We start from the raw sequence: 115343 nt of genomic DNA on the forward strand, positions 1-115343 counted from the left end.
TGATAACTCCAGTAGGGGAGGTTTGTTGAACGAGAAATGGCAAACACAATTTCCGCCAACTTCATGATGGGTGGGTTGTTTTCATTTCTTGTGGAAATCTCAACTTATTGTAGCGGTCAAACAATCATATATTCAGATAAATGTCAATATGTTTGCCCTCAGAATTTATGCAGCATCAGGGTAGGGTAATTAGGGCAAACAGGCAAAAGGTTTATGGCTAATTTGACTGACTTGTTGCTGTTTTGAGAGTAGTTAGTTAACTTTGTCCTAATGGACATTTAATCCCTTCAGAAATCGCCAGCAGAAGCCACTGCGCTCAGGCGGTTTACCGGAGGCTAACTTCACAAACAGTAGCTTTCCCAAGATAGTGCGTCTCCTCAGGGTGGAACACAGCTTTAGCTAGCAAACTCAATTTTAATTTATGGATAAATATTCCATTGCTTTACATCTGCGACTTTTGCCGCAATTTTTTCATAGACTGTCATTAGTCTGTTGCAATGTTTATAATTCTGATTCAGAACACCAACAAAGCGGGATTTAGTTGGATGAAATAAATGTACATCTAGTAAATTTACGTACTTATGGTAAAACTACCTCTAGCTTTCATCAAAAAGCAAAAATTTAGTGATAACACGTAAGTAAAAACACTAAATTTTCAGTAAAATCACAAACTGTTGTTGACGTTCACATAAAGTTGATGTAAAAACCTTTAAAAAGCTCGAACAACTTCTTACAGAAACTTTATTGTATAGAATCTTAAAAACTGAATAATAGTTATGGCTTAACTTGTGCCACCTCTGGTACAGGAAAACAGTAGCCTAAGCAGAGTGAGGTCTGAATGAAAAAAACTCAAGGAGATGGCAATGGAAGACAAATGTGATGAATAAAGAATTATTCTTAATTCAAACAATTTGGATTCAAAAGAAAATATAAAGAATTAAAGAATTTTTGCTGGAGATTAACTCCTAAACCCGATGACCACCAAATAAAGGAATCCTGAAATCTATGAACTCCAAAGCCTTACCACGCCAGATAAATAATATTGAAGTAGGTGTTTATGAGTGCGAAATCCATCTCAAATTCCGGTTGATTGAGGAAAAAAGTCTCCTGAGCGATCGCGAACAGCTATTACAGGTATTGTTAGATGCTTTGACCGAAGGCTCTGATGACTTTTTAGAAACCTTGCAAGCATCAGTCAAAGCTCAGGAAATCTCTGAGTTTAAAGCTTCACCACAAATGCGTCGCCAGTTAATGCGGTTACGTAATTTTGCTGATAATAATCAATAATTATTGCTGTTAATTATCAGTAGTGGCAATTGGTTAATTGAGCCGCAAATGGTAAATTTGTGATAAATTTGTCATCCGCTCTCAACAATAACTGAGTTGGCTTGTGTAATTTTAAACTAAGGCTAAAAGCCGATTGGATTTACCAAACAGCTGTCAAAGCCTCGCAGTAGCCCTCACCCTTTGCACTACGGAAATACTTGGGTGCCTACTAATGTATGTAATACTTCCTCATGAGGGCGGGTTAGAGTTTTTCAAAAAATATATTCTGAGGAATTTAGGTTTAATCAGGGTGTTACTTCAAGTTGGCGAAATACTAGGAAGCGATCGCCTATCTGACATACTCAAAAAATTTTGCAGATTGCTGAATTTATAGCTCTATTTTTGAGCGATCGCTTGTATTCGCAATTTTTTCTCTGGTATTTTGCGAATTTGAAGTTGCATTCCGCCCAGATTGTTCAGTAGGGGCGGGTTTGTTCATATCATCTCTAATCAGCACCTAGAGACGCGATGAACCCTTGTCTGTACAATTGTGATTAATTGCTTCTACAATTGTCCGCAAAGCAATAGTTATTGATGATTCTTCCTTGTGTTCCTTATTTCTGGTTCGGTTGTCAGATATTTATTTAGCCAAACCATGTTCTAAGGCAAAACGGACTAACTCTGTACGGCTATTTGTACCAGTTTTACTAAACAAACGACTCACGTATTTTTCCACGTTCCTGACGCTGGTCTCTAAGCGTCTAGCAATTTCTTTATTCATTAATCCTTCAGCTACCAAATTTAAAACGCTTTGCTCTCTGGGTGTTAAGTCAATTTTAAAAGGTGCTGGTGATTGAGAAATAGCGTTTCTTTGGGTTAATAACGCCTTAATTTGGGCAATTTGATTTGCTAATTCAGCAATATCAGGTGTTTCATTTTCTTCACCTGTACTCTGAGGTTTAGCCATACGTCGATTTAATAAATTTTCTACGATGGCAATTAATTCATCCGGGTCAAAGGGTTTTGGTAAATAAGCATCAACACCAGCTTGATAACCTTGGATGCGATCGCCAGTCATCCCCTTAGCAGTCAAAAATACAACAGGTAAGGCTTGAAAACGCGGATCTTCACGTAGCTGTTTCAAGAACTGATAGCCATCCACCTGAGGCATCATGATATCCGAAATCACCAAATCAGGTGTATTTTGCTGCATCAAATCCCAACCTTCACGGGCGTTACTGGCGACTTGAACGCTGAAACCGCTTTCTTGCAAATAATCTTTCACGGCTTCCCGCAATCCCGGTTCATCATCTACCAATAACAATTGTGCTGACATTGAAAATTTCCTTGAATATACCTTGTTCCAATTTAGCGAAAGTTGGCAGGCATTGGAAGGAGAGTATGGCATGAGGGACAAGGAGGACAATTGTAGAGACGCGATTCATCGCGTCTATGCCCAATGCCCAATGCCCAATGCCCAATGCCCAATTCCTATAACCAATCGATAATTTTGGCGTTTTCTGGGAGTTTGGCTTCAGTTTGACCGCAGTAACGTGCTTTGGCTGTAAATAAACCAATGGGAGTTATCAGAAAGTCTATCAGGCTAGCTTTGCCTGCGATCGCTTTTAAGGTGTTTTTGGGAATTTCTTTGACTAACCAACGTCCTAAGCAATAGCCGTAGTCTTTGGATGTAAATTCTGACATTAGCTCCACACCATAAAGTTCATGTAGGTAGCGATTTGAACGCCCGTAACGTCGCCATTGACTTTCCAATTCCTTAAGCGTAGTGCGGTGGCGATGTTGAACTATGGCATCTGGGACAAATTTTAAATTCCCTATCTTTTCCTTGAGAATGCGCCAACAGATGTCTGCGTCGCCTCCAGTGGTGAGATAAGGACGGAATAATCCTACTTTTTCTAAAATAATCCGGCGAATGGCTAAATTAGCAGTTTGACCGTAAGGGCAGAAGGGATGAGAAAGGGTATGCTTTTGGGAGAGAGTTTGTTGACAATCTGCGTATTTTTCTAAAATATTTTTACCTGGTAGTGCAGTAATTTCACCTGCAACAATTACTATATTTTGTTGATTAAAAGGTTGAATTAATGATTCTAGCCATTGTGGTTGCGGACGACAATCAGCATCAGTAAAAACAATTATTTCACCTTGAGCAGCACGAATACCAGCGTTACGGGCTGCATAGGAGCTTTGAATTTGATTTTCGCTTAAGGGATGAATATTGAGGGGACTAAGTTCTGCGGTGGTTTTGAGTAAATTTAAAGTGCGATCGCTACTGTTATTATCTACTAGCAAATACTCTACCTGCTCTTGCGGGTAAGTTTGAGCTAAAAAACAAGAAATTAAATCTGGTAAATCAGCCTCACCATTATAAATAGGCACAACCACCGACACATAAGGCAAAAAGCTGTGGTCGGTGGTTGCATCAACTGGGGAATTATTCATAAAAAAGTTAATGGTTGATTGGGATTACTTGCTATTATTCCCAATCAACGCACTTAGTTTGCTGGAATACCCAGATTTTTATCCTGATTACGCAAGCTAAACTCTAAAATTTCAAGTCTCTAGCACTGCTACTCATAGCGCCAGTAGGTTGAGTTGCTGGTGGTTGAGCAAAGTTAGTGTTAGATAGCGCACTAATTGCTCGTGCATATTGTGGGTCGTTTTGAGTACCAATTAAATTTGGATTAGATGCTAACTGACGCTCTTGTGCTTCCGTCAAATCTAATTTGATATCTGGTGTAATACCTGTATGGTTAATATCTGTACCTTTAGGAGTGTAATAGTGAGCGATGGTGACTGCTAAACCAGAACCATCAGACAGTTCATGAACCGACTGCACTAAAGCTTTACCAAAGGTTTGACTACCAACAACTACAGCCCGTTTATTATCTTTGAGTGCGCCTGTGAGGATTTCGCTAGCACTAGCTGAATTACCATCTACCAATACTGCTAAGGGAAGATTGGTTAAAGCTGTGCGATTCGCTTTGGTATCTTCAGTTCCGCCTACACGGTCTACTGTGCGGACAATACCACCTTGATCGAGCCACATGCGGGCAATTTCAATGCTGGCTTGCAACAAACCGCCAGGATTTCCGCGTAAATCCAAAACATAAGCATTAACTTGCTGAGAGTTCAAATCGCGGATAGCGCGGCGCATTTGGTCTGCAGCATGGGAACTAAACTCGCGTAGGCGAATATAGCCAACTCGGCGGTTACCTTCTTGCTTGACGGTATAACGGACAGTTGGTACTTCAATTGTCGCGCGGGTGAGCTTCAAATCGAAAGCACTTTGTCCTGAGCGTCCCAAGCGCAAAGTTAGCATGGTACCAGCTTTACCACGGATCAGTTTGGAAGCATCATCCACTTTCATTTCTTGGGTGGATTTGCCATTAATCGCTAAAATTTCATCGCCTGCTTTAATTCCAGCTCTCAGTGCTGGAGAATTTTCTATAGCTTCGACAACTGTGAGCCGCTTAGTTTTTTCGTTTAATTCCATGCGAATACCAATCCCAGAGACTTCCCCTGAGGTTTGGCTGGTTAAAGCTTCATACTGTTTAGGGTCCATAAATCTGGTGTATGGATCGCCCAAAATTTTTAAAGCTTCACGAATAGCAACATAAGCCTCTTCCCGAGAAGCATAGTTTTTACTTAAAAGGCTTTGTCTAGTAGCTTGCCAATCTTGTTGATTAAATTTTCCATCAACGTATTCACGATTCACCAATTGCCATACTTGGTCTACTATTGCTTTCGGACTATCTTGTAGAGCAGCACGAACGCAGCGAGTCCAAGCAGGGCCAAATACGGATGCGGTGGCTGTCGTGGCGATCGCTCCACCAATCAAGGCTACTTGGAGCGGTGAGTAACGTTTCGCAGATTGGTTCATGTATATCAGCTGGAATAATTGTGTTGTTGACAGTTTAGCAATCAGGATTTCCAGAATTTTTTAAGTTTTCATACTCAAACTAAGCTTTTCTTTGTGATTATTTCATGGAGAAACGATCCTAAAAATACAGCTTAAGTTTTAACCATCATTTCTCTGTTTGCTAGCTTTCTCTGGGACGAGCATCGAGAGAGATGATGGCACTTTTATATATGTCATCTTTGTCTCTTCGATTATTTTTATAAGATAGCACTTCGCTAACTTAGTTGCTGGCATTTTAAACACCGACTGACTAAGCTTTTCTTAATTGTGTAATGAAACGTAATGGTTCCATTAATTCAACAAATTCCCGTAGAACAAAATCGAGGGAATTGTGGCTTTGGATACAAAAATCTTTTCTGTGGTATGTGGCTTATATTTGGCTTCTGGCTGATCTGTACTACTATAACCTGAGTTTCCGTATCTTCCCAGCCAGTAGATGCTCTGCTAGTGCTGGGCGGCAGTATTTGCCGTGAAATTTACGTAGCAAAGGAAGCTAAAAAATACCCTGATATTTCTATATTAATCTTTCATGGCTCTTTAGAAACTTGAATGTGGTTAATTTTCGATGAAGAAAATACTGAGTTACAAAAAGTTTGGTTATCAAACTGCACCAATTCGATTTGGGAAAATCCCTACTATAGTATTCCCATTTTGCGACGCTGAGTAACACATAAGGTCAAACTAATTACTTCTACACTTATGTACCCCGTGCTAAGGGACTTAGAACTAAATAAAGGGAAGGAAGACAATTGTACAGACGCGATTCATCGCGTCTCTAACAACTGACTAATGACTATTTCCCAATAAACTGGGAACCGAGAATCATTGTGCCAATACCAACATCGGTGAAAATTTCTAAAAGTAAGGCGTGGGGAATGCGACCATCAATAATATGTGCGGCTTTGACTCCTTGAGCAAGCGATCGCACGCAACAATTGACTTTAGGAATCATTCCACCGCTAACTACGCCAGAATTAATCAATTCGCGAGCTTCGGGAATATCGACTTTGGGGATTAAGGTTGAGGGATCTTTGTAATCTTTTAAAATCCCTCTGGTATCAGTCAATAAAATTAATTTTTCGGCACCCAAGGCGGCGGCTATTTCTCCGGCTACAGTATCTGCATTAATGTTGTAAGCTTGTCCTGTTTCGTCGGCGGCGACACTGGAAACTACGGGAATATAGCCGTTACTGGCTAATGTATCCAAAATCTTGATATTTACGTTGCTGACTTCCCCAACAAAACCAATGCCTTCTTGACCTTGGGGACGGGCTGTAATTAAGTTACCATCTTTACCACAGAGTCCAACTGCCAAACCGCCGGCTTGGTTAATTAGTTCGACAATTTCTTTATTGACTCGACCGACTAACACCATTTCTACCACATCCATTGTGGGAGCATCGGTGACGCGCAGACCATTTTTAAATTGAGCTTCAATTCCCAGTTTATCTAGCCAACTGTTAATTTCTGGCCCGCCACCGTGGACGAGAATGGGACGCAAGCCGACGCAGGATAAAAAGACAATATCGCGGATAACTTGATCTTTGAGGGTACTATCTTTCATGGCTGCGCCGCCATATTTTACCACCACAGTGCGCCCAGTAAATTGTTGAATGTAAGGCAGCGCTTCACTTAGCACTTGTACACGAGTGGCTTCGGTTTGCCTGATGTACTCAGTATCGTTGACCATTATGAGGAGCTTTTAAGACTTAAATACCTATCAAGTCAGTTTACAAGACTTTGTCAATAGTCAATAGTCAATGGTCAATAGTCAATAGTCATTGGTCATTGGTCATTGGTCATTGGTCATTGGTCAGAGACGCGATGAATCGCGTCTGTACAATTGCGATGAACCCTTGTCTGTACAATTGTCTTTCTTGTCTGCTCTGCTCCTCGATCGCGCTAATCTGTTATTAAGTTAGTGCGATTTTTGCGAACAGCAAGGTATGTATTAATTCTGGTTTAAAATGTATTAATTTATATATGAATTCTCAAAAAGAAACCAAGCTACTAGTTTTATCTCTGCTGTTAACTACTGTTTTACTTGGTTTGGGCTTTTGGCTGTTGAGTAGAGTTTCTGGTAATAATTTTAATTCTTTACTATCAGATAATAATTCACCTGCACCTTCTGGTTCTACGTCAACTAAGGTCAGTATGGGTGAGAAAATTTTAGTAACTGCTGATACTAGTCCTGATAAAGAAGCGGGAGTACAAGCTTTTGCTAAGGGCGATTTTGTTACGGCTACTGCTAAGTTAAAAGCATCTTTGGCAAAAAATCGTAACGATCCAGAATCCTTAATTTATTTGAATAACTTGCAAGCGCAAAATAGTAAATTTTGGAAAATTGCTGTTAGTGTTCCTATTGGCGGTAACTTAGATGTCGCTAAGGAGATTTTACGGGGTGTCGCCCAAGCTCAAGATGAAGTAAATCGTGGGGGTGGGATAAATGGTAAACTGTTGCAGATTGCGATCGCGAGTGATGATAACGATCCAAATCAAGGGCAACAGGTAGCTACACAGTTTGTCAAAGACAGCAGTATTTTGGCTGTAGTCGGACATAATTCGAGTAATACTTCCATCGCAGCTGCACCAATTTACCAACAGGGAGGATTAGTCATGATTTCTCCTAGCAGTACAGCGCAAAATCTTTCGGGAATTGGTAGCTATATCTTTCGTACTGTTCCTAGTAATGGCGCTTTTGCGGAACGTCTAGCTAATTACACTGTGAAAACGGCGCGGAAAACTAATATTGCTATTTGTACTGATTCTAAATCGATTGATACTCAATCTTTTAGGGATGAGTTTATCAAAGGGTTAGTAGCTGGCGGTGGAAAGGTTAACTCTACAACTTGCGATATTGCTAGCGCAAATTTCGATCCAAATACCTTAATTTCCCAGTTTATTAGCAGTGGTGCCGATGCTTTAGTTTTAGCGCCCAATGTGGATAGAATTAACAAGGCTTTAGAATTAGCAGCTGCTAATAACGGCAAATTAACAATTTTTGCGAATCCGACACTTTACACATTTAAAACCTTACAGGTAGGAAAAGCCGATGTTAACTCAATGGTGTTACCTGTACCTTGGCATCCTACAGCAATTCCCGGCAATCCTTTTCCACAGAATGCGGTAAAACTTTGGGGTGGAACTGTGAATTGGCGAACAGCTACAGCTTATGATGCAACTATAGCGATCGCTAAAGGTTTACAACAAGCTAGTACTCGCGATGGTTTACAGCAAGTGCTGCATAGTTCGAGTTTTACCGCCAAGGGTGCTACAGGTACGATTCAATTTTTGCCTTCAGGCGATCGCAGTGGCACGGCTATATTAGTTAAAGTGCAGCCTAGTAGTAAATCTGCCACTGGCTATGATTTTGTACCTTTATTGGTAGGCATTTAATCTTAAAATTGTAGATAAAAATCATGACAGAAAAAATATCAACACTGCAACAAGCAATTGATGTTGTAGAAGCACTCGATCCAGAGGAACAAGCGATACTGGTAGATATCATTAGCAAGCGTTTAAGCCAACAACGTAGAAATGAACTGTTAACAGAAGTTGCACAAGCTAGACGCGACTACCAACAGGGGAATATCAAACAAGGCTCTGTTGCTGATTTGATGGCGGAGTTAGATGAGTGAGAAATTTAGTTTGGAGTGCGGGATTTGTACGTAAATTCAAGCGTCTAATCAAGAAAAATCCACAGATGCGATCGCAGGTTGAAAAGGTACTACACTTATGATTCAGCGATAATTGCGAATATTATGGCATTATTGTCATAATTACGCCGCAATTACACTTAATAATTTGTTAGCAGATTTTCTACTCAATGAGAAACAGTCTTTTTCAAAACGCTGGGTATAGCTGCTATGACTCTGTTTGCAATGTCTTCTGGTGTTTCTTCGGCGCTGATGGTGATTTGCAAATCTGCTTGGGAATATAGGGGTTGTCGTTGTTCGAGAAGCGATCGCAATTTGCCTAAAGGATCGACATCTTTTAATAATGGTCTTGTGGTATCCTCTTGCAAGCGGCTATAAAGTAACTCTACTGGCACATCTAACCAGACAATTAAACCATGATGTAGATAACTCCAGTTTTCTTGGCGCGTGACAATACCGCCACCTGTAGCTATGGTTAATTTGGTGAAAGCACAAACCTGTGCTAGCACATCGCTTTCTAATTGACGAAACGCTGCTTCTCCAGACTCAGCAAACAGCTGATTGATAGATTTTCCTGCTGCTTGGACAATGACATCATCGGTATCGACAAATCCATAACCGAGATGCTTGGCTAGTAAGCGTCCTACTGTAGTCTTACCGCTACCCATCATCCCAATTAAATACAGATTCACCCCTTGCAATAAGCTATTCACTGAACTACCGTTCTCTCTCTGACTTCAACATTTATCAGCTATTATACCAACTGAAAAAACATTAGAATATGTCAAAGTAGTTAAAAATTACATCTGTGTCTTAGGGTGCTGATTTTGCAGATATTGTTTGAAGTATTCTGTAAAAATTGTATTACTTAGGAGTAAGTTATAATCTTTATCTGCTTGCCATTGGGCGTTTTCTTCTATTAATCGTTCAAGAATATACTTTCGTAAAACTGGATTTAGAGACAAGCCAGATGCTTGTTTATCAAGGAGAGAGCGTCGTTGTAATAATTCCATAGCTTCCAAGATTAATCTTTGAGACATTGGCAGTGATAATCCTGGTAAGCGTAGATTTTGCTGTAACTCTCTGATTGACTGCAAATTATCTTGCAGTGATAAAAAGTATAATAGCTGTTTTTCTAACTGAGATAAGCGATTAAACTGTTGCTCAATAATTATTCTAATATTACCAAAAATTCTGGTTTCTTGGGCGATAAACTCAGCTATATTTCCCGCAAATAATTCTTGAATTGTTGTCGCAATTAATTTAATAAATAAAGGATTACCAGCATACTGCTCAATCAGTATTTGACAATCTGATTGTGAAGATTGATTAACTAAACCTTTATCTTTAAGCAGAAAAATGCTTTCTTGTTGATTTAAACCATTTAATTTTAAAGAATGGACTGGTAATTCTATACCTTCTAAAGCCGCAATTTCCTGAGTTTTTTCTCGACTAGTCAATATGACACAGCTTTGATGCTCAATATCTCCGATGCGGTTGATTAACTCAGCGTAACCCTCATATCCTTGACGATAGGAGATTTGGTTAATCGTTGGTGTATTGGTTGTAGAATTGCGATCGCTATATTCTAAAATCCCATCTAGGCGATCTAACACCAGTAAACACCGATGAGAACGCAGAAAATCAATCAGTTGGGCGATTTTTTGGTCTATTATTCCAGGAAGAGTGGCGGGGGAAGCTGGCGATAGCTGTTGAATGAGTTGATCTAAGAATAACTCTAGGGGTGGTGCAAATTGAAGCGATCGCCAAATCACATGCTCAAACTGTGGTTTTATGTCTTCTATCAGCTTGAGTGAAAAAGCTGTTTTACCAATCCCAGCCATACCCAAGATTACCACTAACCGACAGCGTTGTTGAAGAATCCATTCTTTAACTTGAGTCAGTTCTAATTGGCGTCCGTGAAAGACATTACCATGAATTAATTGATCGCTACTATCTTTGAGTATTGATTTATCAGCAAGTAAATCTAACTCCATATCTTTATTGTCGATGATGGGATTAATTGGTTGTAAATTAAACCAACCTTTTTTGTAGCCAGCCTTTTCTAGCAACTGAGTTACTCGGCTCCAAGTTTTGACTTTGACTGAGTCTCCCACTTGATTACTCAGCATTTCCTCTATATATTTATATAATCCATTTGATAGATATACTCTCACAGTACTGCTACTGCCACTTTGATATACTACCTTGGCAATCTCAGCAGGACTACAACCACAAAGCAAACCCCGCAGAAATTTTTTCTCTACTGGTGTCAAAGCTTTTCCCTTGGCTGATGCCAAATCCACGTATAATTTTTCTAACTCCCAATTATTTTTAGCTTCTATAAAGTCTGCTTCTAAGCGATAAGAATCATCGGCTGCCATTAGCTTCATTAATGTAATTAAAGTAACTTAGGCAATATACTAACGATTCTTATATCAAAGAAGAGTAAATTAACGATGAAATTCTAACGAATTTAATAACTGGCGTTAGGTGACTAAGGGCTTGTCACTTGGTTATCTTGGGCTTAATTGAAATTTAATAAAAATTGTTTGAAACTTTAAGTGGAAAAATTCGGTCAATCTCAATAGCTAAGACTTTCTTTGCTGGAACGATTTTAGGTTTACACAATACTGTGTTTCTACTAATACAATGCTAGCGATGTAAGATTCAGTTCTCGTAAGCTTTTGTTCCCTAATCTGGTAGATACAAGGTGTAAAAAATAACTATTTTTTAACTAAAATTGTACAAAAAATATTTGTCAATTTAACAATTTAGTTAAAGAAACTACGGAAAATTTCACCTGAGTCAGTCCAGATCAATAAATGTGGTATGTATGAGGTGCCGGCCATGACTCGAATTCGTGATGTTGTGAAAAAAGCTTTAGCATGTGGCTATTTAACCGTAGAGGCAGAAAACCAATTAAGACATTTATTAACCACTAGATATGATTTAGAAGATTTCAACGCTTTTATGAGTTTGCAAGAAGCAGCAATGAATGGTAACGTCAGGCAAGAATCACGGGAGCGTTGTGGAATTAAGTATTAGTCAGTTGTCAGTTGTCAGTTGTCAGTTGTCATTGGTCATTTGTCATTGGTCATTTATTTTTTTCTAGTCTCTAGTACAGCACGGCGTAAATAAACAGACCATTTGCAATCGTTAAAAAGCTGGCTCCATATTACTTTTGACTTTTGACTTTTGACTTTTGACTTCCGCCCTGCGGTACTAGCCCCTAGCCCCTAGCTTTAGCGACGAGGTTTGTCATCCTCAAAGTCTTCGTCGTCATCAAAAAAGCTCCAATCATCCTCATCATCATTAGCTTGATTGGTAGTCGGGGGTTGATAGGGGGGAACGATTACTCGGTAATCAGCATCGTAAACAGATTCGGTTTTACCAACGGCTGTATTTTTTGGCTCGCGGTAGTTGTAGGAGTACACAGAACCAGATTGAGAAGAACTTTTAGGTTCTTGTTGACGCTCATAGGTTTGAGGCTCGGAAAACTCTGAAGTTTGCTGTCTAGATGCTGATTTCTCCTGGGGATTATCATCAAAGTTCCAGTCATCATCTTGATTATTTGTATTCCAATCATCAAATGTATCGCTGGCACGTTTTTCTGTTTGATTAGTTGGTGCTGGTTCAGGTGTTGGTTGTTTATAGGCTGTTTGATTACGCGGTCTGGTTGCTGATTTATAGCGAGTTTGGCGTTGTTCTGGGACAAAGTAAGTTGATACTTTGATCAAACTCATGATAAATAAAGTTGTCAAACCACCTGCGGTAGTAGCAAGTAACATCCACATTGCTAATGGTAATGGTTGAGTCCGCATACCGAGAAATACTAACGGTATTTCAGGCGACCAATTTTGGGTTAACAAAAGCGTTAGCCCTCCCAATATCACTACCAACAGAATTAAGCGAATTACACTCATAAAATTGTTAAAAAATAAAAGATAAAGAATGAAGAATAAAGACCAAAGATGAAGGTTAAAGGAGGTTTCTCCAGGGTAGGTTTAAATTTTATCCTTCAAACTTCAGACTTCAAACTTCATACTTCATGCTTCATACTTCCTACTTTAACGGTGACCTTGCCATCGCTGAATGGGGATGCAGTCAATATCCAGTTGATCTAAAGCACGAGCAACTACAAAATCAACTAAATCCTCAATGCTTTGAGGATTGTGATACCAAGCAGGAATTGCTGGTACAATTCGGACGCCAGCTTCGGCTAAAACGGTTAAGTTACGCAGGTGAATCAGGCTAAAAGGAGTTTCCCTGGGAACAATGACTAATTTGCGACCTTCTTTCATCTGCACATCAGCAGCGCGTTCGAGTAAATCGGAACTTAAGCCCACTGCTAATTTAGCTACGGTACTCATGCTGCATGGCATGACAATCATGCCCAAAGTGCGAAAGGAGCCGCTAGCAATCCCCGCACCCACATCGCTCCAAGGATGACAACGTAGTTTACCAGAATTGCTAACTCCTGCTTGTTCGCGCCAAAATTGCTCTTGCGCGGCGGCTTCCGATGGCATTTTGATATCTTGCTCGGCTTGCCAAACCATGTAGGTTGATTTGGAAGCTACTAGTTCAACTTGATAATCTGCTGCTAGCAGGTATTTTAGAGCACGAACGGCGTAAATCAAGCCAGATGCACCTGATACGCCGAGAATTAAAGGATATGTGTGATTAGACACTCGATTACTAGTAGATTTACTCATCCTCCTCGTAAGGTTCTAAGTCAGCCGGATCGAGATGGGCTGAGAGATAAATTTCTGATAAATCGTCATTCTGGCTGTTGAGATCTAAGCCTTTAGCGACGCCATCACTACCTACTGTCACGAGGTCGATTTGCTGACGGTAGTAATCAACACTCTTAACTTGGACAGAAACGCGATCGCCTAATCGATAAGAAGCACGATTTTTCCGCCCAAATAAGGCTTGTTGTCTGGCGCGGTATTCATACCAGTCATCTTTGAGAGAACTAACATGTACCAACCCTTCAACCCGCAAAGGTACACCAAGATGTCTACTAACTTCCACTTCGCCGGCGGGAACTTCAATTTCTACAAAGAAACCGTAGGATTGCACGCCTGTAATTACGCCTTGAAATACTTGGCCGATGCGCTGTTTCATTAGTTGGGCTTTTTGCAGTCCGGCTAAATCGGCTTCGGCTTCTTGAACTTCTTTTTCCCGGTCGTTAATTTGGATAATTACCCGCGTTAAATCGCTTTGCAGTTCTTGTTGCAATTCGGGGGGTAGGACGTTCCAGTTAATTTCGATGTGGGAAGAAGAATGGCGCAGATTGACACGTTCTTTCACGCGGGTATTGCGGCGATCGCGTCCGTGTTCGAGTAATGTGTAATATACGCGCTGCAAGAGTAAATCAGGATACCGTCGTAAGGGAGCTGTAAAGTGGACATATTCCGCTAAAGCCAGCCCAAAGTGCGGTGCTTTGGTGGTGCTGTAACTTGATGGCTTGAGTGTATCTTGTAACAAATATGTCAATACTTGCTCAGAAGCAGATTCCACAAACGCCCTAGTTAAATGTTGATAATCTAGGGGTTGAATATCTACTTCTGGTTCTAGAGACAGTTCCACACCTAAGTTAATTGCCAATTTCAGCATTTCTTGGACATCTTCGGCGTCGGGTGTACCTTGAACGCGCCAAATGGCGGGGACTCCCAAAGCGCTGAAATGGCTGGATATGAGTTGATTGACTAACAGGACTAACTCTGTAATTAGAGAATGAACTGGTAAATCATTGACGACTACCGCACCGAGAATTCCCTCATCGTAGTAAGGATTTTGACTAGGCGGTAAATTTAACTGTAAGCTACCGCGATCTAAACGCACCTGTTTCAGGATGTTCCGTAATCCTTCCAGGTTTTGCAAAGTTTGCACCACCTGTTCTGATTGTTTGTGCGGTTCGCCTGCGAGGATAGCTTCGGCTTGTGGCTTGGTGAGACTGTTATCGACGTTAACAATGCTGGGTTGAATTTCCCATTCTTCAATTTCTCCCGATTTGGGATCGATAGTTATTAAAAATGATAAAGCGAGGCGATCGCTCCCAGCAACTAAAGAACAGCGATCGGCTACGGTTTCCGGGAGCATCGGTAATACTAATTCTCCCAGATACACCGACCGCCCGCGCTTGAGTGCTTCCCGATCTAAGATTTCATCTGGCTGGATAAAGTGGGAAACATCGGTGACATGAAATCCTAAACGCCAATAGCCATTGGCAGTTTTTTCCAAACTAAAGGCATTTTCTATTACTTTCGGGTCACCGTTGACCCCGGTAATGGTGAAGGTAAATAAATTGCGTAAATCCAGGCGATTTTTCAGATCGGCTTTCAGTAGTCTTTTGGGTAACTTAGTAGCTGCTTCTAGCACTGCTTCCGTAAAATTACGATTTAAATCATGCTTACAGGTGACCAAATCTATATCAGCAGCAGCTTCCGCATCGCTTCCCAAAATTTGCACTACTCGACCCAATGGGGGATATTGTGCTAAGGGATACCTTAATACTTCCACATGGGCCAGGTGGTCGAGTGCTTCATCTAACTTCATCCCGTTGGTTTGTAATTTGAGTTCAAACAACAGGCGATCGTCTAGAGGAACCGCACGGAAGCCGCTTTCTACTTGCTTAATCCGCGCCAGTAAAGTGTGATTAGAGCGTTCGAGAATCAGCTTGACTTCGCCTTCTGGAGAACGCCGACGACTACCTTCTTTGAGGACTCTGACTAAAACGCGATCGCCATTCCAAGCATTACTCAGATGGCTTTCGCGAATGTAAATATCCTCAGCGCCTTCCACATCTTGAATCGCGAAGCAAAATCCTTTGCTAGAACAGCGGAGTTTAGCTTCAATTAAGCCTTCTTCCACCACCCGGCGATATTTACCGCGTTCTTTGACAAGAATGCCAATTTTCTCTAAAATCTCCAGGGCAATGTGAAGTTTTTCTAAACTAAGTTCATCCTCGCAGCCAAGTTTTTTTTCCAAAACCTTACGAGCTACCAATTTATCATCGGTGAAATTGGCAAGGAGTGTAGCGATTGAAAATTCCATGCAGTGAACCGACCTTTGGTCAAAACATCATTTTTCTTTTAATCTGGTTGTTTCCTGTATACCCTTAAAGACTACAGACTCTAGCTAGAAACTAAATACCCTCAAGCAGGGATTCTGAAGTTCCAAGGGATATTGCTGACTCAACTGGCGAAAATTCGCAGTAGCGTCTACAAGCTTCTCACTGCACGATAATCTCAGAGTTCGCTTGGGTTTGAGTTCCTTCATCCAGTCCAACCGACAAAGCACGCCTGATAAGATTTTGCCCCACAAGGTAGTTACGCGACTAGTTTTTAGATGCTGGGCTGGTAGAAATACCCATGCGACCCAAAAACGTTATACAGGGAAACAGGTGTTTAATTGTCTAGACTCAAGGTACTTTTACGCCATTAGAATCTGATTTTTACTAGGAGAAACTGCCGATCGACCTAACTTTCCCATCTGTAGAATCGGTAACAATTAGGTAAGCAGCTTAACGGGCAGTGAGGGCGAACCTTACCTTCATTATTGTAGATTTAGAGCGCATTTCCAACAAAGAGTTCTGCATATCGAATTGGGTAATTAGTATAGCATTGCCTGCACTCCTACTCAGATTTGATGATTAGTAGCCAAAAATGTTCTCGCAAAAGAGCTACTGCTACAATCGGGACACAGGAGTGAGGAGCGAAAATTACTTCGATCCATGAGAGCATGGCAAAGTTTGTGACATCTGGTTACAGTTTCCTCTCCAGCCAAGCTGCTATGAAAGTGAGGAGGGGAGAAAATTTGATTTCGTAGTACGTCATGCCGGAAATCAACATATCATTTGACAAAGTATCCAGCGCAAAAGAATACAATTCTTTTGATATTGCCGATGAGGGATTTTTTGGCTTGATCCCGCGCCACTGCTGGGGAGAACAAATCCAAAATCCAGGGAAAATCCTCTAACCTTCTTTCTGGGGTGCTTAGGTTCAATCCCACATTTCAAATCCCACAGCCAAAATTAACTTTTGGTTTATTCGGCAGAGGTACTAGCTTGTATACATAGTTAGTATCACCCCCTTTATTCAACAGAATTAAAATTGGTGGCAGTATTATGTTGGCTCAATTCCAGAGCTTGTATCCCAAAGGTAGTCTTATTTCTGAGTTAGTGCAAATTTTTCAAGGAAAATATATAGTTCGCGCTAGCATACAAATTGATGGCGTTACCCGCGCCACAGGTTTAGCCGCAGCAGATACCGTAGAAGCAGCAGAAGATCAAGCGAGAATGAGAGCGCTAATGGTTTTGGGAATGGAAAAAGCACCCCAAGCAACGGTGACAGATGCTCCCCAGACTCCAGCACAGGTACAGCCTAAACCAGCTAGCTTGACGAGTGGATTTAATGAACCTGCTTATTCACCAATCAAGGAACGGGATTTTGTGAGTAGTCAAGAACCTGCTGTACCATCCTTTGCGGGACAAAGTATAACTGGGGATAATGTAAAGAGCGATCGCGAATTGTTCGCTACTGATACAGCTACCACTAGTAAAATCCCTAATTACAGTCAGGAATTAAATCATAACTTCTCTACAACTAATGAAATTTCCAGCGAAATTTCCAGCCAATTCGATGCGCCTAGCGATAACTTAGGCAGTATCTTTGGGAAAAATTCTGAAAATCAACCCTTATCTGGGATGACTCCTAGTAATGTCACACCCTTTACACCCCGTAACCATAGTTCATCAGAAGACGTTGCGACACCAACAACAGCCAGTAAGAGAAAAAAGAAAAGCGAACCTGTAGATTTATCTGATGTCATAGCCAAAACAGATGTCGAACTACAGCGTTTAGGCTGGACACCAGAACAAGGAAGGGAGTATTTAATTAAAACCTACGGTAAGCGCGGACGGACTTTACTTACCGAAGACGAGTTATATACCTTTCTGCAATATCTACAATCTCAGCCAGATCCCATTGCAGGATTTTAAGGAGTTAGTCAATAGTCAATGGTCAATGGTCAATGGTCAATAGTCAATAGCCTCTTGCAAAAGTCCTAAATTTTCGCATTCTCCTCTGCGGCTCTGCGGCTCTGCGTGAGCTTTTCAAACTCTAGTCAACACAGCGACAATATTTATGCAAGAAGTCTATTAGTCAGTTGTCATTAGCAAAAAACCCCGTTCAACTTTCCTCATGAGTCAGGATTGTTGAATGGGGTTTAATTAAATGGTGTAAATGACCATTGACTATTGTACAGACGCGATTAATCGCGTCTCTAACAATTGACTAAACAACAGCCATTGGACGGCTACCAGCAGAATGACGGTCAATTACTTGGTCAATTAAGCCATATTCTCTGGCTTCTTCTGGCGACATGAAAAAGTCGCGTTCAGTATCGTCTGCGATGCGTTCCAGGGGTTGACCTGTATGTTCGGCTAGATAGTCATTTAGCCGCCGCTTGTGATACAAAATTTCTCGCGCTTGAATTTCAATATCAGTTGCTTGTCCTTGCGCGCCACCTAGAGGTTGGTGAATCATAATCCGAGAATGGGGTAGACTCATCCGCTTACCTTTAGTACCAGCACTGAGGAGGAAAGCACCCATACTCGCCGCTAATCCGGTACAAATGGTACAGACATCTGGGCGGATATGCTTCATAGTGTCAAATATGCCCATACCGGCTGTCACCGAACCACCGGGAGAATTGATGTATAAATAAATATCTTTCTCCGGGTCTTCAGCATCTAAAAATAGTAGTTGGGCAACAATCAAGTTCGCTATGGAGTTATCAACCTGTTGTCCTAAAAAGATGATCCGCTCACGCAACAGCCGTGAGTAGATATCAAAGGCGCGTTCGCCGCGACCCGATTGTTCAATGACTATAGGAATCATGCAGCCTGCTTGTAGCTATTTCAATCCATTTTATCGTTTGTTTTTGGGTATTGGGTATTGGGCATTGGGCATTGGGCATTGGGCATTGGGTATGGGGCATTGGGCATGGGGCGAAGGCAAAGACGCGATGAATCGCGTCTCTACAATTGTCATTTGTCTGCCTTTCGGCTTCGGGAACTTTTTATCCGTAGTCTGTGTCTTAATCGATATCCGCAAGTCGTGGTCACTAATCTAGATGTTTGTGGGTTGGCTGCAAAATTTTTGTAGCGTGATGACTAAATTTACTAACATCTGCACCAACCAGGTGCTTTTTTGTCAGGTGTTGGTAACTTTTTCAACAATTCTTCAAGATTGTTATGGGCAATTATCCGGAATATTAAACAATTTTCGGTAATGCAATAGTACAGGGTGTAGTTAGAGTAGCTCGTCAATGTAAAAACGCTGTCCACTGAGAAGGAGACCTGCCATGCCAGAAAAACTGGTGCAAGCCGCCATTATCACTTTCTTACTTCATTTAATAGTCGGTCTTAGCCCAAATACTAGAGTTCAGACAAAGTCTTCAGTGTCTTTGCCAGAAACACCAGCCACAATTGTTAACTCGCTGTTTGCTTCTATGCGGTAACATACATGGGTTGTTGGTTCGCTACTTTTGTGGTTTATTGACCTAAATTCAATATTATGGCTGCATTAAATAGCCCCTTTAACTAATCTTGCTCATGCTTGATGTTGTTAAAGGGGCAACTCGTTTTTATTGACTATTGATGAAACGGGAAAAATCCCCATCTGCAAGCCAAATCACAAATAATGTTTCTTTGCTTAGGTGTGTATCTCACCAGACTCCATTTTGTAAATATTTTGTTATAGTATTTAATATAACTACACAAAACTGTCGCTCTCATGTGGTGAACCACTAAACAAGCGAATGCCGAATACCTAAATGAGTGCATGAGTTACCGACATCAGCGAGTTAATTAGCCAGACGAATATTAGTCAGCATTCAACCTCTAGTTGTCGCCCAATTTGGGCATAGGAGCCAGAAATGAATCAGCCCATTAAATTATCTTTAGAACAAGAATTTAGCCTGAGAAGCTTTGCTAACCAAGTGCAATATATGTCTCTTGAACAAGCCCAGGAATTTTTGCTCAAACTGTATGAGCAGATGTTGATTCAGGAAACAACTTACAAAGAATTGTTGAAGCAGGAGTGGGAAATAGATTCAGGTGCATTCTCTGGCTAAAGCTAGAAAGCAAATATAGGAATCTGGTTTGACTTTTGAAAAATTGCCTAGACTTGAAGTTTAATTGTAGGCAATTCCCACTAAAACCCTGATAAGCTGGGGAGTTGCCCACCTAAGTGTATTCTGTACAAGAAGATAAAATGAGGTAGGAGCTTGCTAGCGTGACTCCTAGAGTATGTCTTCAACTAGCTCAGAGGCATTGAGTAGTAGTTCACCACATTAATTTTATGGCTACGTAGTCAGTACAGATTGTGCTGAAGATAAGGAATCAAGTCCTTACTACGTAATAATTTTTCCATCATTATTAATGTGCCAAAGTACTAGTAAAACATGGTGTAAAAGCCCAAAATACAATTCTTTTGACTTTTAACTTCCACATAGGGGTGCTAATCCAAGAAAAACTTTCTAGAGGTGGGATTTTCTTTGAGGGATTGAATAAAATCCTTCAAACTCAATAATTTACCTGTGAAGGTGAACTTAGGGGTTCCATTTTTAGAAATGATTTTCAGATCACCATCTTGGATTTGAATTTGATTTTTAATAGTTTCCCATAGAGTATCGAAGCTATCGTCATCCTGACAACCATTTGCTTCGAGGAACTTTTGTCGTACTTCGGTTTTGAGCGCTCTTACTTCTGCTGCTTGGGTGCGCGTCTCAAAGTGTTTAATTACATCTTCATAGGTGCTTTCTCTAAGAATTTTATTTTCAGCTTGAACTTGCTCTAACTGATTTTTGATAGCTTCCAATTGTGATGCTAAAGCGGCTGACTTCTGGTATTGAACTTTTAAGGCCTGCTTTGCATTAGTTAACAAGACTTTGTAATCTAGCTGGTCTTCGTTTTGAATTGGATTCGATTCTTGGCTATTCATAAGAAAATACAATCTATTATTTTTGTAACATTAACTAAATTTTATCTTTTATTTAGAAAGTTGATTAATAATAAATACAAATTTTATCAATAAAATAAATTGCTTTTAAATAAGGTATATCTAGTCATTATTTGATATCTTTTTGATTAAAAAAATGGATATAGCATCGTGTTTATCATGCCAATTTAACCAAAATTTATAAGCTCTACTTCTTCAATAATCAATCATTTTTTTGTATCCAAAACTCTGGATTAAACATCCTAGATAGAAATCGGCTAAAATACTCTCGATTGTTTAATATGTTTATCGCATAATTTGGAATACCATCATATATAGGATGTTTAAATCCTGGTGTTTTTGCTGTAGCTTCATAATCTATACTTGTTACATCGCAATATATTTCTCTGACTAATCCTGTTGTTATAATATCAAAATTCTTACAATAACTATCTTCCATCAAACTTTTCTGATAACTTTCCCATGTCATACAAGCATGATTAATTGAAATTTTTGAACCTTTGTAATCTTGATTAACTCGTTTAACTACATTTAGACCAATTCTAAATAGATGTGAGTTCCAGAGGTCATACAAATTAGAAAGATAGTTATATTCTTTATGAATATTTTTTGCACTTTTATTCAGACCAGGTAAAATATTGGTAATTTGAAAATTTTTTCTATTTAGCATTTGTGAAATGTTATTTTCTAAATAATTATTTTCCTTTATGTACCAGTAAGTATTGCCTATAATGTAGGGATTTAAAGCTGCTATTATCATTGAGTTAGGGAAAGGGAAAGCTTTATAAAGTTCTGGCCATACTTGAGAGCAATAGACAAAACCATGAAGTCCTTGAGCTTCCATTATTTGTGCTGTCAAAACAGAAACTCGATTAAAATTTGCAATTACCCAATCTGAAGGATCTTTATTAGGTTCATTCCAAAATTCTGGAATATATTCCCAAGCTATTTTTACCAAGCTAAAGTTTTTATGATCAAAAGCAACTCCTGTAATTTTTGATAAATCTTCTGAGGAAGGAATCCAAGGTTTTAGGCGTAAAGTTTCAATATTATCTTCGTCCGTAAAGTAAGGAATTAATGCATAAATAGGTCTTCTATCAAAAACAAGAGTATGTATTACAGACTCTCTAGTTATTCTTGCTTCCATTGGAGCAATGAGAACAGAATAAATATCTTCTTTGCACGTAGTAGGAAAAGCTGTAGTTATATGGTTGGAATATGCCAAAAGTTCGCTAAATGCTTGCCTTTCTGTTTGAACATTTTTCTTTAGCTCAATAATGGCGAATATTGGTTCATCTATGGATGCCCCTAAAAAATCTGCTCTTAATGTAGAATCTAGTTCCTTATCTAAAGGTACTTCACAACCAATTAACTCTATTGTACGAACATTTTTATCAATTCTTGAAAGACGATTATATATATGATTCTGAATCACAGAATTTGGAGTAATATCAGATAGATCATCAGCAAATAAATATGGCTCAGAAATTTCTGCTATATCAATCAATTCTGTCCATGTATCTCGCTGTTTCCATATATGTTCTTGAATTTGTTTTTCAGAAAGCATTAGTTAAAAATTTCCTCCAAATTTTATATGTTTAGTTATATCAGCTTGGCGGTTCGATAAATTAAGCTTTTTGGTAATTTTTGCGTAAGTTCTATATCATTAGGAGTCTAAAAAGTGGGGCAAATGCAAATTGATAAGAGAAACTAAATCTCGTCTATCCTTAAGAACTTGAGTTTTTTACCAAAGTTTGGCGATTGCTTATTTCGTTGTAAAGGGATTTTACATGACGGTTATGAATCAACGTTCTGCTTTGCTTAATTTTACGATGATTACAGGAACAATTCAGTTCGTCAGGTTTTGCTGGTAAATATTGACTGCTGCACTCAGGCTGTGGAGCGATAGACTGGGCAAAGAAGGTAACTAACTCCCATCAGATCATGACTAACCGTCTTGTTGAAGCAAAAAGTCTCTATCTGCGCAAACACGCTGAAAATCCTATTGATTGGTGGCCTTGGTGTGATGAAGCACTGGGGACTGCAAAGGAAAAAAATCTGCCGATATTTCTTTCTATTGGCTACTCTAGTTGTCACTGGTGTACTGTCATGGAAGGTGAGGCTTTTTCTGACTTGACTATTGCTGAGTACATGAATGCTAATTTCTTACCCATCAAAGTAGATAGGGAAGAAAGACCGGATATTGATAGCATTTACATGCAAGCTTTGCAAATGATGAGCGGTCAAGGGGGATGGCCGTTAAATGTGTTTCTTTCTCCAGACGATTTAGTACCATTTTACGCTGGTACTTATTTCCCATTGGAGCCGCGTTATGGTCGTCCAGGGTTTTTACAAGTGCTGCAAGCGCTACGGCGTTATTACGATACAGAAAAAGATGATTTGCAGCAACGCAAAGCTGCAATGGTGGAAGCATTACTGACATCGGCTGTATTAAAAGATGGTACGGCGGCTAATGTTGCAGAACAGGAATTACTCCGCAAAGCTTGGGAAACTTGCACAGCGATACTGACACCTAATCAATCTGGTAATAGTTTCCCAATGATTCCCTATGGGGAATTGGTATCGCGTTTAAATCGGTTTAATTTTTCTTCTCGCTATGATGGTACACAAGTTGTTACTCAGCGAGGACTAGATTTAGCGTTGGGTGGAATTTACGATCATGTGGGTGGTGGTTTTCACCGTTATACTGTTGACCCGACTTGGACAGTACCCCATTTTGAGAAAATGCTTTACGATAACGGGCAAATTGTCGAGTATTTGGCGAATTTATGGAGTGTGGGACTACAGGAACCAGCTTTTGAAAGAGCGATCGCCAAAACTGTACAATGGCTCAAAAGAGAAATGACTGCACCTGAAGGTTATTTCTATGCAGCTCAAGATGCTGATAGTTTCATTGACCCCTCAGCCGCAGAACCAGAAGAAGGTGCTTTTTACGTTTGGAGTTACAGCGAACTCTCACAAATACTTGCACATACAGAACTCACTGAATTACAAAAGCAATTTACTATCACTCTTAGCGGTAATTTTGAAAGTCAGAATGTGTTGCAACGGCTACAAGCTGGACAACTCAGTGAAAGTGTAGAAGTTGCTCTAGATAAGCTATTTGCAGAACGCTACGGAAATACGCCTGAATCTTTAGAGACTTTCCCACCAGCGCGTGATAATCAAGAAGCGAAAACTTATAACTGGCCGGGACGCATTCCTTCAGTCACAGATACAAAGATGATTGTAGCTTGGAATAGCTTGATGATTTCTGGTTTAGCTAGGGCGGCGGTTGTCTTTCAACAATTATCATATTTAGAACTTGCAGCCAAAGCGGCAAACTTTATTTTGGCGCATCAATTTGTCGATGGGCGTTTTCACCGACTCAATTATGATAAACAACCCCATATTTTAGCCCAGTCTGAAGATTACGCCTTTTTTATTAAGGCGCTGCTAGATTTACACCAAGCTTCCCTGGGGATGGGAGATGTAGCTTCTGCTTCATTGTGGCAAGAAAAAGCGATCGCGCTGCAAGATGAATTTAACGAATTTCTGTGGAGTGTAGAATTAGGTGGCTACTACAACGCCGCAATTGACGCTAGCCAAGATTTAATCGTCCGCGAACGCAGCTATGTAGATAATGCTACACCCTCAGCTAACGGAATTGCGATCGCTAATCTTGTCCGTCTTACCTTACTCACCGACAATCTGCATTACCTAAATTTAGCCGAGCAAGGTTTAAAAGCCTTTAAGACTGTCATGGCTCGTTCGCCCCAAGCTTGTCCCAGTTTATTTACGGCTTTAGATTGGTATCGAAACTCAACGATTATTCGTAGTAATACTGAACAAATTAAGTCCCTAATGCCCAAATACTTGCCGACTGTAGTATTTGCAGCAGTATCAAATTTACCAGAAAACACCATAGGCTTAGTTTGCCAAGGTTTAAAATGCCTTGCACCAGCACAAAGCATTGAACAATTATGGCAACAAGTACAGCAAAGCCAGAGTAGGGGATGAGGGGGATATAGGGGACGGAGGACAAATGAAAATTGTACAGACGCGATTCATCGCGTCTCTAAATAACCAACTAACAGCCATCGTTTTAGCAGGTGGACAAAGTTCGCGGATGGGTGAAGATAAAGCCCTGATTCCCATACAAGGAATACCAATGCTACAGCGCGTTTGTAGCATTGCTCAAGCTTGTGCTGATACCGTTTATGTAGTCACTCCCTGGCCGGAACGCTATCAACACCTACTTTTACCAGGTTGTCAATTTATCCCAGAAACCCCCATATCCCCCTTCCCCTTGTCTCCCTTGTCCCCCTTGTCCCCCTCATCCCCCTCTCACGGGCCACTAGTGGGATTCTCTCAAGGACTGGCGCAGGTACAAACCGACTGGGTGCTGTTGCTGGCTTGCGATTTGCCTAAGTTAAAGGCTGAGGTGTTGCAAGAATGGATGGCTAGACTTGATACTGTGGGAGATGATGCGATCGCAGCTTTGGCTCATCATGCTAAAGGCTGGGAACCTTTGTGTGGTTTTTATCGCAGTCGCTGTTTACCCCAACTTTTAGAGTTTATCAATCAAGGGGGGCGATCGTTTCAACAATGGCTGAAACAACATTCTGTACAAGTTTTACCTGTCCTTGAACCAGAAATGTTATTTAACTGTAATACACCAGAAGATTTAGCTGATAATGAATAAACTTTATCCCAACCTTATACAAAGGTTAAAGAAATCAATGCACTTACTTTGGTAACTTTAAGGTTACTTAATAAATCCCCGATATGCTTTTGTACAAAGACTTATACCAATTTGAAGAATAATCGCTACAAATGTAGGTTGGGTTGAGGAACGAAACCCAACACCCCAAAGCCTTGTATATGTTGGGTTTCACTTCGTTCAACCCAACCTACGTATCTGTCTTAATAAATCCCCAAGATGCCTTTGTACAAAGACTCTTATTTCTGTCTAAGAAATAACACTTTTCAACACAATGTCAATAGAAAATTAAAAATTCAGTGAATTATTGATAAAGGAGAAAATATCGCAAAAAATCTTATAAGTTTTCAAAAAAATATTTTTTGGCTGTAATATTTTAGGAATTATTACTATATATTAAATATAGGATTTCTCAATAAGCCTTGTATAGTTCCGAGCGAGTAACGCAGTCATCATCTGATTCATAGGTTTTGACTAGTGATTCTACTCGCTTTTTTCTTGTAAAGAATTGTATAATATATAAATTTGCCAAAAATCCTCTCAGTTTGTGCAGATTTGATCCCCTATACAATTCATCAAGGATTTTGATATGCTGCGTCGTTGGCTATTACCTATTTTCGGAGTTTTATTAACTATATTAATTGCTGCTTGTAACAACGCAACTATTCAGCAGCCATTAACAAATTCACCGATAAATCCCAATTCTCAGGAAGTAGCAAAAGCACCTGCGAAAAGAGTTGTGGCTTTATCTTCTCTAGCAGCTGATATTATTTACCAACTCGATGCAACAAAGCTAGTAGGGATTACTGGAAGTAGATTATTTAAAGATGATGCAAGATTCGCTAATATTCCGCGTGTGAGTGAAGGACAAACTCCACCTAATTTGGAAAAAATTATTGCTTTAAAGCCAGATTTAGTGATTGGTGCAGAAGGTTTTTCTAATCAACCTATTCAAAAACTCAAGGATTTAAAAATTGCTACTCTTCTTACCCAAGTTAAAAATTGGGAATCTCTAGAAAAATTAACTCAACAATTAGCCGAGTTAATTAATGCCGATCCTCAACCTTTATTAAACCGCTACAAAGGTTTTTTAGCAACTAAATCAAATCAAAGTCCTTCGACTTTAGTATTGGTAAGTCGTCAACCAATATTAGCACCGAATAAAAATAGTTGGGCTGGGGATTTATTAGCAAAGTTTCAAGCGAAAAACTTGGTAGCTGAACTCCAAGGAACAAGCCCCATAGGTGGTTATGTAACCCTATCAGCCGAGAAGGTTTTAGAAGCGAATCCAGAAGTTTTAATAATTGTTAATAATGCAGATCCGCAACTTTTAGATTCTTTAAAAAAGGAAGCGTTTTGGCAAAAACTTCAAGCTACTCAAAATAACCGAGTTTATACTTTTGATTATTATGGGCTAGTGAATCCAGGTAGTATTAATGCAATAGAAAAAACTTGTCAGCAATTAACGCAAGTTTTATCGACAAAAGCATAAATTGAGAGCTTTTTCAGTCCTTGTATAATCCAAAATCCAAAATCTAAAATATTAATGGTGCGTTAGCCTGCGGCGTAACACACCCTACTGGCGTGGCAAGGCTAAAATAGTGCATTAATAAACCGCAGAGGCGCAGAGGAAGCAGAGAAAAAAGAAGAGATTTATTGCAACATTTTAGGCTTGTCAGTCCACTACTCATGCTACTTATGCTTATTTTAAAATTTAAGCAATGGGTTTGATATTTTTTGTTTGTGCAGAAGAGCCAGCAGTAATACTGCGGAAATAAGCACCGCCAACTGTTAGTAAAAATGTTAAGTAACCTACTGCTTGTACCACATAAAGATGTTCTCTGTAGCCAAACAAAGTTTTGAAAATCACACCAGGGAATTGTTCATCGGGTAAGATTTTATCTGTATTCCAAACCATTGGGCCTAAAATACAAGAATGAATTTTAGTAAAGCGCTCGTAATAAAAACACAGACTTTCAGTAGCGCGACTACTTAAAGCTAAGTTGGCGACAGCTTCGTCAAAATGTTTTAACGCCGAAACTACTAAACCAGCTACGATCAAAACTAATAAAATACCCATTACTTGAAAGAATTGGCGAATATTAATTTTGATACCCCATTTAAATAACATAACGCCAATGGCGATCGCAGTTACTAAACCACCAATAGCACCTAAAGCTGGCATAAATCCTTGTTGAAAATTAGCCGCAATAAATAAAACCGTTTCAAATCCTTCGCGAACTACTGCAATTAAAATTAAGCTAAAAACACCCCAACCTGCATTTGATTTTTGTGTCAGTGCTTCTGTAACTGCTCCCTCAACAGTGGCTTTCATCGATTTCGCTTGTTGAGTCATCCAGATTAACATCCAGCTGAGCATGATAATCGCTAATACGCTAAATACACCTTCGAGCATCGGCTCAACTACAGAGGTGTATTGAGGATTAATTTTACCTAAGGCTTGAATTATCCAGCCGAAAAGTACGCCAATGAGCGCGCTAATAGCAATCCCAACACCAACACCAGCATATACCCAAGAATTGAGTCGAGATTGTTTGCCTTTTTTGAGTAAAGCCAGCACAATCCCAACCACAAGGGCTGCTTCTACTCCTTCTCGGAGTGTAATTACAAATGTAGGTAAAGCAGTACTAAAATCCATTGTTAATTATCCAAAGTCAACAGTCTCAAGTCAACAGTCTCAAGTCAACAGTCCAAAGTCAACAGTCCAAAGTCAAAATTTTGACAATTGACTATTGACCATTGACAATTGACCGTTGACTAATGACTATTAACTAAAATCACGTAACATTTTTTTCAATTCAAGATTATGCATCTCTTCTTGACCAATCATGCCACGGGCGAACTCTTCTAAATAGATACTGGCATTGGTGACAGTTTCTAGCAGAGCTTTATACAAATCCAACGCCTTTTTTTCATGAGATAAACTTTCAGCCAAAATATCTTTGACTGAATGTTGGTAACTTTCCTCCATTGGCGCAATTCTCAGGGAAGGATGACCCTCTAAACCAGTTAAAATCTCTCCTACTTGTTGAGCGTGGAGTAAAGATTCACTAGCTTGGGCTTTAAAAAAAGCCACGATGGGAATGCGGTTAGGGCCAGTCACCATCAAGGAATAATGGGTATAGCGGACTACACCTGCTAGTTCAAATTCCATGATGGCGTTTAATAAATCGACAGTCTTTTTGTGGTCAAGCTCTTGCATCAGTTGTTAAGTTTAGCAAAGGTTAGGAATGTAGAGTAATGAGAAATAAGTTAAGGATGATACTTGTTTGAAGTGTTAAAAGTTACGAAGATTTTAACTTTTAGCTCCTAACTGTTTTCTCATTATTAACTTATTTTAAACTCCTGTTTCCATCTCTAGTCCAGTCCAATTATTATTGTTGTGCTTGGGTGCTAGTTTTATCGATAATTTTTTGAGAGTTTTGCTCAATAGTTTTTACCAGTTTGGTGACTTCTTCTGGGGTTTTGACTGGTGTAGCAGGTGGAATAGCTGCAGGCCAAACTTTCAGTAAGTCAGCAAAACTGGCTTCAATGGCTTTATTCGCTTCGGGACTGGTTTGTGCTATTTGGCTAGCAATTCCTTTGTACAAGTCGTTAGCGTAGACAACAAAGCCACGGGAGTCTTGATATTCAATTGCAGCAGCTATTTTACCATTAGCGATCGCAGCTCCATATTCTGAGTTAGCTGCATCTAATAAGCCGTTAATCACTTGCAGCACAAATCCGGGTTTTTTACGTTGCGCTTCTGGTAAAGCCGCGATCGCGCCGTCAACTGATTGCACTGAAGCGGTAAAATCAGTTTTAACTTTGGCATTCTTGGGATTAGATTTGACCAAATCTTGCAAACTCACTAAAGTAGTCTTAAATTCTTTGACTTTGCGCTCGTTGAGTTGCTCTTCCACATCTACATAAATCTCTTCTACCGGATGTCCAATATGGGGTTCGGCTTGTTTAGGCTGATTTTGATCCAAAAGTTCTTGTGCAACTAAAAGATGTCCTTTCATTAAGCCCAACTTTGTCATGTAATCAACATCTTTAGCTTCACCGGTAAGCACAACCTCTTGCACAGTTACTGCATCTTTGATTTTGTCAAACTCTTCTTGAGTAATAACTTTCTTGCTAACTAAATCTTCTGGGCTAGCGTATGGTCGATTAGCCTGAATTTTATTGGATAATGCGGGAACGCCTAACTGTGCCTCAAATTTATCCAACTCCGACAAAATCGCACTATTGATGTTAATTTTCGCTTTCCCACCGTGATTACTGTGAGTTGTTGTTTCAGCCACCTGAGCGCTAGAGTTAGCAGATGGTGTAGCTGGATTTTCTGCTGTGGGTGTACTGTTACAGGAACTTAAACTAACGATGGCAGCAGCAGCAACAGTGAGACAGATATAGCGATATTTTATCATTTGTGCGTTGGTGATGATTTTGGTGGATAGCAATTGCCACATCTCAAACTACAAGCAGTAGTTTCCTTCGACAATTTGTCATAGATTGTACTTTCACATATAATGCGACTATTTATCAACTAGGTACAAAATATTAACTAGAATTTAATAATTTTTCTAATTTATTGACTTGACTTAATTGAACTTTATCAGCCAATAACTTTGATTTAAAAGGACTAATTAGCCATTGCTAGGGATAAAATCTTTATTAAAGCAGTTTAAAATATTGAGATTTAATGGCAAAAGCTGTATGGGCAGTCTTGTCAGTAGTCAAGAGTCCATAGTCAATAGATTCTAGACATTGACTATGGACTTTTGACCATTAACGATTGATAATCCTGGAGTCAGCGAGAAAAGAAGACTTTACTTCACAGATTGAGAATTTTGATTTTTGGCTGGCACCAATGAGGTATAGGAAGTTACAGGTCGTTGCGGTTCATCCCAGGATAGGGATTTTAAAGCTGCATTACCATACTTATGGCTTTGACTGACTCGCAAGCAAGCAATGGGAAAAGTCAAAGCAAATAACACCAAAACACTCACCATCGCCAAAACATAATGGTGTAATTGGCGAATTTGTTGGTTGTATTTTTGTGTTTGCATATTTTCATTCCTCCGAGAGTTTGATGAATTAACTAATCAAAAAATCTTGCGAAAATTCACAAAATTTTGCTTATGTTGGCATTAAAGGTAAATAGGGAAATAAAGGATGCCAATTCATGACGGTTGCAGCTACCAAAAAGCAAAATAAGCAGAAAAATATAGTTCTCGCTTTAATCTGTTTATCTTGCCAAAGTTTACTGAGGATTAACCAGCTAACTAACCAGCCAATTAACATCACAGTTTCTTTACCAGAGTAGCTGCCAATTTCACCATATAACGGATTAGGATTGTGGCTACCTGGTATCCAATCCCCCAAGCTCCAAATAATTTTTTCCCAAGGTTTGAAAGCCGATGTCAGGTGTTGGTTCACCATTAAGATAAAGCAACCAAATGCCGCGCTAATTAATGCAGCAGCAGCCGGGCCGGAAACAGTGGGAGATGTTTGAGAACCTTCTGCTAATCCTTTAGGAAAGGTTTTTAAGCGGTTCCAAAACTTGACATATAAGGGCAATGTTTGAGAATCTCGCGATAATTTCTGAACCATTAGTTATAACCTCCTAATGGATAATTTTTATTTACCAATTGTCTAAACAAGTACTTACAGAGTATGGATTCTGGCGACGTTTAATCCACTCACAAAACCGCCAATTGCAAAGAACATCATTGCCATTAAAGCAACGCAAGTGGCATTGAGGACTACACGATTCTTTTTATCTAAAATTGAGTCGCCATACTTCCACAAAATCCAGGTACAAGCTACTCCCAAAGGAAATGTAAATAACACTGTAAATTCATGGTATTCCATGAACAGGTAATGCACTAAAGGTGTATTTTTGGTTAACCAAGCACGGGCACCACCCATAGGTGCGCGGTAACGCATATACACCCAATTACCTGAAGCAATTGCCATAAAAGATAGGCAGGTAGCCCAAAAAGTTAGAGTGCGCATTTGGGGTAAGATTTTGCCTACTCCTCGCAGTAAAGGAAATGCCATATGTCCGGCATAAGCAATGACAACTACTGCTAATAAGGCTGCTGTTCCATGTATCGCGCCCATATAACGTTGCCAAGGGCTAGGGCTAAGTAAATTGACTAACGGTAAAAACAGGAATAAACCCGCAGATAAGATACTCAACCCGTAAATACAAATTGTGGCGATATCTAATTGTTTAGGTAAATCGCCAGTAACGGAATCAGCGTTTGTGTTGAATGTCATCAGGAAACCTCAACGTAGAAATATTCGCAGGAATTTTTAGCGATCGCATCGATATCGCCAAAAAAGCTAAACTTATAACACTAAATATTTAGTGCCTAAATTTTTATGTCCTAAATACTTGGGAATATGTATTATCAGACACTTTCATTGCATGAAAAATTGTGGAAATAGATAGTTAAATAAATAACTACCTTTCCTCAACAGAGTGACTATGCCTAAATAAGTTGATTGCTGGCAGATATCCTAGCAATCGCGGCAAATTCTCAACAGAATGATTCTGCGATCGCATATTTGCTAAGGGCGTGCAAATTAGCTGAGAATTTTGAGATACCCTGTTTCAAGCTTCTATATTCTTTGCTTGATTGGGAATTTAGGCTGCACCAAAAACTTGTGGTAGGTTAGCTGTCTAGCTTTACCTAAACCTTATATTTATTGACTAATGTGAAGTCTTTATAAAGGATACCATACAAGATTCAGATTTTAATGTCAAATTTTATTCCTGAATTTGCGGAAAGCCTTGTGGCTACAACATTAAAGCCTGCAAAATTTATCTCATAAAGTATCATTTAGAGAAAATTTTTAAACATTAATCAAATTAAGTTGAGTTTTTTTACGACCTGTAAATTAAGTAACGCAAAATTGCGATTTCAGGTAGAAATTGCGCATTTTTTGCCATTTTCAAAGCTATCAACCAAGGTAACATCTCTGCAATGTGTTATGAATTAATGACTTCAAAGGCACCCATGCAACCGTTTTCTGCGATCGCATCTTGATGGGGATGGAACATATACTTACCTGGATAGCGAAAGCTAAATTCCAGAATATGTCTTTCTGCCACACCCATCGTAATGACATCTGTTTTCTCGCTCGGAGTCATAGTCATACCTGAACGATAAACATTAAAGAAGTTGGCATGAAGGTGAAAAGTAACTGCTGGATCGTATTCAATAATATTCAGCACATACAGCCGAATTAACTGATCCTTGTAAATGCGGATGGGATTGTCCATATAGTGATGGGGCAATCCATTGAATGCATAATACTCATTGTGGCTATCATCATTTACGTCATACCCAGCCATAACTAGGACAATTTCATCAGCTGGCGGGCGTGGCTTGGGTGGATCGATGATGAACATCCCATATAGCCCTTTAGCAATGTGACGAGTAACAGGCTCAATATGACAATGATACAAATGAACCCCGTAAGGTTCAGCATCAAATTCATAAATTGTGGCACTACCGTTACTGACTGGGCGAATTCCATCCATATCGGCTGAATGCACCCCATGAAAATGTAAAGAGTGAGAATGTCCAGCTTTATTGAGAAAAAGTATCCTTACCCGTTCACCTTGTTTAACCCTGAGTGTGGGCCCTGGGATATGCCCGTTTAAATCCCAGATATTGTAGGAAACAGCACTATTTAGTTGAATGACGGAAGTGCCCGCAGTCAGCCTAAATTCGCGGATGGTACGTCCATTTTCATGCTTGAGCGTCCCATAATCGAAATTTCTCAGCATCTTCATCGGTTGAGTTACGCCTTCAGATGCTGCAATTTCTGTGGGTGGAACTTTGACAATAGACTGGCTGTGATTTGCCATTTGCCAAAGCGCTGCTGCTCCGACTACGCCAGTGCCACCTAAACCCAGCTTCAGTAATTGACGACGGCTTAAAAGTTGTTCTTTTCCCAAAGCTAAGTTATTGGGCATGACATTAAACTGCTGTTAGCGCTAGAATGTAATGTTGCAAACAATTTGCAATTACTTCTGTGTATATTAGTTGAATTAAGAATCATTGTCAATTATTCTGGCAGAGATTCGAGTTATAGGATGTTGCTGGGCATTGGGCATTGGGCATCGGGCATTGGGTGGCTTTGGGGACATCCAAATACCCAATCAATTTGTAGTGCGTTCGCGTAGCGTGTCCGAAGGACAAACGTCTCGCTCGCTGGTGTTCAAAAGCGAGCAAGACTTCGGCGTGAGCGCTCAGTCGAACGCTGCTCGCACTACGGAATATGGGTAATTTATTTTTTGACAACTGTACGGGCGGGTTCACAAATATCCTCACCGATTAACGATAATTCTCAATAAACCCGCCCCTACTGACTGTTGACTATTGACTAATAAGAATTTTTATAAAGCTTAGTTGTGATCCAAATTACATTTGCACTATTTGGTAATTAGCAGGTAAGTCTTGCCTAAAAATGTGGAACAGGGGAAAAATTATGTTTCCCCATAGATGATGATTTGTCTGGCGAATAGCTATTTTGTTAAGCAGGTTTTATATTGTCTAATTGATCGGTAAATATTTGGTTAACTTGCTGGCAAAATAGATAAATATCAAATGGATATGCTGCTAAAGATAGATAAATATAAATATTTACAACTAGTTCTCAACTATTTATCTACTATATTGTGTATTAAATCATCTACATAACATCAATCAATAGAGTGTTTTTGGCAGATTTGATTACTGAATTTAACAACAAATTAATAAAACTATACATATTAAAAAATAACTATATTATTTATGCAATATTTTATTGTCAATCTACCGGAAGTATCACTATAAAATCCCCCAATAGGGCATTGTATAAAAGGTGGTTTTTCTGCTTTTTATTAATTTAATGCCGCAGATAAATTGAGAAATTTGTGTGAAGCAAAACATGACACACGGGGCACATCATGCATATTCCTGATGGATTTGTTTCTTTACCAGTTGCAGGAGCTACTGGTTTAGCGAGTACGGCAGCACTCTTTGTGGCTTTAGGGCGATCGCAAGATGCTTTTGGCATTCGTCGCGCTCCTATACTGGGTTTAACCACAGCCTTTATTTTTGCTGCCCAGATGGTGAATTTCCCTGTAGCAGGGGGTACAAGTGGTCACTTGTTAGGGGGAACCTTAGCCGCAGTAGTTTTAGGCAGCCCTTGGGCAGGGGCATTGTGTATTGCTACAGTCTTAATTATCCAAGCTGTGCTATTTGCCGATGGTGGAATTACAGCCTTAGGCGCAAATATTTTAAACATGGCCTTTATTGGCGTTTGGGTTGGTTGGGGGTTAACTAACACTCTGCAACGGCTATTTGGCGGTTCTAAAGGGCGTTTACCTTTAGCTGCGGGGATTGCTGCTGGTGTAAGTGTGGTAGTTGCAGCTTTAGCCTGCGCTCTTGAGCTAGCCCTTTCAGGAACAGCACCAGCCGCCATAGTTTTAGGAGCCATGACAGGAACTCATATTCTCATTGGTATTGGTGAAGGATTAATTACTGGAGGTGTATTAATTTACCTTGCCAAGCAAAGGCCAGATTTGTTACCGGGGGAACAACAGCAATTTCGCGGCTGGGTAGTGCCAGTTGTAAGCATTGTTCTCGTGGCGGGTGTATTATCACTATTTGCCTCAGCTTGGCCTGATGGTTTGGAAAGGGTAGCCGAAAATTTAGGCTTTATCGACTTAAGCGAAAAAGTACGAGTAATTGTACCCACACCTTTAGCTGACTATGGCATTCAGGGGTTGGGAACAATTGGTACGAGTATTGCGGGTTTGGTAGGTGCGGCTGTTTGCTTTGCTGTCGCCTTTGGGATTGCTAAGGTAGTGAAACCGAATAATGCTTAGAATTTCCTTAACCTTACGCTTACAACTAGCGCTGATTATTGTGATTGGGGCAGCTTTATTAAAGCATCATGCTTGGTATAACTTGGGTGCTTATGGAGCGATCGCTCTTTTATGGGCTTGGGTGTTACAGGTAAAGCTTCCCCAGCTAGGAAAATTACTCGGTACAGAGTTAATCTTCCTCTCATTTTTAGCTTTGCCCTTGGGATGGGAACGAGCTAGTTTTCTGCTAGTACGTTCTTTTATCTGTTTAATTGTGATGAATAGTTTTTTGTTAACCTTACCGCCCCATAGTTTTGGTATAGCTCTCAAAAGCTTACCCGTACCGCTAGCGTTAAAGGAAAATTTGCTCTTAGCAGGTCAATATCTAGAAATTTTGCTATCAGAAGTCACGAGAATGCAGCGTAGTGCCCAATTACGGGGTTTAAATGGCACAACTGGCTGGTTGCGCTACACCAGTGCAGCCACCATTGGCGCTTTATATCTCCGTAGTTTAGATAGAGCCGAGCGCGTTTATACCGCAATGGTAGTTCGGGGTTACAACGGACAATTACCAATAGACTCAACATTAAAACCAAAAGAGCGTATGGCTGTATTAATAGCAGGTGCGATCGCGGCTTGTTTAACCATCAGTTCTTACCATTTCACTCAGTAAGAACGCAGTTGTGCATTTTGAGTTGTAAATTTTGAAATCATTAACATCTAATCCCCAATCTTCAATTCATCATCCCCACGCTGCTGTGGTGGAGGTGCAAAACTTGGTGTACGCCTATGGCAATCAAGAGCCTGTATTGCGAGAAATTTCGTTTACATTACAACCAGGCGATCGCGTGGCGTTAATGGGTGCAACTGGTTCTGGTAAAAGCACCTTACTAGAAAATCTCATCGGCTTAAAACAACCACAAAGCGGTAAAATTTCCATTAATGGCATTCTCGTAGAATCTCAAACCCTGTCTCAAGTCAGGCGTCATATTGGTTTTACCTTCCAAGATGCCAACGATCAATTATTTATGCCGACTATCTTAGAAGATATTACCTTCGGCCCGCGCAATTATGGTGTACCGCCAGCTTTAGCCATAGATAGAGCCAGAGAATTATTAGCTGATTTTGGACTAGAAGCCTACGCCAACCGTTCAGCCCATGAACTTTCCGGAGGACAAAGACGCCTAGCAGCTTTAGCGTCAATTTTAGCTTTAGAGCCTAGCATTTTGATTTTAGATGAGCCAACTAACGGTTTAGATCCTTATTGGCGGCGGCATTTGGCGCAGGTATTATTAAATTTGCCCGTGCAAGTAATGTTAATTGCTTCCCATGACCTCAATTGGTTAGGTAAAGTAACTCAACGTGCATTGGTACTTTCCGGAGGACGAATTCCCATAGATCGAGACATCCAGCCACTTTTACAAGAAGAAGAAACTTTAGAAAAGCTAGGCTTACCAGTAGGCTGGTAGGGAGACAAACGACAATTGTAGAGACGCGATTCATCGCGTCTTTGCCTTTACCCAATGCCCCATGCCCCATGCCCAATGCCCAATGCCCAATGCCCAATACCCAAACTCACTACAAAATTCCAGAATTGTTAGATACTATGGTTGGAATTTTCATACTGGTGAGTTTTCATGTCTGTTGCGCGGAAAAATAATATTATTGCTGTGATTAGCCTGAGTATTGCTTTATTACTTGGTGGTTGCAACGAAAATAAAGCCTCTCAATGTCAGCGATTGGTTCAGGCTGTGAATGAAGGTAATTCTCTGATTGACAAAAATAAAGGGCAGCAGGTGACTACAAGCATACAACTATCTAAAGATTTAGAAGTTGTTACCAAGTCCATAGAAGAAATGAACCTCAAAGATCCGAAGTTACAAGAATACCAAAGTCGGTTTGCCAAGAATTTTAAGAGTGTGAGTCAAGCGATCGCCAAAGCTGCTAGAGCTTTAAACACAGCTAAAACGGCTGAAGCTACACAATCAGGTAGACAAAAACTGGAAAAGGCTAGAGCCGAGATTGATACAGCACTCACAGCAGTAAGCAAAACCGCCGGTAAGGATGCTGATAAGTTAGTTGGCGAGCTAAATAAGTACTGTAGCGAACCAGAGTAAGTATTTGGTCAGTAATATTTATTACTCAATTCTGCCTTGAAATTTCACAGATTTGCCCGCCAAGATTTTCTCGCTATACTAGTAGATTAGGCTGTTGAAGTAACAAATGAGAGAGTAGCAATTATCTCTTTCGGGTAGGAACGTCAAAATCTTGTATCAAGTCTAGGAAAATACATTTTATTGAAAAGTAGCAAACATAGCAGTTCATGAAAACTTGATTGTTAGCTATTCAATAAAATTACTTAGAAGCATAGAGCAAACCTAAATAAATCACACCATTGTGAGTCAGCTTATGAAAGCGGAATTGATTGAATTAATTAACAGATTGTTCCAAGTCTTACACATCAATATGAGATGGATGACTTGGAACCTTTTTCTAGCTTTTATACCTTTAGCTTTAAGTGTTTGGCTGTTTCGTAAAAATCGCCGCAGGTCTTGGGTTTGGTGGCTAGGATTAATAGTTTTTTATGCCTTTTTACCGAATGCACCCTATCTACTTACCGATGTAATTCATCTGATAGATGATATTCGCACAATTCAATCAATATGGGTTATTACTTTAATATTAATTCCCCTTTATCTATTAGTAATTCTAGCGGGTTTTCAGGCTTACGTTATATCTTTAATTAATTTAGGTCATTATTTACACTTAATTGGTAAAAGCCAATGGATTTTTAGAATTGAGTTAATTACTCATATCCTCTCAGCTATAGGTATTTACTGGGGGCGATTTTTACGTTTCAATAGCTGGGATTTCATCACCCAGCCAGATGCGGTATTAACTAAGGGAGTAGAAGAACTTCTAGGAAAACAGCCTTTAGTAATTATTGCTATTACCTTTATTATCCTGACAGCGTTACACGCGATTATGAAACGTGTAACTTTAGGATGGGTTCGCAAACCCCAACCAGAAGCACCCATCAATTCTCAACAAGCAAAAAATGGATCGTAGATAGTTGACTGTTGACTGTTGACTGTTGACTGTTGACCATTGACTAATGACTATTGACTATTAACTAGTAAGTCCAAAGAAAGATGAAACTTTACCCTCCTTGACGTGAAATAAATCCAGATTCATCGTTTTTGGTGTTCAATTCCACATCAAAAAACATCTCATCAGAACTTTAAATATTTTGTGTTGATTCTGATGTTTCTGGTCGCGTTGCTAGGAGGGATATTTTATGCAAATAATTTCTAGAGAAGAAATCAAGCCACTTTTACAACAGCCAAAGGGTAATTGTGTGTCAATTTATATGCCAATTCACCCTGCTGGCCCAGAAGTGCGACAAGACCCGATTCGCTTTAAGAATTTAATTAAGCAAGCAGAAGCACAGTTAATTGACGCAGGTTTGGAACCACAAGAAGCAACCGCATTATTGCAGCCAGCAATTAATCTTGATAACCAAGAATTTTGGGAACAAATGGGAGAATTAGGTCTAGCAATCTTTATTTCTCAAGAATTTTTTCGTTACTATTCTTTGCCATTTAATTTTCAAGAGTTGGTTGTCGTCACAGATAGATTTCACATCAAACCATTGCTACCGATTTTAAATGGTAATGGACGTTTCTACATTTTGGCTTTAAGTCAACAAGATGTGAGGTTTTTTGAGGGAACTCACTATACGATTAATGAGGTAGACGTAGAAAATTTACCAAAAAGTTTAGCAGATGCTCTCAATCAAGATGAAACTGCTAAAGAGGGTCAGTTTCGCATTGCTACATCTAAAGGTGGAACTGCGAATTCTTTTGTCCAACCAGGTGCATTTCACGGACAGGGAAGTCCAGATAGAGACCAGCATCAAGAAGAAATTCGCCAATTCTTTTACATAATTGATCGAGCATTGCAGGAAAAGCTGCGAGAAGAAACAGCGCCTTTGGTATTGGCTGGAGTAGAGTATCTTTTACCTTTATACAAACAGGCGAATACTTATCAGCATTTAATGGCAGAAGGTATCACTGGAAATCCAGAAATTCTCAGCGCTCAAGATTTACACGATCGCGCTTGGCCAATTGTTGAGGCTGATTTTTACAAATCACAGCAAGAATTTCTGGAGCGATTCCATCAACTCTTTAGTGGCGATACAGGTAAAGCTACCAATGACCTCAAACAAATCATCCCGGCTGCTTATTTTCAACGAATAGATTCGTTGCTAGTGGCTGTCGGACAACAGCAATGGGGTTTGTTTGACCCCGGTTCGGAAGCAGTGTATTTGCATGAAGATAAAGAAACTGGCGATGAGGATTTGTTAGATTTAGCCGCAACTCATACCTTATTAAATGGCGGTACTGTTTACGCTGTTCCACCTGAGCAAATACCTTTTAGCACACCAGTTGCCGCAATTTTCCGATATTGATGACTATGATGGTGTTGTAAAAATCAGTCTGAATATATACAACACCCATAATGAATTTTATTCGTCAGTTTCGGAATCCATCTTTAATCGGTTTAGCTTTTATGAGTGCTGTAGCGCTATTTACTCAAGCTGCTACAGCCGAAACACTTACTGGTAAGTCAGGAAATGTACAGGCACAAATTTCCTATGACAAACCGGAAGAACATCAGTATAAAAATGTGCGGTTACAAATTACTCGTGCAGGTCAAAGGATTTTAGAGCAAAATTTAGCTCAAGATAGTGAATACGATCGCCCTATTGGGGAGTTAGACGGACAAAAAAATCAAATACCAGTGCAAGATTTAGATGGTAATAAAGAACCGGAAGTAATTGCCGATTTCTTTACAGGGGGAGCGCATTGCTGTCTTTATTCCTTAATTTACCGTTATGACAGTAAATCTCAGCAATACAAACAAATTCGTCATGAATGGGGTAATGCTGGCTACCAACTTAAAGATGTAGACAAAGACGGAATCCCAGAATTTAACAGCCGCGACGATCGCTTTGCTTACGCTTTCAGTTCCTACGCTGCTTCTGGCTACCCACTGCAAATTTGGCAATATCGCCAAGGCAAGATGGTTGATGTTACCCGCCGCTATCCCAAGTTAATCGCCAGCAATACTAAAGAACTATGGCAAACTTACCAAGAAATTCGCCAACAAGGCGACGACGGTAAAGGATTTTTGGCGGCTTATTTAGCCAGTAAATATATGCTAGGTCAAGGACAAGACGGTTGGCGACAAGTACAACAGGCTTATAAAAAAAGCGATCGCGCTCAATTTTTCACCGACCTCCGCAAGTTTTTACGAGAAACGGGGTATATAAAGTAGTGGGCATGGGGCATCCTTTCGACTTCGCTCAAGGCGAGTGGGCATTGGGCTAAAATCCAAAATCCAAAATCCAAAATCTAAAATTCCTTACCCTCCTCTCAACTGTCGTCTTGCGGCTTCTAAAATCAGGCGATGTTCTGCACGAGCGATCGCGTGATATGTTCGCTCTACTGCTTCAGGTTCTACGGAAATGGCTGTAATTCCCCATTGCACTAAGCGATCGATGATTTCAGGATACAATACTGGCGCTTGACCGCAAATTGTACAGGGAATACCGGCATCTTTGGACATTTCGATTAGTTGCGCGATCGCACTCATTACTGCTGGCTGAAGTTCATTAAATCTTCTGGCTAGTTGTTCTTGCTCTCGATCTACTCCTAAAAGCAGTTGGGTGAGATCGTTACTACCAATAGAAATACCAGCCACGCCTGCTTTCACATATTCTGGTAGCAAGAAAAGCACGCTGGGAACTTCTGCCATAATCCAGAGTTGAAACTGGGGTAATTGAGTTAATCCAGCTTGCACAACTTTTTGCTGACATAAAGAAAATTCTTCGACGCTGCGGACAAAGGGTAACATCAGGTTGACGTTGCTGTACCCGGCTTTTTGCACATTAGCTAAGGCGGCTAATTCTAACTCGAAAATTGCCGGATTCAGTAAATAGCTAAATATTCCGCGATCGCCTAAGACTGCTTGTGATGTAGATTGAGGTTCTTGGGTAGCAGATGGTAATTCGTGCGATCGCCAATCTAAGGAGCGATACAATACTGTTCGCGGTGCAAAGCCACAAGCAAATTGCATAATCTCCTCAGTCCAGCGTTCTAATAATTCTGCTTTTCTGCCATCGGCTAGCCAGCTATTAGGGTGTTGTCCTTCTAGGACGGTTAACATCATCAGTTCGGAACGCAGTAACCCGACTCCATCCACAGGTAAACTTTTGACTTGCTCTATTAAGCTGCTTTGACTGAGGTTTAATAGTAACTGAGTACCAATTAGCGGTTGAGAAGGTATCCCAGAACTACGTAATGGTGGGGATTGCCAAGGATTAGAGATGGCATGATTATCATCGAAATCGATATTTTCTGCTGAACCGCTTTTTGCTACGATCCTTTCTAAAGTTATGTCTTCTCGCACTCGCGAAACTTCGCCGCGATCGCCATCTACTAATAATCTTTCACCTGGTTGAATTAAGGCTGTAACATCTGTAGCGCTGACTACTGCGGGAATACCCAATTCTCTCGCGAGGATTGCTGCATGGCTAGTTAAGCCGCCATTCTCTGTAATAATACCGATAACTTTCTGTAATATTGGTAACCAATCTGGCGTGATAGCTTTGGCAACTAAAATCACGCCTTGGGGTAGCTGTTCTGGTTTTAATTGGGAATTGGCAATTACATAGGCATTAGCTGTAACTCTTCCTCTAGCGGCTCCTATCCCCTTAATAATCTGGACGTTGGGAATGGCTGATTGGGGAGCGCTAACTTGGGTGAGGTAGAGTTTGGGTACTGGGCTAACCTGAGAAATTGTCCATTCAATGTCAAATTCGCTACCTAGTTCGCTAACTAGCTGATTGCCCAACATAATGACTTGTTGTAGATATTCAGCTTGTAAAGCGTACTGTTTTTGTTTGCTTTCTTCGAGTAAATAGGCGACGAGACAATGATTATCTAATGTCAGTACTGATGGCGTAACTGATTGCAAACTATCTTTATTTGCGGGATTTTCAATTCGATAAGCGAGGATTTTACTACCTAGCTGCTGCTCAATTAACTGTCCGGTTTCTGGGTGAATATAGTAAACATCGGGTAAAACTTCACCATTAGCGATCGCTACTCCTAATCCCCAAGTAGCGCTAATTTCCCAGCCAGAGGTATTTGCATGAAATAAACCGCTAGCGATCGCATTGCGCACCGGCTGGATTAAAACTGCAAAATTGACTCTTTTTAGCTCAATTCCGGCTCGTTGCCAATATAGTAAACTTTTAGCGCGAAATAATTGACTCCAAGTGCGCTTTAACCCAGATGCGATCGCGTCTGGATTACAAGGACAAAAAACCGACTCTAGTAATCCTGAGATATTTCCCGCCTTAGTAGTGCTTGGTACCATTACCGTAGGGCGAAAAATTAAATAATCGCTGTCCCATTCTCTCGCTGCTGAGAGAATTTTTCCCACCCAAGATAGTGGTACAGTAGCAGTAACAATTTCTTGACGCAAACGACCGGCTACTTGTTGCAGCTGACGCCAATTATTCACATCCAAATACAACGAAGAATGGGGTAAGTCAGCAACTAATGATTCCGAGCTATTAAGATTTTCTAAAAATTGTTGCAAGACTTCTGCACCTACAACAAAACCAGGTACTACAGGATAGCCACGCTGCATGATTCGGCTCAAGTAAAACGCTTTATCACCTACCTTGGCGCGGTCTTGGAGTTTAATTTGGTCAAGCCAGTAGAGTTTGTCCACTCAATTTTGTTGTTCTCTGTTGTAATTCATTGGTTATGGTCACAGTAGTAACCATTTGTGCAAGAGTGAAAAAAGTTAATAATTTAGTAGCCAAACAGCCAATAGTACTACAAGCAGAAATTTATATTTACTTTGTACCAGAGTTTCAGATATTGCCAATAAACGCTTTATTGACGCATCATTCTGTGCTTATTAAGCTAATGCCTATCTAAATTGCATAACTACTAATAAGGGCAGTCAACAGTCAACAGTCAACAATCAACAGTCAACAGCCTTCACAATGGATTGTGCAACTTAAAAGCAGATTAGCTTACCTACCCTTATGTTTCCCTGACTGTGCGCCTGTGAAACTTGTAAACCACTAGTTGTGCTGTACTTGTCTATTTTTAACCTATTTCGGTCACAACTGAATATTTATAGCTCTAGACAGCGAGCCGAAAAACCATACCAGGATTAGCTTAATGCTGAAATTGCTACCTCAGGTTAGTTCCTGAGTCTAATTAGCTGGCAAATGCATATTTTTATTTGATTCACGCCAGATATACTCCCTAAATAGCGATCGTTGCTGCAAATCTTGACTGTATGCTTAAATATAGCAATTTACAGTAGAATATAATGTTTAAATTATTTATCGCCATTAAATAATCACAGCTACAGCTTTAAATTACTACATTTAACCAATATCATAAATAGTAGTACTAGCAGAATTAAAATTATTTATCTGCCATATCCTCAAAGGTAATTCATAATTGGTAATTACCTGGTTAAGGATTGCTTATTAAGAGTTGCTGAGTTCTACTTTATCAGTTTAATAATCAAATTCAATAGCTATAGGACTTACGCACACTCTAAGAATACTTGGCGTACTTGGCGTCTTGGCGGTTCATAAAATTAAGGTTTTTGATAATTTTTGCGTAATTCCTGAGCTATATATAATTTAATTATTAATTATGCAAATATTTTTCATCACTAACTATTTTGATGCTGCATGAACCTTAATTTGCAAAATATTCTCTTTAGATTGTGCATAGCGCTACTCTGTGGCGCAATTATCGGTTTAGAACGACAACTAAGACACAAACCTGCTGGGTTGAGAACTCACATGTTAGTCAGTCTGGGTTCAGCTATTTTTACTCTTATCCCTTTATCTACACCCGGAATTAATCTCAGTGCTGACGCTTTAAGTCGAGTCATCCAAGGTATAGCTGCTGGTGTTGGTTTTCTGGGTGCGGGAGAGATTTTACGTCAATCATCTAATGAATCACAAAGAACTGAAATTCATGGATTAACCTCAGCTGCGGCGGTTTGGGTTTCAGCCGCCTTGGGAATAGCCGCAGGTTGTGGTTTATGGCAATTAGGATTAATCGGTGCTTTGCTAACTGTGATAGTACTTAATTTTTTCAAAACATTAGAAAGAATGAATTAGTTATTGTTTATTTGAGCAATTAAATAACTCTAAAGCTTTGGCAAAAATAGTTTCATCGGCTCTGGTTTGCAGAATCAATTTGGCTAAATTAACAAATTCCCAATCTGTCTGCATATCATTTTCAATTGTCTTACTCGCTGCATAAAAGCTGACATCGTTGTCATGCAGTTCATTAGTAGTACCAGTTTGGAATTTTGATTTTTTACTATCCCAAGAGATAGCTTTACCGCGTAGTGTTAATTGAAACCATAATATTTCATCGTTTTTTAATTCAAAGAACACATCAAAATATGGTTCTTCTCCTTGAAACCACATTCTCGTGATTCCTGTATTTTGGGATTGCTTGAGTAACTTCTGTTCAATTTCTCGCAATGATGCCCCTAAAACTGCAATTTCATCTTTGTGGGCAATTTCGTTTTGTGAATACATATCTAAAATTTCCAGAGATTTACTCATGTTTATTAGTTTTGGGCAATAGAATTTACTCAATAAGACTCAATAAGTAAAGAAAATTACTGCTTTAAAATAAGCAGTAATATCAGGAGAAAGCAAGGGTGAAAATATTAAATCTAATAAATAAAACAGTGAAAGTTATTAAAAATTGGTAGTAAAGACTAAATTCCTCAGTAAAAAATCAATTCCTAAATTTTTACATTGCTTAATATAGTTAGTTTTTTTACACCGCTTTACTTAATAGATAAGTAGGTTTATTAATTAGTAACGATTATCTTGAGAGAATAAAATTTTTATTTAACTTTCTCAATTAATATTCACAAAAATTACCCGCAATCCGGAAAAATATCCTGACTGCTAGTTGTGCGAGCCATAAAGTTTAGATAATCCGATTTTTTTATAGCAAACTGCAATCTAAAACATACAGCAGATTGCCAGTTGCTGAGGTACCAATGATCGTTGATTGTAGGGGCACTGGCACTGCCATGCCCCGAAGCGCTCTCACTAGGGCGGGGAAACCCTCGCAAGGGCGGGGAAACCCTCGCAAGGGGGGGGAAACTCTCGCAAGGGCGGGGAAACCCTCGCAAGGGCGGGGAAACCCTCGCAAGGGCGGGGAAACCCTCGCAAGGGCGGGGAAACCCTCGCAAGGGCGGGGAAACTCTCGCAAGGGCGGGGAAACCCTCGCAAGGGCGGGGTTTCCCCGCCCCTACGAGTACACCTGATTGTTTCATCGCTTTAATAAATAGCGTTGGTTAATGATATTTCTCCTGCTTTTACATGGAGAATTTGCGATGAATCTAACCATTGTGAGTCAAATGAACCGAGATGAGTTGTGGTAATTAAAGTTTGAAATCTATCTTGAATGGCATCAAGTAATTGATTTTGGCGATATGGATCTAATTCTGCCAAAACATCATCTAATAAGAGCAGGGGTGGTTCGCCAACAACTTCTTCAATTAATTGTAATTCGGCTAATTTAAGAGCTAATACTAAAGTGCGCTGTTGACCTTGAGAACCATATTGACGGGCTGGTGTTTGGTTAATAATTAATTCTATTTCGTCGCGATGAGGCCCTACTAAGGTAGTACCTTGGCGGAGTTCGGCTACAGCGCGTTGCTGGATTTTATCTAAAAAGGCTTGTTGTACTTGTTGTGGATAGTTTTCCCCTAAAGGGACACTCGGCGCATATTTGATTTGGAGATTTTCTGTACTTCCACTAATACTTGAGTGCCAATTAATTGCAATGGGCGCTAATCTTTGTAAAGCTCGTTCGCGCCTTCTAATTACTCTTGTACCTGTGGTAGCTAATTGGGCATCCCAAACAGCTAATTGTTCTGATTGTTGGCTGGTAAATGCTATGTCTTGGGTATGTTTTAAAAAGGCATTACGCTGGCGTAAAACTTGATTATATTGCTGTAAAATATGGGCATATACAGGTTCAAGTTGGATTAATAAAGTATCTAACCAACTACGCCGACCTTCTGGCCCGCCACGTACTAAGTCTAAATCTAAGCTGGAAAATTCTACCGCATTGAGAACTCCCAAAAAATCCATTTGACGCCGCACAGCTTCGCCATTCAGTGCAACAGTGCGCCTTGCTTGACGGCGAAGAGTTAAGGTGAGATCGCTAATACCTGTTTTTCTTTCTAGAGAGGCGCTAATTTGGGCGATCGCTTCTCCATCTTGGACTAAATCGCGATCGCGCGCTAACCGATGCGATCGCAATGTCGCTAATAACTCCACAGCTTCCAACAAATTAGATTTTCCCTGAGCATTATTACCTACCAAAATTGTTTTGGCGGCTTTAAACTCCACTTTTTGATCTGTGTAGTTACGAAATTGTCTCAGGTGAATTGATTTGAGGTACATAAGTGGAGAAATGAGGAAGATGAGGGTGAGGGGGGAGATGAGGGAGAGATTGTGGGGGGTGTGGGAGGTTGGGGAGAATATAACTATTGCTTCCCATGCCCAATGCCCCATGCCCAATGCCCCATGCCCCATGCCCCATGCCCATCACACAGCTTTTTTACCCATAACGCGGAAGAATATCTTCTCCAATTCCACCCAGACAAACATTAAGGCACTAAAACCAATACAGATAGCTAATTCTGTACCATTTATGAAGTGAGTACCAAAGAAAGCTCGTAGGGGTGGAACATAAACTAGCATGAGTTGCAAAATTGTGGTGACAACCACAGCACCCAAAACGAACTTATTCGATAAGGGATTCATTTCTATGGTTAGCTGGTTATTTGAGCGAATAGCTATAGCATGACCCATTTGGGCAATACACAGGGTAGTGAATACCATTGTTTTCCAAGAGTCTGGATCGCCTTGATAACCTGGTGTATGGGTATGGTTGTAAGCCCAAGCCATTAAAGCAATGGAAATGATCGCAAAGACAATCCCAATCCGCACCATGTAAGCACCCAATCCCCTAGCAAAGATACTTTCGCGGGGGCTGAAGGGGGGACGTTTCATCACATCTGGTTCTGGGGGTTCTACAGCTAAAGCTAAGGCTGGTAAACCGTCTGTAACCAAGTTCATCCAGAGAATTTGTAAGGGGCTGAGGGGAACGCCGCCCAAACCGATTAATGGTGCAGCCGCAATGGTTAAGACTTCGCCAATATTACTACCGAGAATATACTTAATAAAACGGCGGATATTGGTATAAACTACTCTACCTTCTTTAGTAGCTGAGACAATGGTGGCAAAGTTGTCATCTAGCAGTACCATGTCGCTAGCTTCTTTACTCACATCTGTACCAGTAATCCCCATTGCAATGCCGATATCGGCTTGTTTTAAGGCGGGAGCATCGTTAACACCATCCCCGGTCATGGCAACAAATCTACCACGGCGTTGCAGGGCTTTGACAATTCGCAGTTTGTGTTCTGGGGAAACTCGCGCATAAATGCTGACTAAGTCTACATGTTGCTCTAATTCCTCGTCGCTCATGCGCTGTAATTCTTGTCCGGTAAGGACACGCGCACCTTCTTCGGCTATCCCTAAATCAGATGCGATCGCTTTTGCTGTTAACTGGTGATCGCCTGTAATCATCACTGGGCGAATCCCCGCTTCTCGACATTCTTGCACAGCCGCCCTGACTTCTGGGCGTGGCGCATCGAGCATTCCCACTAATCCCAGCCAGACTAACTCTTGTTCTGAGGTTTCATCTGAGCCTTCTGGGGGAACTTCTGCAAAGGGTTTATAAGCGAAACCTAGTACCCGTAACCCTTTACTCGCCATTTGGTCATTTTCTGCCAAAATTTGCTGGCGTAGTGCTTCGGTTAAGGGGGCAGCATGTCTACCTAAGTAAAGTTGGCTACAACGCGCCAAAATTAACTCTGGGGAACCCTTGGTAAACATTAAATACTGTTCCGATTGTAGAAAACCAGCGATCGCGGGGTCAATATCTGTGCCGGAAGCATCACCAGTAGCCACCGCCTTAACCTGAGAAATGACGCTCATGCGCTTACGTTCTGAGGAAAAGGGAAATTCCGCTACTCTGGGTAATTTACTCTCCCATTGGTCTTTTTCAATACCAGCTTTCCCTGCCAGGGTCATTAATGCGCCTTCGGTGGGGTCGCCTAAAATCGCCCATTCCCCTGCTTCTTTTTGCAGTACGGAATCATTACAAACAGCACAAGCAACTAGTAAAGCGGAGATTTCCGGATATTCTTCTACAGCTATTTTTTGTTCATTTAATTGAAAATCACCTGTAGGCGCGTAACCTTGTCCTGTGACTCGGAATGTAGAATTATTTGTATAAACTGATTGCACGACCATTTTGTTCTGAGTCAGAGTACCAGTTTTATCAGAACAGATGGTAGTGACAGAACCTAAGGTTTCTACGGCGGGAAGTTTGCGAATCAAGGCGTTTTGCTTGACCATGCGCTGAGTTCCCAAAGCCAAGGTAACGGTGATGACGGCGGGTAAACCTTCGGGAACCACAGCCACCGCCATACTTAAGGAAACTTCTAGCAGTTCTTGTAAGTTGCTAAATCCCCTGGCTTGGATGACACCGCCGATGACGACAATGGCGACAAGTACCAAAGAACCGCTAACCAGGACGTTACCAAGTTGGGTCATCCGTTGCTGTAAAGGCGTTGGTTCGCTCTCTACTGATTGCAACAAGGTAGCAATTTTGCCTAACTCTGTTTTCATTCCAGTGTTAGTAACTAAAACCTTGCCGCGTCCTTGAACAACTTCTGTTCCTTGGTAAACGACATTAATGCGATCGCCTAATGATGTATCTTCTGGTAGTTGTAAAGTAGCTTGCTTATTGACAGCTTCCGCTTCGCCAGTCAGCGCCGATTCTCGGACTTGTAAATTCGATTGTTCAATCAAGCGTCCATCGGCGGCTATTTGTACCCCCGCTTCTAGCAGCATCACATCCCCAGGAACTATTTCCTTGGCGGCGACATCCAAGAGTTTGCGATCGCGAATAACGCGCACTAGGGGCGAAGATAATTTTTTCAAAGCTGCCAGGGCTTGTTCCGCACGGCTTTCTTGCACATAGCCCAGGATACCATTGAGAATGACAATCGCCATAATCGCGATCGTATCTTTAAATGGCACTTCCCCAGGTTTCAGGCTACCGCCTTGCCATGCCACCAAATCTAAACCCCCAGAAATGATAGCTACCGCGATCAGCATCAACAACATAATGTTCTTGAACTGATCTAACAAAATCTCCCAAGCGCTGCGGCCACCCTGTTCTTCAAGTTCGTTGGGGCCGTACTTTTGCAGCCGTTGTTCAACTTCTTGGGGTGTTAAACCATTGTCTGCATTGCTATCAAGCAGGTCTAGCGCTTTATCAACTTCTAAACTATGCCAAACAGTGGCACCTTCAGGCAGAGAATTAGCAGACATCGTGTAAGTCACAGGAAAAGGTTACAGAATTCGATCATAATTTAGTGATGGCTGGAAAAACCATCCACTAAAGTTACATACAGGCTCTCGCCAAATTGTAATAGTGTAGATGTGATTCCTGGTATTTGTCACTTTCTCATCCGGGGATTAGTATGTGTTATTTCCTGGGTCAGAGTTGTTTTAGAACACATTGCACTCATAATAGTAAGCAAGACAAATCTGCAACTTGGTCACATGGGACGTACTACCACCAATTATTTTAGGCGTGCTAACCGATTAAATGAATATGCTTAATACGAGTTTCCCACTTCCCAGTATGACCGTTAGCCAGATGTTTGGGCAAAGAACAATTCGACCGCTAACTGCTGCCGCCTTGGGTGGTATTGCTTTCATTAAAGATAGACTTATTGCTATTGATACTATTAAAGGACATCTGCTAGAAATTGACCCCATTACAGACAACAGTAAAATTCTCAATCCCCACCAAGTTAAGGAATTTACTGAAGTCACTGGTATAGCAGTATGGGAAGATACCCTTTGGGTCACCCGTGGTAACAGTGTCTATCGCTGTCAAATCAATTCTTTAGGTCTAGAGCATTTTGTTACCTTGCCTTATCCGGCTGATGGCGTGGCTGTTTGGGAGTCAACAGTTTATGTTAGCTGCCACAAGTTAAGCTCTATCTTGATTTATGAGTCTGAAACTCGCAAAGAAATTACCAGATTTTACGCGCCTGGGGTCGGTGTTGAGAATTTGGTGGTAACTCAAGATACTCTGTGGGTGAGCGATCGCACAGAACAAACGGTCTTTTCTTTAGATCGGGGTACGGGAGAAATTCAATTTACTGTCCTCACGCCTTTTGACTCGCCTACAGGAATTGCTGTCCATAAAGATGGGGAAACAGGCAAAGAAACCCTATATGTCGCTTATGCTTCCGAAGAGCCTTATATTCGCGATAATCCTAATGCTGACCCCAATCACGAGCTAACATACCGCGATCGCACTTTCATTCATCCCCTGTATTATCATTACGAGCCAGAAAAGCGCTACGCCCTTTCTAATGGCTATCTGATTGAAATGTCCTACGCTGAGGAGATAGCGCCGTTAGAAGAGGTGTATTTAACCAATTTAGAATGGCGCATCGCTTTACCATCGGAAACAGAACGTCAAAAAATTAAACATGTTGAACCCATCGGTTTACCTTTTACAGAAGAAGTAATTGATGGACAACGGGTAGCAGTATTTAAATTTGATACCCTCACCCCCGGCGAACGCCATATTTTTGGCTGGAAAGCGACTTTAGAAGTCCGGGGAATTAAATATCGCATTACCCCCAAAGACGTAGAAGATATTCCCGCACTCTCATCAGAATTTGAAAGCCGCTACCTCGTGGATGATGACGATTTAGCAATGGACTCTACCATTGTCCGCCGCGCCGCTAGAGATGCCGCAGGTTCGGAAAGCAATTTATTGCGGAAAATGTATAGCATCCGTAATTATGTTTACGATGAATTATCGTATGGTATTAAACCATACATTGATACTCCCGATGTAGTTTTAGAACGGGGAGTAGGTTCTTGTGGTGAATACGTCGGCGTTTTACTCGCCCTGTGTCGTTTGAATGGTATTCCCTGCCGCACAGTAGGCAGGTATAAATGTCCACCAAACGGGGAACTAAAAGGTATACCCTTACAGCCAGACTTTAACCATGTTTGGTTAGAATTTTACATTCCCAATATTGGCTGGCTGCCTATGGAATCTAACCCCGATGACATAGGCGATTCCGGGCCATATCCCACCAGATTTTTTATGGGTTTATGCTGGTATCACATCGAAATTGGCAAAGGAGTCTCCTTTGAAACCATATCCAGCCAAGGCGAACGCTTAACCAAAGAAGACATTGCCATTGGCGACCTAGCAATCAATCATATTCGCTTTACAATTCTTAAAGAATTGCCACCATTTTAAATTGGGCATTGGGCATTAAAAATAATTTTAGATTTTGGATTTGCGATTTTGGATTGTATTTGAATCTAAAATCCAAAATCTAAAATCTAAAATTCCTAGCCCCTAGCCCCTAGCCCCTTTAAAATCGGCATAGAATGACCTTGAGGCTGTTTCAAATCCGCAAAATCACAGATGGTACGGAATGGGCAGAAGCGACAGTGAGAACCGGGATTTGGGGGGAAGATTTTACTAAAATCCCCGGTTCCTTGATGATATTTTTGTAAATCTCGCTGATGTTGCTGGGCTATGTGAGCTAATTCAAATTCTAAGGATGCTAACTCGTGATGATTAATGCGGATTAATTCGGACTTTTTACAAAGTTCCAAATTATAGAACGATGCCACAGCTTCCCGTCCTGGGTAGAGATAACGCGCCGCGAGGAGATAAACTAAGGCCTGACGCTGATCGAAGGCAGCTTTACCCGTTTTAAAATCAAGGATATGTAAAGTGCGATCGCTATCAATAAAGACACAATCCATAGCCGCATATAAACGGAAGCAATAATCATCCTGGTCAATTAAAATTGGTTTCGGGAAGCCTTCATCCCCTGGTGTTAATTGGAGGATGTTTTTATTCAACAGCAAAGGCGCGTTATGGTATTTTTGCAAAATTTGCCGCACTCGCTGTTGCACTTCACGATCGGTATGGCTTAATTGCAGTAGTTTGGCGACTTGATCTACACCATCCGATTGCTTTAATAAATGGCGGTGATGGTGAAATTCATAAACCCCCTTTTGGGCGAGGATACCAATGCGTTGCGGTGGAGTTGCTTTACCTAGCAGTGCCTTCACTTGTGGTTCATGCTGACGCGCTTTGACAAACCCCCGTCTCATCTGGCAATGCCAGCGTTCTTGCCCTGTCGCTGGGGCAACTAAAGACCAAAGGTGGTAACTGGCAAAAGGTCGATCGGGGATTGACATCGCTAACAAGCAGTGTGAAAAAAAAATAACGATGAAGATACTTGCGGCTACGCACGCTTTGCGCGAAGCTTCCTATAGTAACGAAGTTGGAAGGGAGTCTGTGGCATCCATGAGCGCTAGTAGCAAATCCAGCAAGATTCAATTTGGTACTGATGGTTGGCGAGGAATCATCGCCGACGATTTTACTTTCCCCAATGTGCGGAAAGTAACAAGAGCGATCGCTAGCTACCTCGAAACGGCCTATAGCAAAGACAGACCGGTTTTGGTTGCCTACGATACTCGGTTTTTAGCTGATAAGTTTGCCCAAACAGCCGCCGAAGTCCTAGCAGACTTAGGCTGGACGGTAAAAGTTACCGATCGGGATTGCCCCACACCAGTAATTGCTTACAACGCCCGTCACCTAAACTCAGCAGGGGCGCTAATGTTTACGGCAAGCCATAATCCTGCACCCTATTGTGGGATTAAATATATCCCTGACTATGCTGGCCCTGCCACACCAGAGATAACTGATACTATTGTGGCAAATATCGAAAGTGCATCAGATGTGCCACCTAGTGATAGCCCATCGGGTTCTATCTCTATTTTCGATCCGAAACCAGATTATCTGCAATTTATCTACACCTTAATTGATGTTGAAACTATCAAAAAAGCCCAATTAAAGGTAAAATACGACGCTTTGTATTCTACTTCTCGCGGCTATTTAGATGAAGTTTTGCAACAAAGTGGCGTACAGCTAGAAAGTTTCCACACTTGGCGAGATGTTTTGTTTGGTGGCGGAATGCCAGAACCTAAAGGCGAACAACTCGTTGAGTTAGTCGAAGCTGTACGCGCCGATAAAGCAGATTTAGGTTTAGCCACCGATGGCGATAGCGATCGCTTTGGGATTGTCGATGAACAAGGTAACGTCCTTACCCCTAATACTGTGCTGCTGTTGTTAGCACGCCATTTAATCAAAAATAAAGGCAAAACAGGCGCAATTGTCCGCACTGTCGCCACAACCCACCTTTTAGATAATTTTGCAGCGAAATACGGGCTACCAATTTATGAAACAGCAGTAGGCTTTAAATACATTGGTGAAAAAATGCGGGAAACCACCGTATTAATTGGTGGTGAAGAATCCGGCGGTTTAAGCGTAATCGGGCATATTCCCGAAAAAGATGGCGTTTTAGCCGATATGCTAGTCGCCGAAGCGATCGCCTATGAAGGTAAGCCTTTAAGTCAACTAGTCAAAGAAGCGATCGCCGAAGCCGACGGACCGCTTTACAATAATCGTCTGGACTTACACCTCACCGAAGCCCATAAAACCGCAGTTATCGACTCCTTCACCAAAAACCCACCTACAGAAGTAGCGGGAATTAAAGTTAAAGAAGTCGGTCGCAAAGACGGCATTAAACTTTACTTAGAAGAAGGAAGCTGGGTATTACTGCGTCCCTCCGGTACAGAACCCCTGGTACGGGTTTATTTAGAAACCAACTCACCGGAAAAACTCAAAACCATCGCTCAAGAAATGGAAAGTGCGATCGCTAAACTGAAATAGAACCTCATCTTTAACCCCCTCTTCTACAATGGAGAGGGGTGTAAATAATTATGAAAAGTATTAGTAAATTTTTGATATCTGTAGTAATAGCTGTATGGGTAATAGCGATCGCGCTCATCTCAGTACAAAATGCTACACCAGTAAGATTAAAATTTTTATCTTTCCAATCAATTCAAATACCAGTAGGTTTAGTACTAGCTTTTTGTGTAGGTGTAGGATTAGTTGGCGTTACAGTCCTACAACCTTTATGGGGTATTGCTGATTCAAGAAAAGGTAATTCTCGGTTTGATGAAGATGCCGAGTTTTTTGTCGATGATGAAGATTTTTGAGGCGTAAAATTAATTTGTACGGGTGAGTTTTGCAAAAGTGGCTTCTACTTCCTCATCAGTTGCAAAATCTACTATTTCAGCTTCAGCAATTCCCTTTTGAATCTCTTTGAGTTGCCACTGATGCATCTCTAAATAAGCGTCTATTGCCTGATTCAATACGTAACTGCGATCGCGGTTTATGCCTGCGGCAATGGCATCTAGTGTAGCCTTCTTCTCGCTATCTATCCGAAAGGTTATGTTTTCTTTGCTCATTGTCCTATCAGATCAATTTGTATTTAATAATATAGTAGGTGTAGGGTGGGCGCTGCCTACCAAAACCACTCACGGTGTTTCAATAAAAATTACGAATTAGGAATTAGGGAACTCCAACAATTAAATTATCCGACAAGTAGGGGCACGGCATCCACAGACTTTCGGTAATAGCGATATTTTATCGATGCCGTGCCCCTACAATTGGGATATCTTTAGTTAGAAATCCTTAAAAAGCCCCCTGGAAGCCTGGGGCTATAAGAACGAAGCCTGCAACTCAAAAATTTTAAGTATTTTTACTGGGTAAATAGTATCTTTTTAGATTTAGACTGGATAATTGTATTAGGACTTACGCAAAACCGGATTATTAAATATTAAAGAGAATTTTAACAAATGCAAGCCTCAGAAACTAAATTGGAACAGATTATTGAAGGAATAAAGCAGTATGTTGTACCTTTATTTCAGCGCCCTTACAGTTGGACAAAAACTCAATGGCAAGCTTTGTGGAGTGACCTTTTGGAACTCTGTACAACAGATAATCCTCGCCCTCATTTCATGGGTTCTATTGTAACGATGCCAACTGTATCTGTTCCTGAAGGAGTCACTAAATATCTTCTGATTGATGGTCAACAACGGTTAACGACGGTTTTTATTCTTCTTGCTGTTTTACGTGATATAGCCAAGCCATCGGAACCAGAACTAGCAGCAGAACTAGACAACACTTTTCTAGTAAACCCCTATAAGAAAGGTTTAGACTACTATAAGTTGCAGCCAACACAAATAGACCGTGAATCCTTTCATAGGATCATCCATTCGCAATCGCAGATTAATGGAAATGGAATTTCCGAGTGTTATTTATTTTTTGAAAAAAAAATTAGGCAGAGTAGATTAGATTTTCAAAAAATCAAACAAGTTATCTGTAGACATCTATCACTTGTAAGCGTAGTACTTAGTACTGATGACGATCCATACTTAGTCTTTGAAAGTCTAAATGCTAAGGGAAGACCGTTGAACCAGGCAGATCTTATTCGCAACTATTTCTTCATGAAAATTCATGCAGATAGCCAGGAATCTGTTTATGCTCAATACTGGCAACCTATGCAGGATCTTTTAAAAGATAAGTTGACAGAATTTATTCGTCACTATCTGACAAAAAGCGGTGTAGAAGTCAAGCAGAATGAGATTTATTTTGAAATAAAAGAGCGAATTAATAAGGATGATGCGCTATCTTATTTAAAGAGTTTATCTGTATTCGCTGAATACTATGCAAGGCTTTTGAATCCAGAACGAGAAGTTAATGCTAAAGCACGTAAGTATCTTCAACGCCTCAATCGCTTGGAAGTTGCCACTGTGTATCCATTTCTTCTTAACTGCTATGATGATTGGATGCAAAATAGAATCACAGAAGAAGAATATATTTCGGTTTTAAAAATTATTGAAAACTTTATTCTTAGGCGCTTTGTTTGTAATATTCAAACAAGAGGATTAAATAGAATATTTGCACTACTATACTCACAAGTGATTAAAGATATTAGTCTAGGTGATGATAACTTTATTGGGCGATTGAAGTTAGCCCTTCAGAATCGAGACTATCCAAAAAATACAGAGTTTAGAGCTAGGTTGATGGATGTAGACCTATACACAGGCGATCGTTCTCACAAGGGAAAACTTATTCTTGAATCCATAGAAGAATCTTTCAATCATAAAGAACAAGTATCTTTTGAGAAGCTGTCAATTGAACACATCATGCCACAGACCACAAGCGACTGGTGGAAAGAACATTTAGGAAAAGATTGGGCAGTAACCCACGAATTACTGATTGATACTTTAGGAAATTTGACACTGACAGCATCAGAGTATAATTCAGCAATGTCTAATAGTGACTTTTTGACTAAGCGAAATCTATTTCAGAATAGCCATTTAGAATTGAATAAGTATTTCGATAATGAAGAGTACTGGTGCAGAGAAAATATTGAAGCAAGAGCAGAATATCTTGCTGATATTGCTTTACAAATTTGGAGCTACTTTGGCAATGAGTTAGCACAATCTTCTCAAACCAGTAGTTTAACAGGTAGCAGACCAAAACAACTATATATCTTTGGTCAAAAGCATTCTGTGAAAAGTTGGCGTGAGGTTTTGACAATTACATTGAATGTAATCGCCAATCTGGAACCTGAAAAATTTCAAGACATAATGAAAAAATTTCCTCGTTTTGTAGGATGGGATGAACAATATTTTCATGAGAGCAGAAAAATTGATAATGGAGCATTTATTGAAGTCAACTTATCTGCAAAAGACATTCACACATTTTGTCGAAAAGCTATAGAAACTGCTGAACTATCGGTTGAAGATTGGCACGTTGAAACAACAAATTAGTGATTTGAGATGCAAATTTGATGAGGAAGATCAGCTTGATTTAACATCTTTCTCATTACAGTATGCATGTGCCATTTTTCCTGACAGTGAGGAAGCTGAGTTTTAAGATGCATTTGTAGGGGCGGGGTTTTCCCGCCCTTAACAACATCCACGGTCAAAGAAAACCATTACTTAAGTTAATTGTAGCCTCAAAAAATCAATAAATTCCAGCAATTCTGTATCCGAGAGATGATAACGCGATCGCTTTCCATATCTCTGCTGTAAATATTCTCTTCCCTGCTCTGGTGACCAATTTAATTGGTCTAAATATATATCGCTTTGAGCAATAAAACTCGCACGAATTTCTGACATATCTATATTATTAGATATTTCCTGATGCTGTTTATCTTTATGTTGCAAATTATTGATTTTGAGACTAACTTTTTGCCCTAAAGCTTGCCAATCTATTTCTCTATGACCATCCCAACTCACTCCCACAGAACGAAAAGTGACGGGATTATAAATTGTACAAAAAACAATAGTTCTCTCTCCAGGACTAACAGCAATAGTCAGTGGTTTAATTAACTGTTCATAAGTCAAAACATCAAGTGAAAGTAACAAACTTTTGGAAAAATAAGATTCGCTTCCTGACCTGACAATATAAGGCTTATCTGCCAAAATATGCAAATCAGTTTTTTCAGCTTCTCCATAAGAAGTTTCCACTTTCTTATTAACTTCTATTCCTGTAATTAACCCGGTTAATGCTTTGTCATAAATTGGTATTTGTTTTTGCTCATCAGATAACATATACCAGCAGTGGTCATTTTCTTTGCTGACAAAAACATACTGAGGCTTAGGGATAGAACCAAACCCTAATTTTACTTTCATAGCTGTGATGATGTTTTGGTAAAGAGAATTTGGCAGCAATTTTGGCTAAATTGCGCCGTTTAGCGATCGTTTCCTTTACTGCTATAATTCCCGCATCATCCAGCCCATTAACAGCAAATAATGCCAATTTTAAATTGGGATGCTCCCAATTTTGACGCAATACCCTAGAAGGGTATTGCTATACCAACAAAGCCTGCGAAGGCAGGCTTCGTATTTCTAGCCCCACCCTTATAGGGTGAGGGCGTTTTTGCACATTTGGGATGCTCCCTTTTAAATTAAATTTCTGGCTCTATACCTAAATCTTTCAATCTCGCTGTTAATAATAGCACCTGTTGTTCTGCTGCTAACCGTTGCTGTGCTTGAAAATGGGCTTGTTCTTCTGCTTCTTGAATGCGTTCATCTGGTGTGAGTAATTTTTCCCCTTTCTCGTCATACCAGTACAACCACTCTCTGACAATTCCTTGATAAATTCCCCGTTCTCGCCCAATTCCTAAACCGATTTGTGGTAACCAAACAGGACTACCAGACATTAATAAATATTCACCGTCTACAAGTTGGTAAACTTCCAAAGCTGGCTTTTTGCGACGGAAAGGATTGTAAATAACGTAGTATAAAACGCCTAACTTTTTGGCATAAAATTCTTTTTTACTGCTGTATTCTCCTTGATGAATTTGGGAAACAACTTCTAAAACCAAAATTGGCGATCGCTCTTCTTCCCATAAAACATAACTTAAGCGTAAACTTTCATCAACAACGCGCTTCACTCCCAAACTCAGAAATCCATGAGGGACAAGGGCTGGCTGGTTAGGGTCATAATAAATACCCATATTCACCCCAAAAAACCAATCCCAACGTTCTGACCAGTTTATCGCCAAGGTATTTTCGAGCAATGCCGAAATGAGATGCTGTAATTGATTATCCACAGGATTGTCATCAGAATTGGGTAATTCTTCGGAAGATGGTAAACAGTGTAACGGGTTGTAGTTTAACATAATCGTTATGGTAAATGCTGACTCTAAATAGATTGTTCTCAAATAGCCAAAGTTTTATTGTTGATATCTTCAGTCAATTTGATGTTTTCGTTAAAATTAAGCTAGATATAGCAATCTCATCTAAGTTGTGAAAATATTTTTTTAATGAACCGCCAAGACGCCAAGTACGCCAAGGACAAGAGGAAAAAATGAGAATTAGTAAATTTCACAAATGATTTAGGATTCCTATAGCAGTAATATCTAATTTTATAAAAAGATTGTCAAATGTCATACAGTCAATTCAGTTTAGAAAGTATAGAGACTACCTTTGACATCACTATTCAAGAATCTGTAGGGATTTTTGCTGATACACCTCCTGTAGAATACAGCAGTTTTTTAGCACAAACACTTAAGAAGTATATACCCTTGGCGTTAGCTATTAGTACTGAAAAATCACGTTCTGAATTAATTTTGACACCAATACTAGTAGAATTAAAAGAAATATTTCAAAATAAAATTAGTTTATTTTCTGGTAGAGAATTTAATGTTAGTCCAGAAAAAGGATTAACAGGATTTTGTGATTATATTATTAGTCAATCTCCAGAACAAATAATTATTAAAGCACTGGCAAGGAGGTAAGAGAATGAGCTTTAGCCAGTTCTATGAAAAATATACACTACATGATTCCCACTGGCTGGGCATATTCTATAATGTTGCTTATGAACAAGCCATAACACTAGCTATTCAGTGGGATGTTTTCTGGCTACCCGAAGAAATCAAACAAAACACTAGTGATAACTCGCTCTACTTGTTTATCAGGTTGACAGGTATCGAGCAGGTAAGTACGACTAATTATGTTGATATTGGATATGTTTGTCGAACAATAGCTAATAGCGAATTTGCAGAATTTAGATAGCAAAAAAATTTTGGCTATTGATGACGTGTATGGAGGAGCAATCAATATAGTTTATAAAGGTCTAGAAACCTTCTTAGCAATGATAGAAGACAAGAGTATTTTAAGTATTTAAAGATGCGTATGTTGGGTTTCACTCGGTTAAACCCAACATATACAAGGGTTTGGGGTGTTGGGTTTCGTTCCTCAAACGCCAGTTGCTACAACGGGGGAAACCCCCGCAACGCACTGGCTCCCCAACCTACATTTGTAGCAATCATTCTTCAAATTGGTATTAGATTTCCAAACACAAATGACAAATGACAAATGACACGCGAAGCGCAATAAAAAAGAGCGGGTATAAACCCCGCCCTAAAATTAATAGTCATATCAACTATTAATCTTTTCCTAATTACCAATTTCTGGTGCAACTAAGGAAACTTTTGGTGCTTCTTTTTGCTGTGCTAATGTTGGCACTGAATCGCGCAACCTTGCTGTTAACTGCACGGTTGTAGAGTCATACATTTGAGTTAACAGCTTGGGATAGAAACCAATACCAATAATTGGCACTAACAAACAAGCAATGATAAAGACTTCGCGCGGTTCAGCATCAATCAATGCTTGGTGAGAAACTAATTCTTCGTTCTCTTGACCGTAGAAAATTTCACGTAACATTGACAGCAAATAAATTGGAGTTAAAATTACCCCAACGGCCATCAAGAATACCACGATGACTTTAAATGTAGAGCTATATGCATCGCTGGTAGCAAAGCCTACAAATATCATTAATTCTGCTACGAAACCGCTCATTCCTGGCAAGGCTAAAGAAGCCATTGAACAGGTGGTAAACATAGCGAAAATCTTCTGCATTCTCTTACCAACACCACCCATTTCATCTAACATTAGGGTGTGTGTGCGGTCATAGGTTGCACCTACGAGGAAGAATAAACTCGCCCCAATTAAACCGTGAGACACCATTTGCAATACTGCCCCACTTAATCCCAAATCGGTGAAGGAGGCGATACCAATGGTGACAAAGCCCATGTGAGAAATTGAGGAGTAAGCAATTTTCCGCTTCAAGTTGCGCTGGGCAAAGGATGTCAAAGCGGCGTAGATGATATTTACTACCCCCAAAATCACTAACACCGGTGCAAAATAAGCATGGGCATCGGGTAGCATTTGGGCATTCATACGAATTAAGGCGTAACCGCCCATTTTCAGCAGAATACCAGCCAGTAACATGTGTACTGGTGCTGTAGCTTCACCGTGGGCATCTGGTAGCCAGGTGTGCAGGGGAATGATGGGCAACTTAACGGCGTAAGCAATCAAGAAGCCAGCATACAGTAAAAGTTGGAAATTCAGGGCGATGTCTTTTGCAGCGAGCGATCGCATATCAAATGTGACTGTATCGCCATAAAAGGCCATTGTCAAAGCGCCCAGCAAGATAAACAGCGAACCGCCAGCCGTATACAAAATAAATTTGGTCGCTGCATATTGGCGTTTTTTACCACCCCAAATCGCCAGCAATAGGTAAACCGGAATCAATTCCAGTTCCCACACCAGGAAAAACAACAGCATATCCTGGACGGCGAACACGGCGATTTGACCGCCATACATCGCCAGCAGCAAAAAGTAAAATAGCCTGGGTTTAAGAGTCACAGGCCAAGCTGCTAAGGTCGCCAAGGTGGTGATAAATCCGGTCAAAATAATTAGGGGCATAGATAAGCCATCTGCCCCTACTGACCATTTCAAGTCTAGTTGCGGTACCCAGGCGTAACTCTCCACCAACTGCAAATCGGGGTTGGAGAAATCATACCCAGTGTAAAAAGTGTAAACAATCAGTGCAAAATCAATCAATCCCACAATTAAGGCGTACCAGCGTATGGTTTTGCCGTCCTTATCGGGGATGATGGGAATCAGTAGCGACGCGGCTATCGGTAACAAGATAATCGTCGTCAGCCACGGGAAGTTAGCTGTATTCATCGCCATTCGCCTGCAATCAAGATCATGTTTGGCAAAAAGTCACTAGCTATTAAGTAGCAGCTTTTTCGCGATTTGTTGTCTCTTGTTAGGTTGATTTAATAAAAATTGGCAATCTCTCATTTTTGCTTTTGGGAGTCTTTTTTTACATTTGGGGGTACTGAATGTAGGTTAAAATACTCCCCGTCAAGTCTAAAATTTACCCGAAAAAAGCCGCTAAACTAGAATTTTAGCGATCGCGTGACTGAGTTTGCTTTATCCCAACAGGTCTTATGATAATCGAACAAATTAAAAGTCAGATTCGTTATATCACCAACGTAGATGGAGAATTAATAGATGTCATCGTCCCTATAGAACTTTGGCAACAGCTGATAAGTTCCATAAATTCTGATACCGCCAGTGGTTTAGCTTGGATTGATGAACAAGAGCCAAAAGCACAAATATTAGCCGATTTGCAAGATTCTGTGAGACAAGCAGCAGTAGGGCAAACTTTCCCAGTGTCAGAGCTTTGGGACGATATCCAAGCCTAGATTTATGGCAGAAGTTAGGTTTACATCTCCTTTCAAACGCCGCCTCAAAACTCTGAGTAAACAACGTCTGTACTATCAGCTTTATGAGTGGTAGCAGAGAAGCAAATAATAAAACTAAGCTGCATATCGAATAATCTCCAATTCTGCTCCATTATTAATAGCTGACTCTGATTTTTCTAAAACCTGTTCTGTAACTGCATCACTTAAATAATATTCACCGCAGTTATTACAAATTTCTGCTGGAACTTTTTTTAAGACGAATGGTATCTGACTTTAACCTCTCACGAATGACGAGTTACAGAGATTACAAATTTTTTTATATCTTTTCAGAAATTACAGTTTACAAGTCTTTACGCAAGAAAATATCCCTAAAAAATCCTCCTAACCTTACCTTCTCTTCCCAGTCTCCAATCCAAGTCCAATCCTGAGAATAACCTATCCTCATAGGGAGGTGACCTTCTGGTGCTGTTATATCAAAAGTAATTTCATAGTCATTCAACCAGTGTCTTCCGCAGATCCAGCCTACAACAGCACCAAAAGCTTCCCAAACTTTATATTTGTCCTGTTTAGTAATTGCCCCCAGATTTTGATAAATACGTTTTTGCACGGAAAAACCAAAACGTCCATTGCTGTATCTCACCCACAATTGATCAATGGTGCGTAGGTCTTCACAAGGGAAATTCCTAATACTTTCAGAATCTAACCAATTTTTATTTTTCCTTTTAGCTACCGTTAACATTAATTCTGCTGTTTCTTCATCAGCTTCTTGCCACATCCCTCTCATGAGGAAATCACGCAGTTGGGTGTAGTCAATTCCTACAGATGATATTAGCTCAATATCATTTAATTGAGGTAATTTAGAAGTTTTTATTTCATAACTTGGAGAGTAACATAACAAGTCTTTACGCGATAGAAGAGAGAAACCACCCCCACATTTATATCCAACATAAAAAGCAACCTCAACCAAACCTTCCCAATCCCGTCCTAAAAAACTAAATAAACATCTCACTACAGGAAGGTGCGCCTTTGGTGCTGTTAGATCAAAAGTAATGGCATTGTAATATAACCAGTCGCCCCCTATCTTCTTCCAGCCTATAATTTCCCCAAACTTACGCCAAACTTCTGAATTATATTGCCAAATTTGTTCCGTTCCCCCCATATTTTTATAAATAAGCTTTTGAACAGAAAAACCAAAATGCCCGTCGCTGTATTTTACCCACAACTGGTCAATGGTGCGGAGGTCTTCACAAGGGAAGTTGTCACTACTTTCAACATCTAACCAACCTTCTTCTTCCCGTTTCGCTACCACTAACATTACTCGTGCTGTTTCCTCATCAGCCTTTTTCCACTTCCCTGCTGCTAGCAAGCCACGGAGATGGGTGTAGTCCATGCCTACGGCTGATATTAGCTCAATATCATCTAAATCTAATAATTTAAGATTTTGAATTTCAGACTTTGGATTGGGAAGATAACAAGTCTCAATGCGAGAGAATATATCCCACCCTGCATTCATAAATTCAAAACTGCTCATAATTTTGAAAATCAAAACCCACAGACACGCTGGAAATTGGGCTTCTGGTGCTTTTATATTAAAAGTAATATGTTTGTAATATAACCACTGTCCTCTTTTTCTCCAGCCTACAATCTCACCGAACGCTTCCCAAATTTTTTGATCGTAATACCTCGTTCCACCCAGACTTTGATAAATTTTTTTCTGTGCAGAAAAGCCAAAACGTCCATTACTGTATTTTTCCCACAATTGGTCAATAGTGTGGAGGTCTTCACAGGGAAACTTATCAATACTTTTAACATCCAACCAACCTTCTTCTTCCCTGTTCCCAACCGCTAGCATTACTCGCGCTGTTTCCTCATCAGCCTCTTTCCACTTCCCTACTGCGAGTAAATCAGCCAGTCGGGTGTAGTCCATCCCTACGGCTGATTTTAATTGTACGTCTCCCTGTATTTTGCTATTGACTAAACCTAATAATTCCCGAAATTCTCCTACAGTCTGGGGACGATTCTCTACTTCCAACTCCATCCCCTTGATAATGGCATTATTGACCCTATTACTAATCCGAGAATTATAATACTGTGGTGGTTTTAAAGGTACAGAACTATACTTGCGAATAATTGACTCATGTATATATTCATATTTTTCTTTCAGTCCATCCACAGTCAATAAATAATACAGCGTTGTCGCTAAAGCATAAACATCTGTATAAAAACCCAAATTTCCATCAGGATGATATTGTTCCGGTGGTGCATAACCTGGGGTGCGTCCATCCCTTGTGGTAAGTTTATCAATTTTGCAAGCCAGACCAAAATCAACTAAAACCGTTTCCTTTTTACCGCGACGTAAAACAATATTATGGGGTTTAATATCCCGATGAATCATCCCATCTTGTTGGTGAATATATTCTAAAGCCTGTCCGATTTGGTCAATATACAACAGCGCATCATCTTCTGATAATTGCCCATATTCATCAACATAATCATTTAAATCTACACCATCAATAAACTCCATCACCATTCCCCACAGCCCATCTTCCTGAATCATTTTATGGACTTTGACAACATGGGGATGAGAAAAAGCACGGAGATTAAAAGCCTCATTCACAAATTTTTCCTGTTGCTTAGGAAAATCTTTAGCCCTTTGTCGCTTCCCGTTCAGGGTTTTGATAGCGACTAACTCCCCAGTGCTTGTTTCTACCGCACTATAGGTAATACCAAAACCACCTTCACCCAACACATCTTGAATAATATATTTACCATCACTGATAGATTGATTGGGTATCCACATACGTAGATGCAATAATAAATATTTTTATACCTTACATGGCAATTTTAGATCAAATAAACGTATATGGCTTGTATTAAAAAATCTTGTCATCCTATTCCCAATGGAGGTTTTGAGATGATGTTTGAACCGCCAAAAGTGCGGATGGAGAGGAAAGTTTGCGACAAGCGGCTCAACGGGTGGATCAGATTGTAGACCCCACAGCCAAGGCGAATTTGATGGCAGCGTCAGGTATTTTAGCTGGGCTAAAATTGGGAGATGAGGTTGTTTATCGCATCCTACGGAGAGACATTATGCAGGAGTCCACTGTTTATCGTGCCATCGAAAGAGATGCCCGGAAAGAGGAGAAGCGTGCGATCGCTCTCAACCTTCTGCGAGATAATTTATCAGTTGAAGTAGTTGCTCGTGGAACAGGGTTATCGATTGAGGAAGTCCAACAACTTCAGCAGCAACTGAGCGAATCACCGCCAAGTCAACCCTGATAGTCGCAGATGGGCATTTACGCAACAATCATTAGTATACGGTCTAAAAACATAAAACCCGCCTGCGCGGGTTTCAAAAACTTAATTTTTTTCTAGTCAGCGCAGCCGGAGAGAAGTCTGAGCGCAGGTTTCCTCCGCTCAGAACTTCGGAACTTCGTTTGCGTAGCCGCTATAAAAATCAGGTAATACCAAAGAAAATCACTAAACCCAAAACTGCCCCAAAGATAATTAAGGCATAGAATTGAGCGCGACCGTTTTCTAGATATTTCAGTCCTTCGCCACTCACAAGGGTGAAGAAGCCTGTGAGGTTAACAGCACCATCAACAACGCGGAAGTCAACTTCCATGACTTGTCTGGCGATGCGACGCAAGCCCATGACGAAGACGCGATGGTAAATGTCATCAAAATACCACTTGTTGAGGGAAAGCTCATAAAGTGGTTTGATTTTCGCCGCGATCGCAGCTGGGTCAATTTTACCGCGCAAATACATCAAGGAAGCCAAGGTAATCCCAATCAAGGAAATACCTACAGAAGCCCCTGCCATAATGTAAAATTCCGTCGGGTTAAACTCGGCGGCTTTTTCCAGAACTTCACTCAAGGTTTCTGTGGGTGGGAAAATAAATTCCTCAAAGTAATTGGCGTATGGTGTGCCGACTAAACCAATCAAAATCGAAGGTACGGCTAAAACTGCCAAAGGTAGAGTCATTGTCCAAGGTGACTCATGGGGAGTATCGCTGTGATGACCGTGGGATTCACCATGATGTCCGCCTGTTGCAGCTAATTCGCCTTTCTTCATCGCCCCAGGGCCAAAAGTCGGCGCTGGTTCCCCGGATTCTAATTCCAGGATAATTGTTGAAGCTTTTTTGAGCTTGTCTTTGATTTTCTCGTCAGTGCCCCGGAATTTACCTTCAAATGTCGAGAAATACATTCTAAACATGTAAAAGGCGGTAATACCGGCAGTTAACCAGCCAATTAACCATAAAAATGGGTTAGCTTCAAAGGCTTTGCCGAGAATTTCGTCTTTTGACCAGAAACCAGCGAAGGGAGGGATACCAGAAATTGCCAAGCAACCGATTAAGAAGGTAATTCCGGTAACTGGCATATACTTCCGCAATCCACCCATTAAGCGCATATCTTGGGCTAATGCGGGGTCGTGACCAACGACTCCTTCCATCCCGTGAATTACCGAACCAGAACCCAAGAATAGCATCGCCTTGAAATAGGCGTGAGTCATGAGGTGGAATAAACCGGCGCTATAGGAACCTACGCCCATAGCCATCACCATGTAGCCCAATTGGGAGATGGTGGAGTAAGCTAGACCCTTTTTGATGTCATTTTGGGTAATAGCAATTGTTGCCCCTAAAAACGCCGTAAATGCCCCCGTAAAGGCAATCACGTTCATCGCGGCGGGGACATGTTCAAAAACCGGGTACATGCGGGCGATTAAGAACACCCCAGCCGCCACCATTGTCGCCGCGTGGATTAAGGCGGAAATGGGGGTAGGGCCTTCCATCGCGTCTGGTAGCCAGACATGGAGAGGAAACTGGGCGGATTTTGCCACCGGGCCGAGGAACACTAAAATCGCAAACAGCACAGCCAGGAAATTGCTGATAGAACCTGATTGTACAAGTTCAGCTAGGCGATCGCCCATCACGCCAAAATCAAAGCTGCCTGTTGCCCAAAATAGCCCCAAAATACCAAGTAAGAGACCGAAGTCTCCTACACGGTTAGTCACAAATGCTTTTTGGGCTGCATCTGCTGCTGACTTGCGATCGTACCAAAAGCCGACCAGCAAGTAGGAGCACATCCCTACCAATTCCCAGAATACGTAAACTTGCACGAGGTTGGAGCTGACTACCAGACCCAACATCGAAGAACCGAACAAACTGAGATAGGCATAAAACCTGACGTAGCCTGGGTCATGGGACATATAGCCATCGGTATAAACCATGACCAAGAAAGCTACGGTAGTGACAATCACCAGCATCACGGCTGTGAGGTGGTCGATTGTGTAGCCCATACTCAAATGAAAATTCCCTGCTGCTGCCCATTCTAGGGTGCGGACATAGGTGGGATGTCCTTGAATTTGGCTCCACAGCAAGGTTAACGACAGCCCCATCGCTGCTCCCATTAGGGAGATAATTACCGCAGCGTTCAGCTGTCGTAGGCGGTTTGTCACCTGATTTATCGAAATTAACCCTAGACCGACCAGCATTGCCCCAAACAAAGGCAATACGGGAATCAGCCAGGCATATTGATAGATTACTTCCATCACTGACGCTTACTTTTAGGATTCTTGACTAAGTTAGAACAGCGCTGCCAAAGGTCTTCAGCAGACTGGGACAGACAGACAAGTGTTTAGACACTGCTTTTGTGGATTTGGTCGCCAGTCTTGTTTTCCTTGGGAGAAGCCGCAAAAAATCGCGGTTCTAGGTCATAGGCGACGGCGATCTTCGCATCTTCACTTTAAAGCAATCTCCATTGCAGTCAATTATCCGTCCTCAAGCAACTGTCTATGTCGAACTGTTAATAATTGTGACACACTCCCTTTAGCATAAAATACCCCACCAGGAAGTCTTTAGGTGGGGTGTTAAGCTTGGTTTTAGATTTGCTTTCCTAAATTGATAGTTAATGATCAATGGTCAAGAGATCTAATACTTAATTTTGCGTATTGACTTTTGACAATCTTTATGTTATCTACGTCCTACATCCACTGTTTTAGCGCTACTGTAGGAGGAGTAACGCTTGTTGTAGTTAAGTTTTATCTCTTCTAAGGCTAAACGTAAGTCGTCTCTGCCACGAAAACTCTCAAGACGGTATTGGATGGTGCCATTTTCAATTAACAGTAAAGTTGGCAGTGACTTCAGGCGATATGTTGTAGACAATTTAAAATTTTGGTCAGCGTTAACTGTGACTAATTTAATTTGGTCGCCACATTGGCTCTGAAATTGCAATAACAAAGGGTGGATAATGCGGCACAAACCACACCAAGGGGCTTCAAAATTCACTAAAACCGGAATAGGAGATTCTAAAACTTCTTGAGTAAATGTCCGCTCACTAACCGACAACACCATGACGCCTCTAAATTTATAGGGTTTTTATATCAAACTAACTATCGGCAGATTATATTGGCAAGCCATTGACCACCGATAGACGCTCTCTGGGCACAAATAGTTTAGACAAAAATCGATCGCGTTGATTGCGGCACCGATCAAAAAGCCACCGTAGATATCGCTTTGGCTTTGGGAAATGCTCAACTTTTGGTAGTCACTGCTACTGAGGTATGCAAACTAAGCTAGTCATCTGTCAGTGGTTTTGTGGCTGAATTTCCCTGTAAGTCCTGAAATAGGAGCTTGCAGATTTATTGGCCACTAACTCTGAACTATTGACTCTGGATAAAATCTTCCTGCCGTAATGGGCGTGAGGAGGTTTAATACCTAGCGAAAATGATTGAGCAGCGAGTAATAACATAAAATCTCAAACCGACTACATGCACCCCCACTGGTAGCTATTTGAATTTATCCTACATTGATTTGGTAACAATTGATAAGTGGGAATTTTCATCAATTTGATTAGTATCTGCTGATAGTGGGGATCGCCTAAAACTACCATGTTAACTTACTAGTTGCGGATAATAACAGGGGGTGCGACCACCAAAGTAAACACACAAAAATGGCAACTCCTAAATAAGCAGGACGGAGAAATTCTGACAATTTCAGAGATTGACGACCGTCAATAATTGCGGCGAAGGGAATAATAGAAGTTCGCTGTTTCACAGTTGCAAAGGCTTCGCCATAACGTTGAGCTAGACGGCGATCCCCATGCCAAACACCAAATAAATGATGCAACACCAAGCCAATTGAGGTCACTAGGGTAAAGGTAGTACCCAACCAGAGAGTATGGGCAACACACCAAATTATTTGCCCTACCATTTGCGGATGACGGGTAATGCGAATAATGCCCGTTTCATACAAATGAACTTGGGGCTTTTGAATCGCCGCAATCTCTAGGAGATTGAAAGTGGCAGGATACAAAAATAAAAAAGAAATCGCTGACAGCACCCAAACTAAAATTTGGATACCGACTACATCCTGCACCTGCCAAAGTTGCAAACCATCATAACGATGATTAAAAAAGTAAATAATTAAGATTACAGCCAAGGGCAGACTGACTAAGGCGAATAAAATTCGGTAAAGCCTTGGCCCAATTAGGTTTTCTGCCCAAGGACGAAGCGCTGCTCCGCCGCTATGAGCGATCGCAAAAACTAACTGTAGCCCCAATATGACAAAATGACTGGGGGTTAACCAAGAAATCAGCATCATAACTTATACGTAAGTGAAGTAAATTAAAGAAAACTTAGTACAGTACAACCAATACCACAAAGTATTTAAACAGGGACTTTAGTCAAGATGTTGTACTACTGTCTTTTCCGAGTCAAGCTTCCAAGTTTAAGATGCGATTAATCATACCGGGAAACCTGGATGTGAAATGCTGATTTCTTGTCAAAGCCGCTCCTTTCTTGTTTGTGGGTTTAGCCTATGTCTGACCTTCCTTTCACTTTAGATCAGTTACGTATTCTCAAAGCGATCGCTGTAGAAGGGAGCTTCAAGCGCGCCGCTGATAGTCTTTACGTATCCCAGCCTGCTGTCAGTTTACAAGTACAAAACTTAGAACGGCAGCTCGATGTCCCATTATTTGACCGTGGAGGACGCCGTGCCCAATTAACCGAAGCCGGACACCTACTACTGAGTTATGGGGAGAAAATTCTCAGTCTCTGTCAAGAAACTTGTCGCGCGATTGAGGATTTACAAAATCTCCAAGGCGGTACTTTGATTGTCGGTGCTTCCCAAACTACTGGCACTTATCTGCTACCGAAAATGATCGGTATGTTTCGGCAAAAATATCCCGATGTCGCCGTACAATTACATGTCCATTCGACTCGCCGCACAGCCTGGAGTGTCGCTAACGGACAAGTGGATTTAGCGATCATTGGCGGCGAAATTCCTGGTGAATTAGCAGAATCTTTAGAAATTATTCCCTATGCTGAAGATGAACTGGTGCTAATTTTACCCGTCTTCCATCCCTTTAGTAAGCTCGACACTATCCAAAAAGAAGACCTTTATAAACTTCAATTCATCACTTTAGATTCACAATCAACTATTCGCAAAGTCATAGACCAAGTACTAGCTCGCTGTGAAATCGATACGCGGCGTTTTAAAGTCGAAATGGAATTGAATTCCATTGAAGCTATTAAAAATGCCGTGCAATCTGGTTTAGGGGCGGCTTTTGTTTCTACTTCTGCTATTGCTAAAGAGTTACAAATGGGCGTATTGCACTGTGCGCCAATAGAAGGCGTAGTGGTCAAACGCACGCTCTGGCTAATTTTTAATCCTAATCGCTATCGCTCCAAAGCAGCAGAAGCTTTTAGTCAAGAAATTCTCCCTCAGTTTGCTACCCCAGGATGGAACCATAATGTATTAAAATTGACGCAAAAAAATTTAATGCTCAATACTCTAGATATAGTGGCACCTGCCATTACTGAGGATGACTGAATTCCCATCAGTAGTTATTGAGTCATGAGCGGGCTAGTAAAGTCTTGGGGAATCACTTGCTGCGATCGCTTGACAGCTAGCAAGTGCTGTGGGCTTCTCCACGAACAACTAGCTAACCTCAAGGGTCATAATGTCATGAGTTAAACAGACTATGACTGCGGTACGGTAGTCATAGTAGCTATTGCGCTTGTTTGGGTTTACTGCCTATCAAGGTTTAGTAGGGCACCTAAAAATTCTGGGCTTTGAGTTAGGAACTTGCAAGTAAAAAAATATTTCCGCAGCGATTGTTGACTGTTGACCGTTGACCGTTGACCGTTGACTGTTAACTGCGAACCGTCAACAGTCAACGACTTGAACGGAATAATTTATTTTTTGGATTTCCCTGAGTTTTGTCGTACAAAGCAGTTACTCTCGTCTGTTATCAGCCTATTTCTAAATGACTGACTCCAAAAAAATACTAGGATAGGGGTAATTTATTTACACCAAACTGTAGGCTGGACTCTTGACTATGGACTCTTGACTATGGACTCTTGACGAATAACTAAAATGGAAGTTTACTGCACTCGTCCACGCTGTCCCCGTCCACAAAACTATTTTGCGGATTTAGATGATAACACAACCCTAAAAACAGTCCAGCAAAAATACTGCACTACCTGTGGAATGCCATTAATGCTAGATGGTCGCTATGTTCCCATCAGGCTTTTAGGTAGGGGAGGGTTTGGCGCTGCATTTCTCGCCCGCGATCGCCGAATTCCCGGAATGCGTCAATGTGTAGTCAAGCAGTTTCAACCTACAGGTAACTTAGGCTTTCATCAACTACAAATAGCTCAACAACTATTTGAAAGAGAAGCAGAAGTTTTGGCAGAAATCGGTAACGAACACGAACAAATTCCCGACTTGTTCGCGTTCTTTCCGATTGCAGTTCCCAGCTTACAACCAGGACAGCAAGACCAGTTTTTTTACTTAGTCCAAGAATATATTAATGGACAAAATCTGGAAGAAGAATTAATTACCAAGGGTAAGTTTTCGGAAGTAGAAATTTTAGAAGTACTGCAAGAAATACTCAAAGTCCTCAAATTCGTTCACAATCGCGGCATTATTCACAGAGATATCAAACCTTCTAATATCATGCGCCGTCGCGATGGCAAAATTTTTTTGCTAGATTTTGGTGCAGTGAAGCAAGTAACCAATTCCCCAGCAATTTCTTCTACAGGTATTTATTCTATAGGCTATGCACCGCCGGAGCAGGTAGCAGGCAATCAGGTATTCCCATCTACAGATTTATATGCCTTAGCTGTAACCGCGATCGCTTTACTTACTGGTCAAGAAGCAACTAAGCTGTTTGATGGCTACAGTAACCAGTGGAAATGGCGCACCCAAGTTAATATTAATCCTCACTTGGCGGATATTTTAGACAAAATGCTCCTCCCGGCTGCTAATCAACGCTTTCAGTCAGCCCAAGAAGTGTTAGACGCATTAACAAGACTCAATCAACCACACTTGATACCATCTACCCAGGTTAAACCCAAACTGCAAAATGCTGCACCAGGTTATATAGGTGTGACATCACAATTACCAACAGCTATACCAGCTTTTTCTACATGGGAATTGTTAGGAGGCGCTGCTTTTAGTGGGTTTGAAGGGGCGTTAATTGGTATTGCTTGTTTTAGTTTGCTCCGTAACCCAATAATTACCCTAAGTATTTCATCTGCTATTTTAGGAATACTGATTTTCGCTCAAGCAAGAAGGTGGATTGAGAAGTTAGATTTATTAATTATTTCGGCTATTTCTTTTGCTATTATTTTTTTTATCCCACTCTTGCGCGCACAACTGGGAATTCAACAGATATTAATCTTAGCATTTGTCTCTGCTTTAGTAAGTATTGCATTAACTGCTCTATTTCGTCTGATTTATAAATTACTTTCTTTAATTCTTTAAGCTGGTTCTGCGTAACAAATTAAAATTCAAGTTTTTATTAAAATTTAAGAAAATTTTCACAGGGGCATCTTCAGAGAAATCAGTAATTAATTTTTTAATTACCGAGCGCTGCGTAAACTTACTTTTACCAATTCTTAACCCGATAACACGCACAATGGAAAATTGCCAGCGTGGATAAGTAACAATCAAAATAATAATTATGTTGCCAAAAAACGAAACTAATGAAACTGGGGTTTTGGTTTTAACTTTGGTGGTGACGCTAGGATTGGTTGGTAGTGTCTTTTGGTGGTTAGCCAATAATTCTGGTGTAATTGATAATTTGACACCTAATCAATCTCGCCCATCACAAGATACATATACCCACAAAATTGATCTTCCTTCAGGCTTGTTTAGTTATGGGGGTAGCACTACCTGGGCCCCTATCCGCAAAGAAGTCGAGCCAGCTATGCAACAGTTGTCGCCGAAGTTTCAATTACGTTATACCAATCCCACCACAGGCGCACCTGGTTCGGGTACGGGGATTAAAATGCTTTTGGAGAACCAACTATCTTTTTCCCAGTCATCTCGCTCACTCAAAGATGATGAGTTTCAAAAGGCACAACAACGGGGGTTTACACTCAAAGAAATTCCTGTAGCGATTGACGGAATTGCGATCGCAGTTCATCCCAATCTGCAAATTCCCGGTTTAACTCTGGCACAGATCAAAGATATCTACACAGGTAAAATTACCAACTGGAAACAGGTAAACGGCCCTAATTTACCGATTACAGCCTACTCTCGCCGTTTAGAGGAGGGGGGTACTATCGAATTTTTCGATGAAAATATTATGGCAGGAGAAAAATTTGGCTCCAATATCAAATTTATCCCTACCACAACCCAAGCCTTAAGAGAAGTGGCAAAGAATCCAGGGGGAATTTACTACAGTTCTGCTCCGGAAATAGTTGGGCAATGTGGTGTCAAGCCCTTACCTTTAGGGCGGAAACCCGATCAACTGATTCCACCTTACAAACAACCTTTTGTCCCCCTGCAAAACTGTCCGCAACAGCGTAACCAAATCAATGCAGTTGCTTTTCAAACAGGTGAATACCCAATTACTAGGCGGTTATTTGTAATTATTAAACAAAATGGACAAAGCGATCAGCTGGCTGGAGAAGCTTATGCCAACTGGCTACTAACTAACCAAGGTCAGGAATTAATAGCTAAAGCCGGATTCGTCAGACTTCGCTAAGTCTCCATCTGTGATTACTGGTGTTTTAGTAACAATTTACGCAGGAACATAAAGCCGAGAATCTAGGGGCTAGAAAATTCTATTTTCTAGAGATTTTTTGATGAAGGATAGTGCATCTGCTATATAAAAACTAGACAAGTCTAGACATTTATTTCTTGCTTCATCGGGAGCATGGGAGCGGTTATCCCTCAGCAAGCTTTCACGCTTTAGCCAAACGTGATAAATTAATTGCTGCGTTTAAATCCCTGTCCATCAAATGATGACAAATGCCACAAATGTAAGTCCTTTTTTTTAATGGCATATCTTGAATATGCCCACAGTGTGAACAGGTTTTACTTGATGGGAACCAACGGTCAGCAAAGATTATTTCGCAGCCAAACTTTTTAGCTTTATATTCCAACTGGCGTTTAAACTCATGAAATCCACAATCAGCAATCGCTTGCGCCAGTTTGTGATTAGATAGCATCCCAGAAACGTTTAAATCTTCTACTACTATTTTTGCGTGGTTTTTGCATAAGAAAGTAGTGATTTGATGAAGAGTGTTCTTCCTGAGATTAACCACCCTAGCATGATGTTTAGCAAGTCGGATTTTAGCTTTATGTCTGTTGTTAGAACCTTTATTTTTTCTGACGAAATTTCTCGATAGTCTTCTGAGTTGTTCTAGGTTAGTTTTATAGTGCTTAGGATTAGGAAACACTACACCAGTAGACAGTGTAGCTAGTTCCTTAATACCCAAATCAACTCCTACAACATCGTATTGTTTAGTGCCAGGTTTATGTTCTTGCTCATAAGCGAAAGCGATAAACCAACTATCAGCAATTCTTGAAATAGTGATGGATTTACAAGTAGTATAAGGCAATCCTTCATAAGTTCTAACCCAACCAATAGCGGGAAGCTTAATTGATTTACCACCAACTGGAATAGGTTTACCGCTAGCATCAATAGTAAAAGAATCATGATGACCCTTCTTTTTGAAATTAGGATAGCCACCTTTACCAGAGAAGAAACGAGCAAAAGCGTCGCCTAAATTATCAAAAGCATATTGAGTAATTTTTTGACAAATACCTTTTTCTTTAATCCACTCAAACTCAGGTTTAACATGGTTGTTAAAGAACTTCTTTAGAATATATTTGTTAGGCTTCAATCCATCTTTGAACAAGTTATTCCAAGTAGCAAGACCCCAGTTATAGGTAAACCTAGCAATACCAGCGTGTTTACTCATTATTATTTCTTGAGTTTTACTTAGCTTTAGCTTTGTTTTGATGGATAAAAGCATGGTTCCTGAGCAAGGTACAAGGATTGCTTGACCTCAACACTGTGTTTCTTTATCTCTTGATTCTAATTCCCTGTGTCTAGGTTTGTTAATAGTTTCTTTGAGCTTATTCTTGAGATGCATCCCATCTTTGTAATGTTTTTACTGTTACGCCTAACTTTTTTGCAAACTCGTGTGGTTTGTACATAAGGCTAATGTCTATACTTCAACCTTATTAGACATAGTTGTCTATACTTTTACTGTTTTGAAACTTCTCCTCATCCCCCTTTATAAACATGGCAATAGACGAATAAAAGGGACAACAGAGACAAGGAAGATAAGTATTTGTAACTCTTAAACGGATTGCTATAGTGAGAAATTTTATGATTGAGACTAACAAGTCACAAAATATTATGGGTAAAATTTTACCTACCGTAGTTAGAGATCGTAATTAATCTAAATAATTACCTGTACCAAAGTTACCCCCAGATTTGGATAAAAATCTAGCGGCAGCAATGTTTTTCCCAGACATCTTAATTAGTTAAGCCTGCTGGATTGTTGATGGAATTGGTTTCCACCAATGCCCAAGGCTGACAGCAATTAGATGTTAGTCCTGGTTGTAGTAATAATTTTTTTGCCCTAGAGGTGATTCCTCAATGCTCAATTTCACCTTTGCTGTTGGGGTAAATACAAAGGTAGTACGTTGCTCTTTACCGCAAACAATTGCTCTCCCATTTGCATGTTTTGGTAAATGAAACACATTGAACATTGAGGCTTACCTATCGGAAATTACCCGATTACACACAATCTGTTTGTGGTGGTCAAACAGACTGGTCAAACCGAGCAGCAAACAATGGTTGCTGATGCCAACTTACTTTTTACTGAGCAGGAGCAGGAACCGATCGCCCAAACTAGGTTTGTTCAAATTCGCTGACACCTGCTATTGATAGCAGATCTGAACTTAACCTTAGCTAGCTCTATTAATCGATTCTGCTGGTAAGCAAATGAGATTGTCCCCTTGGGTCAAAATTAAACCACGTTGACGTAATTTGCCCATTAAACGGGTGACGGTTACACGAGTTGAACCGATCGCACTACCAATTTGAGCGTGGGTCAAGGGGAAGGGCAAACAATAGCCGCGAATGACATCGGGATCGGTTTCGCTCATTGCCGGCTCGCCATATTCCTCAATCAACAAAGTGAGGAATCCTAACAAACGGTCAATGGTGCGGCGTTGTCCCAAAGCACTCAGCCACAACAATTTACGTTGGTGCTGATATCTAAAGGCGTCCATAACTTCGCGACGGAAGTGAGGCCAGTTATCCAAATCGTGCCAGTACATCCACAACACCGCAGTTTGATCGACGTGAGCGTAAGCCTGGAGTGTGAATGGTGACTGAGCAACAATTTCAAATGGTTGTCCTGCACCCACAAAACCCAAGAAAGCTTCTTCTGGAGTTCTGTTGATGCGACGAGAGGTTAACTGGCTGGCAGTGGCGCTAACTTGGGCGGTTCCTACCATGCGGATCGCACCCCTTTGCACCAAATATAGCAATCCAGGGCGAGCTGGAATGCGCTCATCTTTGCTGAAGGTACGGCAGCGATAGTGTTCTTGAGCCCAGTCAAGAATGCGTTGCCAAGTTAAAAACGGACGAGAAGCCTCGGAAAAAGAGGATGGAGATTGCATAGGTAACAAAGAGCGTTCGGCTGAAGACAAAGACGACAAAAAAGGTGCAAGGAGTGTCTTTGTGTTGGCGAGTCCGGCTTAACGCCTAACAGCGCCAGCCATCCAAAGAATAGAAAGCATTTTACTCCCTACTCTTTTGTTATACTTCTTACTGTACAATGATGGTAGTAAAGTTTACCCTCTATTCATTGAATATTCATCAAATTTTATTCTACTCTCATTTTTCTTTATCTAGAAGAAACTTACAACTTTAGATAGATGACAGAGAATCAGCACTTTGGGAGTGAGGCTGTCTTCATTCAGAACTACGTGCATTTTCAGGTACTAGTGAGTAAATACACAGCATTTAAGCAGTTAATATACAGCCAAATAAAAAAAACCTTAAGTGTTTGTACTTCTGAGTCAAAAAGTTTATGCATAAAAGAGGAAAAATTGCCTCTGTATAAAGGTAGAGATGAAAAAAGAATTTTATATATTTCTGGTATAGCTCTGTGGCTAGAAAAATCTCAGAATTATGAAGCGATGGCAATGGCTCAGGCGATCGCTAACGACCTATTAGCGTCCTGTGGCGACGTTTTTCAGGTGGCAATTGTTCCCCCTGGTTGGATTTATTTAGAATTGTCTCAGCCAATCTTAGCGGCTTGGTTACAAAATATTACAGATGGCAATTTAGGGCGAGCAGGAAGGAGCGAGATAACAGCAAATCTTAACATTAACAATTCCCATCGCTTATTTACGGTGCAATATGCCCATGCGCGTTGCTGCTCGCTATTGCAGCAAGCTCACCGAGAAGAATTAATTCAACTGGGGGCAGTGCAAAATCAAGCAATTAGTAGTTCAGGGACAACTTTATGGCAGATTTTGTTTCCTAACCCGATACCTTGGCTGAACAGTGATGGAAAACTGCGGTGCTATCATCTGCCTGAAAGTCAACTCATAGGCGAGTTAGTGCAGGTTGTCGATGATTTGCATAGTGATGTGGTTAAAAGTTCAGTTAACTGGGAAAAAGCTGCTTTGAATTTAAGCCAAGCTTTTGAAAATTTTTGGAGCCAGTGCCGCATTTGGGGCAAAGTCAAAATCGCAGCGCGGGAACTAGCTCAAGCCAGACTGGGATTAGTGATGGTTACACAGTCTGTATTGAGGTTGTTGCTAGAGGAAAAACTTGGGGTTGTTGCGCCTTTGGAACTATGAGGGGCTAGGGCGTGTTTTCAAACCCCAAAAGTAGGTTGCTTGAGGTGAACGCAACCCAAAGAAGTAACGTAAATGTTGGGTTACCCTGCGGGAAGCCCTTCGGGTGACGCTCCCTCGTCGCTACCGCTTCGCTAAGGGCAGTTGCTACCCTTCGGGAACGCTTTCAGCGAACAAGTCGGGGAACCGCAAGGGCGCACTGCCTCACCGCTCCGCGTCTACGTTCCTCAAACGCCACTCGCCTCAAGCCGGGAAACCCGTCCACGGCGGTGGCTCCCCAACCTACAATTAAGTCGAATTTAGAGTTTGAAAACAGTCCCTAGCCCCTAATCTTTCTAAGCACGAATAGAGAATTTTAAGCAATACTGGTACAAGAAGTTTTACACAAAATCCCAAAATGGTAATTAGAGCGAGTGATACCTCTCTATTGGAGTGGACAGGAGATACTTTAGCAATTGGCTTATTTGAAGATGGCGTAGAGTTAACTGGCGAATTGGCGACTTTAGATAGTAAATTTGCCGGGATTTTGAAAGAACTTATTGCCGAAGAAGAATTTAAGGGTAAAGCCAATAGCACTATTTTTACGCGGATAGCTGCTAGTACTCCTGTAAAAAAAGTGATTTTGGTGGGTTTGGGAAAAGCTGACTCACTGAAAGTAGATGGTTTGCGACGCGCAGCTGCGGCTGTTGGGCGAGTAGCGAAGAAGCAAAAAGCTAAAGTTTTAGGTTTTAGTTTTCCATTATGGAACAACGATCCGGCGATAACTGCCCAAGCGATCGCGGAAGGTGTACAATTAGCGCTTTACCAAGATACCCGCTTTAAGTCGGAATCTGAAGAAAATAAATCACAAGTCGAGACAGTAGATTTACTAGGATTTGGCGGACAAGAAGCGGCTATTACCAAGGCAAATCAAATAGTTTCTGGGGTAATTTTAGCTAGAGAATTAGTAGCAGCCCCAGCCAATGCTGTAACACCGATTACAATGGCGGAAACTGCGCAAGCGATCGCCAAAGACCACGGTTTACAACTGCAAATTTTAGAAAAGGAAGATTGTGAAAAGTTGGGTATGGGTGCTTTTTTAGGCGTCGCCCAAGCTTCCGATTTGCCACCAAAATTTATTCACCTAACTTATAAGCCAGAAGGCGCACCCACACGCAAACTAGCAATTATTGGTAAAGGCTTAACCTTCGACTCCGGCGGACTCAACATTAAAGGCGCTGGTAGCGGTATTGAAACTATGAAAATTGATATGGGTGGAGCCGCCGCCACTTTAGGTGCAGCCAAAGCCATTGCCCAATTAAAGCCAAGTGTCGAAGTACACTTTATCTCCGCCGTCACCGAAAACATGATTAGCGGTAAAGCAATGCACCCTGGTGACGTTCTCAAAGCTTCCAATGGCAAAACTATTGAAGTCAATAATACAGATGCAGAAGGACGTTTAACCCTAGCTGACGCCTTAGTCTATGCCGATAAATTAGGCGTAGATGCGATCGTTGATTTAGCTACCCTGACTGGTGCTAATGTTATCGCCTTAGGTGATGATATTGCTGGTTTATTTACTCCCGATGATGGTGTAGCTACCCAACTAGAAAAAGCCGCAGCCAACACCGGTGAAAAGATTTGGCGGATGCCAATGGAAGAAAAATATTTTGAGGGGCTAAAGTCTGGCATCGCCGACATGAAAAATACTGGCCCCCGTCCTGGCGGTGCAATTACTGCGGCTCTATTTCTCAAACAATTTGTTAAAGACACCCCTTGGGCACACTTAGATATTGCTGGACCAGTATGGTCAGATAAAGAAAACGGCTACAACGGCCCCGGTGCCACCGGCTTTGGTGTCAGAACCCTCGTTGATTGGGTATTGAGTTAAGAGCATTGGGCATTGGGCATTGGGCATTGGGCATTGGGCATTGGGCAAAGACGCGATGAATCGCGTCTCTACAATTGTCCTCCTTGTCCCCCTCCCCCTGCTCCCTGCTCCCTGCCCCCCTGCCTCCAATCCCCCCACACACCACCAATTCATGTTATGTTGGGCTTGCCAGAACCTCTTACGTAGTAGGCAGAGTAATTTGGCAGTCTAAAGTTCCGATTTTTCGGTACAAGCCATCTGGTAAAATTTGTAAGGTTTCTAAAAGCTCTAAGCAATGGGATCGACTGGCGTAAGGATCGCAATTGACGCAATGGGAGGGGATCATGCACCCGGTGAAATCGTAGCTGGCGCAATACGAGCGCGAGAAGAATTGGGTGTAAAAGTCCTGTTGGTGGGTGATCCCCAACAAATTGAAGCTTCCCTACCGCCAAAAACCAACATGGCGGAGGTAGAGATCGTTCCTGCTGAGGATGCGATCGCAATGGATGAGGAGCCTTTAAACGCGGTTAGGCGCAAACGTAAGGCTTCAATTAATGTGGCGATGGATCTAGTCAAACAACAGCAAGCTGATGCAGTGTTCTCAGCCGGACACTCTGGGGCAGCAATGGCCTCTGCTTTGCTGCGTCTAGGACGATTGCCGGGAATTGACCGCCCCGCAATTGGCACAGTGTTTCCCACAATTAAAGCTGGCAAGCAAGTACTTATACTTGATGTGGGTGCCAATGTAGACTGCCGACCAAAATTTTTAGAGCAGTTTGCTGTGATGGGTTCTGCCTACAGTAAGTATGTGCTGGGTACAGAAGAACCACAAATAGGTTTGTTGAACATCGGCGAAGAAGATACCAAAGGTAATGAAGTGGCTTTGCGCGCCCATCAACTCCTGCGGGAAAATTCCCAAATATCTTTTAAGGGGAATGCCGAAGGGCGTGATGTGCTTTCCGGCGACTTTGATGTAATTGTCTGTGATGGCTTCGTCGGCAATATTCTGTTGAAATTTGCTGAAGCCGTAGGCGGCGTGATTTTGCAAATTCTCCGAGAAGAATTACCCCAAGGCTTGCACGGTCAAATCGGTACAGCAATTTTAAAACCCAACCTCAAACGAATTAAGCAGCGCATGGATCACGCAGAACATGGCGGTGCTTTGCTCTTAGGCGTGGACGGAGTTTGCTTAATTGGTCACGGTAGCTCACAAGCACCTTCAGTTTTTAATGCAGTTCGCATGGCCAAAGAAGCTGTAGACAATCAAGTGCTACAACGACTTCGGTCTCAATATGAAGCCCTACAGCGTGATAGTGATTAGCAATCAGCCAAAATACAGCAATATAAAGCATAAAAACAGCGATTAGTCAATAGTAAATAACTAACGACTAATGATTACTAATGACTAACAGCTGATAGGTGAGATTTCGGGAGACAAGGAGTGCATAAGTTAGGCATAGCAATTACTGGAAGTGGCTCGGCAGTACCCGAAACTTCCCTAGCAAATGAAGCGCTGACCGAACTGGTGGAAACATCCGACGAATGGATCACCACGAGAACAGGAATTCGCCAAAGAAGAGTAGCATCGCCAACAGAGTCTTTGAGTTTACTGGCAGCTAAAGCCAGTCGTCAAGCGATCGCCCAAGCGGGGATTACTCCAGAAGATGTAGATTTAATTTTATTGGCAACTTCTACCCCTGATGATTTATTTGGCAGTGCTTGTCAAATCCAGGCTGAACTAGGAGCGAAGGGAGCCGTAGCCTTTGACTTAACTGCTGCCTGTTCTGGCTTTGTATTTGGACTAGTAACGGCTGCCCAATACATTAGAACTGGCGTATATCAAAATGTACTTTTGATCGGGGCAGACATCCTCTCTCGCTGGGTAGATTGGCAAGACCGCCGCACCTGTGTATTGTTCGGTGATGGTGCAGGGGCAGTAATATTGCAAGCCAATGAAAGCGATCGCTTGCTAGGATTTACACTCAAAAGTGATGGCAGCCAAAACCACTACCTGAATCTCGCCTATCAAGCTGCAGATCAAGAACTGATTCCTGGAGTTAACATCAGCCAAGGTAAATATCATCCCATCACGATGAACGGCAAAGAAGTCTATCGCTTCGCCGTGCAAAAAGTGCCAGAAGTCATCGATAAAACCTTATTTCAGGCTAACCTCACCATTGACCAAATAGATTGGCTAGTCTTACACCAAGCCAACCAACGGATTTTAGATGCGGTTGCTCAACGCCTCAATATTCCCAACGATAAAGTAATTAGTAATCTCGCCAATTATGGCAACACCTCCGCCGCCTCCATCCCCATCGCCTTAGACGAAGCCGTGCGGCAAGGTAAAATCAAACCCAATGACACAATAGCTGTATCCGGCTTTGGCGCTGGACTCACATGGGGTGCAGCAATTTTCCAGTGGGGAAGATAAAGCTTAGTCAAGAGTCCATAGTCCATAGTCAAATGACTGTTGACTGTTGACTGTTGACTGTTGACCAATGACAATTGACCAATGACAATTGACCAATGACTAAAACTGCATGGGTGTTTCCCGGACAAGGTTCCCAAGCTACAGGAATGGGAATAGATTTGTTAGATATACCTTTGGCGAAAGAGAGATTTGCCGAAGCTGAGACTATCTTAGGCTGGTCTGTAATCGAAAAGTGCCAAAGTGAAGCAGAAGAGTTATCACGCACTCTCTACACCCAGTCTTGTCTCTATGTAGTAGAAACCATTCTTGCTGACTTAACTAGGGAACGGGGACAACAGCCAGATTTAGTTGCCGGTCACAGTTTAGGCGAATACATAGCCCTTTACGTTGCAGGTGTATTTGGTTGGGCTGAAGGTTTACGTCTAGTCAAGCGTCGCGCTGAACTCATGGATAGCGTTTCTGGGGGAATGATGGCGGCGCTGATGAACTTTGACCGCGAACAGTTGGATACGGTTATCGCCGCTACACCTGATGCAGTCCTAGCCAATGATAACAGCCCCGCCCAAGTTGTCATTTCTGGCACTCCAGACGCCGTACAAAAGGTAATGTCTGAAGTTAAAGCCAAACGCGCCATCCCGTTAAAAGTTTCCGGTGCATTTCACTCCCCCTTAATGGAAGCCGCTTCGCAAGAATTCCAAGAAATTCTTGCAGATGTGGAATTCCAACCTGCTAACGTCCCCGTAGTTTCCAACGTCGAACCTGCACCCACCGTTGATGCAGAAAATTTAAAACAGCGCCTCATCAATCAAATGACAGGTTCAGTCAGATGGCGAGAAATTTCCTTACTGCTTCCCACCATTGGTATTGAGAAAGTAGTAGAAATCGGCCCTGGTAACGTGCTAACTGGTTTAATTAAACGTACCACCTCTGATTTAAGCTTAGAAAATATTCGTAATGCCTCTGAGTTACCTAGTTAGGGTCTAGGGGCTAGGGAAGGGAGACAGGGAGGACAAGGAGGACAAGGGGGAGATTGACCATTGACCATTGACCATTGACTATTGACTATTGACTATTGACCAATGACCAAAAGCCGAGAACCATTCATTAGTTTGGCACTGTATCACGCTTTTAAGTGGTCAGTGGTTAGCCCTATGCTACATACTTACTTTCGCGTCAGGATTGAGGGTGTGGAAAATGTGCCGCAATCCGGGCCTTTATTGGTGATAAGTAATCATGCTAGCTATTTTGACCCGCCAATTGTCTCTAACTGTGTGCTGCGTCCTGTGGCTTACATGGCGAAGGAAGAGTTATTTAAAGTCCCTGTTTTGGCGCAAGCAATTAAATTATATGGTGCGTACCCTGTCAGTCGGGGTGCAGCCGATCGCACTGCTATTCGTTCTGCTTTAGAATGTATTGATAATGGTTGGGCTGTAGGTGTTTTCTTGGAAGGTACCCGCACCCCAGATGGTCGAATTACAGACCCCAAAAGAGGCGCAGCTTTGTTGGCCGCCAAGGCGAAAGCACCAATTTTACCAGTTAGTTTATGGGGTACGGAGAAAATTCTGCAAAAAGGCTCGTCAATACCCCAAGCAGTACCCATCACTGTGAGAATTGGTAAGGTAATTGATGCACCTACTTCCACAAATAAAGAGGAATTACAAGCGCTGACGCAAAAATGCGCCGATGTAATTAACCAGATGCATGATTTAGGAAGATAAGTTAGAAAATCATAAAAATCTGCTCAAAGGAGGTAGCGATCGCTCTTAGGTTTCTGTAGGTTTAAATACAATGCCTTTTTTGAATTCCTTATGAGCGCCTTTGAAGCTAAGACTTTTTGGGAACGATTAAATAATTTAGCGTTAGTCCGTTTTTTGCTTTTAGTAGCTTCTGGCTGGGCAAGCATCCTACTTTTAGAATACTTTCAAGGGGTGATTGTAATTTTTACATTCGCCGCTATTTTAGCTTTTTTACTCAGCTATCCAGTACAATGGCTACGGCGTTTTTTACCCCACGGTATCGCTGTTTTTTTGGTTTTCCTCCTTAGCATTGTGATTATTGGGGGAATAGCAATCACTTTAGGTTTAGCTGTTTTATCCCAAGGTCAACAATTAGTAGATAGTATCACTACTTTTTTAAATTCTTTAGCTCCGTTCATAGAGCGATTAGAAACATTTTTACGCAACCGCAACTTGCAAATAGATTTAGACTTTATTCAAGAGCAATTACGTAATCAAGCTGTTAATAGCTTAGTTAATAGCTTAACTATTTTACAACAGTTTTTAACTAATTTTGTCACTTTTATCTTAATTTCTGTGATTGCTTTCTTTATGCTTTTAGATGGCGAGAAAATTTGGCAATTAATATTAAAAATAGTCCCCAGACAACGCCGCACTAGATTTAATAAAGTCATCCAACGCAGCTTTTTAGGATTTTTTCGCGGTCAATTGCTGTTAACTTTATTTTTAACCAGTGCGACTTTATTAGTATTTTTACTTTTAAACGTGCCTTTCGCCTTACTATTATCAGTAATTGTGGGTTTATTAGATGTAATACCTGGTATCGGCGCAACATTAGGAGTGAGTACTATCACCTTAATTGTATTATCTCAAAATGTGTGGCTAGCTTTAAAAGTATTTATTGCTTGCATTATTCTTCAACAAATCCAAGATAACTTAATTGCACCGCGAATTATGCAAGGTGCGCTGAATCTAAACCCAATAGTAGTATTTTTTGCATTGCTAGTAGGTGCAAGAGTAGCAGGTTTGCTAGGAGTTTTTATATCTATCCCTATCGCTGGCGTAATTGTCTCTTTATTTGAAATTGAGGAAATGCAAGCAGAGGGTTAGTAATTGGTCATTTGTTTTTGGTGTTTACAAAAATGTACAATTAAATTGAGGCTGATAAAAAGATGAGGATTTATGCCAGACTTAAGAGCAGATTTGACAGAAAATTTAGATGAGGCGGAATGGGAATGGCTAATTCCTCATGTCAAAAGAGATGCAGTAATTCTAGTAGCACAGGGACTAGAATTGTTAGATGTGGGAGTTGCGATCGCAAGTGATAATATTCCCCAAGTACAAATATGGATTGATGAGCAATTAATTACTAAACCTTCAACAGAACAGTTAGGAGAATGGAATAGTAATCCGCAAAAACGGTTTCAAACGCTGATTGTTCAGCCATACGTAATAGTGCAGGAAATGGTAAATACTTAATCTAAAAAATGGTAGGGTGTGTTATGCCGCAGGCTAACGCACCTTCAATTTTTATATACCTTATCAATGCAAATATAGCTGTAACACAATCAATATATTTACACGGTGCGTTACGCTGAAGCGATAACGCACCCTACTGGACTGACACGCCTAAAATGTTGCAATATAATTTTCTTGTGGGGTGGACATCTTGTCCGCCCAGGACGGGCGAGACGCCCATCCCACAAGAGTTTTACTAATGCACTATTTTAGCTGTGTCAGTCCACTACAAATTAAGGTTGATTTTAAAAATAATTTCTAGCTAAACTAAAGCTTTTAATAAAGCCTGAAGTTTTAATTGTACCTCTGCAAATTCTTTTTCTGGATCGGAACCGGCGACGATACCAGCACCAGCATACAACCTAGCGCGATCGCCATCTATTAGCGCTGAACGAATCCCCACAATAAACTCGCAGTTACCGTGAGAGTCTACCCAGCCTAAAGGCGCAGCATATAAACCTCTCTCAAAGTTTTCGTAACGGCGGATTTCTGCGCAAGCAATATCCCGCGCTGCGCCAGCTACCGCCGGTGTAGGATGCAATTGTCCGACAATCTTCAGAGGGTGAACATTAGGCGGAACTATGGCGCTAATGGGTGTCCATAAATGTTGAATGTTGGTTAATTGTCGTAAACGTGGCGGTAATACCTGGGGTAATAAGCCGATGTGCGAGAGGCGCTGAGTAATATAATCAATTACTAGGGAATGTTCGTGTTTTTCCTTTTCGCTATTAATTAAACTATTGGCGTTTGCTGCATCTTCCGCAGGTGTTTTACCTCTGGGTGCGGAACCTGCTAAAGCGTCAGTAATTAACTGCTGTTGACGAATGCTAATTAAACGTTCGGGACTAGCGCCAATAAAGTTTTGTCCTTTACCATTACTTGTAGAAAAAATATAGCAATTCGGATGGATTTCTCGGAGATTATTTAAAGATTTAAATAGATTAAAATGATGACTGGCTTTTACATCTAGAGCATCTGCTAATACAACTTTTGTTAAATGTTTGGCATGAATTTTATCTAAAGCAGATGAGACAGAATTTTTAAAATGTTCAGCGTTGGTAACAGAAGTTTTTTGATAATTGCTGGGAAAATTATCAATTTTTGGCGAGTGATATTTTAAAGAACTGATGATTTCGATTTTATTAAATAGAGTTTGGATTAATTTAGAAATATTAACGCTGGCATTGATGACTGAATTCATTACCAACATACAAGATTGATTTTTGACAGAAATTTGCCAACGGGGGAGAAAAATGGTTGCTGATGGAAAGGGATAATCTGATTGAAAATTTTGATTAAAAAAGCTGAAGTAACAGAAAAAATGCGGCCCTGAAAAAGGTTTGTTATTATTTCCAAAGCTAATAATATTTTTGAGAGAATTTTTGATAAAATGCTCGGCTTTACTGAAGCGATCGCTGCCATCAATATGTAACTCGGCTACAGAATCAATCGCGGCAATCGCTTCGCCTTTACCCTTATTTTCAAAATAAAAATTTATCTCATTAACTTGAGAAATTGTATCCAAGATCACTAAAGGATCGACCAAGTCAATTTCTAGAGAGATACTGACGATTTGCCTACTATTATTTGTCAGGCAATTTTGCTGCACTCCTTCCAGAAATTGGTAGAGGCCTTTGCGATCTACAAAGAGGTTGTGACGACATGGTGAAACTGTCATGGATCTAGTAATAGTAAATTTTTTTTAAGTTATCTTCCTAAAGTGCAATTAAACATGGTCGTATTCCTGAAAATACGATTTTACAGTACTTTCAGGCATTAATTTTAAATTAATGCTCAAAAAATGCTTAAAACTCTTATTTTCAGTACTTGAGCGCCAATCTTAAGTATATTTTTATACTAAAAAACAATGCTCAACCGATGCTCATTTGTAATCATAATATTTAGCCAGTACTTTCAGTTATTCAGTTAATCTCTTGTTAATAACGCTCACATCTATCAGCTTGATTCTGTTACATATTCAAACTAGAATAGTAAAGGCTAGGACAAGCCAGTAAATTGAATAATTTCTCTCATGCCACGACCAAACTAATAGTCAGGTTACAGAGAGAAGTTTCTATAACCCTAAGCTTTTGACCTTTTCCGCTCGGCTTTACTCATCCAATAATCCCAGTCAGGTTGGTCTAGAGTCTTGCTGACTGCTAGTAGCCTATCCAGTGTTAAGTCCTGAGTTCTCCCTAGATATTCACACCTTAGCTTGCTGAATCGCTTGCGGTAAGCATTCCAATAGTTACCGTACTTTCTAGCGGTGAAACTACCGTCTACACATTGATAGCGGAAACTAGGAACTGATTCTAGCCACTGATACCAGTCATCTGAGGCAACTTTAATATCTTGATGCCATACAGCGTCATAGCCTACGACCGGGATGAGATTTTTCATAGAGTTATAGAAATAGAGAATACGGGATATGGTAATTGCGATTTATGAGTCGTGGTTACTGTGATGTAGAAACTTGTTTAACGGATTTGTTTATCAAATTTATAGTTATTGATAGATAAGCATTGTGAGCATTTTAGTAGTGATGCCACTAGCAATTAGTTATTTGTTATGGGGGTATATTCTAATTGCCTACTAAATAGCCATATAAAGCTTATGTCTGGATTTGTTAAACAATTTTGTCTAACAAATTTCTCTACAAGCTAAACATCAAAACATAATCACTCTGAATGGTTATATCAAACATCTTGATTCTGTTACAAAATCAAATTATGATGATGTCAGGTACATTACAACGTTAAATCAATGAATAAATACCTAGTGGAGTTAAAGCACTCTACCAGTGATGAGATGCTACTTGTCCAGCTAGAAAGTGACTCACTAGAGAGTGCCAGCGACAATGCAGTGAAAGCTAACCCAGATTATGAAGTAGTCAAGGTTAAGCATACTCATGGTGGTAAACGCACTGGCGCGGGTAGAACTAATAAGTGGGGCGATGGAGTAAAGACACAGGTTTACAGATTACCACCTACTATTGGTGAACAAGCTGAGGATATAGTCAGTGAACTAGCAATGATTAATAGCATTCTTGAAAGCTATCAATCAAAAGTAGATGAGTCAAAAGCTAAGTCAGCTAGTGGTCAACCTTCGGAGCGTTATAAACACGTTGGTCAACTGATAGGTGACTTGCGACAAGCCATGAAAGTAACTAGTGAAAAGCTAGTGTAAGTCGTGGTAATAGTTATCTCTAAACTTGTTAAACAAATTTGTTTAACAAATATTACTAACAGAGATACAGCTAAAGGCTAACAGTTCTTATATAGCTAAATAGTTATATTAAAGACATTTAAACCAACAAATAATAACCTCATCTTGTTTTGCTAGATGAGGTTTTATTAATGCTTACAGATGGATTAATTACATGGTAAATGCTTGCTTATTTTCAACACATTATTTAGTTTTTGTATCCTTAGCCTGTCTACACTTTCGTTCTTGCTGTACCATTAGCTCTTTACAATAATGGCAATCTACTTTTAAGTCAAATTTACCATCTGTAGTCTGTCCACATTTGAGACAAACAAATTTAAATCTTTTACCATTTTTTGATTCTTTACTCAACTGTGAAATAACATTTCTAGGCTTCGCTAAATCCTCAACATCTATAGTTTTAATTGCTTGCATGAATTTACCGTCAGGGTCAATTGATTGTTCACTCCTATCGCCACATTTCATTATCAAACCTATACTTTTTGCTTTCTCTACATATTCTTTATTATGGTAATGCTTTGACGGTTTCTGGCTTCCAGAGTCATGCTGCCACTTATGAATCATTTGATGAGTAAGTATACTTAACCAGATATCTTTTGATTCATTCAAAAGATTTTCATTAATCAATATTTGGTCATCATGATTTGTGTTAGTTTTTTCATCCCATTTGCTATGAATATAATAACCGTCAGTTCTTATATTCCCGACACCTACATAAATTTCGCTAGCTAACTGGTCATCAAAAAGGCTCTTATTTAGATCGTGGTAAATTTTCGTTATTTGTTTCGATTGTTCTATGCTCTTCATTGTATTTATGGAATGTACATTCCATAAATGTACTTGGAATGTACATTCCAAGTCCACTATCTTACATCTAAGCAAATATCAAGAAAACTATTGCTAGATAAGGGTTACAAGTCACTAATGCTTGGCGGTTTCTAGTTTCTGGAAAGTACTTTCCACCTCCATAAATAAACAAGGAGCCTTTGTGTCAGGCTCCCCTTGAGCAATTCTGTAAGGTACATTCCATTTCTATGATACTGGAATTTCCGCCATAAGCTAGAGCTATAATGAGTAATTTTACTTAATATTGTTTTAATCTGCTGTAAATAGTATTTTATTGCCCTATTTGCTCTTAATTAGCTTTTTTATGAATATTTCTACTTGAGAAACTGTACTGTACTGTACTACACACAGTTAATACAGTTTGTGGGTGAGTTTATGGTAAAAACTACCATTATTATTTGGTGACTCTCCAGTTGCTAAAAGTTTAACTGTTGTCGTCTAAGCCCGGAAGGTGTAAACCTTTACGCTGGAAACGTCTACAACGGTCTAGCTAGCCTTCTGATTGCTTGTTTCTGTCCAGTTTCTCTTGTATTGCATCCCGGCAGAACTGGGCAGGGTCGTCTTGTGCTTTAACTGCTTCCTTCATTGACTCAGTAACGCGAAAACTGAGGTTAGCCGTCATCGGCTCCTCACCCTTTGGTTGTGATGGTTCTAAATTTTCGGGTGTTCCTCTGGGATTGGGCATTGTTGAGAGATGTAAATAAAGCTTGAATCAGATGCGCGCAACTGGTTACTGTTTTTAATTGGTAGGTATCTACCCTGAGAAAGTTTCTACCTACCAAATCCACCATTAGAAAATGGACAGTACCATTTTATGTTTACAAGGGAAGAATTAGAAGGCTTGAGTGATAGGAAGTTGCGCAACTTGTGCCGACGCTACCAGATGCAGAATGTCAACTCAACACTTAGTAAAAATAAAATCATCTATCTGATGACATTTTGTCAGACTGCTATCACTCAGTTTAGACAAGGTAAAGGTTTAAAATCACCTGGATTGGCTAGTATTGAAGCTTTAGCCAAGATAATTGAGCAGATGAATACACCTACTGATGAACAGAAGGGACTAGTTAATTTTTCTCTGGATGATGACAGGAGAATGCAAGGGCAAGATGGAGTAGACCAAGAGAAATTAATCAGATTGGGTACGGCGCATATCTTACTGGAAAAGGCTTATAAGCTTCTAAGTGAGTAGGGAGAGATGATCTAATAATTTGTTAAACAAATTTGTTTAACAAATCTAGAAAACAGTTCTAGAGACATAAAAAAGGGAGTATTTCTACTCCCTTTTGAGTTTTTATGCTTAGTTGATATTGATTATTTATTTTCCATTTGTTCGAGTTTTTCCTGTAGTTTTCTGACTTGTTCCCTAAGTAGTTCAAGCTCAGATTGCTGATTAACTGATTGTTGATTAGCTGGTATCTCTGGATTAATTTGTAATGCCCTATCAGCTATATCTTGATAATGTTTCTGGCTAACCATTTCACCATGACCACACCATGCACTGACTATTTTTTCATCTCTTCCTAAATCAAATATCTGGTGAGTAATGAAGGTGTGTCTTGTGTTGTATGGACTTAGGTATTTAGTCAGCTTACCTTGCTCTCTCAAAGTAGGAATAATGCCTTTGCATTGTTGTTTAGTATTTCCCGCCCATACACGATGGAAAACATTAGTATCTATAGGTGTATTACTTTGTTTACTTTTAAACACCACATCATTTAATTCACCTTGAGGAATTGATTTTAATAGATTCCACAATTCCCCGTCTTGAGGCATTGGAAAAATTCTGATTAATTCTTGATCTCCTATCGCTGTCTTAGTGTTGTAAAAACTTTTAGTATTTCTATCATAAGTGCGCCTAATTAATATCTGTTGTTTATCCCACAGTACATCACACCACATAAAACCAATAGCTTCGCCCGTTCTACAGCCAGTTAGAAATTTAAATTTAACAAACGGATACCAATATTTAATTCTTGAATTATTTTCAATGTACTCAAGTATTAATTGTACTTCTTCCCATGTATAGGCTTTTGATTTATCTAATACATCATCATCTACCTCTGTCTCTATTTCATTTTGTTTTTTGCCTTTTGCACCTTTAACCTTTGTCTCATTAAGTAACCCTTCATAGGGATTATGGTTAACCAATTGTTGTTGTAAAGCTATTTGATAAGCATGGGATAAGTGAGATAAAACTCGTTTAACTTGCTCTAAATTTCTATTAGCTACTAACCAATTTCTGATTTTTAATGCATCTTCAGAGTTAGTAGCCTTAATTGCTGACTTAATAAAGTTTAGATAAGCACCCTTAAAAGCATTATTAAATGTACTTCCTTTTAAGTCAGACCTAAATTCACAGTACATATCCCAAATTTCCAATAGGGATAACTGAGGTTTGGGTGGTAACTGGTCACTTCCGCTTGTTGCAACTAGCTGTAACTTAGCTACCTTGAGGTCATTTATAAACCCCAGTTGCTTGAGTATCTGTTGATAACGTATTTCATTGAAGTATCCGTTACCGTCATCCAGCTTCCCTGACTCCATTTCTACTTGTAGCGTCTGTTGTAGTAGCTTGATCCGTTTGTCTTCAGGGTCAAAGCTAGCTGGACTAATGCCAATACTCTTTCTTACCTGATTTTTCTCGCTAGTAAAGTGAGTCCGGGGAAAGCTAGCTATTACAGCAGTACCATTAACCCTGATACCTATCTGTCCTTTAGGAGTCTTGCCAGTTGGCGTTTTAGCACTGTTAACCATAAATGCTCAGTCAATGCTCAAATGAGTAAAATTGAATTATCAGATAACTGATATATGAGCATTTTACACTATTGCAATTAAACATGGTCGTATTCTTACAGGTAACATATTAAGTCGCCATTTCACCAGAGTATGGTTTGCCTTGTTTTCGGTGTTGCAAGACCACAACAAGCCATGCTCAGTTTTATGCTGCAATTTGAGAATATGCTGCGAGTAAAAACCAAAATTTTTTGCAAATTAGCAATATTTGGTGTCTCACAAAATAATAAAATCAAAAGATGTATAAGCTTATGGCAATTTAGTTAACCACGGCTGATGACTACAAAGCAGATTTTATATCCCAAAGGCAAGTTATGGATGGCGGCGATTAAACCGCCAATGTATAGCGTTGCCATTATGCCTATTTGGGTAGGAACAACCGTAGCATTTGCAGAAACAAAAATTTTTAATGGAGCAATATTTTCTACTTTTATTGCGGCGGCGATTTTAATTTTAGCCTGGGAAAATATCAGCAATGATGTTTTTGATTCGGAAACGGGTATAGATAAAAATAAACATCATTCATTGGTAAATTTAACAGGGAAAAAATTAGCAGTATTTTGGTTAGGAAATCTTTGTTTAATTTTAGGGTTGCTGGGCATTCTAGCGATCGCAATTTGGCAACAAGACCTAACTGTGATTTGGTTAATTCTGCTTTGCTGTGGTTTGGGCTATATGTACCAAGGGCCTCCCTTTCGTTTAGGATACCAGGGTTTAGGTGAAATTCTCTGTTTTTTTGCGTTTGGGCCGTTGGCGGTGAGTGCAGCCTACTACAGCCAAACCCAAACTTGGTCAACAACCAGCTTACTAGCTTCGGTAATAGTTGGCACTGTTACTAGTTTAATTTTGTTTTGCTCTCACTTTCACCAAGTTGACGATGACATAGCCGCCGGAAAGCGATCGCCTATTGTCCGCTTAGGAACTGATCAAGGTTCGCAACTCCTCACCTGGTTTACCGCCAGTATTTACCCCCTCAGCCTGATTTTGGTATTTTGGGGCGTTTTTCCCGCTTGGACATTGTTAAGTTGGCTCAGTTTACCCTCAGCCTTTAAGTTATGTCGCCACGTGCAGCAAAATCACAACCAACCAGACAAAGTCAGCAATTCTAAATTTATCGCCGTCGCCGTCCATTTTTGGAGTTGTTTGCTATTGGGTATCGGGTTCGTCTTGTAGAGGCTAGGTGTGAAGGGAGACAAATGAAAATTGTACAGACGCGATTAATCGCGTCTCTATTGATTCTCGACAATGTGACTTACAAATTTGAATTTAGGCCGTTCGGGCGGAATTTTTTGCGATCGCTTACCACGAGTCATGGTAACTGGGATATCCGCGAAAGCATTATTATTCGGTTGATTGATGATGCGGGTAGGGTGGGATTCGGTGAAATTGCGCCTATTAGCTGGTTTGGTTCGGAAACTCTCGCACAAGCTTTAAATTTTTGTCACCAACTACCCCAAGAAATTACAGCCAAGGCGATTTTCACCATTCCCGACGATTTACCCGCCTGTCAATTTGCTTTTGAGTCAGCATTGGCGGAATTGGATAATAATCAATGCCCAATGCCCAATGCCCCATGCCCCATGCTCAATTACAGCGCCCTACTTCCTGCTAAAGAAGCGGCGTTAAATGCATGGCAGAATCTTTGGAAAGAAGGATATCGCACGTTTAAATGGAAAATTGGCGTTGATGCGATCGCGCAAGAACTGGCAATTTTTGATTTACTGATTCGCAGCTTACCAGATACCGCAAAACTACGATTAGATGCGAATGGTGGATTGAGTTATTCCGAAGCTAAGTTATGGCTGGAAAATTGCGATGAATTTAGCGAAAAAATGGAATTTATCGAACAACCGCTAGCTGTGACGGAATTGGCGGGGATGTTGCAACTGAGTCAAATCTATAAAACTGCGATCGCTTTAGATGAATCTGTCGCCACCATCGCCCAGCTTAACGCCGCATATCAACAAGGTTGGCGAGGGATTTTTGTCATTAAACCTGCGATCGCAGGTTCACCATCCAAATTAAGGCAATTTTGCCGACAGCATAACATTGATGCGGTGTTTTCATCAGTATTTGAAACTGCGATCGGTAGAAAAGCCGCACTCCAGCTAGCAGCAGAATTATCTCAGCATAACCGGGCAGTGGGTTTTGGTACTAACCACTGGTTTGAACAACAGGAAGATACTTGGCTTGAAAGTCTATGGTAAACCCTTTAAACGATTTGAGAAATTTAGGCGTACGCAATTGGCTAATTGGTTGTGATAGTTTGCAATTACAGCAATTAGCTGAAGAATTTTATTTAGAACTCATCAATTTTTGTGCATCAGGTACAACACCAAAAATCATTTTAGCCGAACGCCAGCCAGAGAAATTTTTAGCAGGTTTTATCGCAGCTTGTAGCGCTAATTGTCCGGTATTTCTTTGTAACCCTGATTGGGGAACGCAGGAATGGGAACAAGTTTTTGATATAGTTCAACCTGATATTATTTGGGGAACTGAAGCGATAAATATATCCCCAAAAATTTATCAGCGTCAATCTAAAATCCCAAATTGGATTATGATTCCCACAGGTGGATCATCAGGAAAGATTAAGTTTGCCATTCATACTTGGGATACTCTTATCGCTTCTGTTCAAGGATTTAGACAGTATTTTAATTTAAATTATATTAACTCTTTTTGTTTATTACCGCTTTATCATGTCAGTGGTTTAATGCAGTTTATGCGCTCTTTTACTACTGGCGGAAAGCTAGCAATTTTACCATTTAAATCATTAGAATCAGGTCAAATATATAATATAGATATATCGGATTTTTTTATATCTTTAGTGCCAACCCAATTACAGCGACTCTTACAAAACCCTAATTTAACTAATTGGTTATCGCAATTTCAAACCGTCATGCTTGGTGGTGCGCCTGCGTGGGATGAATTATTAGAAAAAGCTCGATTTCATCATATTAGATTAGCACCAACCTATGGGATGACAGAAACCGCCTCACAAATTGCTACCCTGAAACCTGATGATTTTCTTAGTGGTAAAGTTAATTCTGGTAAAATTTTGCCACATGCGCAAGTAATAATTCGCAACCAAAACGGCGAGATTTTGGATAGAAATCAACCAGGTAATATAACTATTCAAGCTAAATCTTTAGCCCTTGGTTACTATCCAAATCTCTGGGATAATCGGCAGAATTTCTCAGTTGATGATGTGGGATTTTTAGATGAGCAAGGTTATTTAAATATTATCGGGCGGAATAGTGACAAAATAATTAGTGGTGGTGAAAATATATATCCCTGCGAAGTAGAAGCGGTTATTAGAAGCACCCAAATGGTTAATGATATTTGTGTAATTGGCGTACCAGATAATCATTGGGGACAAGCATTAACAGCAATTTATGTACCCAAAGAGGCTTATACTGCATTACACATTAAAACAGTGATTCAAGATAAGCTGTGTAAATTTAAGATACCAAAACACTGGATTTCTGTACCTGAATTACCTCGCAATTCTCAAGGTAAAATTAATCGCCAGCAACTACATCAAATAGCAAGTAACGCACAAAGTACCGTTAAAATTTAAAGGTGCGTTAGCCTCCGGCATAACACACCCTACAAAATAATTACGAATTATGAATTACGAATTACGAATTACATTATTTCTCTAGCCTTTCTTCTCTCTGCTTCCTCTGTGTCTCTGCGGTTCATTTCCAACCAATTGACTATTTCGCTAGGCAATTCCTGCTTACTTCTACTACTCACATCAATACAAACATGACGAGTAATCGCCTTAGCCGCTAACACATCAGCCAAAGAAATTTCATAAGCAATTTCAAACTTTTCTCCACCTAATTTTTGCGGCATTAAATTAACTAACAACTTATCACCACAAAATATAGGACGCAAAAAATCCACATTAGCATGAACAATAGGAAAAGCCACAGCAGGGTTGCTAAAAAAAGCTTTTAAATCAATACCTGCTGCTTCTAAAGATTCTTCGTAAGCTTCATGACAAATCCCTAAAATATTCGCAAAATACACTACTCCAGCAGCATCGGTATCTTGGAAGCGAACGCTACGGTTATAAGTGAATGACATATTGACTGATACAAAAAGTTCAGCATAAAAATAGCAGGCGATCGCCTGCTTTAAATCATCTTACCGTAACTGCGTATTTTGTAGGCTTGGTAATAGTCCAAACACAACAATTAGTGTAACGGAGAGTAAATATCTTCAGAACGAGGATTGAGGTAAGGACGCTGCACATCAACCAAGTGTCTGTTAAAGTGACGGTTAATGGCGTACATTCTTTCGTCTAAAGCATTCTTACCATTTTGCCAAGCTTCGAGTAAACCATTGGCAACAATTTGACAACGATTCATCCCAAAACTTTCTTGTGCTGCAAACTTTTTAATTGGTTCTTCAGCTAAACCCAATCCTGGTGCTAAATATTTGGTAAACAAGGGAATTTCGGGGTTAAAATGAGATTCATGTTCTGTATAAACAGTTTGCAAAACTTCACGAATCGCGCAATAGTTGTGAGGTTCAAAATAAAGTATCCCAGAATCGTAGCGTTCGTATGCTGAGGGATTGTAGGGAACTTGGAAACTAAAGGGAATACCAGCTTCATTGAGTTCCATTGTCAGACTATCCATAAGCGCGATCGCACCAAATGGTGTGATATTAAAATAGATTCGTCCTGTACCTAAATCTGCATCTGGATTATCTTGTTTTAATTGTCCAAAATTGCTGACTGCTAAATAACAGCCGTTTTGAATGCGATTTTTTGGCATCCATATTGCTACTACATCACCAGGTTTAGCTTTGCGAGATTGGGGTTTAAGATGACAATCTGGCTCAATATATAAAGTTAAACCACCTTTAATTACCGCAATACTACCATCAGGTTCTTGACGCAATACTTCCCAATTTGGATCAAAATAACCAGTACCGTGATTGCAATTGTGTAGGCGTTCGTAAAATTCCCCATCAATTCCTAAAGCGGAACTATTTTCTAAATTTTGGTGTGGTAAATTCTGTGTCGCATCACCATTAACTGCCAAAATATTTTGCAGATATCCGTTGTAATAGATACCATACAGAAAATTCCGCAATAACAGAGTTAAATACTTGTGCTGCAAATCTGGCGAATTTTGCTGAAATCTATCTGCTACTTTGGCTGGTAAAGCAAAAGGCTGATAATTTGGGTGATGAATCGAAAAATTCGATTCAATTTGAATATTGCTAGCAATATCAAACAGTGAAGTCAGTGGTTGATCGACAGAAGAATATACCATTGAATTAAAACCTCAAAATTCAGAAGGGGGAATGTTTACCAATTCGTAATACTTCGACAAGCTCAGTACAAGTTCGTAATTCTGAATTGGTATGCAACAACCAACATATAGTCAATAGCGGATTTCCCTGATACCAACGTCAAGTAATAGAAGATTCTGTGTGAGGAAATAGAATAAAAACTTCAAATGCAAAAGTTAATATTTTGCATGTTATATAGTTCGGCTAATATAGCTTAACAACCACGTAGGCGGGTTTTTTCGTAATAAAGGCGAACTAATTGCTTCTCGCGTTCTGGCTGCGTAACTTTATCGACTTTCACCACAGGTGGCAATATTTCTGCTGCGGAAATTCCGAAAACAGTTAGCACGCCTTTTTCTGGCATAGTCAATAGATTTTTGGCAACTTGCAACACATAAATGTCGCTATCATTAAAGTCTTTACGACATTTAATTTTATCTTGAATTTGATGAATTAAGGCTAATCCAGCAAACTGTACTACGCGCAAAATTAAATCGTGGCGGTATTCTAAAATCATTGGGAAAGCATCAAGATAACTCCTGATTAAAGCCAGAATTGAAGGTTGCAAAATCTCCAAAGGTGTTACCGCCAGATGCAGCGATTCTTCTAATGTTAAAGAGGAATCTACTACCAAACTCGCAAGCCAAATTTGTAAATAACTGGCGATGATAGTACCTAAATCAAAGGCGGGATCTCCCCAAGAGCAAGCTTCCCAATCAATTAATCTTACCAAGCAATTATCAAGCTGCTGCCAGCGTGAATGCACCAAAATATTGGTTAAGTTCAAATCGTTATGAATGAGACAGCAAGGATTCCATTCATAGGCTAAATCTGCAATTGCCGATTCTAAGCTTTCGTAACGCTGACATAAAGTATAAAACTTTAAGGCGGCGTTGGGAATTCTGCCAAAAATCTCTGGTGTAATCGATTCGATACCTTGGGCGGGATTATAGAAATGATAGCGAAATTGTCCTTGGGGTGCAGTCGCCATAAAATCGCGGTACTCTCGGCGGTTGAAAGTCGCACGATGTAGCGCTGCTAAAGTCGTACCAATAGCTTGAGCAATTTCTTGGGGAAAAATATCATTTTTTTGATAAAAATCCCCTAGTTCTTGATAATCGCTTAAGTAGTTGCGAACAAGGATGGAATTATCCTCATCAAAATGTACTACTAAAGATGCGATCGCAGAAATATTACCAATCACCGGAAACTGTTGTAGCAATTGGTGAAACAACCACTCATTAAAGAATTCATGAGTTGTTTCTGCTAGATTTTGCTGACGTTCTTGTTTAACCAGTAGTTTGCTATTACCTACCAGATTAACTAATAAATTGAAATTTTTACTACCATCTGGTAACTCAGATTCATTTGCTGTTCCATCTTCTGAGCTACACAGCCCTGCATCTTGCAGATACTGGATAACGTTTTGAGAAGACAGTGTTAATACCATGTATGATGATTTCCTACTAAGTAAAATTGATGACAAATTCACCTATTTTAGGATGAACCTAGCTCTAGGAGTTTTCGGTAGATAGCAACTATGTGTATGAATATCAATAACTATTCGTACAATCTATTAATATCCGATATCTCCTAGTAAAACCTGCCAAAATGCCGATATATCCTTTACTGTTCCTTTACAAACTCACGGTAAAAATCGACCAATCTTTACATTTTTTGGTCTATTTACGTAGGTATATATAAATAATCGCGGTTGTGTATTTTGTGCCAGCGCTATTTTTAGCGGCTCAAAATCTGTCAATCAAATTGATGATTTTATTCATACCGCAATTTTTTGCTTACCGAGTTCGTACTAGCTCAGTTCGTGGTGTTAAACCCTGGTGTAATTGCTAACTATGTCAGTAGTTTGTTAGAGACACGATTAATCGCGTCTGTTGTTTGCGAATCTCATTCAGTAGCAAGGCTAAAAGCGCACAATAAATTTACATGAAATCTTTTCATTCCTGCCTGCTACCCTGTTGTTAGCAATGAAAAACTATTAACTGTGCAATAAGTAACTAAGAAAAGTCTATTAGTTCTTAAAGTTATTCGATGCTAAAAATTCGTGTATCTAAATGTTAGAAAAAATGTATCTTGTATGACATTTATTCCCGGTTTAGCATCGTTCACAATCACTCAGACTCCTCAACGCACAAAACATTAATTTCAGCATTCATATTTTCATTTAACAGCAAAAACCCAAGCAAACCGGATGTTTTAAATGGGTAGTTATGATTTTTTTTTAGTTAAATTTAAATCATTCTTACTGGAATGTACGGTAAACTGTGACTTTTGCAACTCATGGTTTTAACAGAGTATAAGTAATAAGCAAATATTCAACCTGCAAGTAACCTGTTACTTGAGCTTTATTCTTGGTACATCCAATTTTTAAATACGCAATAAATTTGTAGTGGTAGCGTCTCGCTCGCTTTGGAACATCAGCGAGCAAGATGCTCGCACTACTTATTTTTACTTGATACTTTAGTTAAGACTAATCAAAATTAATTACACATAACAATAAAAATACTACACAATTATCTCAAGAGCGTTAAGGGGTATAACCCTCTGTACAACAAAGGATTTGGTAGTGAGAATCTTGCTCATTGAGGATGATGAAGTATTAACAAGTATTGTGTCGCAATCTTTAAATAAACAACATTATGTTGTGGAGATTGCTAAAGATGGACAAATAGGTTGGGAATATTCCCAAAGTGCCAGTTATGACTTAATTATGATAGATGTAGGGTTACCGAAATTAGATGGTATCACTCTCTGTCAAAGGCTGCGTTCTAGTGGCTGTGCAGCGCCAATTTTGTTGATGACAGCAAGGGAAGCTACAAGCGATCGCATCCGTGGTTTAGATGCAGGTGCAGATGATTATCTCATTAAACCCTTCGATTTAGAAGAGTTGCAAGCGCGAGTTAGAGCGTTACTGCGTCGCGGTGAAGTTAGTCGCAACCCAGTACTAGAAATTGCTTCTCTGCGCTTAGATCCGAGTATTCATGAGGTGAGTTACAATAGCAAACTTTTAGACTTAACACCAAAAGAATACAGCCTCTTAGAACTGTTAATGCGCAACCCAACGCGGGTATTTAGTCGGGGGAATATCATCGAGCATCTTTGGAGTTTTGACGATCCACCCCAAGAAGAAACAGTCAAGTCTCATATTAAATGGTTGCGCCAGAAACTCAAAGCCGTTGGTGCAGGTAATTGGATTGAAAATGTTTACGGGGTGGGTTATCGTCTCAATCCTCCCCCAGAAGAAACGCCAAAAACGCCAATTGCCACAACTGATACTGCAAAAGCTGTCAACCAGCAATTCCAAACAGCCATGACTGGTTTATGGAACAAGTATCAAGGATTAATGATGCAACGGCTGGAGGTAATTCAACAAGCTGCAACTGCAATTAAAACCGCTAATTTAACCTCAGAATTACGCCAATCTGCGGCACAAGCAGCACATAAATTAGCGGGTGTGTTGGGTATGTTTGAATTGGAAGGTGGCACACAAATCTCGCGAGAGATTGAAAAGATTCTCAACGGAGACAGCGATTTATCTCTATTAAAAATCCAGGAATTATTATCTTTAATTCAACAGTTAGAAAATTTATTAAGTTTACATACTAATAAATATATTGCTAATGCTTCTCCAACTAACCGCTTATTATTAATTGACCCAGATTTACAACTTTTTACCCAATTACAACAATTTACATCTACGAATGAATGGCAGCAAATAGCGACAATTCATGATGCGAAAAATTATTTAAAAACGGCATCACCAGATTTAGTGATTTTAAATGTAGATGATGTAGGCACGCGAGAAGAAAGTCTCACATTATTAGCAGAATTATCTAACCGTACACCATCAATACCCGTGATTGTCTTAGCAAATGCTGGCGCTATATTAGATAGAGTCACAGTTGCCCGTGCTGGGGGAAGAGGGTTTTTAGTTAAGCCGACTACAGCCGCACAAATATGGAATATCGCGGCTAAAGTTTTGCAACAAACTATTAAAACAGCCGTCAATATTTTAGTAATAGATGACGATCCTGTAATTTTGGATGCTTTACGCTCAATACTTGAGCCTTGGGGAATGGGGATGACAGGGTTAAGCGATCCATTACAATTTTGGGATGTTATGCAATCAGTAACGCCAGATTTAGTAATTTTAGATGTAGAAATGCCGCAAATAAATGGTATAGAACTTTGTCAGGCGGTACGTACAGATCCACAATGGCAGAATTTACCAATTTTATTTTTAACTGCACGCCGAGATATTGAAACTGTACAGCAAGTTTTTGCCGCCGGTGGCGATGATTATGTAGTGAAACCTGTAGTTGGTGCAGAATTAATTACCAGGATTTTACATCGTTTAGAACGTAACCGCCTATGGCAAACATTATCTTTTAAAGATGCATTAACAGGATTGAAAAATCAGCCCCAGTCTAGCAGAGAATTACAACAAATGCTGGAAAAGGCGCAGCTAAATTGCGAGTTAGTTTGTGTGGCGTTGCTATGTGTAAGCGATCTAGGGCAAATTAATATTAAGTATAGTCATGAAGCTGGTCATCAAGTATTACAAAGATGGAGCAAGATTTTACAATCAGCCTTTCGGAGTGGGGAAATATTGGGTTATTGGGGTAATGGGGAATTTGCAATTGGGATATCTAGCTTAACAAAATTGGAAGTATGCGATCGCCTGACGGAAATTTTGACAACGTTACGGCAACAAATCTTTACATCCCCTAATGGCGATCGCTTTCAAAGTCTGTGCAATTATGCTGTAGTTGAGTATCCTCAAGATGGGTTGACTCTCCAGGCTTTGTATCAAACTGCTGTAGCAAAGATGGTTGACGGTTGACTGTGCGCCAGCTTTATCATTTACACATATTCAGGACTCATTTTTATATTTTTGGTAAAGAGAAAATGCGATCGCTTTCTCGTTTATCTAAATCAAGTACTCATTTTCCTGTTTTTAGTAGGCAAAAAGCCATTTCACCTACTCATTAAGCCTTAACGAGTTCTCATTTTACTGTTTTCCGCAAGTAAAATACCATTTCACCTACTCAAAAAGCCTTATCACTTACTCGTTTCGGTATATCGCGCACTCATTTTAGTGTTTTCCGCAAGTGAAAAGGTATATCGCTTACTCATTTTAGTGTTTTCCGCATATAAAAAAGTATATTGCTTGCTCAAAAATCGCCATGTTTGACAATAAAAGGAACTAAAGTTCCTTGCTAATAGCCAAAGTCTACTAAAGTAGACTAAAGATTTTGAGGATATTTAGTCATCTTTAGATGACTTTGGCTATTAGCCTTGGAATTAATTCCAAGGTGGGTGACAAAGCTGAGACAGAGGCTATTTTTAGCTTAAGTTGATACTAATGAGCATTGCTAAACCCCTAAGATTTTATCTATTTAATTACTAATAAATGTAAGTTAATAACGATATTTTTCCGGCTTTTTAGAAGTCCTTGCCAAAACTATCATCATTAAAATGAGCGTCAAAATCAAAATTTACTTGCTGTGGCTCAGGTATTTTAACTAATAGTAAAGCTCCGCCAATTACCACAAAAATTGACCCGATGCCGATAAATATAGCTGGAAATCCCCACAGTGTAAACCAAGAGTTCTCTCTAGTAGCATTAGGTTGTTGCGGATTGTATAATATGTTTATTGACTGACCCTTAGAATAACTGGGTGGATTGCTACCTGTATCTGATTCAAATATTGTCTCTTCACCAGAGGCTGGTGTAAATTTGACAACTGGATAGTAAAAGTATGATATACGTCCCTTACTATCTCTTGATGAACGTCTGACTACATCAACTACTGTTCCTTGTGTTTGGATGGATGAAGCCATAAAAGAGCGGGTATTTAATGCATCGACAACACCTATAACACTACATATACTGCCCAAACCAGCCATCACCGAACCAATCAACTTAAAAACTTTACTCATAGAATTTGTTGAGCTTGTAACATATTTACTTAACTACCTGATAACTTAGGGATTAATCGGGGAAAAGTAGGGGAGATTTCCAAAAACCTTTATTAAGAAATGGCTATGACTGGGGAAACTATCGAGGAAATCCATCAATTACAGGCGATTCTCAGCAAAATGCAACTCACCCTGGGAGCGATCGCGGATGCTGTAGTTTGGGTAGGGGCAGACCAAGCAGTACAATGGTGTAATGCCGCTTTTGCTCATTTGCTCAATCGCCAGGATAGGGACATCATTGGCTGGAGATTTGATGAACTCATAGTTTTGCAACAATCTCAACAACCCATAGCCTTAGAAGCATATCCCCATATTTTGTTACATCAAGGAAAATATGAAACGACAAACTATGAGGTGAAGCTAAAACAACAAACTTTTATCTGGCAAATTTCTGGTATTTGTACCACAGCAAAAGGCGATGCTACTGCCATAATAATTATTAGAGATATTACCCAAAATCAGCCCACATCTGCCACTTTAGAATCAAGCGCAGCAAAATTATCCTTGATGGTAGAAACTGCTAATGATTCCCTTAGCTGTAAACAAGCTCAAGCAGAATTAGAATCTTCTCTATCACTATTACAGGCGACTTTTGAATCAATTCATGATGGTATATTAGCCGTCGATCGCCAAGGTAATATTGTCAGTTATAACTCTGTATTTTTGGAGATGTGGTCAATTCCTCCAGAAATTTTAGCAGAACCAGAACAAAGTAAACGTATCGCCTATCTTGCCCATCAGTTAAAAAATCCGACGGAATTTTTAGCGCAAGTTAAACAACTATACGCTACCCCGGAAGCTAATAGTTACGATTTATTAGAATTTAAAGATGGGAGAATATTTGAGCGTTACTCTTGCCCGCAAAAATTAGGCGACAATATTCTCGGTAGAGTTTGGACATTTCGCGATATTACAGCCGAGAAACTCGCCCAAGAAGCCCTGAAAGCCTCAGAAGCTAGACTCAACGCCATTCTTAGCAGTGCCCTAGCCGCTATCTCTCGTATCCGAGTTTATACTAATAATAATTGGCATTTTGAATACTGCTCTGTTGGTAGTATCCAGCTTTGGGGATATTCCCCAGAAGAATTAATCGCCGATAAAAATCTTTTACTGTCGCGAATTGCGCCGGAAGACTTGGAAGTTGAGATGACAGCAGGCTTTAACGCCATTTTTGCTGAACTTTCCTATGAAAGTGAATATCGCTACCTCCACCCTGATGGCTGTTGGCGTTGGATTTCTTGTAGTTCCACATCTGTCAGAGATACACAGACAAATTCTTGGGTAGTAACGGTGATTGCTACAGATATTAGCAATCAGAAACGCACTGCCGCCGCTTTGCGAGAAAGTGAGGCTAAGTTCCGCAATATTGTCGAAAATGCTAATGAAATTATTTGCCTAGTTAACTCAGATCATATTATTTCCTATGCTTCTCCTAATGTATTAAATATTACTGGCTACACTCCGGCGGAGATAGAAGGAAAATCTTATGCAGCATTTATTCATCCGGAAGACTTACCCAAATGTGTAGCCGCAATGCAACAGGTAATGGCTACAGGCGAGAAATTTTCGGATCTAGAACATCGATCGCTTTATAAAGATGGTAGCTGGCAATGGCAAACAGCTAACCTAGCCCTAATGCAAGATGCTCAAGGTAACTTACAAATTATCAGCACAGTTCACGATATTAACGAGCAAAAACTAGCCCAAGCCGCATTACAAGCTTCCGAAGCCAGGTTGAATACCATTCTCAATAGTACCTTTGCTTCCATTGAGCGTTACCGCATCTTCACTGATTCTGAGTGGTTAATTGAATACTGTTCTCCCGGATGTGAGAAGATTCGCGGCTTTACTATCGAGGAAATGATGGCGAACCAATACTTAGCAGTTTCGCGCATCTTCTCAGAAGATTGGGAAAAATCCAAAGAAGAATGCTTTGGCACGATTTTTGCGGGACGCCCGAATCAGGGAGAATATCGTTATAATCATCCAGATGGTACTGTGCATTGGATATATTCTAGCCATACCTCGGTACGGGATGAAGCAACAAATTCTTGGATAGTCACGATTATTTCTACAGATATCACCTCCCGCAAACAAGCAGAAGAAGCGCTGCGTCGCAGCGAACAAAAATACCGCAATATCTTTGAAAATTCCTTAGTCGGTATCGGACGCAGTCGCCTAGAAGATGGATTATTTTTAGAAATTAACCAACCATGTGCAGAAATTATTGGTTATAGTAACATTGCTGATTTGATTGGTAAACGCTACGCGCCAGAATTTCAGGTAAATCCCAATGCTCGCGCTGCTTTATTCGCCGAAATTCAACAGCATGGAGAAGTGCGTAATTATGAAATTCAATTACGTCGCCAAGATGGGGAACTGAGATGGGGGTTGATGTCAGCTCGTCCCAACTTAGAAGAATCCTGCTTAGAGTTTATGATTGTAGATATTAGCGATCGCAAACAAGCAGAAGTTGCCTTAAAACGCCGCGCCCAAGCTCAAAGTTTACTCAGCAGCATTTCCCGCCAATTTCTCGATCGCGATTTGCATACAGCAATTAATTTTACCCTGCAAGCGATCGCCCAATTTATTGGTTCCGAACGCTGTTGTATCTATGCATACGCCGAAAATCAAGCCCAATGCTATCTTCTCTATGAATGGCATCAACCAGGAATAGAGCCGATGGCAAATCAAGCCAGTCATTTATCTATCAGTGAATTCCCGGAATATCATCAGCAATTATTACAAGGTAAAGTTATTCAATCTACCTTTACACCAGAAAACCTCAATCCGATAGAAAGAGCAATTGTTACTGCTACCTCAGTCAAATCTGCTGTTGCTGTACCCATGATTCACTCCGAGAAAGTCATGGGGATACTATTGGCGAATGTGGTTCACTCCAGCAAAACCTGGAGCCAAGAAGATGTCAACCTACTGAAATTGGTAGGGGAAATCATCGCCATGGGTAGAGCCAGACAGCAAGCAGAACAAGCACTGTTATGTGCCAAAGAAGCCGCCGAAGCCGCCAACCGTGCCAAAAGTACATTTTTGGCAAATATGAGTCACGAACTACGTACCCCATTAAATTCCATCCTGGGTTTTGCTCAGTTAATGGAACGAGACACCAGCCTCAACGATAAACAGCGCCAATCCCTAGCAACAATTAATCGCAGTGGCGAACACCTACTGAATTTAATCAACGATGTCTTGGATATGTCGAAAATCGAAGCCGGACGCATCGTTTTACATTGCGAACCTTTCGACATGCATCAATTATTACAAACTATTCAAGATATGTTCCAAATCCGAGCCAGGGCAAAGCAACTGTCTCTGAGGTTTGAAATTGCTGATAATATACCCCGTTATATCAAGGCTGATGAAGGTAAATTACGTCAAGTACTAATTAATTTATTAAGTAACGCCGTTAAATTCACACAAAAAGGTACAGTATATTTGCGTGCTACTGCGGAAATGCGCAGACTAGATAATCAGCAACAGCAAAGCTGTATTCTTTATTTTGAAATTGAAGATACTGGCAGGGGTATTGCCCCAGAAGATATAGACAAATTATTTCAGCCCTTCGTCCAAAGTAGCAGTAACCAAGCTATTGAAGGCACAGGTTTAGGGCTAGCTATCAGCCGTCAATTTATCCGCTTAATGGGAGGCGATATTAACTGTAGCAGCAACTTAGGAGAGGGTTCAACTTTTCGCTTTCACCTACTAGTAACTTTAGCTGAAGCTTGCCAACAACCACCGCAATACACTACAGGTAAAGTAATTGGCTTAGTCGAGGCACAACCCACGTATAGAATTTTAGTAGTAGATGATGCCCCAAATAACCAAGAGATTATCGTTCAATTATTAAGCCAAGTTGGTTTTCAAGTCTCCTGCGCCAACAACGGGCAAGAAGCGATCGCACTTTGGCAAACTTGGCAACCCCATGTCATATTTATGGACATGCGGATGCCCGTGATGGATGGCTATACAGCTACCAAAGAAATTAGAAATCAAGCGCAAGGTAAAGAAAATCAAACTATTATTATTGCTCTTACAGCCAGCGCCTTTGAAGAAGAAAAATCAACCATCCTCGCCGCCGGTTGTAACGACTTAATCCGCAAACCCTTTCGAGAACAGCTAATTTTCGATAAACTTGCCGAACATTTGGGAGTAAATTACCTATACGCCGAAAACAGCAATTCTCCAGATCCAGATGAAGCGCAAAATTACCCAACCCCTGCTGCTTCTACCCTACGCGCATCTTTAAACATGATGCCAGATACATGGATTGCACAACTGCATCAAGCGGCTAATGAAGTAGATGGCGATCGCATTTTCCAACTCGTAGAACAAATCCCCGAATCTCAAGCCATCTTAGCCAGAGAACTCACAAACTTAAACCGTCGCTTCTGCTTTGATGAAATTATCGAAATCATGGGCATTGGGCATGGGGCAGACAACCCACAATTGTAGAGACGCGATTCATCGCGTCTAAAGATTCATCGCGTCTCTACCCTGGATCTCGCTTTAGGGGAACTCCCACACAGGGAAAACTGCTTACTTTCTGAGAAGTCGCAGAATTTGGTACTTGTCTATCGTAAAAACCTGGCTCATAGCCCTTTTACTTACCCGATTAATAGGTACTTGACAATCCACATTTTCCACTTCTACCCGATTTCTCACATCTACAGCATCAATCTGCTGGTTAAACATTTGACTGGTATCACGGCTAACTCTCAATTGGAAAGCAGACATCGGCCACACAAAATACCCAATAACGCTGAGAGTAATAATAGCCGGCAGAAGTTGAGTTTTTGTGGGTAGCATCTGATTATCCTTCCTACAAACTCTAGTTAATACGCTGTTATCTAAAACACAATTTTGTAAGGTTACTTTGTAGAGTAAAGAACAATCGGGTAAAACTAGGGGAGATTCAGGAGCATATATATAGATAACAAGGGGGCAGGGAGCAGGAGGATAATTATCTGTAGCCGAGATTGAGAAAAATAGTATAATCCCATGCCCAATGCCCAATGCCCCATGCCCCTATTACCACAATGACTAACCAGCCAGCCAACTCTCCCAAAGCAGATATCCTGGTAATCGACGACACACCAGAAAATCTCAATCTCCTATCTAGTATGCTGACTGCTCAGGGTTACAAAGTTCGCAGTGTAACTAAAGGCACAACTGGATTACGAGGAGCCGCCGCCGCACCCCCAGACTTAATTTTGCTGGATGTGAATATGCCAGAAATGAACGGTTATGAAGTATGCCAACAACTCAAGACAAATCCCCTCACCCGTGAAATCCCGGTAATTTTTATTAGCGCTTTAGGGGATGTACTCGATAAAGTCAAAGCCTTTGCGGTTGGGGGAGTAGACTATATAACCAAACCGTTTCAGGTAGAAGAAGTATTAGCGAGAATTCAAAATCATCTCACCATTCGCCAACTGCAAACCCAGCTACAACAGCAAAACGCCAAATTACAGCAGGAAATCAAAGAACGCCAACAAGCAGAAGAGAAATTTAGCAAAGCATTTCGTTCTAGCCCCAATCCAATTGCGATCGCTACAATTCAAGAAGGGCGTTTTATTGATATTAATCCCTGCTTCTTGACAATGAGCGGTTACAGTTTAGAGGAAGTAATTGGACATACAGCCGATGAACTGCATTTAGGCAACGCAGCCGAATCGCTCACCCAAACAATCCAAATGTTGCCGCAAACAGGTTCTTTATACAATCAAGAATTTGAATTTTTTACCAAATATTCAGAAACAAAAATTATTTTATTATCCATAGAATTAATTGATTTAGCAGGTGTAGAATGTGCCTTAATCATTGCCAATGATATTACCGAACGTAAACGGTTAGAAAACGAATTTATTTCTTTAGTCAGTCACGAATTACGTACACCCCTCACCTCAATTATGGGTGCATTAGATATCTTAGGCGCGGATCAACTAGGAACCTTAAACAATCAAGGAAAGAAAGTTTTAACTATTGCCAGCAATAACACAGAAAGACTCATTCGTTTAGTTAATGACATTCTCGATTTAGAACGAATGAAATCGGGTAAAGTCTTTATGAACAAAGTTAAGTGTAACGCCGCCGAATTAATGGTACAGGCGACAGAAGCCATGCAAGCAATGGCAGAAAAATCGCAAATTCAAATAATTGTTAATCCCTTAAATATAGAACTTAATGCCGACCCCGATAGATTGCTGCAAACTCTGACCAATTTACTCAGTAATGCGATTAAATTTTCCGAACCAGGCGATACTATTTGGCTAAATGCCGAAGTGCAAAAAGATAATTTAATTTATGTTAAAAGTCTAGAGCAAAAATTCCCATCTCTGCTAATAAGCGTCCGAGATTGCGGCAGAGGAATTCCCGAAAGCCAATTACAAACAATCTTTGAACGCTTCCAGCAAGTAGACGCCTCCGACTCGCGTAAAAAAGGCGGTACAGGTTTAGGACTAGCCATTTGTCGCAACATTATACAGCAACATTACGGCAAAATTTGGGCAGAAAGCACTCTAGGAGAAGGTAGCACCTTTTACATTCGTCTACCATTAGCCAATAGTCAGTAGAGACGCGATTCATCGCGTCTGTACAATTTTCATTTGTCCCCCTTGTCCTCCTTGTCTCCCTTGTCCCCCATCTTCCCCATCTCCCCGACTTTTCCCCGATTGATTGCTACAATCCCCTGAATTTGACATAAATGCCAGGTTTTTAACATGAGTCGAAAAATTTTGATTGTGGATGATGAAGAAGATGTGAGAGCGATCGCTACATTAGGGATAGAATTAAGTGCCGAATGGAACATATTCACCGCCGCATCTGGTAAAGAAGCCTTGAATCAAGCCCTAATACATCAACCAGAAGTCATTTTGCTGGATATGATGATGCCCGATATGGATGGACGCACAACCCTACAACAACTCAAGACAAATCCAGCCACCAGTCATATACCAGTAATTTTAGTAACCGCCAAATTTCAGGAATCCGAACCCGAAATTTTTGCCAACTTAGAAGTCGCCGCCATCTTTGCTAAACCCTTCCGCCCCCTACAACTAGCCAATCAAATCAGTAAAGTCCTCGGTTGGAATTAACAAAATAACATCCCAACTTTTACCAATTCAATATTTTCCATCAAGTATTTTATATCACCTTAAATCCCCCACCGTAGGGGCGGGGTTTCCCCGCCCTTAAAGTTTCCCCATCCTCATAACTTCCATAACCCATAAAAAAGCGTAAATTTCCGCACCCCCCTTCAGTTTGCCAAAGACATCACCAAAAATTTGCGCATCTTTGCGGTAATATATATGTACTATAAAATTACCTCACCTCATGTACACACCCTGAATACATTGCCCAATGCCCAATGCCCAATGCCCAATGCCCAATGCCCCATGCCCCATGCCCTATTTAATCATCAATACCAACGCCACCATACCCAAACTAGCCATTAATCCAGAAGGCATGAATTTGCGAGTTTTGACAAGCCGCAAGCAAAAGAAAACCACTAAAGCAGCCGTTACCACAATAGCCAGCAATAAACCCCAAAATTGACCATTTAATTGCATAAAAGCCGCAAAAACTATCAATAAACCGCTAATACTACCGCTAATCAGTGAAACCTTACTCTGAGCTTGAACATAGCCCATAATGCCACCAATCAACGCCAAAGTACCATAGACAAAAGCGGCAAATATACCTAATGTCATTGTTAAAACCTATGTAGATTTTGACTTTGCAGCAAAGGTCACCGGACAATTTACCATAGCTTTGGAAGCTCATCACCTAATTGATTGATGGATAATCAAGCGATGTCTACGGTTAGCACCTCATCCTATGCCAAAATCCAGTTCCTCCAGCGCCAAGCTGCATCACTTTTACTTTACCAGTCAGTTCTGCAAAGCGAAGTGGGAATAGCCTTTCTGGATTTGTTGCAAGCTATACGATACACTGATGCTGATGGCAGAGGATGCCTGCAAGCCTACGGCAATTACTTTCACGCCTTAGCCACAAAAAATCAAAATTGGGAAGACTACCTAATTCATCAAATTCTCATCACCGAAAATCCCTTTACCAAGCTGGCGCAAACAGAAGAATTTGCAAACATCCCCAAAGCTTTAATCGCCGCCGTCCAACATGATTTACAAGTGTTGCAGAGTTTGTATGAATGTAGTACCGCAGCCTTAAGTGAGTTAGTACAAAACGCAGCCCATTTACCAGTTTCACCGATTGTTTGGTATAGAGAGCAAGATAAGCTAGAATCAGAAACAAGCCTGAAATCTCAAGTGATGAACTCCCTACAACATACAGAGAATTGGGCTGATACTCTAGAAGATTTAGCAGCTTATTATCAACAATTCGGCACGGGTATATTTGCACAGTACCACGCTTTACGCTGGCAAAATGGGCAATTTATCGGCATTCAACATTCCGATCCAATTAAGCTTGATATATTGGCTGGCTATGAAATGCAGCGCGACACATTATTAAAAAATACAGAGTTTTTACTATCAGGTAAGACTGCCCTTCATGTCTTACTTTACGGTAGTCGCGGTTCTGGTAAATCTTCTTTAGTCAAAGCTTTGCTGAATGAGTATAGTCACCGCAACCTACGCTTAGTAGAAGTGACAAAATCAGAATTACAAGACTTACCCCAAATTGTTGAACAATTGCGCGGAGTCCCCCAGAAATTTATTATTTTTGTAGATGACCTTTCTTTTGAAGAAGATGACGATGCCTTTAAAGCACTCAAAGTAGTTTTAGAAGGGAATTTAACCGCAAAACCCCAAAATGTGGTTGTTTATGCTACTTCTAATCGCCGTCACTTAATCCGCGAGTTTTACGCAGACAGGCCGAATCCCAAAGACAAAGAAGAAATTCATGTTTGGGATACCATGCAAGAAAAGCTATCTTTTAGCGATCGCTTTGGTTTAACCTTAACCTTTGAAGGAGCAGATCAAAAAACTTATTTACAAATTGTCCGGCATTTAGCAGCACAAGCAGAAATTGATATTAGTCAAGCAGATTTAGAGTATCAAGCATTACAATGGGCAACTCGTCATAATGGTCGCTCAGGTCGCACAGCAAGGCAATTTATAGATTTTCTCCAAGCCGACTTATCAGTATTCGGCAATAAAAAACATACATCTAGACCCGAATAATTAATTCCGTATCAATAACCCAAACTAAATTATGCAACCTAAATACACTTAAACCCCTTACCAATGACAAATGACAACCTCAGACTTTAAATAAACAAAGTGAGAGTTAATGACCGTAAGAAATACTGATTTTGACAACTTAACTAGGCTCAAAGTAAGCAATATGCAATCAGCAATAGTAAGTAATCGCTTGTTTCTAGGAATAGTTGCCTTTAGTGTAAGTTTTGGTCTTAGTCTTGTTCCTAACTGGGATTATACTAAAGCTTTCGTTACAGGCATCATTACTTTAATTGCTACATATTCAGCCGCCTTTTGTGTAGATAGACGGCGCAAAAGTTATGAAATGTTTGTTTTAGGTTCCCTGCGTAAACGCATCAAAGAACTAGAAGGATTAAAATCACGCATTGCCAGAGAAATTAGCCAAATTGAAGAGCATCGCCTAGCATTATATAACGACTTTCAAAAACTGCAAACTCAAGTCACAGAATGTCGCAATCAAAGAGATAGTATCCATAGAGAACTGAGTACCTTTGCTGGGCAGAAAAAACAGTTGGAAAATGAAATTAATGCCCTAAAAACAGAAATTCATAACTTAGATAAAAATAAAGCCGAGGTAAATACATCCTTTTCAACGCTGACTTCTGAGAAACGACGTTTAGAGTTGAATTGTAATGTATATCGCTCAGAAATAAATCAATTACAAACTCAAATTCTCGAACTCCAAGAAGAAAAAGCTGAAATTGAAAATAATGTCACCTTATTAGGTAGACTAAAACCACAAATAGAAGAAAAACTTTACGAACTCCAAATGCAAGTGCAAAATTTAGAACTTGAGATTAGCCAGAAAAATCAACTACTCCTCAGTACGACAAATAATAGAGAAGATATAGAATCTAATTTAAGTGATGTCCAAACTCAAATAGTTGAACAACAAGCAGAACTAAATCGCCTACAAGGGCAAATTTTACTCTTACAACAAGAACGCGACCTATTACAAAGTCAAGTTTGGGATTTACTCCAACAAATTGAAACCCTTAACCCAGAAATCTTATCAGATAAAATACATGAAGATACCCAAGAAAATCTTCCGGAAGTATTTCCTTTTGAAGAACTAATTGAACCTATTACATTTGTAGATATTGTATCAAATACATCTGAGGAATTACCAGAAGAATGGATGCATTTTTTACAGATACTACCAGACTATGAAATTGCCGTATTAAAAGCTATCTTAGAACAAGAAAATTCTCGCGATACCATTAAACAGATAGCCGAAGCAAATATTACCATGCCTAATCTGTTAATTGATGCAATTAATGATAAAGCCGATGATACTTTAGGAGAATTAATCATCGATCCAAGAGCAGAAAATCCAGAAATCTATCACGAACATATAATTAACGTCAAGAAAATGCTCGCTCTTTATCAACATTCTCCTTCACAACCATAAATCAAGCAGCAAAATTTATTATTTTCTTTGAGTCTTCTGCATTCTTGACAGTCGCGAACAAGTTAATTATCTTAACTCATAGCCAATTGCTATAATTAATCAAATCATTCATACCGTTGTAAAATTACTTAATAGGTATAGAATATACCTGAATTACCTTGCAAGCTGT

General features: G+C 40.4%; 96 protein-coding genes. 49 read left to right on the forward strand and 47 right to left on the reverse strand.

Features of this window, described 5'->3' with window-relative positions; translation table 11 throughout:
- Positions 1 to 1005 precede the first annotated feature (1005 nt).
- On the forward strand, positions 1006 to 1287 hold the full coding sequence (locus tag AACW45_RS02590; protein ID WP_096644437.1) for an Npun_R1517 family heterocyst differentiation transcriptional regulator: 282 nt from the start codon (positions 1006 to 1008) through the stop codon (positions 1285 to 1287).
- A 619-nt stretch (positions 1288 to 1906) separates the two neighbouring features.
- Here AACW45_RS02590 and AACW45_RS02595 read toward each other — a convergent pair.
- From AACW45_RS02595 to argB, 4 genes are all read right to left on the reverse strand, one after another.
- Entirely contained in the window at positions 1907 to 2602 is a 696-nt protein-coding gene (locus tag AACW45_RS02595; protein WP_096644438.1) for a response regulator transcription factor, read from the reverse strand.
- A 155-nt stretch (positions 2603 to 2757) separates the two neighbouring features.
- A complete protein-coding gene (locus AACW45_RS02600; protein WP_190627292.1) occupies positions 2758 to 3726 on the reverse strand; it encodes a glycosyltransferase in 969 nt (322 codons plus the stop codon).
- Positions 3727 to 3829: 103 nt separating this feature from the next.
- Positions 3830 to 5167 (reverse strand): carboxyl-terminal processing protease CtpB, encoded by a 1338-nt coding sequence (ctpB, locus tag AACW45_RS02605; RefSeq protein WP_190627293.1) that lies wholly within the window; start codon positions 5165 to 5167, stop codon positions 3830 to 3832.
- 832 nt (positions 5168 to 5999) lie between these two features.
- Entirely contained in the window at positions 6000 to 6899 is a 900-nt protein-coding gene (gene argB / locus AACW45_RS02610) for an acetylglutamate kinase (protein WP_190627521.1), read from the reverse strand.
- Positions 6900 to 7189: 290 nt separating this feature from the next.
- Between argB and AACW45_RS02615 the strand changes: the two genes are divergently transcribed.
- A complete protein-coding gene (locus AACW45_RS02615) occupies positions 7190 to 8602 on the forward strand; it encodes an ABC transporter substrate-binding protein (RefSeq protein WP_190627295.1) in 1413 nt (470 codons plus the stop codon).
- Between the two features lie 23 nt (positions 8603 to 8625).
- Complete coding sequence (locus tag AACW45_RS02620) at positions 8626 to 8844, forward strand: hypothetical protein (RefSeq protein WP_190627298.1); 219 nt, start codon at positions 8626 to 8628, stop codon at positions 8842 to 8844.
- A gap of 185 nt (positions 8845 to 9029) precedes the next feature.
- On the opposite strand, the gene AACW45_RS02625 is transcribed toward AACW45_RS02620, so the two are convergent.
- Both AACW45_RS02625 and AACW45_RS02630 read right to left on the reverse strand, forming a co-directional pair.
- A complete protein-coding gene (locus tag AACW45_RS02625; protein ID WP_190627300.1) occupies positions 9030 to 9575 on the reverse strand; it encodes a shikimate kinase in 546 nt (181 codons plus the stop codon).
- Between the two features lie 87 nt (positions 9576 to 9662).
- The gene (locus tag AACW45_RS02630) at positions 9663 to 11255 is read right to left on the reverse strand and encodes an NB-ARC domain-containing protein (RefSeq protein WP_306414975.1); all 1593 of its coding nucleotides are present in this window, start codon (positions 11253 to 11255) and stop codon (positions 9663 to 9665) included.
- A gap of 457 nt (positions 11256 to 11712) precedes the next feature.
- On the opposite strand from AACW45_RS02630, the gene AACW45_RS02635 reads away from it, so the two are divergent.
- Entirely contained in the window at positions 11713 to 11910 is a 198-nt protein-coding gene (locus tag AACW45_RS02635) for a hypothetical protein (protein ID WP_190543860.1), read from the forward strand.
- A gap of 197 nt (positions 11911 to 12107) precedes the next feature.
- Here the strand turns inward: AACW45_RS02635 and AACW45_RS02640 are convergent, their stop codons facing one another.
- The 3 genes from AACW45_RS02640 to AACW45_RS02650 form a co-directional block, all read right to left on the reverse strand.
- Positions 12108 to 12788 (reverse strand): LapA family protein, encoded by a 681-nt coding sequence (locus tag AACW45_RS02640; RefSeq protein ID WP_190627302.1) that lies wholly within the window; start codon positions 12786 to 12788, stop codon positions 12108 to 12110.
- 144 nt (positions 12789 to 12932) lie between these two features.
- Positions 12933 to 13577: a flavin prenyltransferase UbiX gene (locus AACW45_RS02645; protein ID WP_199330872.1), complete on the reverse strand. Its 645-nt coding sequence runs from the start codon at positions 13575 to 13577 to the stop codon at positions 12933 to 12935.
- Positions 13570 to 15924 carry a ribonuclease R family protein gene (locus AACW45_RS02650; RefSeq protein ID WP_190627305.1) on the reverse strand — a complete coding sequence of 785 codons (2355 nt, stop codon included), beginning with the start codon at positions 15922 to 15924 and terminating at the stop codon, positions 13570 to 13572. Before AACW45_RS02650 ends, AACW45_RS02645 begins: the two co-directional genes overlap by 8 nt.
- A gap of 780 nt (positions 15925 to 16704) precedes the next feature.
- On the opposite strand from AACW45_RS02650, the gene AACW45_RS02655 reads away from it, so the two are divergent.
- A complete protein-coding gene (locus AACW45_RS02655; protein ID WP_190627307.1) occupies positions 16705 to 16848 on the forward strand; it encodes a hypothetical protein in 144 nt (47 codons plus the stop codon).
- 148 nt (positions 16849 to 16996) lie between these two features.
- A complete protein-coding gene (locus AACW45_RS02660; RefSeq protein WP_190627309.1) occupies positions 16997 to 17869 on the forward strand; it encodes a hypothetical protein in 873 nt (290 codons plus the stop codon).
- A gap of 295 nt (positions 17870 to 18164) precedes the next feature.
- Here the strand turns inward: AACW45_RS02660 and clpP are convergent, their stop codons facing one another.
- Positions 18165 to 18770 (reverse strand): ATP-dependent Clp endopeptidase proteolytic subunit ClpP, encoded by a 606-nt coding sequence (gene clpP / locus AACW45_RS02665; protein WP_096644454.1) that lies wholly within the window; start codon positions 18768 to 18770, stop codon positions 18165 to 18167.
- A 466-nt stretch (positions 18771 to 19236) separates the two neighbouring features.
- Here clpP and AACW45_RS02670 point away from each other — a divergent pair, with 466 nt between their 5' ends.
- Positions 19237 to 19392: a hypothetical protein gene (locus AACW45_RS02670; RefSeq protein ID WP_190543842.1), complete on the forward strand. Its 156-nt coding sequence runs from the start codon at positions 19237 to 19239 to the stop codon at positions 19390 to 19392.
- Between the two features lie 417 nt (positions 19393 to 19809).
- The gene (locus tag AACW45_RS02675) at positions 19810 to 20007 is read left to right on the forward strand and encodes an NblA/ycf18 family protein (RefSeq protein WP_096644455.1); all 198 of its coding nucleotides are present in this window, start codon (positions 19810 to 19812) and stop codon (positions 20005 to 20007) included.
- 386 nt (positions 20008 to 20393) lie between these two features.
- Here the strand turns inward: AACW45_RS02675 and AACW45_RS02680 are convergent, their stop codons facing one another.
- Complete coding sequence (locus tag AACW45_RS02680) at positions 20394 to 20876, reverse strand: hypothetical protein (protein WP_190627311.1); 483 nt, start codon at positions 20874 to 20876, stop codon at positions 20394 to 20396.
- Positions 20877 to 21096: 220 nt separating this feature from the next.
- Entirely contained in the window at positions 21097 to 22461 is a 1365-nt protein-coding gene (locus AACW45_RS02685) for a hypothetical protein (protein WP_190543832.1), read from the reverse strand.
- Between the two features lie 377 nt (positions 22462 to 22838).
- On the opposite strand from AACW45_RS02685, the gene AACW45_RS02690 reads away from it, so the two are divergent.
- The 3 genes from AACW45_RS02690 (at position 22839) to AACW45_RS02700 (ending at position 27109) form a co-directional block, all read left to right on the forward strand.
- Positions 22839 to 24914: a thioredoxin domain-containing protein gene (locus tag AACW45_RS02690; RefSeq protein ID WP_190627313.1), complete on the forward strand. Its 2076-nt coding sequence runs from the start codon at positions 22839 to 22841 to the stop codon at positions 24912 to 24914.
- Between the two features lie 25 nt (positions 24915 to 24939).
- A complete protein-coding gene (locus AACW45_RS02695) occupies positions 24940 to 25599 on the forward strand; it encodes a molybdenum cofactor guanylyltransferase (RefSeq protein ID WP_190627315.1) in 660 nt (219 codons plus the stop codon).
- A 607-nt stretch (positions 25600 to 26206) separates the two neighbouring features.
- Positions 26207 to 27109 carry an ABC transporter substrate-binding protein gene (locus AACW45_RS02700; protein WP_190627317.1) on the forward strand — a complete coding sequence of 301 codons (903 nt, stop codon included), beginning with the start codon at positions 26207 to 26209 and terminating at the stop codon, positions 27107 to 27109.
- 222 nt (positions 27110 to 27331) lie between these two features.
- Here AACW45_RS02700 and AACW45_RS02705 read toward each other — a convergent pair whose 3' ends face one another.
- The 7 genes from AACW45_RS02705 to AACW45_RS02735 form a co-directional block, all read right to left on the reverse strand.
- Entirely contained in the window at positions 27332 to 28276 is a 945-nt protein-coding gene (locus AACW45_RS02705; protein ID WP_190627319.1) for an FTR1 family iron permease, read from the reverse strand.
- A gap of 129 nt (positions 28277 to 28405) precedes the next feature.
- Complete coding sequence (locus AACW45_RS02710; protein WP_190627321.1) at positions 28406 to 28840, reverse strand: ferritin-like domain-containing protein; 435 nt, start codon at positions 28838 to 28840, stop codon at positions 28406 to 28408.
- Positions 28841 to 29012: 172 nt separating this feature from the next.
- Complete coding sequence (locus tag AACW45_RS02715) at positions 29013 to 30047, reverse strand: ComEA family DNA-binding protein (protein ID WP_190627525.1); 1035 nt, start codon at positions 30045 to 30047, stop codon at positions 29013 to 29015.
- A gap of 402 nt (positions 30048 to 30449) precedes the next feature.
- Entirely contained in the window at positions 30450 to 30689 is a 240-nt protein-coding gene (locus AACW45_RS02720) for a hypothetical protein (protein ID WP_190627324.1), read from the reverse strand.
- A gap of 70 nt (positions 30690 to 30759) precedes the next feature.
- Complete coding sequence (locus AACW45_RS02725) at positions 30760 to 31233, reverse strand: hypothetical protein (protein WP_190627326.1); 474 nt, start codon at positions 31231 to 31233, stop codon at positions 30760 to 30762.
- Positions 31234 to 31287: 54 nt separating this feature from the next.
- Positions 31288 to 31905 carry a hypothetical protein gene (locus tag AACW45_RS02730; RefSeq protein ID WP_199330874.1) on the reverse strand — a complete coding sequence of 206 codons (618 nt, stop codon included), beginning with the start codon at positions 31903 to 31905 and terminating at the stop codon, positions 31288 to 31290.
- Positions 31906 to 32620: 715 nt separating this feature from the next.
- Positions 32621 to 33613 carry a multicopper oxidase domain-containing protein gene (locus tag AACW45_RS02735; RefSeq protein ID WP_190627334.1) on the reverse strand — a complete coding sequence of 331 codons (993 nt, stop codon included), beginning with the start codon at positions 33611 to 33613 and terminating at the stop codon, positions 32621 to 32623.
- Positions 33614 to 34588: 975 nt separating this feature from the next.
- Between AACW45_RS02735 and AACW45_RS02740 the strand changes: the two genes are divergently transcribed.
- The 7 genes from AACW45_RS02740 to AACW45_RS02770 all read left to right on the forward strand — a co-directional run bounded on the left by AACW45_RS02740 (position 34589) and on the right by AACW45_RS02770 (position 40831).
- Positions 34589 to 35512: an energy-coupling factor ABC transporter permease gene (locus AACW45_RS02740; RefSeq protein WP_190627336.1), complete on the forward strand. Its 924-nt coding sequence runs from the start codon at positions 34589 to 34591 to the stop codon at positions 35510 to 35512.
- Entirely contained in the window at positions 35505 to 36164 is a 660-nt protein-coding gene (locus AACW45_RS02745) for an energy-coupling factor transporter transmembrane component T family protein (RefSeq protein WP_190627338.1), read from the forward strand. Before AACW45_RS02740 ends, AACW45_RS02745 begins: the two co-directional genes overlap by 8 nt.
- Before the next feature lie 31 nt (positions 36165 to 36195).
- On the forward strand, positions 36196 to 36960 hold the full coding sequence (locus tag AACW45_RS02750) for an energy-coupling factor ABC transporter ATP-binding protein (protein ID WP_190627340.1): 765 nt from the start codon (positions 36196 to 36198) through the stop codon (positions 36958 to 36960).
- Between the two features lie 168 nt (positions 36961 to 37128).
- Positions 37129 to 37608 carry a hypothetical protein gene (locus AACW45_RS02755; RefSeq protein ID WP_190627342.1) on the forward strand — a complete coding sequence of 160 codons (480 nt, stop codon included), beginning with the start codon at positions 37129 to 37131 and terminating at the stop codon, positions 37606 to 37608.
- Between the two features lie 292 nt (positions 37609 to 37900).
- The gene (locus tag AACW45_RS02760; protein WP_190627343.1) at positions 37901 to 38560 is read left to right on the forward strand and encodes a DUF1361 domain-containing protein; all 660 of its coding nucleotides are present in this window, start codon (positions 37901 to 37903) and stop codon (positions 38558 to 38560) included.
- A gap of 229 nt (positions 38561 to 38789) precedes the next feature.
- The gene (locus AACW45_RS02765) at positions 38790 to 39962 is read left to right on the forward strand and encodes a baeRF6 domain-containing protein (protein ID WP_190627345.1); all 1173 of its coding nucleotides are present in this window, start codon (positions 38790 to 38792) and stop codon (positions 39960 to 39962) included.
- Positions 39963 to 40012: 50 nt separating this feature from the next.
- On the forward strand, positions 40013 to 40831 hold the full coding sequence (locus AACW45_RS02770; RefSeq protein ID WP_190627347.1) for a hypothetical protein: 819 nt from the start codon (positions 40013 to 40015) through the stop codon (positions 40829 to 40831).
- An 87-nt stretch (positions 40832 to 40918) separates the two neighbouring features.
- Here the strand turns inward: AACW45_RS02770 and AACW45_RS02775 are convergent, their stop codons facing one another.
- Positions 40919 to 43297, reverse strand: a complete 2379-nt coding sequence (locus AACW45_RS02775; protein ID WP_190627348.1) for a putative PEP-binding protein — start codon at positions 43295 to 43297, stop codon at positions 40919 to 40921.
- Positions 43298 to 44285: 988 nt separating this feature from the next.
- Here AACW45_RS02775 and AACW45_RS02780 point away from each other — a divergent pair.
- The gene (locus tag AACW45_RS02780; protein ID WP_190627350.1) at positions 44286 to 44723 is read left to right on the forward strand and encodes an MgtC/SapB family protein; all 438 of its coding nucleotides are present in this window, start codon (positions 44286 to 44288) and stop codon (positions 44721 to 44723) included.
- Here the strand turns inward: AACW45_RS02780 and AACW45_RS02785 are convergent, their stop codons facing one another.
- The 3 genes from AACW45_RS02785 to AACW45_RS02795 all read right to left on the reverse strand — a co-directional run bounded on the left by AACW45_RS02785 (position 44724) and on the right by AACW45_RS02795 (position 50048).
- Positions 44724 to 45179, reverse strand: coding sequence for a hypothetical protein (locus AACW45_RS02785; protein ID WP_242045440.1), 456 nt, complete (start codon positions 45177 to 45179; stop codon positions 44724 to 44726).
- Between the two features lie 732 nt (positions 45180 to 45911).
- Positions 45912 to 47045 (reverse strand): DNA replication/repair protein RecF, encoded by a 1134-nt coding sequence (gene recF / locus AACW45_RS02790; RefSeq protein WP_096644475.1) that lies wholly within the window; start codon positions 47043 to 47045, stop codon positions 45912 to 45914.
- 144 nt (positions 47046 to 47189) lie between these two features.
- Positions 47190 to 50048, reverse strand: a complete 2859-nt coding sequence (locus tag AACW45_RS02795) for a cation-translocating P-type ATPase (RefSeq protein ID WP_190627530.1) — start codon at positions 50046 to 50048, stop codon at positions 47190 to 47192.
- Between the two features lie 286 nt (positions 50049 to 50334).
- On the opposite strand from AACW45_RS02795, the gene AACW45_RS02800 reads away from it, so the two are divergent.
- Positions 50335 to 52014 carry a transglutaminase domain-containing protein gene (locus AACW45_RS02800; protein ID WP_190627352.1) on the forward strand — a complete coding sequence of 560 codons (1680 nt, stop codon included), beginning with the start codon at positions 50335 to 50337 and terminating at the stop codon, positions 52012 to 52014.
- A gap of 95 nt (positions 52015 to 52109) precedes the next feature.
- Here AACW45_RS02800 and AACW45_RS02805 read toward each other — a convergent pair whose 3' ends face one another.
- The gene (locus AACW45_RS02805; protein WP_190627354.1) at positions 52110 to 52973 is read right to left on the reverse strand and encodes a PD-(D/E)XK nuclease family protein; all 864 of its coding nucleotides are present in this window, start codon (positions 52971 to 52973) and stop codon (positions 52110 to 52112) included.
- Positions 52974 to 53082: 109 nt separating this feature from the next.
- Here AACW45_RS02805 and AACW45_RS02810 point away from each other — a divergent pair, with 109 nt between their 5' ends.
- Positions 53083 to 54510, forward strand: a complete 1428-nt coding sequence (locus AACW45_RS02810; protein ID WP_190627533.1) for a phosphoglucomutase/phosphomannomutase family protein — start codon at positions 53083 to 53085, stop codon at positions 54508 to 54510.
- A 50-nt stretch (positions 54511 to 54560) separates the two neighbouring features.
- Positions 54561 to 54839, forward strand: coding sequence for a lipopolysaccharide assembly protein LapA domain-containing protein (locus AACW45_RS02815; RefSeq protein WP_096644478.1), 279 nt, complete (start codon positions 54561 to 54563; stop codon positions 54837 to 54839).
- A gap of 9 nt (positions 54840 to 54848) precedes the next feature.
- On the opposite strand, the gene AACW45_RS02820 is transcribed toward AACW45_RS02815, so the two are convergent.
- Complete coding sequence (locus AACW45_RS02820; RefSeq protein WP_190627356.1) at positions 54849 to 55091, reverse strand: CopG family ribbon-helix-helix protein; 243 nt, start codon at positions 55089 to 55091, stop codon at positions 54849 to 54851.
- Positions 55092 to 55481: 390 nt separating this feature from the next.
- Here AACW45_RS02820 and AACW45_RS02825 point away from each other — a divergent pair, with 390 nt between their 5' ends.
- Entirely contained in the window at positions 55482 to 57464 is a 1983-nt protein-coding gene (locus AACW45_RS02825; RefSeq protein ID WP_190627358.1) for a DUF262 domain-containing protein, read from the forward strand.
- Between the two features lie 171 nt (positions 57465 to 57635).
- Here the strand turns inward: AACW45_RS02825 and AACW45_RS02830 are convergent, their stop codons facing one another.
- From AACW45_RS02830 to AACW45_RS02840, 3 genes are all read right to left on the reverse strand, one after another.
- Entirely contained in the window at positions 57636 to 58331 is a 696-nt protein-coding gene (locus tag AACW45_RS02830; RefSeq protein WP_190627361.1) for a hypothetical protein, read from the reverse strand.
- Positions 58297 to 58491: a hypothetical protein gene (locus tag AACW45_RS02835; protein ID WP_190627363.1), complete on the reverse strand. Its 195-nt coding sequence runs from the start codon at positions 58489 to 58491 to the stop codon at positions 58297 to 58299. The genes AACW45_RS02830 and AACW45_RS02835 overlap by 35 nt, the downstream gene beginning before the upstream one ends.
- Positions 58492 to 58606: 115 nt before the next feature.
- A complete protein-coding gene (locus tag AACW45_RS02840; RefSeq protein WP_190627365.1) occupies positions 58607 to 59323 on the reverse strand; it encodes a Uma2 family endonuclease in 717 nt (238 codons plus the stop codon).
- Positions 59324 to 59587: 264 nt separating this feature from the next.
- Here AACW45_RS02840 and AACW45_RS02845 point away from each other — a divergent pair, with 264 nt between their 5' ends.
- Both AACW45_RS02845 and AACW45_RS02850 read left to right on the forward strand, forming a co-directional pair.
- The gene (locus tag AACW45_RS02845; protein WP_242045441.1) at positions 59588 to 59941 is read left to right on the forward strand and encodes a hypothetical protein; all 354 of its coding nucleotides are present in this window, start codon (positions 59588 to 59590) and stop codon (positions 59939 to 59941) included.
- 4 nt (positions 59942 to 59945) lie between these two features.
- Positions 59946 to 60218: a hypothetical protein gene (locus tag AACW45_RS02850; protein ID WP_190627367.1), complete on the forward strand. Its 273-nt coding sequence runs from the start codon at positions 59946 to 59948 to the stop codon at positions 60216 to 60218.
- Positions 60219 to 60602: 384 nt separating this feature from the next.
- Here AACW45_RS02850 and ndhD1 read toward each other — a convergent pair whose 3' ends face one another.
- Entirely contained in the window at positions 60603 to 62177 is a 1575-nt protein-coding gene (ndhD1, locus tag AACW45_RS02855) for a photosynthetic/respiratory NAD(P)H-quinone oxidoreductase subunit D1 (protein WP_190627368.1), read from the reverse strand.
- A gap of 269 nt (positions 62178 to 62446) precedes the next feature.
- Here ndhD1 and AACW45_RS02860 point away from each other — a divergent pair, with 269 nt between their 5' ends.
- Entirely contained in the window at positions 62447 to 62704 is a 258-nt protein-coding gene (locus tag AACW45_RS02860) for a hypothetical protein (RefSeq protein ID WP_190627370.1), read from the forward strand.
- Between the two features lie 114 nt (positions 62705 to 62818).
- Here AACW45_RS02860 and AACW45_RS02865 read toward each other — a convergent pair whose 3' ends face one another.
- A complete protein-coding gene (locus AACW45_RS02865) occupies positions 62819 to 62971 on the reverse strand; it encodes a YgiT-type zinc finger protein (RefSeq protein ID WP_190627535.1) in 153 nt (50 codons plus the stop codon).
- Positions 62972 to 63044: 73 nt separating this feature from the next.
- Positions 63045 to 65504, reverse strand: coding sequence for a serine/threonine-protein kinase (locus tag AACW45_RS02870; protein ID WP_306414976.1), 2460 nt, complete (start codon positions 65502 to 65504; stop codon positions 63045 to 63047).
- Between the two features lie 155 nt (positions 65505 to 65659).
- Here AACW45_RS02870 and AACW45_RS02875 point away from each other — a divergent pair, with 155 nt between their 5' ends.
- Positions 65660 to 65983, forward strand: a complete 324-nt coding sequence (locus AACW45_RS02875; RefSeq protein WP_190627372.1) for a hypothetical protein — start codon at positions 65660 to 65662, stop codon at positions 65981 to 65983.
- A 178-nt stretch (positions 65984 to 66161) separates the two neighbouring features.
- Here the strand turns inward: AACW45_RS02875 and AACW45_RS02880 are convergent, their stop codons facing one another.
- The 3 genes from AACW45_RS02880 to AACW45_RS02890 all read right to left on the reverse strand — a co-directional run bounded on the left by AACW45_RS02880 (position 66162) and on the right by AACW45_RS02890 (position 70305).
- Complete coding sequence (locus AACW45_RS02880) at positions 66162 to 68255, reverse strand: NAD(P)H-quinone oxidoreductase subunit 5 (protein WP_190627374.1); 2094 nt, start codon at positions 68253 to 68255, stop codon at positions 66162 to 66164.
- A 421-nt stretch (positions 68256 to 68676) separates the two neighbouring features.
- The gene (locus AACW45_RS02885) at positions 68677 to 69057 is read right to left on the reverse strand and encodes a thioredoxin family protein (protein ID WP_190627376.1); all 381 of its coding nucleotides are present in this window, start codon (positions 69055 to 69057) and stop codon (positions 68677 to 68679) included.
- A gap of 531 nt (positions 69058 to 69588) precedes the next feature.
- Positions 69589 to 70305, reverse strand: a complete 717-nt coding sequence (locus AACW45_RS02890) for an NnrU family protein (RefSeq protein ID WP_190627378.1) — start codon at positions 70303 to 70305, stop codon at positions 69589 to 69591.
- A gap of 216 nt (positions 70306 to 70521) precedes the next feature.
- Here AACW45_RS02890 and AACW45_RS02895 point away from each other — a divergent pair, with 216 nt between their 5' ends.
- The 3 genes from AACW45_RS02895 (at position 70522) to AACW45_RS02905 (ending at position 74701) form a co-directional block, all read left to right on the forward strand.
- Entirely contained in the window at positions 70522 to 71535 is a 1014-nt protein-coding gene (locus AACW45_RS02895) for a LysR family transcriptional regulator (RefSeq protein WP_190627380.1), read from the forward strand.
- Between the two features lie 546 nt (positions 71536 to 72081).
- Positions 72082 to 73473: a serine/threonine-protein kinase gene (locus tag AACW45_RS02900; protein ID WP_190627381.1), complete on the forward strand. Its 1392-nt coding sequence runs from the start codon at positions 72082 to 72084 to the stop codon at positions 73471 to 73473.
- A 199-nt stretch (positions 73474 to 73672) separates the two neighbouring features.
- The gene (locus tag AACW45_RS02905; RefSeq protein ID WP_190627383.1) at positions 73673 to 74701 is read left to right on the forward strand and encodes a PstS family phosphate ABC transporter substrate-binding protein; all 1029 of its coding nucleotides are present in this window, start codon (positions 73673 to 73675) and stop codon (positions 74699 to 74701) included.
- A gap of 199 nt (positions 74702 to 74900) precedes the next feature.
- On the opposite strand, the gene AACW45_RS02910 is transcribed toward AACW45_RS02905, so the two are convergent.
- Both AACW45_RS02910 and AACW45_RS02915 read right to left on the reverse strand, forming a co-directional pair.
- Positions 74901 to 75977, reverse strand: coding sequence for an RNA-guided endonuclease InsQ/TnpB family protein (locus AACW45_RS02910; protein ID WP_190627384.1), 1077 nt, complete (start codon positions 75975 to 75977; stop codon positions 74901 to 74903).
- A 943-nt stretch (positions 75978 to 76920) separates the two neighbouring features.
- Positions 76921 to 77640: a Crp/Fnr family transcriptional regulator gene (locus AACW45_RS02915; protein ID WP_015114387.1), complete on the reverse strand. Its 720-nt coding sequence runs from the start codon at positions 77638 to 77640 to the stop codon at positions 76921 to 76923.
- Positions 77641 to 78072: 432 nt separating this feature from the next.
- Between AACW45_RS02915 and AACW45_RS02920 the strand changes: the two genes are divergently transcribed.
- The 8 genes from AACW45_RS02920 to AACW45_RS02955 all read left to right on the forward strand — a co-directional run bounded on the left by AACW45_RS02920 (position 78073) and on the right by AACW45_RS02955 (position 86326).
- Entirely contained in the window at positions 78073 to 78831 is a 759-nt protein-coding gene (locus AACW45_RS02920; RefSeq protein WP_242045442.1) for a DALR anticodon-binding domain-containing protein, read from the forward strand.
- Positions 78832 to 79225: 394 nt separating this feature from the next.
- Positions 79226 to 80698 carry a leucyl aminopeptidase gene (locus AACW45_RS02925; protein ID WP_190627386.1) on the forward strand — a complete coding sequence of 491 codons (1473 nt, stop codon included), beginning with the start codon at positions 79226 to 79228 and terminating at the stop codon, positions 80696 to 80698.
- A gap of 274 nt (positions 80699 to 80972) precedes the next feature.
- Positions 80973 to 81998 carry a phosphate acyltransferase PlsX gene (plsX, locus tag AACW45_RS02930; protein WP_190627388.1) on the forward strand — a complete coding sequence of 342 codons (1026 nt, stop codon included), beginning with the start codon at positions 80973 to 80975 and terminating at the stop codon, positions 81996 to 81998.
- Positions 81999 to 82118: 120 nt separating this feature from the next.
- Positions 82119 to 83111, forward strand: coding sequence for a beta-ketoacyl-ACP synthase III (locus AACW45_RS02935; protein WP_190627390.1), 993 nt, complete (start codon positions 82119 to 82121; stop codon positions 83109 to 83111).
- A gap of 95 nt (positions 83112 to 83206) precedes the next feature.
- Positions 83207 to 84088 (forward strand): ACP S-malonyltransferase, encoded by an 882-nt coding sequence (gene fabD / locus AACW45_RS02940; RefSeq protein WP_190627392.1) that lies wholly within the window; start codon positions 83207 to 83209, stop codon positions 84086 to 84088.
- Positions 84089 to 84190: 102 nt separating this feature from the next.
- Positions 84191 to 84829, forward strand: a complete 639-nt coding sequence (locus AACW45_RS02945; RefSeq protein ID WP_190627394.1) for a lysophospholipid acyltransferase family protein — start codon at positions 84191 to 84193, stop codon at positions 84827 to 84829.
- A gap of 90 nt (positions 84830 to 84919) precedes the next feature.
- Positions 84920 to 85957 (forward strand): AI-2E family transporter, encoded by a 1038-nt coding sequence (locus AACW45_RS02950; protein WP_190627397.1) that lies wholly within the window; start codon positions 84920 to 84922, stop codon positions 85955 to 85957.
- A gap of 72 nt (positions 85958 to 86029) precedes the next feature.
- A complete protein-coding gene (locus tag AACW45_RS02955; protein WP_190627398.1) occupies positions 86030 to 86326 on the forward strand; it encodes a DUF2288 domain-containing protein in 297 nt (98 codons plus the stop codon).
- 301 nt (positions 86327 to 86627) lie between these two features.
- Here the strand turns inward: AACW45_RS02955 and AACW45_RS02960 are convergent, their stop codons facing one another.
- Positions 86628 to 88043, reverse strand: a complete 1416-nt coding sequence (locus AACW45_RS02960; RefSeq protein WP_190627400.1) for an isochorismate synthase — start codon at positions 88041 to 88043, stop codon at positions 86628 to 86630.
- Positions 88044 to 88447: 404 nt separating this feature from the next.
- Positions 88448 to 88765, reverse strand: a complete 318-nt coding sequence (locus tag AACW45_RS02965; protein ID WP_190627402.1) for a hypothetical protein — start codon at positions 88763 to 88765, stop codon at positions 88448 to 88450.
- Between the two features lie 363 nt (positions 88766 to 89128).
- Between AACW45_RS02965 and AACW45_RS02970 the strand changes: the two genes are divergently transcribed.
- Positions 89129 to 89551, forward strand: coding sequence for a hypothetical protein (locus AACW45_RS02970; RefSeq protein ID WP_190627404.1), 423 nt, complete (start codon positions 89129 to 89131; stop codon positions 89549 to 89551).
- 222 nt (positions 89552 to 89773) lie between these two features.
- Here AACW45_RS02970 and AACW45_RS02975 read toward each other — a convergent pair whose 3' ends face one another.
- Both AACW45_RS02975 and AACW45_RS02980 read right to left on the reverse strand, forming a co-directional pair.
- Positions 89774 to 90397 carry a SprT-like domain-containing protein gene (locus AACW45_RS02975; RefSeq protein WP_190627406.1) on the reverse strand — a complete coding sequence of 208 codons (624 nt, stop codon included), beginning with the start codon at positions 90395 to 90397 and terminating at the stop codon, positions 89774 to 89776.
- Between the two features lie 529 nt (positions 90398 to 90926).
- Positions 90927 to 91121: a hypothetical protein gene (locus AACW45_RS02980; protein ID WP_190627408.1), complete on the reverse strand. Its 195-nt coding sequence runs from the start codon at positions 91119 to 91121 to the stop codon at positions 90927 to 90929.
- A gap of 129 nt (positions 91122 to 91250) precedes the next feature.
- Here AACW45_RS02980 and AACW45_RS02985 point away from each other — a divergent pair, with 129 nt between their 5' ends.
- Positions 91251 to 91628: a hypothetical protein gene (locus tag AACW45_RS02985; protein ID WP_190627411.1), complete on the forward strand. Its 378-nt coding sequence runs from the start codon at positions 91251 to 91253 to the stop codon at positions 91626 to 91628.
- Between the two features lie 122 nt (positions 91629 to 91750).
- Here the strand turns inward: AACW45_RS02985 and AACW45_RS02990 are convergent, their stop codons facing one another.
- Positions 91751 to 93193 (reverse strand): site-specific integrase, encoded by a 1443-nt coding sequence (locus AACW45_RS02990; RefSeq protein WP_190627414.1) that lies wholly within the window; start codon positions 93191 to 93193, stop codon positions 91751 to 91753.
- A gap of 315 nt (positions 93194 to 93508) precedes the next feature.
- Here AACW45_RS02990 and menA point away from each other — a divergent pair, with 315 nt between their 5' ends.
- From menA to AACW45_RS03005, 3 genes are read left to right on the forward strand one after another with little or no spacing between them, the layout of a single operon-like run.
- Positions 93509 to 94405, forward strand: a complete 897-nt coding sequence (gene menA, locus AACW45_RS02995) for a 2-carboxy-1,4-naphthoquinone phytyltransferase (protein WP_190627416.1) — start codon at positions 93509 to 93511, stop codon at positions 94403 to 94405.
- Positions 94406 to 94428: 23 nt separating this feature from the next.
- Positions 94429 to 95439 carry an o-succinylbenzoate synthase gene (locus tag AACW45_RS03000; protein ID WP_190627418.1) on the forward strand — a complete coding sequence of 337 codons (1011 nt, stop codon included), beginning with the start codon at positions 94429 to 94431 and terminating at the stop codon, positions 95437 to 95439.
- Positions 95433 to 96809: a 2-succinylbenzoate--CoA ligase gene (locus AACW45_RS03005; protein WP_190627421.1), complete on the forward strand. Its 1377-nt coding sequence runs from the start codon at positions 95433 to 95435 to the stop codon at positions 96807 to 96809. The genes AACW45_RS03000 and AACW45_RS03005 overlap by 7 nt, the downstream gene beginning before the upstream one ends.
- Positions 96810 to 96877: 68 nt before the next feature.
- Here AACW45_RS03005 and AACW45_RS03010 read toward each other — a convergent pair whose 3' ends face one another.
- The 3 genes from AACW45_RS03010 to AACW45_RS03020 form a co-directional block, all read right to left on the reverse strand.
- On the reverse strand, positions 96878 to 97324 hold the full coding sequence (locus tag AACW45_RS03010) for an acyl-CoA thioesterase (protein ID WP_190627423.1): 447 nt from the start codon (positions 97322 to 97324) through the stop codon (positions 96878 to 96880).
- Between the two features lie 110 nt (positions 97325 to 97434).
- The gene (locus AACW45_RS03015) at positions 97435 to 98523 is read right to left on the reverse strand and encodes a T3SS effector HopA1 family protein (protein WP_190627425.1); all 1089 of its coding nucleotides are present in this window, start codon (positions 98521 to 98523) and stop codon (positions 97435 to 97437) included.
- A gap of 233 nt (positions 98524 to 98756) precedes the next feature.
- Positions 98757 to 99992: a phosphotransferase gene (locus tag AACW45_RS03020; protein ID WP_190627427.1), complete on the reverse strand. Its 1236-nt coding sequence runs from the start codon at positions 99990 to 99992 to the stop codon at positions 98757 to 98759.
- Positions 99993 to 101129: 1137 nt separating this feature from the next.
- Here AACW45_RS03020 and AACW45_RS03025 point away from each other — a divergent pair.
- On the forward strand, positions 101130 to 103406 hold the full coding sequence (locus AACW45_RS03025) for a response regulator (RefSeq protein WP_190627429.1): 2277 nt from the start codon (positions 101130 to 101132) through the stop codon (positions 103404 to 103406).
- 602 nt (positions 103407 to 104008) lie between these two features.
- Here AACW45_RS03025 and AACW45_RS03030 read toward each other — a convergent pair.
- Complete coding sequence (locus AACW45_RS03030) at positions 104009 to 104506, reverse strand: DUF3592 domain-containing protein (protein ID WP_190627432.1); 498 nt, start codon at positions 104504 to 104506, stop codon at positions 104009 to 104011.
- Between the two features lie 105 nt (positions 104507 to 104611).
- On the opposite strand from AACW45_RS03030, the gene AACW45_RS03035 reads away from it, so the two are divergent.
- Positions 104612 to 109015, forward strand: a complete 4404-nt coding sequence (locus AACW45_RS03035) for a PAS domain S-box protein (RefSeq protein ID WP_190627433.1) — start codon at positions 104612 to 104614, stop codon at positions 109013 to 109015.
- An 84-nt stretch (positions 109016 to 109099) separates the two neighbouring features.
- Here AACW45_RS03035 and AACW45_RS03040 read toward each other — a convergent pair whose 3' ends face one another.
- Entirely contained in the window at positions 109100 to 109369 is a 270-nt protein-coding gene (locus AACW45_RS03040) for a hypothetical protein (protein ID WP_190627435.1), read from the reverse strand.
- Between the two features lie 206 nt (positions 109370 to 109575).
- Here AACW45_RS03040 and AACW45_RS03045 point away from each other — a divergent pair, with 206 nt between their 5' ends.
- Together AACW45_RS03045 and AACW45_RS03050 are read left to right on the forward strand one after the other, a co-directional pair.
- The gene (locus tag AACW45_RS03045; RefSeq protein ID WP_242045443.1) at positions 109576 to 111135 is read left to right on the forward strand and encodes a hybrid sensor histidine kinase/response regulator; all 1560 of its coding nucleotides are present in this window, start codon (positions 109576 to 109578) and stop codon (positions 111133 to 111135) included.
- 147 nt (positions 111136 to 111282) lie between these two features.
- Positions 111283 to 111657, forward strand: coding sequence for a response regulator (locus AACW45_RS03050; RefSeq protein WP_096644318.1), 375 nt, complete (start codon positions 111283 to 111285; stop codon positions 111655 to 111657).
- Positions 111658 to 111969: 312 nt separating this feature from the next.
- Here AACW45_RS03050 and AACW45_RS03055 read toward each other — a convergent pair whose 3' ends face one another.
- Positions 111970 to 112272 carry a TMEM14 family protein gene (locus AACW45_RS03055; protein ID WP_190627437.1) on the reverse strand — a complete coding sequence of 101 codons (303 nt, stop codon included), beginning with the start codon at positions 112270 to 112272 and terminating at the stop codon, positions 111970 to 111972.
- A gap of 87 nt (positions 112273 to 112359) precedes the next feature.
- Here AACW45_RS03055 and AACW45_RS03060 point away from each other — a divergent pair, with 87 nt between their 5' ends.
- Entirely contained in the window at positions 112360 to 113724 is a 1365-nt protein-coding gene (locus tag AACW45_RS03060) for an ATP-binding protein (protein WP_190627439.1), read from the forward strand.
- Between the two features lie 163 nt (positions 113725 to 113887).
- On the forward strand, positions 113888 to 115174 hold the full coding sequence (locus AACW45_RS03065) for a tellurite resistance TerB C-terminal domain-containing protein (RefSeq protein WP_190627441.1): 1287 nt from the start codon (positions 113888 to 113890) through the stop codon (positions 115172 to 115174).
- Positions 115175 to 115343 lie beyond the last annotated feature (169 nt).

This window comes from Calothrix sp. FACHB-168, assembly GCF_963889195.1.
GTDB classification, from domain to species: domain Bacteria; phylum Cyanobacteriota; class Cyanobacteriia; order Cyanobacteriales; family Nostocaceae; genus Aulosira; species Aulosira anomala_A.

What these genes read in the sequence shown, in the direction of transcription:
- AACW45_RS02590 (WP_096644437.1), top strand. Translation starts at nt 1,006, where the DNA reads ATGAACTCCAAAGCCTTACCACGCCAGATAAATAATATTGAAGTAGGT.
- AACW45_RS02595 (WP_096644438.1), bottom strand. Translation starts at nt 2,602, where the DNA reads ATGTCAGCACAATTGTTATTGGTAGATGATGAACCGGGATTGCGGGAA.
- AACW45_RS02600 (WP_190627292.1), bottom strand. Translation starts at nt 3,726, where the DNA reads ATGAATAATTCCCCAGTTGATGCAACCACCGACCACAGCTTTTTGCCT.
- ctpB (WP_190627293.1), bottom strand. Translation starts at nt 5,167, where the DNA reads ATGAACCAATCTGCGAAACGTTACTCACCGCTCCAAGTAGCCTTGATT.
- AACW45_RS02615 (WP_190627295.1), top strand. Translation starts at nt 7,190, where the DNA reads ATGAATTCTCAAAAAGAAACCAAGCTACTAGTTTTATCTCTGCTGTTA.
- AACW45_RS02620 (WP_190627298.1), top strand. Translation starts at nt 8,626, where the DNA reads ATGACAGAAAAAATATCAACACTGCAACAAGCAATTGATGTTGTAGAA.
- AACW45_RS02630 (WP_306414975.1), bottom strand. Translation starts at nt 11,255, where the DNA reads ATGAAGCTAATGGCAGCCGATGATTCTTATCGCTTAGAAGCAGACTTT.
- AACW45_RS02635 (WP_190543860.1), top strand. Translation starts at nt 11,713, where the DNA reads ATGACTCGAATTCGTGATGTTGTGAAAAAAGCTTTAGCATGTGGCTAT.
- AACW45_RS02640 (WP_190627302.1), bottom strand. Translation starts at nt 12,788, where the DNA reads ATGAGTGTAATTCGCTTAATTCTGTTGGTAGTGATATTGGGAGGGCTA.
- AACW45_RS02645 (WP_199330872.1), bottom strand. Translation starts at nt 13,577, where the DNA reads ATGAGTAAATCTACTAGTAATCGAGTGTCTAATCACACATATCCTTTA.
- AACW45_RS02650 (WP_190627305.1), bottom strand. Translation starts at nt 15,924, where the DNA reads ATGGAATTTTCAATCGCTACACTCCTTGCCAATTTCACCGATGATAAA.
- AACW45_RS02655 (WP_190627307.1), top strand. Translation starts at nt 16,705, where the DNA reads ATGCCGGAAATCAACATATCATTTGACAAAGTATCCAGCGCAAAAGAA.
- AACW45_RS02660 (WP_190627309.1), top strand. Translation starts at nt 16,997, where the DNA reads ATGTTGGCTCAATTCCAGAGCTTGTATCCCAAAGGTAGTCTTATTTCT.
- clpP (WP_096644454.1), bottom strand. Translation starts at nt 18,770, where the DNA reads ATGATTCCTATAGTCATTGAACAATCGGGTCGCGGCGAACGCGCCTTT.
- AACW45_RS02670 (WP_190543842.1), top strand. Translation starts at nt 19,237, where the DNA reads ATGCCAGAAAAACTGGTGCAAGCCGCCATTATCACTTTCTTACTTCAT.
- AACW45_RS02675 (WP_096644455.1), top strand. Translation starts at nt 19,810, where the DNA reads ATGAATCAGCCCATTAAATTATCTTTAGAACAAGAATTTAGCCTGAGA.
- AACW45_RS02680 (WP_190627311.1), bottom strand. Translation starts at nt 20,876, where the DNA reads ATGAATAGCCAAGAATCGAATCCAATTCAAAACGAAGACCAGCTAGAT.
- AACW45_RS02685 (WP_190543832.1), bottom strand. Translation starts at nt 22,461, where the DNA reads ATGCTTTCTGAAAAACAAATTCAAGAACATATATGGAAACAGCGAGAT.
- AACW45_RS02690 (WP_190627313.1), top strand. Translation starts at nt 22,839, where the DNA reads ATGACTAACCGTCTTGTTGAAGCAAAAAGTCTCTATCTGCGCAAACAC.
- AACW45_RS02695 (WP_190627315.1), top strand. Translation starts at nt 24,940, where the DNA reads ATGAAAATTGTACAGACGCGATTCATCGCGTCTCTAAATAACCAACTA.
- AACW45_RS02700 (WP_190627317.1), top strand. Translation starts at nt 26,207, where the DNA reads ATGCTGCGTCGTTGGCTATTACCTATTTTCGGAGTTTTATTAACTATA.
- AACW45_RS02705 (WP_190627319.1), bottom strand. Translation starts at nt 28,276, where the DNA reads ATGGATTTTAGTACTGCTTTACCTACATTTGTAATTACACTCCGAGAA.
- AACW45_RS02710 (WP_190627321.1), bottom strand. Translation starts at nt 28,840, where the DNA reads ATGCAAGAGCTTGACCACAAAAAGACTGTCGATTTATTAAACGCCATC.
- AACW45_RS02715 (WP_190627525.1), bottom strand. Translation starts at nt 30,047, where the DNA reads ATGATAAAATATCGCTATATCTGTCTCACTGTTGCTGCTGCTGCCATC.
- AACW45_RS02720 (WP_190627324.1), bottom strand. Translation starts at nt 30,689, where the DNA reads ATGCAAACACAAAAATACAACCAACAAATTCGCCAATTACACCATTAT.
- AACW45_RS02725 (WP_190627326.1), bottom strand. Translation starts at nt 31,233, where the DNA reads ATGGTTCAGAAATTATCGCGAGATTCTCAAACATTGCCCTTATATGTC.
- AACW45_RS02730 (WP_199330874.1), bottom strand. Translation starts at nt 31,905, where the DNA reads ATGACATTCAACACAAACGCTGATTCCGTTACTGGCGATTTACCTAAA.
- AACW45_RS02735 (WP_190627334.1), bottom strand. Translation starts at nt 33,613, where the DNA reads ATGCCCAATAACTTAGCTTTGGGAAAAGAACAACTTTTAAGCCGTCGT.
- AACW45_RS02740 (WP_190627336.1), top strand. Translation starts at nt 34,589, where the DNA reads ATGCATATTCCTGATGGATTTGTTTCTTTACCAGTTGCAGGAGCTACT.
- AACW45_RS02745 (WP_190627338.1), top strand. Translation starts at nt 35,505, where the DNA reads ATGCTTAGAATTTCCTTAACCTTACGCTTACAACTAGCGCTGATTATT.
- AACW45_RS02755 (WP_190627342.1), top strand. Translation starts at nt 37,129, where the DNA reads ATGTCTGTTGCGCGGAAAAATAATATTATTGCTGTGATTAGCCTGAGT.
- AACW45_RS02760 (WP_190627343.1), top strand. Translation starts at nt 37,901, where the DNA reads ATGAAAGCGGAATTGATTGAATTAATTAACAGATTGTTCCAAGTCTTA.
- AACW45_RS02765 (WP_190627345.1), top strand. Translation starts at nt 38,790, where the DNA reads ATGCAAATAATTTCTAGAGAAGAAATCAAGCCACTTTTACAACAGCCA.
- AACW45_RS02770 (WP_190627347.1), top strand. Translation starts at nt 40,013, where the DNA reads ATGAATTTTATTCGTCAGTTTCGGAATCCATCTTTAATCGGTTTAGCT.
- AACW45_RS02780 (WP_190627350.1), top strand. Translation starts at nt 44,286, where the DNA reads ATGAACCTTAATTTGCAAAATATTCTCTTTAGATTGTGCATAGCGCTA.
- AACW45_RS02785 (WP_242045440.1), bottom strand. Translation starts at nt 45,179, where the DNA reads ATGAGTAAATCTCTGGAAATTTTAGATATGTATTCACAAAACGAAATT.
- recF (WP_096644475.1), bottom strand. Translation starts at nt 47,045, where the DNA reads ATGTACCTCAAATCAATTCACCTGAGACAATTTCGTAACTACACAGAT.
- AACW45_RS02795 (WP_190627530.1), bottom strand. Translation starts at nt 50,048, where the DNA reads ATGTCTGCTAATTCTCTGCCTGAAGGTGCCACTGTTTGGCATAGTTTA.
- AACW45_RS02800 (WP_190627352.1), top strand. Translation starts at nt 50,335, where the DNA reads ATGCTTAATACGAGTTTCCCACTTCCCAGTATGACCGTTAGCCAGATG.
- AACW45_RS02805 (WP_190627354.1), bottom strand. Translation starts at nt 52,973, where the DNA reads ATGTCAATCCCCGATCGACCTTTTGCCAGTTACCACCTTTGGTCTTTA.
- AACW45_RS02810 (WP_190627533.1), top strand. Translation starts at nt 53,083, where the DNA reads ATGAGCGCTAGTAGCAAATCCAGCAAGATTCAATTTGGTACTGATGGT.
- AACW45_RS02815 (WP_096644478.1), top strand. Translation starts at nt 54,561, where the DNA reads ATGAAAAGTATTAGTAAATTTTTGATATCTGTAGTAATAGCTGTATGG.
- AACW45_RS02820 (WP_190627356.1), bottom strand. Translation starts at nt 55,091, where the DNA reads ATGAGCAAAGAAAACATAACCTTTCGGATAGATAGCGAGAAGAAGGCT.
- AACW45_RS02825 (WP_190627358.1), top strand. Translation starts at nt 55,482, where the DNA reads ATGCAAGCCTCAGAAACTAAATTGGAACAGATTATTGAAGGAATAAAG.
- AACW45_RS02830 (WP_190627361.1), bottom strand. Translation starts at nt 58,331, where the DNA reads ATGAAAGTAAAATTAGGGTTTGGTTCTATCCCTAAGCCTCAGTATGTT.
- AACW45_RS02840 (WP_190627365.1), bottom strand. Translation starts at nt 59,323, where the DNA reads ATGTTAAACTACAACCCGTTACACTGTTTACCATCTTCCGAAGAATTA.
- AACW45_RS02845 (WP_242045441.1), top strand. Translation starts at nt 59,588, where the DNA reads ATGTCATACAGTCAATTCAGTTTAGAAAGTATAGAGACTACCTTTGAC.
- AACW45_RS02850 (WP_190627367.1), top strand. Translation starts at nt 59,946, where the DNA reads ATGAGCTTTAGCCAGTTCTATGAAAAATATACACTACATGATTCCCAC.
- ndhD1 (WP_190627368.1), bottom strand. Translation starts at nt 62,177, where the DNA reads ATGAATACAGCTAACTTCCCGTGGCTGACGACGATTATCTTGTTACCG.
- AACW45_RS02860 (WP_190627370.1), top strand. Translation starts at nt 62,447, where the DNA reads ATGATAATCGAACAAATTAAAAGTCAGATTCGTTATATCACCAACGTA.
- AACW45_RS02870 (WP_306414976.1), bottom strand. Translation starts at nt 65,504, where the DNA reads ATGTGGATACCCAATCAATCTATCAGTGATGGTAAATATATTATTCAA.
- AACW45_RS02880 (WP_190627374.1), bottom strand. Translation starts at nt 68,255, where the DNA reads ATGGAAGTAATCTATCAATATGCCTGGCTGATTCCCGTATTGCCTTTG.
- AACW45_RS02885 (WP_190627376.1), bottom strand. Translation starts at nt 69,057, where the DNA reads ATGGTGTTGTCGGTTAGTGAGCGGACATTTACTCAAGAAGTTTTAGAA.
- AACW45_RS02890 (WP_190627378.1), bottom strand. Translation starts at nt 70,305, where the DNA reads ATGATGCTGATTTCTTGGTTAACCCCCAGTCATTTTGTCATATTGGGG.
- AACW45_RS02895 (WP_190627380.1), top strand. Translation starts at nt 70,522, where the DNA reads ATGTCTGACCTTCCTTTCACTTTAGATCAGTTACGTATTCTCAAAGCG.
- AACW45_RS02900 (WP_190627381.1), top strand. Translation starts at nt 72,082, where the DNA reads ATGGAAGTTTACTGCACTCGTCCACGCTGTCCCCGTCCACAAAACTAT.
- AACW45_RS02905 (WP_190627383.1), top strand. Translation starts at nt 73,673, where the DNA reads ATGTTGCCAAAAAACGAAACTAATGAAACTGGGGTTTTGGTTTTAACT.
- AACW45_RS02910 (WP_190627384.1), bottom strand. Translation starts at nt 75,977, where the DNA reads ATGCTTTTATCCATCAAAACAAAGCTAAAGCTAAGTAAAACTCAAGAA.
- AACW45_RS02915 (WP_015114387.1), bottom strand. Translation starts at nt 77,640, where the DNA reads ATGCAATCTCCATCCTCTTTTTCCGAGGCTTCTCGTCCGTTTTTAACT.
- AACW45_RS02925 (WP_190627386.1), top strand. Translation starts at nt 79,226, where the DNA reads ATGGTAATTAGAGCGAGTGATACCTCTCTATTGGAGTGGACAGGAGAT.
- plsX (WP_190627388.1), top strand. Translation starts at nt 80,973, where the DNA reads ATGGGATCGACTGGCGTAAGGATCGCAATTGACGCAATGGGAGGGGAT.
- fabD (WP_190627392.1), top strand. Translation starts at nt 83,207, where the DNA reads ATGACTAAAACTGCATGGGTGTTTCCCGGACAAGGTTCCCAAGCTACA.
- AACW45_RS02945 (WP_190627394.1), top strand. Translation starts at nt 84,191, where the DNA reads ATGACCAAAAGCCGAGAACCATTCATTAGTTTGGCACTGTATCACGCT.
- AACW45_RS02950 (WP_190627397.1), top strand. Translation starts at nt 84,920, where the DNA reads ATGAGCGCCTTTGAAGCTAAGACTTTTTGGGAACGATTAAATAATTTA.
- AACW45_RS02955 (WP_190627398.1), top strand. Translation starts at nt 86,030, where the DNA reads ATGCCAGACTTAAGAGCAGATTTGACAGAAAATTTAGATGAGGCGGAA.
- AACW45_RS02960 (WP_190627400.1), bottom strand. Translation starts at nt 88,043, where the DNA reads ATGACAGTTTCACCATGTCGTCACAACCTCTTTGTAGATCGCAAAGGC.
- AACW45_RS02965 (WP_190627402.1), bottom strand. Translation starts at nt 88,765, where the DNA reads ATGAAAAATCTCATCCCGGTCGTAGGCTATGACGCTGTATGGCATCAA.
- AACW45_RS02970 (WP_190627404.1), top strand. Translation starts at nt 89,129, where the DNA reads ATGAATAAATACCTAGTGGAGTTAAAGCACTCTACCAGTGATGAGATG.
- AACW45_RS02975 (WP_190627406.1), bottom strand. Translation starts at nt 90,397, where the DNA reads ATGAAGAGCATAGAACAATCGAAACAAATAACGAAAATTTACCACGAT.
- AACW45_RS02980 (WP_190627408.1), bottom strand. Translation starts at nt 91,121, where the DNA reads ATGCCCAATCCCAGAGGAACACCCGAAAATTTAGAACCATCACAACCA.
- AACW45_RS02985 (WP_190627411.1), top strand. Translation starts at nt 91,251, where the DNA reads ATGTTTACAAGGGAAGAATTAGAAGGCTTGAGTGATAGGAAGTTGCGC.
- AACW45_RS02990 (WP_190627414.1), bottom strand. Translation starts at nt 93,193, where the DNA reads ATGGTTAACAGTGCTAAAACGCCAACTGGCAAGACTCCTAAAGGACAG.
- menA (WP_190627416.1), top strand. Translation starts at nt 93,509, where the DNA reads ATGACTACAAAGCAGATTTTATATCCCAAAGGCAAGTTATGGATGGCG.
- AACW45_RS03000 (WP_190627418.1), top strand. Translation starts at nt 94,429, where the DNA reads ATGAAAATTGTACAGACGCGATTAATCGCGTCTCTATTGATTCTCGAC.
- AACW45_RS03005 (WP_190627421.1), top strand. Translation starts at nt 95,433, where the DNA reads ATGGTAAACCCTTTAAACGATTTGAGAAATTTAGGCGTACGCAATTGG.
- AACW45_RS03010 (WP_190627423.1), bottom strand. Translation starts at nt 97,324, where the DNA reads ATGTCATTCACTTATAACCGTAGCGTTCGCTTCCAAGATACCGATGCT.
- AACW45_RS03015 (WP_190627425.1), bottom strand. Translation starts at nt 98,523, where the DNA reads ATGGTATATTCTTCTGTCGATCAACCACTGACTTCACTGTTTGATATT.
- AACW45_RS03020 (WP_190627427.1), bottom strand. Translation starts at nt 99,992, where the DNA reads ATGGTATTAACACTGTCTTCTCAAAACGTTATCCAGTATCTGCAAGAT.
- AACW45_RS03030 (WP_190627432.1), bottom strand. Translation starts at nt 104,506, where the DNA reads ATGAGTAAAGTTTTTAAGTTGATTGGTTCGGTGATGGCTGGTTTGGGC.
- AACW45_RS03035 (WP_190627433.1), top strand. Translation starts at nt 104,612, where the DNA reads ATGACTGGGGAAACTATCGAGGAAATCCATCAATTACAGGCGATTCTC.
- AACW45_RS03040 (WP_190627435.1), bottom strand. Translation starts at nt 109,369, where the DNA reads ATGCTACCCACAAAAACTCAACTTCTGCCGGCTATTATTACTCTCAGC.
- AACW45_RS03045 (WP_242045443.1), top strand. Translation starts at nt 109,576, where the DNA reads ATGCCCCATGCCCCTATTACCACAATGACTAACCAGCCAGCCAACTCT.
- AACW45_RS03050 (WP_096644318.1), top strand. Translation starts at nt 111,283, where the DNA reads ATGAGTCGAAAAATTTTGATTGTGGATGATGAAGAAGATGTGAGAGCG.
- AACW45_RS03055 (WP_190627437.1), bottom strand. Translation starts at nt 112,272, where the DNA reads ATGACATTAGGTATATTTGCCGCTTTTGTCTATGGTACTTTGGCGTTG.
- AACW45_RS03060 (WP_190627439.1), top strand. Translation starts at nt 112,360, where the DNA reads ATGGATAATCAAGCGATGTCTACGGTTAGCACCTCATCCTATGCCAAA.
- AACW45_RS03065 (WP_190627441.1), top strand. Translation starts at nt 113,888, where the DNA reads ATGCAATCAGCAATAGTAAGTAATCGCTTGTTTCTAGGAATAGTTGCC.